Below are 112,561 nucleotides of genomic sequence, written 5' to 3'. Positions count from 1 at the left end.
CAATGTTGCGCGCAACAATGCGCGCATGAGACTCGAGGAGCCTGTCGAAGAGCAGTGCCTCTTCCCCCTCCTCGCCGATGGCGTCCGCCGCCAACTCGAAGTAGTCCATGACGCGGGAGAACAGTGCCAGAAGGACGTCGACCTTCCTGGGGAAGTGGTAGTACAACGCCTGCCTGGTGACGCCTATCTGACTGGCGACGTGGCTAAGGTTGGTCGCCCGGTACCCACGTTCGGCGAACACCTCTTGAGCCCTGTCCAGAACATCTTCGCGGTTGACTCGCATGGCTCGAGGCACTCCTCCCCTGGTACGCCGCTCCGGCTCTGACGCGTTCCTGTCGACCCCCTTGACAGCCATCACCCTAGCCACCTATTCTCAGTTTGCTTGCAGGCAAGCAAACTATCGCGGCCGGAGGGATAGTAGAGTTCGACATGACGAATCTTGGTTCTTTCATCAGTGGGCATGCGCAAGAATATCCTGACAAGACCGCGCTGATTACAAGCCAGCGCCGTCTCACCTACTCCGAGTATGACGAGCGGACGAACCGCCTGGCTAATGGGCTGCACACTCTGGGCGTCCACAAGGGCGACAAGGTGGCAACGGTGTTGGAGGGCTGCGCCGAGTACGCCGAGCTGTTCTTTGCTTGCGCCAAGATGGGGGCCGTCATGGTGCCAATGGTGACCCGGCGCCTCGATGACGAGATTGACGCACTCGTCAGCATGAGCGAGAGTTCAATACTGGTCGTCGCTTCCGATCACTCTGAGCGAGTCGCCCAGATGAGAGCGCGTGGACTGCTCCGCGACCTGCGGTATCTGATCCACATCGGACCGGCGGGCCCGAGCGAGCGCGGGCGAGCAGAGGAAGGGATTCTCGACTACGAGCAGATCCTCGCCGAGGCCCCGGCCGACCAGCCTCCGACGACAGCAGGCGGCACCGACCCGGTGATTCTCCTGTCAACCGGAGGCACCACGGGTCTGCCCAAACTCGCGATCCACACGCATGAGTCCCTTCTGTGGAATGTCTTCAACTTCCACTGGAATGTGGGCTTCCGCCACGACGATGTGTGCCTGACCAATCTGCCCCAGTACCACTCCGGCGGAATGAACTGTTTCACCGTCGTGAATGGCGTTCTGGGGCTGACGGGCATCATCGTCCATCACTTCGACCCAGCGGAGTTCCTCCGGACGCTTGAGGAGGAGCGAGTCACCTACCTGTTGCTGATGCCGCCGGTCCTTTACGACTGGCTTGTCAAGGCCGGGGCCGACAAGTACGACCTGACCGCGCTTCGTGTCTTCTTCACGGCTGGCGGAAACTTCTTCAACCGCGACAAGGTTCGCGCCAACCTCCCGCACAGCGAGATCTTCTACCTGTACGGCCAGAGTGAGACTGTCGGGGCGACGACGATCCTGCGTGGACCGAGCATCTTCTCGCGCGGCGACTCCGTCGGGCGGGTGCAGCCAGTCATGGATTGGCGACTGGTTGACGCCCTTGGTGAAGATGTGGAGGCGGGCGTTCCTGGTGAGCTGGTCCTTCGCGGTCCGAATCTCTTCAGCGGCTACTACGGCAACGCAGCGGAGACCGACAACGCCTGGCGGGATGGCTGGTTCCACAGCGGAGACATGCTGAGCGCTGACGTGGACGGCTTCATGTACTTCGAGGGGCGAACGAAGGACGTCATAAAGACGGGCGGAGAGAACGTCTACGCCGTGCGCGTCGAGGCGGCCCTTACGGCGCACCCGGCGATCAAGGAAGTCGCAGTCATCGGAAGACCTGACCCAAAGTGGGGCGAGCAGGTCTGCGCTTGCGTCGTACTAGAGGACGGCCATTCCGTCACTGCCGAAGAGCTGGTGCGCAGCTGCCGCGCCGCACTCGCTGGATTCGAGATCCCTCGCGCCTACTTCGTGGTCGACTCGCTACCAACCAACCCGGTGGGCAAGATCCTCAAACAGCAAATTCGTGACGCCATCGAGGAAGGCGAACTCCGCCCACTAGGAGCGCAGGGTGCCAGTTCATGAGCGCCACACGACTGCCCTCCATGGACCGGGCTCGCTTCGAGGTGGCGTTCGCGCCGGAACACGACAGCGTGCGCTCCACCGTGAAGAAACTCTGCGATAAGTTTATCAGTCCACTGGTCGAGGAGGCGGAACGCTCGGCGACCTTCCCGGTCGAGCTGTTCCCCGCTCTGGGCGCCGCCGGCTACCTGTGTGCTCGCATCCCCGCTGACCGGGGCGGTCCGGACATGGACAAGATTTCCGAGTGCATCATTTCTGAAGAGATGATGTACGTCAATCGCGGCATCGGCACATCGGTATTCGCGCACTCCCACCTCGGCACCTTCCCCATCTCAGCTTTCGGTACGCCCGAACAGCGTGATCGCTTTCTCGCACCAGCGATCAACGGCGATCGGATCGCCGCGTTCGCCCTAACCGAACCCGAGGCCGGCTCCGATGTACAGAGCATTCGCACCAGCGCCCACAAGTGCGACGGCGGCTGGAGGCTCAAAGGCAGCAAGATGTACACGACTAACGGCACGATTGCAGACTTCGTGATCGTGGCGGCCTATGTTGACCGCGAGAAGGGGTACGACGGGATCGGGCTCTTCATCGTCGAAGCCGGCAGCGAGGGACTGACCAGGGTCAAGCTGGACAAAGAGGGCAGTCGTTCCTCCGACACGGCGCAACTCTTCTTTGAAGACACCTTCGTGCCGGACGACTGCGTTCTGACAACCGAGGGCGGGTTCCGGCTACTAATGAAAACGCTTGATGAGGGCCGGGTAACCGTTGCGGCGGGAGCGGTCGGGCTCGCTCGCCGGGCGTTCGAGGCTGCGCTGGACTACGCCGCGACCCGAGAAGCGTTCGGGCAACCGATCGGCCGTTTCCAGGTGATCGGGCACCAGTTAGCCACGCTGGCGACCGAGATCGATGCGGCCCGCCTGATGGTCTACCGCGCCGCCACCCTGGTGGACCGAGGCGCCCCCTTCAGCGCCGAAGCCTCCATGGCCAAGGTTTATGCGACCGAAGTCGCCGTGCGTACCGCCGTCGCGGCGCGTCACATCTACGGAGGCGCCGGCGAGCTACCCGATGCGCTGGTAGGACGTTTCCTCCGGGACGCGCAGAACCTGACTGTCGGCGAAGGCACATCCGAGATCCAGAGAAACATCATCGCCAAGGGACTGGGCCTGTGATCCGGGGCAATGCCCTGGTCACCGGAGCCTCGCGAGGTATCGGTTCGGCCACCGCGGTCCGCCTGGCTGAACTCGGCGCCGACACCGTGGTCGTGCATCATCGCAACAGCCCGGAGGCCGCCGAGCGCACTGCCGAGGCGGTGAGGCAGGCGGGCGCGGAGGCCCTGTGCGTGGCCGCCGACCTCGAAGAGGCCGACGCGGTCGATGCGATGTTCGTTGAGCTCGGTCGGGACCTGGGCTCGCTGGACGTCCTGGTGGCCAATGCCGCGGCGAGCTCGTTCAAGCCGTTGCTGGACACTCACGACGAGAACATCCGCAGGACCAGCCGCATCACCGTCAACGCCCTGCTTCAGTGCGTACGAGCGATGACCTCGCTGACCGAGACCGGGGGGGCGATCGTCGTCGTGTCCGGGATCGACGTTTCGCAAGCCATGGTCGGTCACGGCCTCCTCGGGTCGATGAAGGCCGCGGCCGAGACGCTGAGTATGTACCTCGCCGCCGAGCTCGGACCCCGGGGATTCCGAGTAAACGCAGTTCGCCCGGGGCTGACCCTCACCGACTCCGCCCGCACCTACAGCGAACGTGTCTTCGGCGATAGCGCGGAGTTCGAAAGGCTGCTGGTCTCGCTGACCCCGGCTCGCCGAGCCGGAACCCCTGAGGATGTCGCGAATGTTATCGGCTTCCTGTGCTCGGAGGAGGGCGCCTGGATCAACGGGCAGGTCCTGGTCGCGGACGGCGGTCTGAGCGCCGTCTCACCGACCGACCTGATCACCAGTGGGCGTCGCAGCGACCAATGACTACCGAGGAATCGAAAGCCATCGAGCATATGAACTCGTTCCCTGTCTACCAGCTCGTGGGGATGCGCGTCACGGAGATGTCCGGCGGTCGGGCGGAAGTCGTCCTGGACGATATCGGCGAACGCCATTTCGGAGGCATGGAAGGCCACAAGGCCGTCCACGGCGGAATAATCGCGACCCTTGGCGACGCTGCCATGAGCCGAGCCCTGGCCTCCTCCATCGGGTTCGACCAGCCGTTCGCCACAATCAGTCTTAGCGTGGAGTACCTCCGTCCGCTCGTGGGCGACCGCGCAGCGGCCCATGGCAGGACCATCCGCCACGGGCGCCGTCTGGCGTTCGCCGAAGCCAGGGTGTGCGACAGCGAGGGCCGCGACTGCGCGGTCCTGCACGCGGCGTTCGCGCTCGGTCTCGAATCCGCCACCCGCACCGTCCAGGGAGCAGCAGATGAAGCTGAATGATGAGCAGCGGGAATTCCAGTCGCTGGCGCGGCTCGTGTCCGAGAGGCAGCTGGCGCCGCTGGCGCCGCTGGCCGACGTCGAGGACGGCTTCGACCGGGACGCCTGGGAGGTGCTGCGAGAGCACGACTTCGTCGGCCTGGCGATCGATGAGGAGCACGGCGGACTCGGGCGAGGGGTGGTCACCGGGAGCCTTATCATCGAGGAGCTGGCAAGAAACCACGCCTCCGTCGCCCTTTGCTTCCTGGTCCCCTACATTTTCGCGGCGGCGCTGGCCGACAGCGACGACCTGGCAGCCCGGTACCTGCCGAAGCTTGCGTCGGGTGAGGCGCTGGGCGCCTTCCTCCTGACCGAGCCGGGATCGGGCTCGGACGCCGCGTCCATCACGACCCGGGCGGAGCTCAATGGCGACTCCTACGTCGTCAACGGCACGAAACACTTCATCACCAACGGCGACGTTGCCGACCTCGGCCTGCTCTATGCGAGGACCGGGGGTCCTGGGGGCAGCGGCATCTCGGCGTTCGTCCTTGAGATGGACACGCCGGGAGTCACCATCGGCCGTCACGAGCAGAAAATGGGCTTGCGGGGCTGCAGCTTGGTGGAGGTTCGGTTCGAGAACGCACGAGTCCCCGTCATCAACCTCATCGGTCAGGAGGGCACGGGACTTCGAGTTGCCCTCACCGGACTCGACTTCGCCCGGGTCCTGGTCGCCTCGCTCGCCGTCGGCCTGGCACAGGGCGCGCTCGATATGGCCCTCGAGTATGCGAAGGGTCGCGAGCAGTTCGGCCGACCGGTCACGAGCAACCAGGGCCTTCAGTGGCTTATCGTCGATCAGCAGATGGCCATCGCCGCGAGCAGGGAGCTTGCGCTGGAGGCGGCCAGGAAGGTCGAGGAGCACGAGCCGGACGCTCTCCAATACGCCTCCATGGCCAAGGCCTTCTGCACCGACATGTGCATGCAGGTCACCACCAACGCAGTGCAGATCTTCGGCGGTTACGGCTACCTGCGTGACTACGGCGTCGAGCGGATGATGCGGGACGCGAAGATCCTGCAGATCTTCGAGGGCACCAATCAGATCCAGCGTATCGCCGTGGCCCGGTCCATCATGGGACGTGAGTGACATGGGTGACGTGAGTGATGTGGGGGCACGGGGCGTCCGCGTGTACAGGCAGCTGCACGGCTCGCGCCACACCTTGGTCATCGACGGGCCCAAGACCCTCAACGCCATCGACGAGGAATCGATGGCCGAGATCAGGGACGGGGTCGCGGCTGCAGCGGAGGATCCGCAGTGCCGTCTGCTTGTGCTCCAGGGCGCCAACGGAGCCTTCAGCTCCGGCGCGGACCTCAAACTCGTCGAGAGCCTCTCCCCGCGGAATGCGGGGAAGGACTTCCGCCGGCTGCTGGCTGGCCTGCGCGGAGTCACCGAGTCCATCGAGGCCGCCGAGGTTCCGGTGGTGGCTGCCATCGACGGGGTATGTGTCGGCGGGGGCCTGGAGATAGCGCTGGCCTGCGATGTCCGGCTGGGCACCCCCCGAAGCCGGCTCGGTCTTCCCGAGGTCCGGATGGGAATCATCCCCGACCTGGGAGGGACCCAGCGCCTCGCATCCTTCGTCGGGCTTGGGCGCGCTCGGATGCTGGCGATGACGGGCTCGATCCTCGAAGCCGCGGAGGCCCACCGGATCGGACTGCTCGATGTCCTCACCGAGGACATCGGGCGGGCTCTGGACGACCTGGAGCGGACATTCGCCGGGCTGGGGCCGCTGGCCGTGGGCCTGGTTAAGCGGGCGGTGAACGCCTCGCGGGACTGCGACCTGCGCACCGGCCTGGAGCTCGAGGCCGCGCTCCAAGGTCAGCTGCTCTCGTCGGAGGACTTCCAGGAGGGTGCCGCGGCCCTGATGACCAAGCGGCCCCCGAAGTTCGCAGCGAGGTGACTGATGCTGAGTGACGTGCGGGTCCTCGAGCTCGGGGTGTTCTTGCCGGTCCCCTATGCGGCACGCTGGCTGGCCTACCTGGGTGCGGAGGTCATCAAGGTCGAGCCGCCTGGTGGCGACCCTATGCGCGCGCTGTCCTCGGCGGAGGGCTACTTCACCCAGATCAACCAGGGCAAGACGCTGCGTGAGCTCGACCTTCGCGACCCCGACGACCTGGCCACGTGCCTGGGACTCGCCGCGACCTGCGACGTCGTGATCGAAGGGTTCCGCCCGGGCGTGGTCGAGCGTCTCGGCGTGGGGTACGACGCCGTGCGCACCCTGCGACCCGACATCATCTACTGCTCCATCTCCGGGTTCGACCGCGATGGTCCAGCGGCCATGAAGGCTGGCCACGACATCAACTACCTCGCCTTGTCGGGTGCGCTCGGGCGCGCGCCCAGGCTGCCGGCCCTGCCCATAGTTGACTTCACCAGCAGCATCGCCGCCGTCGTCGCCGTGGCGTCGGCGTTGTTCGCTCGGGAACGGGGCAACGGGGGGCGCCACCTTGACGTGCCGATGATGCGCGTCGCGCATGCATTGGCCGCGCCGGGGATACGGGACGACAGCATCGCCACCAGCATCTTGGCGCAGGAGACCCCGTGCTACGGACTGTTCGAGACCAGCGACGCCAAGCTCCTGGCATTCGGAGCGATCGAACCGAAGTTCTGGAAGGCGTTCTGCGACGCGGCTGGCGCTCCGGAGCTGATCGACCGCCAGTACTCCCCGGCCGCCAAACCGGCGATGGAGCAACTGGTCCGCGCCCGGACCCGAGACGACTGGGCTGCCCGGCTGGCCGAGGTCGACTGCTGTGTGGAGCCGGTGCTGCTACCCGGCGAGGTGACTGCGGCATTCGATCCGCTGCGACACGAGATGGAGGCAAGACATGAATCAGGCTTATGAGCTGCTCCGTAAGAATGTGCTCCGGCATCCGGACAAGATCGCCATCAGCTTCGGTGAGGAGACGGTGACGTTCGCGGACCTCGAGCGTCAGGTCAACCGGGTGGCCAATGCGCTGGTTGGTCTCGGTGTGCGCAAGGGTGATGTGCTCGCGCACTCGTCGCCGAACTGCCTTGAGGTCGTGATCTACACGTTCGCCGCTTGGCGGCTGGGCGCCATCGTCACGGCGGTCAATCCCCTCTTCAAGCGCGACGAGGTTATCAGCGTCGCCAACGACTCCCCTGTTGACGTCATCCTGGCCTGTGCCTCGGTCGCGAACCTGGTCGAGGAGATCCGGGACGAACTGCCCCATCTGCGCCACCTCGTTCGTATCGACGCCTGGGATGGGCTGTTGGCGCTGGGCTCGGACGACTGGTGTCCGATCGTGGAGTGCTCTCCCGACGACGAGTGCAGCCGGTTCTACACGTCCGGGACCACCGGTCACCTGCGCGGTGCCCGGCATACGCACGAGTCCACACGGGCCATCGGTCAGGCGATCGTGGTCAACCAGAAGCTGCAGGAGAACGACATCTGTCTCAGCCCGATGCCGCTGTTCTACATGTTCGCGAACTGCGTGGTGCTCTACGCGCCGTTCGAGGTCGGTGCCTCGATCGTGCTTGTGGAGCGGTTCACGTCCGGGGCCGAGTGCAACGACTGGCTCACCCACCACCAGGTGACGTGGTACGCCGGCGTGCCGACCACGCTGGTGCGGATGCTGCATGAGCACGACCCGGCACGGCACCGTTTCTACCTCAGGTGTGTCTTCACCGCGGGGTCCAAGATGCCACCCGACCTGATCGCTCAGTGCGAGCAGGTCCTGGGATGTCCTGTGGTCGAGCACTACGGCCTCACCGAATGCCCGCCGGTGTTCTCCAACCACCCGTTCATGGTGCGGAAACCTGGCAAGGTGGGCTACCCGGTCGGCAACCTTTACGTGCGGCTCGAGCGCGCGGACGGCGCTGAGGCCGCGGACGGCGAGGCCGGGGAGGTGCTGGTGAAGGGGACCATGGTCTGCCACGCGTACTGGAACCGCCCCGACGCGAACCGGGAGACCTTCATCGACGGTGGTTGGATGCGGACTGGCGACGTGGCAGTGCGGGATTCCGATGGCTACTACGAAATCGTGGACCGGATCAAAGACCTCATCATCACCGGAGGGGCAAATATCTACCCCATGGAGGTGGAGAACACTCTATACAAGCACCCGGCAGTCGGGATGTGTGCGGTCGTGGGCATCCCCGATTCGGAGATGGGCGAGCTGGTCCGCGCCCACATAGTCCTCAAACCGGGCCACAGCGCCAGTGAGAGCGAGATCATCGAATTCGCTCGGGCGAGACTCGCCCATTTCAAGGCCCCTCGCAGCGTGGTCTTTCGTGATGAGTTGCCCATGACCGCCAACAACAAGATCCTCAAGCGGGTCCTCCGCCACGAGACGGATGAACCGTAGGTCATCTGGACCCCGCCACACCGCAAGCGCGCCCCTCACCTTCCGTGAGACTGGAGGCAGCATTCCATGGATTCACTTCGGACCCCTGAACAGAAGGCGATCGCCAATACGGTCGCAAAGATTACGGGCAAGTACGGACACGCCTACTTCGTCGCAAGCGCCCGCGACGGTCGTAAGGTCGAGGAGCTGTGGGACGAGATCGCCGCTGCCGGATACGCAGGAGTCAACCTTCCCGAGAAGTACGGTGGCGGGGGCGGCGGCGTCGCCGACCTGGCAGTCGTGGCCGAGGAGATGGCGGCGCAAGGCTGCCCCCTACTTACCTTGATCGTCTCGCCCGCCATCTGTGGCGGAATCATCGCCCGGCACGGCACCGAGGACCAATGCCGCCGATGGCTGCCCGGTCTCGCGAGCGGGGTGAAGAAGATGGCCTTTGCCATCACCGAACCGGACTCCGGGTCGAACTCCCACGAGATCTCCCTGAGCGCCGAGTACCGCGACGGTCAATGGCATCTCAACGGCGCCAAATACTACGTCTCGATCCTCGACGAGGCGGAGCATGTTCTTGTCGTGGCCCGAACGGGCACCGGCACCGACCGACGGCACCGACACTCGCTGTTCGTCGTGCCCACCAACAGCCCAGGGGTGGCATTCTCGATGATCCCCGTCGAAATGGTGGCCCCTGAGAAGCAGTTCACGCTGACCTTCGACGACGTCCTTGTCGGCGAGGAGAACTTGCTAGGCGCGGCAGGTGAAGGGCTGCAGATTATGTTCGATGGCCTCAACCCCGAGCGGATCATGGCGGCTGCCATCTCCAACGGGATCGGTCGCTACGCCCTGACAAAGGCGGCCGGCTACGCACGTGACCGGCAGGTGTGGGGGGTCCCCATCGGGTCTCACCAGGGCCTGGCACATCCGTTGGCCGAGCAGTACATCCGTCTCCAGCAGTCGAGGCTGATGGCGGTGCATGCCGCGATGCAATTCGACAATGGCGGCGATGCTGGGGAGGCGGCGAACATCGCGAAGTTCGCCGCAGCCGAGGCTTCCCTCGGTGCCCTCGACCAGGCGATCCAGACCCACGGCGGGAACGGCCTTAGCACGGAGTACGGACTGGCGGACCTGTGGTTCGTCGCGCGGTTACTCAGAACGGCCCCCGTGAGCCGGGAGATGATCCTGAATTTCGTGGCCAGTCACAGCCTCGGCCTGCCGAGGTCCTACTGACATGACCGCCACGGACAATCCGCTGTTGCGGGCGACCTTCTTCCTGGACACCGAACATGACGCCATCAAGACGTTCACGAGGCAGGTGACCTCAGACGCGGCCAGCGATGGCCAACGGGCCACGGCACTGTTCGCGGCTGTCCGCGACGAAATCCGTTACAACCCCTACTACATCTCTCAGGAGCCCGCCGACTACCGCGCCAGCAGCGTCCTGACCGGCGGCGCCAACTGGTGTGTGCCCAAGGCCGTGCTGCTTGCAGCGACCGCTCGGGCAGCCGGGATCCCGTGCAGACTAGGGTTCGCCGACGTCCGCAACCATCTGAGCACGCCCAAGCTCCAGGCATTGATGGGGACCGACCTGTTCGTTTACCACGGATACGTCGAGTGGCTGGTCGAGGGCACCTGGAACAAGGTGACGCCGGCCTTCAACAGCGAGCTGTGCGCCAGATCGGGGGTGTCTCCCCTTGAGTTCGAGGTCGGTCACGATGCCCTGATGCACGAGTTCGCCGGGGACGGGCACCAATACATGCAGTACGTCCGCGACCGTGGCACCTTCATAGACCTGCCGCTCGAGGAGATCCTGGCGGCGCTACGGACGACCTACCAAGGCCGAGTCATAGGTTTGATGAACCACACCGGAGAGGAGTTCTAGACGATGGAGGACCTCATGGGAGATCAGCAGTTTGGCGACGTGCTCTACGAAGTGCGAGGGGCGGTGGCATGGGTGACCATCAACCGCCCGCAAAAGCTCAACGCATTCACGATCAACACAGTCCGGGAACTCACCACGGCATTCCGGCTCGCCCAGGCCGACTCCGACGTCGGCGTCATCGTGCTCACCGGTGCTGGCGATCGAGCCTTCTGCGCCGGTGGAGACGTCGGCACGGAGAACGGGGAGACCTTCTCGGCCGGACCCGACTCCTTCGATGCAGTGGTGAAGGAGTTCTACCGGATGATCCGCGACTGTCTGAAGCCGGTCATCGCGCGCGTGCGGGGCTACGCCATCGGCGCAGGGAATCACATGGCCTACATGTGCGACTTCACCATAGCCTCCGACGACTCCACGTTCGGCCAGAACGGCCCCCGCGTCGCAAGCCCCGCAGAGGGGTGGTACGTCAGCTACCTGTGGTCGGTGGTGGGTATGAAACGCGCCAAGGAGATCTGGATGTTGTGCCGCAAGTACACCGCACAGCAGGCCCATGACTGGGGCTTGGTGAACTCGGTGGTGCCGGCCGAACAGCTCGACGACGAGGTACAGCAGTGGTGCGACGAGCTGCTCGCGCTGAGCCCCACCGTTCTCAAGACCGTCAAGAAATCCTTTGACGACTCGTGGGCGCACACGCGTGAAGCCCAGGACCGGTTCCGGATCCTCGACCAGGTCAACCCGGACTTCTTCCCGTCGGGGGAGCAGACCGAGGGTGCCGGAGCCTTCCTGGAGAAGCGGCAGCCCGACTTCTCAGCCTGGAGATGAGGGGTGTTGCTCTTCGAGAACGACAACGTGACTGTCACCTTGGCCAGCGGCGTCGCGACGGTGACCATTGATCGACCGCCCGTCAACGCACTCAACAGGGAGTTGCTCGGGGCGCTCGACGCCGCCGTCGCCGCCGCGGTCAGGTCTCCCGACTCGCACTCAATCCTCCTCACCGGCACCGGGAGGAGATTCGTGGCCGGTGCGGACATCACGATGCTGGCACAGTTGGACGGGCGTTCCGCTGCTGAGTTTGGCAAGATCATCCAGGGCACCTTCAACCGGATCGAGGCCGCCTCGAAGCCCACGGTTGCCGTGATCAACGGAGACGCGCTCGGTGGGGGCCTGGAACTGGCGCTTGCGTGCGACATTAGGTTCGCGGTGGCCGACGCCCGGCTGGGTCTGCCGGAGATCCGACTTGGCCTCGTCCCAGGAGCGGGTGGCACTCAGCGACTCACCGAGGCCCTGGGCAAGCCTCGCGCGCTGGAGATGCTGCTGACCGGGACGCCGCTCCGTGCATCGCAGGCGCTGGACCTGGGCCTGGTGAACGGCGTATTCGACCGGGCCGACCTCGGCAGGGAGGCGTTCGAATGGGCGAGGTCTCTTACCGCCGGGCCGCCGTTGGCCTATGCCGCCGCCAAGGCCTGTGTGCGGACGAACCTGACCGCGGGACGTGATCGCGGGTTCCTCGAGGAGGTCAAGTCCTTGGAGAATCTGGTCGACACCGCCGACGGCAGAGAGGGGGTTGCGGCATTCCTTCAGAAGCGCGCCCCGCACTTCCGCGGCTGCTGATCCGCATCCGCCGACCGGTCGCCAGGTGGCTAGCTACTTCTCGGCCAGAGTCGCCCGCATGACTGCGCTGTCCAGGACCCGGTCGAAGAGCCTGGCCGCATGGGCGGCGACGCGCACCAGGGCGTCCAAGTCGATACCGGTGCTCACGCCCATCTGCTCGAACATGTTGACCAGGCCTTCGGTCGCGACGTTGCCGGCGGCACCGGGAGCGAACGGACAACCGCCCAGGCCGCCCACGGAGGCGTCGAAGGTCCGCACGCCCGCCTCGTACGCCGCGTAGGCGTTGGCTGCTCCGAGTCCGCGCGTGTCGTGGAAGTGGGCACCGAAGCTGATCTCGGGGAAGCCCTCGATCAGCGAGGAGTACAGGTCGGTCACTTGTCGCGGGTTGCCCAGGCCCACCGTGTCGCCCAGCACCAGCTCGTCGAAGCCGAACCCGATGGCCTGCTCGGCCAATGCCAGGATCCGCTCGGGGGCGATCTCGCCCTCCACGGAACAGCCGAAGGCGGTCGCGAGGGTGAGGGTCAGCCGGACGTCGGACTGGTTGGCGGTGGCGAGCAACTTCGGCAGCGCCTTCATCGCCTCAGCCGCGCTCACGCCGAAGTTCCGCCGGTTGATCTCGTCGCTGGCGGCAACCGCGGTCGTCGCCTCGGTCGCGCCGCTGGCGATGGCACGCTCGAGGCCGCGCTGGTTCGGTACGAAGACCGCGTGAGTGACCGGGGAATCCCCCGGCAGCCGGTGCAGCAGCTCCTCGGCGTCGGCCAGCTGGGGTACTCGGCGGGGGCTGACGAACGAGGTGACTTCGATCCAGCTCAGTCCGGCGCGTTCCAGGCCCTCGATGATCTCAAGTTTGGCGTCGGTACTGAGGATGGTCGACTCGTTCTGGAAGCCGTCGCGCGGCCCGACCTCGCGGATGATGACCTTGTCACTCATACGGTGAGACCCTCCCGGTGCACGCCCATGACCCCTTCGAGGGTGCGTGCGATCTCGCCCACGGTGGCGTAGGTCTCGACCGCGTCGATCATCGCCGGCATCACGTTCTCGGTGCCCTCGGCGGCCGCGCGAAGCACCGCCAGCGAGCGATCGACCTCCGCCTGTGACCGGTCGCGCCGCAGCAGCTTCAGCGCCTCCTGGCGACGTTGCAGAAGGTGCATGTCCGGGGTCCAGACCTCGAACTCCGACTCCTCCTCGTCGGAGCGGTGCACGTTCACCTCGACCCAAGGCCGCTCGCCAGAGTCGATCTGCTGCTGCAAGCGGAACGCGCGCTGCTCGATCTCCTGCTGGATGGCGCCCGACTCCACGCCGGCAACCACTCCGCCGTACTCCTCATCAATGCGGGTCAGCGTCTGCTGGATGCGCTCGGCAATCTCATCGGTCATCGCCTCGACGAAGTACGACCCTCCCAACGGGTCCACCGTAGCCGTGACGTCACTCTCCAAGGCCACGATCTGCTGGGTGCGCAGCGCCAGCATCTGGGTGTGCTCGGTCGGGATCTCGTAGGCCTCGTCGATTGTGGTCCCGAGCATGGCCTGCGCTCCACCCATAGCGGCACCGAGGCAGCCCAGCGTCCCACGCACCAGATTGAGTTCGGGGACTCTCTTGGCGAAGTAGCTGCCGCAGGTCGCAACGCACGTGAAGCGCAGACCCAGGCTGCGGTCACTCGTCGCGCCGAAGTCATCACGCATCATGTGCGCCCAGGTGCGGCGGGCCGCCCGGAACTTCGCTGCCTCCTCGAAGAAGTGCAACCCGGTGCCAAAAAAGAAGGAGATGCGGGGGGCGATCTCGTCGATGGTCAGGCCACGGGCGAGTAGCCGGTCAATGTAGGTGCGGGCAATCGCGAACGACGTCCCGATCTCCTGGTCGGGCGCAGCTCCGGACTCATGCAGCAGCACGCCCCTAAGGTTGAAGGGGTAAAGTTTCGGCATGGTGCGGATGACGAACTCAGCGGTGTCCGTCACGAGGCGCAGAGAGGACTCGACGGGGTAGCGCCAAGTTCCGCGCCCCAAGTACTCATGCAGCAAGTCGTTGGCGACCGTGCCCCTGATCTGGCTCAGATCCGAGCCCTGCCGTTTGGCCACCGCGACCAGCATGGCAACCATGACCGGTGCCATGGAATTGATGTTCATCGACAGCGGAACCTTGTCGAGGGGGACCCCGCTCAGCAGGATCTCGAAGTCGGCGAGAGAATCGACCGCGACGCCGACTCGGCCGACCTCGTGCATCGCCTCCGGGTCATCTGAATCGTAGCCGATCTGGGTTGGCAGGTCGAAGGCGATGTTGGCCCTGCCGTTGCCCTGCTCAAGGAGGTAGCGGAACCGCTGGTTGGCGTCGGCCGCGTCGCCGAAGCCCGAATAGAGGCTCGGTTGCCAGGGCCGCGTTCGGTAGCCATCGGGCGTGATGCTGCGGGTAAACGGGAAGTGGCCGGGGCTTCCGAGCTTGTCCTTGTACGCACCCCCCCGACTGTCGTCGGGTGTGTACTCGGCCCTGATCTCGAAGCCGCTCTCGGCGAGGCGATGTGTGTGTGACATGTGTTCACCCGATCTCGGTTGCCGCCAGATTTGCTACCAGCTCCGATATTGTTGACTTGCTTGCAAGCAAAATACTAGATTGAGCGGCGGGACAGGTCAAGGGTGACCCGGGTCCCCGGGTTGCGGAAGATCTATGTTGCCGAAGGAGGGGGCGGGGATGGTCGAACTGGACGCAAGAGATGAGTCGCGATCAGTCAGGCCGACGCTGCTGTACGAGGATCTGACTCCGGGGCGGAAGTTCGCGCCCCTCGTCTTCCCCCTGGAGCGGGAGCTGGTGGACCGATACCAGCTGCTCATCGAGGGCACCGCCGAGCGATACTCGGGTCCGAACTCGCTCGCCCCGCTGGGCTTGGCCACGGTCTGGGCTCGAAAGTCCTATCTGGAGGAGTACTCCATGCCTCCGGGCGGGGTCCTGCTGCGTCAGACAATCACGTCCCTTGCACCGACTCGGGTGGGTGACGTCCTGTACGTCCAGGCCGAGGTGGTCTCCCGTGAGGAGCGCGACGGCAAGCGCAACGCCTCGATCCGTGCCGTCGCTGCCCTCCCGGATGGTCGCCCGTGTGTGGAGGTCCTGATCGCGGCGAGGTGGCCGCGGTGAGCGCCCGGAACGGATCCACGCGGCAGATCCCGCTCTCTCCGGGGGCCGAACTGCCGACACTGACCAGGCAGGTCACTCAGGACCTCATCGACGGCTGGGCCGAGCTGTCGGGAGACTTCAACCCCCTTCATACCGACGTCGAGTACGCCAGGTCGACCAGATTCGGCGGGACCATCGCCCACGGTCACATCAGCCTGTGCTGGCTGGTGGAGATGATGTTCGGTGTGGCAGGGGACTCGTGGCTGACGACGGGATCGGTCCGTGACGTCACTTTTGTCGCGCCGGTCCGGCCGGGTGCCACGATGGCCGTCGGTGGTGTTGTCACCGACGTGGACGAGCAGCACGTGAACTGCGAGGTGTGGGTACGTGACGCCGCTACCAAGGCCGAGTGTGTCCGCGGCTGCGCCGTCTTTGCGACACCCGAGGCGTCCTGAACCGAATCGAGAACGATATGACCCATACAGCGCTGATCACCGGTGGTGGACGCGGCATCGGCCGCGCGATAGCCATCGCCCTTGCCGGCGCCGGAGCCACGGTGGTGGTGGGCGACATCCGCGACGACGACGCGAGCGAGACCGTCGCGCGAGTCGAGGCTGCCGGTGGCCAGGCTATGGCGGTCCGGCTCGACGTGACCGACTCCGACTCTGTGCGCACCGCTGTCGAGACGGTTCGTCGCGCGCTCAGCAGCGTCGACATCCTGGTCAACAACGCCGGGTGGGACCGGCTGCAGCCCTTCATGGACACCGAAGAGGAATTCTGGCGCAGGGTAGTGGAGGTCAACTACCTCGGTGTCTTGAGGGTCACCCATGCTCTCCTCCCGGCGATGATCGAGAATCGGTGGGGCCGCATCGTCAATATCGGCTCTGACTCGGCCCGCGTTGGCTCGGCAATGGAGTCAGTGTATTCAGGGGCCAAGGGAGCCGTACTCTCCTTCACAAAGACCTTGGCCCGAGAAATGGCGCGCGAAGGCATCACTGTCAATGCGGTGTGTCCTGGGCCGACCGAAACACCACTACTGACAGAGATCCTTGAAGGTCAGCAACGTGGCGCCGACATCGTCACTGCGATTACAAGGTCGGTGCCGATGAAGCGTCTGGCACAGCCCACCGAAATCGCCGCAGCCGTCTCGTTTCTCTGTTCGGCCGAGGCAGGCTTCGTCACAGGACAAACCCTGTCGGTGAACGGCGGTCTGACGATGTGCTGAGCTGACCTTCCTGGCGCGCAACAGCCCTTGAGTGGGCCGTGAATCTGACTGTCAACCTTAGGCCGTGAAGTCCTTAACGGACATGGCAGGGAAGGCCGAATTGGCCGGGTGGCCTAGTTGAGAAGTTGTTTGCAGCCCCGGTCGTGCTGCGGAACTGAGATCGAAGAGAAGAATCGGGCACATGACGTGAGGGCTGGATGAGTCAAGGAGACGATTGGACGGAGCCGGGCGCTTTCCCGGTGGCGGTGGGCGTGTACCGCATTCCCCTGCCGCTGCCGACGGATGGCCTGCGCGCAGTGAACGTGTATGCGATCGAAACGCGCTCCGGCTTGGTCCTGGTTGATGGTGGATGGGCTATTCAGGAGTCCCAGAAGCAACTTGAAGCCGCGCTGCGCACCATTGATTACAAGGTCACTGACATCACCCGGTTTCTGGTCACCCATGTGCACCGGGACCACTACACGCAGGCCTCGGTGATCGGCAGGCAGGTCGGTGCCCATGTCAGCTTGGGCGTCGGCGAAAAGCCGACCTTGGACCTGATCCGCGGCGGCTGGACCGCGCCAGACCCGCAGGCCGCTCAACTGAGCCGGGCTGGCGCCTCCACTCTGGCGGAGCAGTGGGCGGCGCTGACTGAGCTTGAGCAACCGGACCGGACTCACTGGGGATATCCCGACGCGTGGCTCAACGGGGACCGCACTTTGGATGTGGGGGACCGGGCCCTGGTAGCAGTTTCCACGCCTGGTCACACCCAGGGCCACTACGTCTTCGCCGACCTCGCGTCCAACCTGCTGTTCGCCGGCGATCACGTGCTGCCAGCGATCACCCCGTCGATCGGGTTCGAGGCGGCGCCGGGACCCAACCCGCTCGGGGACTTCCTCAACTCACTGGCCAAGGTCCGGGCTCTGCCGGATCTGATCCTGCTTCCTGCGCACGGCGCAGTGACCGTCAGCAGCCACGCCCGCGTCGATGAGCTAGCCGCCCACCACGACCACCGCCTGCAATTGTGCCTAGAGGCTGTGGACGCAGGGGCTGTGACGGCACATGCCGTGGCCAACGAACTGCCCTGGACCCGGCACCGGCGGCGGCTGGCGGACCTAGACACATTCAACGCCACACTGGCCACGCTGGAGACCTTCGCGCATCTCGAACTCCTGGTCGCCAGGGAGCAAGTCATCCACGAGGAGGTTGAGGGAGTGCTCCACTACCAGAAGATGTCGACCAACCCGTGAAGCCGCGTGGGACGTCTCGCGCCGTTACGCCACCTAGAGCGATGAGATCGACCCGGAGGTCGTTCACATCGCGAACCTCTTCGGCGGGTGTGACGCGCCCTCTGGGCTGCGTCGTCGTTGGGGTGCGCACGGTCAGCGCTCAGCTGATAGCCGTGTGCACCTCCACTTCGTCGATGGATTGGCGCCGCCGCTGAAAGGTTCAAGGTCTCAACGACATATGTACGGCGGTCGAGTAAATCTGAAGGCTAGGCAGCAAGATCGTGGCTAGCCCCTGAGCGGAAGGGGCGCCCACACAGTGGGCCGGAAGGACGCGGGTTCATCGGCGTCCACGTGACTACCAGCCACAGCGACGCGTGCCAAGTGCGGTCGACGCGCGTCACCGTTGCCTCCGGTATGGCATCTTCGACTACGACGTCGTCGGGGGAGCCCTGTCTCGTTGGGCAGCAAGCCGCGGACTGCACCTGTGGGGTCGTTAACCGGCACTCCTTCCTCGGCGGGTGGGTGTTGAGCGGCGCGTCTAGAGCGGGGAGCTCGCGACGCCCGCAAGGTCGGTGCGTGTGGCTCCGCCCACCGCCCGCGGCACGCGGATGGACAACCTAATCGCACGTTAATCGCACGCAGCCCCTTTCTGGACATCTCGTCGCGGCGTTTCCGCATTTCAAAGCGGCAATGCTGGGGGGGAAGCCTCGTGTCTTGTAAACAGGCGGTTAGGGGTTCGAGTCCCCTCGCCAGCTCCGTATCGGCCCGGCGACCGGGCTGGCCCGGCGCCTTCGCCCGGCCGTTCGGTCCGTTCTTCCTGCTCGCCGAGCTGGTCGTCCCGCACCGAGCCCCCGGCACCTCTGGTGGGCGTCGCCGGTCGGGATGAGCCGTGCCTCGGTCGGGTGACCGAGACGTGCGGACGACACAGCTGCTGCCGGCCTCCGCGTTCGCGAACGGGAGGCCGGCAGCAGCTGTGGACGGCGTCAGCAGGGGACGATGTTGTGCTCCGGTCCGAAGGGAAACTTCGTGATGTTCTCCGCGCCGTCCTCGCCGACGACGAGGATGTCGTGCTCGCGGTAGCCACCGGCACCGGCTTCGCCATCGAGCACCGTGATCATCGGCTCCATCGACACGACCATGCCCGGCTCGAGGACGGTGTCGATGTCCTCGCGCAGCTCGAGGCCGGCCTCGCGGCCGTAGTAGTGCGACAGGACGCCGAAGGAGTGCCCGTAGCCGAAGGTGCGGTTCGGCAGCAGCCCGTGTCCGACGTAGATCTCGTTGAGCTCGGCGGCGATGTCCTTGCAGACCGCGCCCGGCTTGATCAGCTCCAGGCCGCGACGGTGCACCTCGACGTTGATCTCCCACAGCTCGAGCGAGCGGGGGTCGGGGTCGCCGAGGAACAGGGTGCGCTCGAGGGCCGTGTAGTAGCCCGACGTCATCGGGAAGCAGTTGAGCGAGAGGATGTCTCCGCGCTGCAGCTTCCGGGTCGTGGCCCAGTTGTGGGCGCCGTCCGTGTTGATGCCCGACTGGAACCAGACCCAGGTGTCCCGGATCTCGGAGTCGGGGAAGGTGCGCGCGATCTCGTGGACCATCGCCTCGGTGCCGATGAGGGCGACCTCGTACTCGCTGATGCCCTCGCGGATCGCAGCCTTGATGGCCTCGCCGCCGAGGTCCCCGATCCGGGCGCCGTGCCTGATGACCTCGATCTCCTCGGCGGACTTGACCATGCGCTGGCGCATGGCGTCCTGGGCCACGTCGACCAGCTCGGCGCCTCCGAGCGCCGCCTGCAGCTTGGCGTGCGCGTCGAGCGAGAGCGTGTCGAACTCGACGCCGATGCGACGCGGTGCGATGCCCCGCTGGGCGAGCGCCTCCTGGACGCCGTGCTGGAAGTTGTCGCGACGCCAGTCGGTGTAGACGATGTTCTTGCCGTAGCTGCGCCTCCACGGCATACCTGCGTCGATGTTGGCGGTCACGCTGACCTGCTCGGTCGGGGTGACGACGAGCGCGTAGGAGCGGCCGAAGTAGGTGAAGAGGAAGTCCGAGTAGTACTTGATGCCGTGGTAGGAGGTCAGCACGACGGCGTCGAGGCCCTTGGCGGCCATGATCTGGCGCAGGCCCGAGAGGCGACGCTCGAACTCGGCGTCGGAGAACGTCAGCGGCACCTTCGTGCCGTTGTGCAGCTCCTTGAGCCGCTCGAGCTCGGTGACCGACGTGACGGGGGTGGCGATGGACATGGTGGATCTCCTTCAGAGGGTGTTGGGTCCGGGGGTGGCGTGAGCCGTGACCATGTGCTGGGTGCGCAGCTCGGCGCCGATGGTGTCGGCGAGGGCGGCTGACGTCCGTTCGAGCAGGAGACGTCCCGCGCTCTCGGAGGCAGCGGCGGCCGAGGACAGGCAGCCCGAGACGGGCGTGAGCTCGGGGCGGGCGGGGAGCCGGTCGAACCGGGGGAGCTGCGCCGCCGGCAGGTCCATGACGCGCTCGGCGTGGACCAGCTCGGGGTGCAGGTGGAGCATCAACGAGGTCTCGAGCACGCCGCCGTGCTCGACGTCCCAGCCGGGGAACGAGCCACGGTAGATCTCCTCGATCGTGGCGTCGTCGACGAAGTCCCAGTAGGAGAGCAGGATCGCCGACACCTTGAGGCCGCGTTGCACCAGCTCGGTGGTCGCGAGCTCGACCCCCTCGTAGAGGAACTGGTAGTTCTCGAAGTGGCCGTTGAGGAAGACGACCTGTCGCACGCCGTGGCGGGCGAACTCGAGGGTGAGGGTGCGGGCGATCGCGATGACGGTCGTCGCGTCGAGGCTCGTCGTGCCGGCCAGGTGGTTGCCACCGCCCGAACGCTGCTGCGACTTGTAGCCGTAGACGACGGGGGCCGCCACGATGCCGTCGACGTCCTCGGCCAGGCGTCGGCTCATCGCCTTGGCCAGGAGGACGTCGGTCTGCAGCGGCAGGTGTGGTCCGTGCTGCTCGATGGCGCCGACCGGGACGATGACGGGCGCCCCGCGTCCGACCATCTCGCGGTAGGTGAAGGCGTCGAGCTCCTCCATGAGGACGGTGCTGGTCATGGCTGCTCCTGGGCAGGGTCCAGTGCTCGGGCGGGTGGGGCCGGGAAGGTCCCACCCGCCGCGCGGTCGGTCGGGAAGGTCAGTGCGCCGCCGGGGCCGAGACCTTGGTCTCGGTCGCGTTCTCAGTCGCGTTCTCGGTCGCTGCCGTCAGGCCGGGGGCGTACGCGTGGTCCTGGTCGTGCGCGCACGCGTCGCCGTGGTCGCGCAGGTAGTCCTCGTCGGTGAGCTCGGACTTGATGCCGAGCGGGACGCCGTGGTGGATGCGGTCGCGGAACCGGGGGTAGCCGAGGGCGAGGTAGAGCAGGCCCGAGGTGAGCGTGCCGGCGAGCCAGGAGAGGTCGACCCCACCCATGGCCGTCGCGACAGGTCCCTGGAAGGCGGGGAGGCCGCCGTACATGAAGACCCACGTCATGAACAGGCCGCAGACGAAGGCGACGATGGCCGACCAGTTGACCGACTTCAGTCGCGTGTCACGGGGGCTGAGGAAGAGGTAGCCGAAGGTCTTGTGCCTGCGCTCGAAGACGAAGTAGTGCACCGCCATGATGCCGCCCCAGGTGGCCACCCACGCCGCGATGGCGATGATCCAGTTGTCGAGCAGCGTCGCGAAGTCCTGGGCGAAGAGGAAGAGGATGACCGCGCCCATCGACAGGCAGCCGACGATGACCGACAGCTTCTTCCGGCTGACCCTGATGTCGAGCGCCTGGAACGCGACGCCGAAGGTGTAGAGGTTGATGATGTTGGTCGCGATCGGACCGTGGATGACGAGCAGGATCACCGGGATGGCCATGGCGCCGAAGCTCTTGACGACGAGCTCGCCCGGGTCGGCGGTGCCGTGCATCGTCGCGAGGCTCGCGCCGAGGACGCCCAGCCAGATGACCGGCAGGAACTGGCCGAGCACCGAGGTGAGGTAGAGCTTCCACGGCGGGATGCTCTTCGACACGAAGCGCGAGTAGTCGGGGGCGTAGGTGAACCAGCCGATGCCCCAACCGATCCCGATGGCGGTCATGATCCCGGACATGGCGGCCCAGCGCTCGCTGCCGGTCAGGATCTTCCCGGGAGGGCCGGCGTAGCTCCAGTCGATGGGCAGCTTGGTCCAGGCGATGACGGACATGACGACGAGGACGACGATGGTGGGAGGCATCGTGATCCGCTCGAACTTCGCGATCGCGCTGTAGCCCCGGTAGCAGATGCCGACCTGGACGCTCATGATGACGGCGGCCACGCCGATCTTCCACGCGAGGTTCGACGCGGCCGGGTCGACCCAGCCGATCTTGGCGAAGAGGGCCATGACGAGGTCGAGGATGACCCACGTGTTGACCGCCGACCACCCGACGGCCACGACGGCCTGGATCGCCGCGGGCAGGTAGGCGCCTCGCCGGCCGAACGCGCCGCGGGCGAGCAGCATGCCGGTGGCACCGGTCTTCTGCCCGAGCAGCACGAAGAAGCCGAAACCGACCATGCCGATGATGTTGCCGACGACGAGGACCGTCATGGTGTCGGCGAACCCGAGTCCGAGCTGGATGCCCAGCGCACCCAGGATCCAGTTGATGGGGGCGACGTTGGCGCCGGCCCAGATCCAGAACTGTCCTGAGACCTTGGTGGTGCGGGCTGACTCCGGGACGGGCTGGAGCACGTCCTCGACGGAATCGGTGACGTCTTCCGAGTGACGTGTGGTGGAAAGGCTCATGTGGGGACTGCTTTCGTCGTTGAAACCCCTGCGGATGGTAAGCCGGCTGTCGACAACGGTAAGATCTGCGTTTCGTCGCAACCAGCCGCGCAGTGTCGCCTCTGAGGACCTGATCGGGTGACAAGGTGTCACCGGTGCTGGGATCGTGGCCGGTATGTCCCTGCTTCTGAGCGAGATCCTCGCCAGCGGTGTCCTCGCCGCCGGGGCGCCCCAGGTGGTCGCCGGCGAGCGAGCGGTCGATGCGGCGCGCGTCCGGTGGGTCCACTCCAGCGAGGTGCTCGAGATCGCGCCGCTGCTCTCCGGTGGGGAGCTGCTCCTCACGGGCGGGGTGGCGCTCCTCGCGCTCAAGGCCGCCGCGCAGGTCGAGTACGTCTGGAGCCTCGCGGCGCGGGGTGTCGCAGCCCTGGCCGTCGAGACGGCCGGGTCCGGGCGCCACCTGCCCGCAGAGCTGGTCGCGGCCGCAGAGGAGGCGGGCCTGCCGCTGCTGGAGCTGCGCCAGGTCGTCCCCTTCGTCGAGGTGGCCGAGGAGGTCAACCGCCGTATCGTCTCCGCGCAGGTCGCGGCCCTGCGGGTCGCCGACCAGCTCTCGCAGGCGCTCACCGAGCGCATCGCGACCTCCGGAGCCTCGCTCGAGCCGCTGCTGGCCGTCATCGCCGAGACCCTCGGGGTCCACGTCAGGGTGCTCGACACCCGAGGGGGCCTGCTCGGGGAGGCGGGGCAGAGCCCCGACGACCCGCTCGAGCCGCTGGGCGCCGAGCTGTCCGTGAGCGGGATCGGGGTCGCCCACATCGAACTGCTCGGCGGCGCCGGCGCCGACGTGGAGACGTTGGAGACCGTGCTCGCGAGGGTGCGCAGCATCGTCGCGCTGGCGCTGGTCCGGCACAGCAGGCCGAGTCTGACCAGGCTCGCCGAGGACGAGCTCGTGCGGCTCATCGGCGCCGGCGGGGGAGGGGAGCGCCTCATCGAGCTGAGCCAGGCGAGCGGCATAGACCCGGAACGCCCCATGGTCATGGCAGTGGTGCGCCGACCGGCCGACGGGCACGTCGACACCGAGCAGCGGACCCGCCGAGCGCTTCCCTCGACGCTGGTGGTGGCGCGTGGGGACTGGCTCGAGATCCTCACCCCCCTGCGCGCGGCCACCCAGGCAGAGCGCGCCCGGGCCCTGACCGCATTGCGTTCGGCCGTGGCGGGCACGGGCCTGACCGGCGCCCTCGGTCCGACGGCCCCGACGGTGCGGCAGGCGTCGTTCTCGCTCGCCGAGGCCCGCACGACCTGGCGGCTCGGCCGGTCGGCGCGGGGCGCGGATGCCGTCCACGACGCCACCGACTTCCTCGTCGAGAGGATGGCGGAGCGGTCGCTGTCGCGCGGCGTCGTCGACGCCCTGGTCGAGGAGGCCCTGGGTGAGCTCGTCCGCCTCGACCAACGGTCCGGCGGTGAGCTGGTGCGCACCCTCGACGTCTGGATCTCCACGGGGTGCAATGCCACGGAGGCGGCCCAGATCCTCTTCCTCGAGCGCCAGTCGCTCCACAAGAGGCTTCGTCGGATCTTCCTGGTGATCGGAGGGGACCCGCGAGGTCGGGGGCAGCTCGCCGGGCTGGCGCTCGCCGTCAGGCTGGTGCGCGGAGGGGCACAGCTGCGCGACGACTCCTGACCCCGAGGGCGCGTCGGTCCGCCTCGCGCTGACGATGCGCCGGCACGCGCACGCGCACGGGCGCGGGCGCGGGCACGGGCGTGGGCACGGGCGTAGGCACAGCGGTCAGAGCGCCGCCCGGACCGCCTGCTCGAAGTGCTCGACGTGCGAGGCGGCCAACGCCGCCGCGCCGTCGGCGTCCTTGGCCACGATCGCCTCCAGCAGCGCCACGTGCTCCTTGATGTGCTCTGAGACCGAAGGGAGCCGGTCGAGCACCAGGCACCAGATGCGGGTCGCCAGGTTGTCGAGGCGGACCAGCGTCTCCTCGAGGTGGGGGTTCTCGGCCGCGCGGTAGATGAGCCGGTGCACGTCGATGTCGTACTCCATCAACGGCCGCTTGTCGTCGGGCTCGTCGCCCATCGACCCGATCTGTCGGGCCTTGTCGGCCAGCTCGGCACGCACGTCGGCCCGCGCGACGAGGGCGGCACGCCGTGCCGCCAGGGGCTCGAGGACGTGCCGCATCTCGGAGATGGCGGCGAGGTCCTTGATGTCGACCTGGGTCGCGAAGGTGCCGCGCCGCGGATAGGAGACGACGAGGTGGTCGAGCTCGAGCTTCTTCAGGCTCTCGCGGATGGGGGTCCGGCCGATGCCGAGGTCGGCCGCGAGCTGGGCCTCGTTGACGGGAGCGCCGGGGGCGATGTCGAGCATGATCAGCCGGTCGCGGAGCACGTGGTAGGCGTGCTCGGCGAGCGAGCCGTAGGCGAGAGCGGGCGCCGTTGCGGTCATCGGGTCCTCCCGGGTCGGGTCGGCGGGCAGCGGTCGTCAGGGCTGGACGGGGGTCGCGGCCTCTGGTCGGACAGACCGTTGACGACCTGACCCGTCAAACATACTATTGCGATCCCGATGATATATCAGTCATCGACAACAAAGACATCAACCGCCCGGAGGGCTTCATGTCCCAGCTCACCATCACCCACCCGGCTCGCACCACTCTCCTCGACGCGCCCCTGACGGATCTCGACCCCGAGGTCGCCCAGGCCATCGAGGCCGAGCTGAGCCGCCAGCAGGGCACGCTCGAGATGATCGCCTCCGAGAACTTCGCCCCGGTCGCCGTCATGCAGGCCCAGGGCTCGGTGCTGACGAACAAGTACGCCGAGGGCTACCCCGGGCGCCGGTACTACGGCGGGTGCGAGCACGTCGACGTCATCGAGTCCCTCGCGATCGAGCGTGCCAAGGCGCTCTTCGGCGCGGCATACGCCAACGTGCAGCCGCACTCCGGCGCGCAGGCGAACGCGTCGGTCATGCACGCGCTGCTCACGCCGGGCGACACCATCCTCGGGCTCGACCTCGCCCACGGCGGGCACCTGACGCACGGGATGCGGCTCAACTTCTCGGGCCGGCTCTACGACGTCGTCGCCTACGGCGTGCGCGAGGACACCCACGTCGTCGACATGGCCGAAGTCGAGCGTCTGGCCCTCGAGCACCGGCCGCGGATGATCGTCGCCGGGTGGTCGGCGTACTCGCGGCACCTCGACTTCGCGGAGTTCCGTCGCATCGCCGACGCCGTCGGCGCCTACCTCTTCGTCGACATGGCCCACTTCGCCGGCCTCGTCGCCGCGGGGCTGCACCCCTCGCCCGTGCCGCACGCCCACGTCGTCTCGTCGACGACGCACAAGACCCTCGGCGGGCCCCGCGGCGGCATCATCCTCACCAACGACGTCGAGATCGCCAAGAAGGTCAACTCCGCCGTCTTCCCGGGACAGCAGGGTGGACCGCTCGAGCACGTCATCGCGGGCAAGGCCGTCGCCTTCAAGGTCGCGGCAGGCGAGGACTTCCGGGACCGCCAGCGGCGCACGCTCGCGGGTGCGTCGATCCTCGCGGAGCGCCTCACGCAGCCCGACGTCACGGATGCCGGCATCGGCGTCATCTCCGGCGGCACCGACGTGCACCTCGTGCTCGTCGACCTGCGCCACTCCCAGCTCGACGGCCGGCAGGGCGAGGACCTCCTGCACTCGATCGGGATCACGGTCAACCGCAACGCCGTCCCCTTCGACCCGCGTCCGCCGATGGTCTCCTCGGGCCTGCGCATCGGGACGCCGGCGCTCGCCACCCGCGGTCTCGACGAGGCCGCCTTCGGCGAGGTCGCCGACGTCATCGCCACGGCGCTCGCCGGCGACGGCTCCGCGGCGACGCTCGCCTCGCTCCGGGCGCGGGTCGACGACCTCGCCGCCCGCTTCCCCCTCTACCCGACCCTCGAGAAGGTGCAGTGACGATGAACCAGCGTGAGCTCCCCGAGCACCCGGACTTCCTCTGGGCCAACCCAGAGCCGAGGCGCAGCTACGACGTCGTCATCGTCGGCGCCGGCGGCCACGGGCTCGCCACCGCCTACTACCTGGCCAAGCACCACGGCATCACGAACGTCGCCGTGCTCGAGCGCGGCTACATCGCCGGCGGCAACATGGCCCGCAACACGACGATCATCCGCTCGAACTACCTGTGGGACGAGTCGGCCGCCATCTACGAGCACTCGCTCAAGCTGTGGGAGGGGCTCGAGGACGAGCTCGGCTACGACGTCTTCTTCAGCCAGCGTGGCGTCCTGAACCTCGCCCACACCCTCCAGGACGTCCGGGACTCGGTGCGTCGCGTCGAGGCCAACCGGCTCAACGGCGTGGACGCCGAGTGGGTCGACCCGCAGCAGGTCAAGGAGCTGTGCCCGATCATCAACATCGGCGACGACATCCGCTACCCCGTCATGGGCGGCACGTACCAGCCGCGCGCCGGCATCGCCAAGCACGACTGGGTCGCCTGGGGCTACGCCCGCCGGGCGAGCGACCTGGGCGTCGACATCATCCAGAACTGCGAGGTGACCGGCTTCGTCATCGAGGGCGGCCGCGTCACCGGCGTCGAGACGAGCCGAGGGCGCATCAACGCCGGCAAGGTCGCGCTCTGCGCCGCAGGCCACACCTCGGTGCTCTCCGAGCTCGCGGGGTTCCGCGTGCCGATCCAGTCGCACCCGCTGCAGGCACTCGTCTCCGAGCTGCACGAGATCATCCACCCCACCGTCGTCATGTCGAACCACGTTCACGTCTACGTCTCGCAGGCGCACAAGGGCGAGCTCGTCATGGGCGCCGGCATCGACTCCTACAACGGCTACGGGCAGCGTGGCTCCTTCCACGTCATCGAGCACCAGATGTCGGCCGCCGTCGAGCTGTTCCCCGCCTTCAGCCGCGCGCACCTGCTGCGCACGTGGGGCGGCATCGTCGACGTGACCATGGACGCCTCGCCCGTCATGGGCCGGTCACCCGTCGACGGCATGTACGTCAACTGCGGTTGGGGCACAGGGGGATTCAAGGCCGTGCCCGGCGCCGGCTACGCGTACGCGCACACCATCGCCACCGACGAGCCGCACGAGCTCAACCGGGGCTTCGGCCTCGAGCGCTTCGTCAGCGGCGCCCTCATCGACGAGCACGGCGCCGCAGCCGTCGCCCACTGACGCCCAACGCCTCGCAAGGAGAACCCGATGCTCATCATCGACTGCCCGAACTGCGGGCCCCGCCCCGAGACCGAGTACGGCTACGGCGGCCAGGCCCACGTGGCCTACCCCGAGGACCCCCACGCCCTCACCGACGAGGAGTGGGCGCAGTACCTCTTCTACCGCGACAACGCCAAGGGCAGCTACGCCGAGCGCTGGGTGCACTCGGCGGGTTGCCGCAAGTGGTTCAACGCGGTTCGCGACACCCGCACCTACGAGATCTCCGCGGTCTATCGCATCGGCGAAGCCCGCCCCGACAACCGGAAGGGAGCCTGACCATGGCAGTCAACCAGCCCCAGCGCCTCGACGCCGGTGGAGCGATCGACCGCTCCACCCCGGTCGAGCTCGTCGTCGACGGCACCACCGTGACCGGGTTCGCCGGTGACACCGTCGCCTCCGCCCTGGTCGCGAACGGGCGGCTGCGCGTGGGCAACTCGATCTACCGAGGCCGCCCGCGAGGCATCCTCTCGGCCGGCGTCGAGGAGCCCAACGCCTTCGTGCTCGTCCGCGGCGAGCACGACGAGTCGATGCTCCCGGCCACGACCCTCGAGCTCGTGCCCGGCCTCGACGTGCGGCTCCTCGACGGCATCGGCGTGCTCGACCAGCAGCCCGACCCGGCAGAGTACGACAAGATACACGTCCACGTGGACGTCGCCGTCGTCGGTGCCGGTCCGGCCGGGCTGGCCGCGGCCCGGGCCGCAGCGGCCACCGGTGCCCGGGTCGTGCTCTTCGAGCAGGACTTCCGGCTCGGCGGCGGCCTGCTCGCCTCTCCCCACGAGGTCGTCGAGGGACTGCCCGCGGCGCAGTGGGTCGAGCAGGTCCGAGCCGAGCTCGACGCCGCCCCCGAAGCGCGCGTGCTGACGCGCACGACGGCCTTCGGCAGCTACGACAACAACCACCTGATCGCCGTCGAGAAGCGGGCCGAGCACCTCGACGGGACCGCGCGGGACGGCATGCCCCGGCAGCGCATCTGGCACGTGGACGCAGCCCAGGTCGTCCTCGCGACCGGCGCCTTCGAGCGCCCGATCGTCTTCTCGGACAACGACGTTCCGGGCGTCATGCTGGCCTCGGCCATCACCACCTACGTATGCCGGTACGCCGCCCTCCCGGGGCACGACGCGGTCGTCGTCACGACCAGCGACTCCGGCTACGCGGCGGCCCACGCGCTCCTCGGGGCGGGTGCGTCGGTGCAGGTCGTCGACACGCGTGACGAGGGTGCGAGCCCTTCCGTCGCGGCCGCGGCCGATGCCGCAGGCCTCCCGGTCCGCACCGGGTCCGCCGTCGTCGGCATCGACGGCGACGGGGCCGTCGAGGCTGCCTGGGTGGCCCGCATCGACTCCGACGGGGCCATCTCCGGCGAGCCGGAGAGAGTCGTCTGCGACCTCGTGGCCGTGTCGGGTGGGTGGACACCCAACGTCAGCCTGCACAGCCAGCGACAGGGCGCGCTGCGCTGGGACGACGACCTGGCGGGCTTCGTGCCGACGACGCCCGTCCGGGACCAGCACCTCGCCGGGGCCGTGCGCGGCACCTACTGGACCGACGGCTGCCGGGTCGAGGGGATCAAGGCCGGTCTGGATGCCGCCCACGCGGCCGGGTTCGCGAGCCGATCCGACTCCGACACAGGGGAGTCCGACACAGCCGCGGTGGCCGAGGAGCGTGCAGCCCGAGCGGGCCGCACGCGGCAGCTGTGGGTGGTCGAGGGCCGCGAAGCGGGCTACGCCACCCACTTCGTGGACCTGCAGCGCGACAACACCGCCGCCGACGTGCTGAGGGCCACCGGTGCCGGGATGCGCTCCGTGGAGCACGTCAAGCGCTACACGTCGATCAGCACCGGTGTCGACCAGGGACGCATCGGCGCCGTCAACACCATCGGCCTGCTGACACGGGTCCTGTCGGGTGACGACACTCGCGCCATCCCGCCCGGGCAGCCGGGGCAGGACGTGGCCGTCGGAGCCGGCGACGGCCGGTCGGTGGCCCCGGCCCCACGACCGACGCCGGGCGCGATCGGCAATACGACCTTCCGCGCCCCGTTCACCCCGGTTGCCTTCGCGGCACTGGCCGGTCGCGCCCGCGGGGACCTCTTCGACGCTGCACGCACGACGTCGATCCACCCGTGGCACGAGGCGCACGGTGCCCTCTTCGAGGACGTCGGCCAGTGGAAGCGCCCGTGGTACTACCCCCGCCCCGGGGAGGACATGGACGCCGCCGTGGCCCGCGAGTGCCGCGCCGCCCGTGAGGGCGTCGCCTTCATGGACGCCACGACGCTGGGCAAGATCGAGATCCGTGGCGCCGACGCCGGCGAGTTCCTCGGCCGCATCTACACCAACGCGTACAAGAAGCTCGGGGTCGGCAAGGCCCGCTACGGCGTCATGTGCAAGCCCGACGGCATGGTCTTCGACGACGGCGTCGTGCTGCGTCTGGCGGAGGACCGCTACTTCGCGACGACGACGACCGGCGGGGCCGCCCGAGTGCTCGAGTGGCTGGAGGAGTGGTCGCAGACCGAGTGGCCCGAGCTCGACGTCGTGTGCACGTCGGTGACCGAGCAGTGGTCGACGATCGCCGTCGTCGGTCCGCGGTCGCGCGACGTCATCGCGCGGATGGCCCCCGACCTCGACGTGTCGCGGGAAGGCTTCGGGTTCATGGAGTTCCGCGAGACGGTGCTCGCGTCGGGGATCCCCGCGCGGATCTGCCGCATCACGTTCTCGGGTGAGCTCGCCTTCGAGATCAACGTGCCCACCTGGTACGGCCTGCAGGTGTGGGAGGACGTCGCCGAAGCCGGTGCCGACTTCGACATCACCCCCTACGGCACCGAGACGATGCACGTGCTGCGTGCCGAGAAGGCCTACCCGATCGTCGGGCAGGACACCGACGGCACCGTGACGCCACAGGACCTCGGGATGGACTGGATCATCTCGACGGCGAAGGACTTCATCGGCAACCGGTCCTACTCCAGGTCCTCGCAACAGGCCGCCGACCGCAAGCAGCTCGTCAGCGTCCTGCCGGTCGACCGGAGCCTGAGGCTGCCCGAGGGTGCGCAGCTCGTCGAGCCCGACGCCCTGGGCGACTACACGGGCGAGGGCCTTCCCGCGCGACCGATCCCGATGCTCGGGCACGTCACCTCGAGCTACCACTCCCAGGCGCTGGGCCGCTCGTTCGGCCTCGCGCTCGTCAAGGCCGGTCGCGACCGCATCGGCCAGACGCTCATCGCGTCCTTCGAAGGACGCTTCGCCGAGGTCGAGCTGGCCGACGCGGTGCTCTACGACAAGGAAGGAGCCAGGCGAGATGGCTGAGCAGACGATGACGATCAACGCACCGGAGGACACGGTGGAGGCCGCGACGAGCACGACGGAGACCCCGGGCACGCCGCGCGTCGACCGGGCCGTCGTGCTCGGGATGCGACGCAGCCCGGCCCAGGACCTCGCCGAGGAGATGCTGCGAGGGTCAGGAGAGGCCGTGCGGCTCCGCGAGGTGCCGTTCCTGACGCAGGTCGCGGTCCGCGCCACGCCGGGCCGGTCCGGCGCCCTGGCCGACGCCCTCGGTGTCGACCTGCCGACCTCGGTCGGTGAGGTGTCGGGAGCGGTGGACGGCAGCGACGTCGCGGTGCTCTGGCTCTCGCCCGACGAGTTCCTGGCGGTGGGCCGCGACGAGGCCGAGACCGGGGTCTCCCCGGATGCGTATGCCGGTGGGCTGGCCGACGCCCTCGGGTCGGACCCCGGGCAGGTGGTCGACGTGTCGGCCAACCGGACGACGCTCGAGCTGTCCGGAACGCGAGCCCGCTCCGTGCTCGAGAAGAGCTGTGAGATCGACCTGCACCCGGGGAAGTTCGCCGTCGGCACGGCCGTGGCGACCCTGTTGGGATCCACGGGAGTCATCCTCTGGCGCACCGGCGAGGACTCCTGGCGCCTCATGCCCCGGGCCTCGTTCGCGACGCACGTGGCGCGCTGGCTCCTCGACGGGATGCGGGAGTACGTCTGATGTCGCTCAGCGCCCTCGACCTGTTCTCCGTGGGGATCGGCCCGTCGTCGTCCCACACGGTCGGCCCGATGCGGGCGGCCCGGCGGTTCGCCGCCGGGCTCGCCGACTCGGGGCTGCTCGACCGGACCGCGAGGGTGCAGGCGCAGCTCTACGGGTCGCTGGGCGCGACCGGCCACGGCCACGGCTCGGACCGCGCCGTCGTGCTCGGCCTCGAGGGCGAGGACCCCGAGACCGTCGACACCTCGCACGCGGTGGCCCGGGTCGACGCGGTCCGGGCCGACCGCAAGATCGCCCTCGACGGCACACACCGGGTCGACTTCGACCCGGACGTCGAACTCGTGCTCCACCGGCGGCGCACGTTGCCGGGGCATCCCAACGGGATGACCTTCGAGGCGTTCGACGACGCCGGACGGTCGCTCCGGGCCCGGACGTTCTACTCCGTCGGTGGCGGTTTCGTCGTCGACGAGGAGGCCATCGGTGCCGATCGCGTCGTCCTGGACAGCACCCCCGTGCCCTACGCCTTTGCCACCGGCGCGGAGCTGCTCGAGCGCTGCCGCGAGACGGGGCTCTCGATCGCCGGGGTCATGATGGCGAACGAGCGGGCCTGGCGTCCCGAGCACGAGGTGCGTGAGCGGCTGCTCCACCTCTGGGGCGTCATGCAGGAGTGCGTCGAGAGCGGCTGCACCCGGGAGGAGCGAACGCTGCCGGGTGGCCTCAGGGTGCGGCGCCGCGCGCCCGCGCTCCGGGAACGCCTGCGGCGCCAGGAGACCGATGCGCGCCGGGCCACCGGGGGCTCGATGCCCGACCCGCTGTGGGCCATGGAGTGGGTGAACCTCTACGCTCTGGCGGTCAACGAGGAGAACGCATCCGGGGGCCGCGTCGTCACGGCTCCGACCAACGGCGCGGCCGGCATCATCCCCGCCGTGCTGCACTTCTACTCGCGTTTCGTCGACGGCGCGGACGACGACGGGATCGTCGAGCTCCTCCTCACCGCAGCGGCGGTCGGCATCATCGTCAAGCTCGGCGCCTCGATCTCGGGCGCCGAGGTGGGGTGCCAGGGCGAGGTCGGCTCGGCCTGCTCGATGGCGGCCGCCGGGCTGTGTGCCGTGCTCGGTGGCACGCCCGAGCAGGTCGAGAACGCCGCCGAGATCGGGATCGAGCACAACCTCGGCCTCACCTGCGACCCGGTGGGGGGACTCGTCCAGATCCCGTGCATCGAGCGCAACGCGATCGCGTCGGTCAAGGCCGTCAACGCTGCCCGGCTCGCGCTCCAGGGCGACGGCGAGCACAAGGTCACCCTCGACCAGGCCGTCAGGACCATGCGCGAGACAGGGGCCGACATGAAGGTCAAGTACAAGGAGACGTCACGAGGTGGCCTCGCCGTCAACGTCGTCGAGTGCTGACGCCCGCAGTCACGTCCGACCACGAGAGGAGACACCATGAGCACCGTCAGCAGCCCCACCACGAGGAGTGTCACCAGACCCGCCACGAGCGCCGTCTCGGGCAGCCCCAGGCAGTATCAGGAGGGCTACGTCCTCACCCTCGACTGCCCCGAGGCGCCCGGTCTCGTCCACGCGGTGTCCGGCTTCCTCCTCGAGCAGCACGGCGACATCCACGAGCTCAAGCAGTTCGACGACGTGAGGGACGGCCACTTCTTCCTCAGGGCGCACTTCACGGTCGCCGCCGACCAGGCCGACCCGGGGCCTGAGGCCCTGCGCGGGGCCTTCGCCGCCGTGGCGGGGCGTCACGCGATGCGTTTCGAGCTGCGCGAGGCCTCGGCCAGGCGGCGTGTCCTCGTCATGGTGTCGAGGTTCGAGCACTGCCTGGCAGACCTGCTCTTCCGTTCACGCATCGGCGAGCTGCCGGTGGAGATCGCTGCCGTCGTGTCGAACCACCCCGACCACCGGGCGCTCGCGGAGTGGCACGGCATCCCCTTCTTCCACGTGCCCGTCACGGCGGCGACCAAGCCCGAGGCGGAGGCCCGCCTGCTCGACCTCGTCGACCGCTTCGAGATCGAGCTCGTCGTGCTCGCGCGCTACATGCAGATCCTCAGCGACGAGCTGACACTGCAGCTCACCGGTCGCGCGATCAACATCCACCACTCGTTCCTGCCGAGCTTCAAGGGCGCCAAGCCCTACCACCAGGCGTGGGAGCGGGGCGTCAAGACGGTGGGCGCGACGGCCCACTACGTCAGCAGCGAGCTCGACGAGGGGCCGATCATCTCCCAGCAGGTGCGCGAGGTGGACCACTCGTTCGGTCCGGATGACCTCGTGGCCGCCGGGCGCGACACGGAGTGCCGTGCCCTCTCGAACGCCGTGAAGTGGCACTGCGAGGGCAGGGTGATCCTGCAGGGCAGCCGGACAGTGGTCCTCCTCTGACGGGCGACGGCGGGTACCCGTCGGTCGGGGGTTCGAGGCCCGTCCACCGCTCCGGCCGCGGTTACGTCCTCGGGACCGACCGTCAGGCGCCGGTGACCGGACCGGGAGGGGTCGCCGTCGGTGCGGAATGGTTCGGACGCCTGAGCGAGGACTCGAGGTTGCGCGAGCAGCACGCCGGCAGCTCGGCCAGCAGCAGCGCGACGACCGAGCGTGCCTTGTCCACGAAGTCTCCCGTCGGCTCGACGAGCACCCGACGTGGGTGGCCGCGCCACGCCCTCTCGAGGTGGGCGTCGATCGCGGCGGCGGCCTCCGCGGTCTCCACCCGGAGGGGGTTGGCGTGGTCGTAGCCCACCGTCGGCGTCCGCAGGTGGACGACGAGGTCGTAGCGCTCGAACTCCTCCCGGGCCGCCGTGCCGGTCGCGGCCCAGAAGTCCTCCGGCGGTCCCGGCCAGTAGGCGAGGCCGTCGACGGTGCCGCGGTCGCACAGGACGACGGCGGGGCGCGGGACGTCACCCGTCACCTCGAGCTCGCGCTGGACGTGGAAGATCGCGCGCTGAGCGGCGCGCCGGGACTCGCGGTCCTGCCGTCGGGGGAACCCACCCCCGAAGACGATGGTCGCCGCCTCGGGGAGGATGAGGACGTGCTCGCACAGCGTGTGACGCACCATCTCGAGGACAGCGGTCTTGCCCGCGCCGGGACCGCCGGTCAGGACGATCCGTTCCCGGTCGTGGGTCTCGGTGCAGCCGCACGCAGTCACGGCTCCGGCACCTCCTTCGGCAACCCCCGCTCTGCTCCCAGTCTCCTCCCCGCGCCGGCGTCCGGGGCTGTTCCCCACGTCACTGCCGGTGTCGGATCGAGCGTCTTGACGCGATCTTGACGGCGCGGGCGCCCTGACGATGAGGTCTGCACGCCGGAGGCCTGCGAGGATTGCTGCTCGTGGAACACGTACCGAACCGCTCACGTCGCGGCGTCGCAGGGCTCGCACTCGGTGCCCTCGGCGTCGTCTTCGGGGACATCGGCACGTCGCCGCTGTATGCCCTGCAGACCGTCTTCTCCGTCGACCACAACATGGTGGCCACCTCGGCGGGAGACGTCTTCGGCGTCATCTCCCTCGTCTTCTGGTCGGTGACGCTCGTCGTCTCCGTGAAGTACGTCGTGTTCATCCTCCGGGCCGACAACGACGGCGAGGGTGGGGTCATGGCCCTGGCCGCGCTGGCCCGCACCGCCGTGCGACCGGGCGGCCGGCGCTACGGACTCGTCATGCTGCTCGGCGTCCTGGGCGCCTCCCTCTTCTACGGCGACAGCGTCATCACCCCAGCCATCTCGGTCATGTCGGCGATCGAGGGCCTCTCGGTGTCGACGCCGGGGGTGGAGCACCTCGTGGTGCCCATCGGCGCGGCCATCATCACGCTGCTCTTCGCCGGGCAGCGGTTCGGCACCGAGCTCGTCGGACGGTTCTTCGGGCCCGTCATGGCCCTGTGGTTCGTCGTCCTCGCGGTGCTCGGGGGAGCGCAGGTCGTCCAGGACCCCTCGATCCTGGCCGGGCTGTCGCCGCACTACGCCGTGCTCTTCGTCGTCGAGCACCCGGGGATCGCCTTCATCGCCATGGGTGCCGTCGTGCTGTCGATCACCGGTGCCGAGGCGCTGTATGCCGACATGGGCCATTTCGGGCCCGCTCCCATCCGTCGGGCCTGGTTCTTCGTCGTCTTCCCCGCGCTCACGCTGAACTACCTGGGGCAGGGCGCACTGATCCTCCGGGACCCGTCGACCGCGGTGAGCCCCTTCTTCCACCTGGCCCCGGACGCCCTCGGCTTCCCCCTCGTCATCCTCTCGACGGTCGCGACCGTCATCGCCTCGCAGGCGGTCATCTCCGGGGCGTACTCCGTGTCCCGGCAGGCGGAGCGCCTCGGCTACCTCCCGCGGCTGACGGTCCGCCACACCTCCCAGCGCGAACGCGGCCAGATCTACGTGCCGGCGGTCAACTGGACGCTCTTCGTCGGGGTCATCGCCCTGCTCCTGCTCTTCGGGTCCTCCGAGCGCCTGGCCACCGCCTACGGTCTGGCGGTCACGGGGACCTTCCTCATCACGACGACGCTCTTCCTCATCTACGCCCAGGCCGCCTGGGGCTGGGACCGTCGTCGCCTGCTGATGATCGGCATCCCCCTCGGCCTGCTCGAGCTGACCTACTTCGGCGCCAACCTCACGAAGATCCTGCACGGCGGCTGGCTGCCGCTGTTCATCGCGGTCCTCGTCGCGACGGTGATGCTGACCTGGCAGCGCGGCCGGGGACTGGTCACCGCCCGCCGCACCGAGATGGAGGGTCCCCTCGAGCCCTTCATCGAGTGGCTGCACAGCGACCCGGTCGCGAAGGTGCCCGGCACGGCTGTCTTCCTGCACCCCGGCAAGGACTCGACGCCGTTGGCGCTGCGCGAGAACGCCACCTTCAACCACGTCATCCACGAGCTCGTCCTCATCGTCAGCACCTCGTCGGAGAACGTCCCCTTCGTGCCCGACGACGAGCGGGTCGTGCTCGACCACCTCGGCGACCCCTACGACGCGATCACCCACCTGACGCTCCGCTTCGGCTTCCAGGAGGAGCAGGACGTGCCGCGCGCCCTCGCGCTCGCCCGGGAGCAGGGCCTCGTGGACGTCGACACCGACGACGCCTACTACTTCCTGTCCCGCATCTCGCTCGACCGGGGCGCCGAGCCGACGATGCCCCGGTGGCGCAAGCGGCTCTTCCTCGCGCTGGCCCACAACGCCGCGTCGCCCACCGGCTACTTCAACCTGCCCGAGGACCGCACCGTGTCGATGGGCGCGACGGTCACCTTCTGATCCCGTGCCGCGCTCCTCGTCGGTAGCCGCGTCACACTTCTGCGGGCTCGCTCGTCATCAGGGCATGACACCGGTCAACGACAGCGACCGGCAAGCAGCGACCATCAAGGAGACGACCATGAAGACGATGACCTGCCGTGCCCTCGGAGGGCCCTGCGACCTCGAGCACCACGGCGACAGCGCCGACGACGTCATCAAGGCCCAGGACCGGCACCTCAAGGAGGCGGAGCGGGCCGGCGACGTCACCCACCAGGCCGCGCGTGACGAGATGAAGGCACGCTGGCGCCACCCCAAGCGGTCGATGGACTGGTATCGCGAGGCCAAGCAGGCCTTCGCCGCCCTCGCGGAGGAATGAGCCGAAGTCCCGGCGGCATCCGTCCCGGCGGGCCTCCGGTCAGCCGGGAGCGGGCCCGGACATGGGATCGGCGAAGGGGTCGGCGATGCCGATGTAGCACGTCTCGAGGTACTCCTCGATGCCCTCGCGACCGCCCTCGCGTCCCAGGCCGGATTGCTTGACACCACCGAACGGTGCCGCCGGGTTGGACACGACTCCGGTGTTGAGCCCCAGCATGCCGGTCTCGAGGCGTTCGCCGAGGCGCAGACCGCGGTCGAGGTCGCGGGTGTAGACGTAGCAGACGAGGCCGTAGGGCGTCCCGTTGGCGAGTCGCACGGCCTCGTCCTCGGTGTCGAAGGCCACGACCGGGGCGACGGGACCGAAGATCTCCTCGTCGAGGATGGCGGCGCCGGCCGGCACGTCGGTCAGCACGGTGGGAGGGAAGAAGTAGCCGGGTCCGTCGAGCGGCCGCCCACCCAGCGCGAGGTTCGCGCCGGCGGCGACCGCCCCGTCGACGAGGCCGCCCACCCTGGACACCGCCGCCGCGTCGATGAGCGGACCCAGCAGCGTGGACGGGTCGGTGCCCCGACCGACCGTCACACCGGCCATCCTCTCGGCGAGCAGGCGGCCGAACTCTGAGGCGACGCTGCGGTGCACGAGGAACCGGTTGGCGGCCACGCAGGCCTCCCCGCCGTTGCGCAGCTTGGCGGCGAGTGCACCCTCTACGGCGGCGTCGAGGTCGGCGTCCTCGAAGACGATGAAGGGAGCGTTGCCGCCGAGCTCCATCGACACCCGGAGCACCTGGTCGGCGGAGTCCGCGATGAGTCGCTGCCCGACCGCCGTGGAGCCGGTGAACGACAGCTTGCGCAGCCTCCCGTCCTTGATGAGCGGCCCGGTCACTGCCGCGGCACTGGTCGTGGGGATGACGTTGAGCACTCCGGCGGGCAGCCCTGCGTCCTGGAGGATCTCGGCGAGCAGCAGCGCCGTGAGGGGGGTGAGCTCGGCCGGCTTGAGGACCATCGTGCACCCCGCGGCGACCGCCGGTGCGATCTTGCGGGTGGCCATGGCGAGGGGGAAGTTCCACGGGGTGATGAACAGGCACGGACCGACCGGCCGCTTCGTCACGAGCAGGCGGTTGGCCCCGTCGGGTGCGGTCGAGTAGCGGCCGGAGATCCGCGGCGCCTCCTCCCCGAACCAGCGCAGGAACTCGGCCCCGTAGGCGACCTCGCCGTGCGCCTCGGCCAGCGGCTTGCCCATCTCGAGGGTCATCAGCAGCGCGAGCTCGTCGGCCCGGATGGTGACGAGCTCGTAGGCCTGGCGCAGGATCTCGGCGCGGACGCGTGGCGGCGTCCGGGCCCAGGACGGCTGGGCAGCGTTGGCCGCGGCGAGGGCTCGCACACCGTCACCGGGCTGCGCATCGGCCACCGAGGCGACGACGGCCTCGGTGGAGGGGTCGACCACCTCGAAACGGCTCCCGTCCTCCGACGCCGTCCACCGCCCGTCGATGTAGAGGCCGGTGGGGGTCCGGGCCAGCAGGGCGCGTTCGGTCTCGTCGGTCACCGGTGTCGTCATGTCGTCACTTCCTGCTCACGGGGATGGCGGGGGAGGGGGAGCGGAGAGGGGGCAGCGACCGCGCGACGTGGCGCGCGGCATACGCAAGGGAGGGCATGCAGGGGCCGATGCGACTGCGCGACGCAGCGCACGGCATGCGCCAGCGGGAACGAGCGTCTCGGGCTAGCGGCGCACGAGGTCGGGCCCGACGTCGGAGCACGACGGGCACCCGGCGAGCGCCAGCGACTCCTCGACGTCGGAGGTCAGGTCGTCGAGCAGCCTTCGTACGCCGTCGGATCCGTCGGCGGCGAGGGCCCAGATCACCGGTCGTCCCACGAGCACGGCCCGGGCGCCGAGGGCGAGCGCCTTGAGCACGTGGGACCCGGTGCGGACACCGCCGTCCACGTAGACCTCGGCGTCGGCGCCGACGGCGTCGGCGACCTCGGGAAGCGCGAGCGGCGCCGGCACGACCCCGTCAAGCTGGCGGCCGCCGTGCGTCGACACGATGACGGCCGACGCCCCGGCGGCGACGCAGTCCCGGGCGGCCTCGGCGGTGAGCACACCCTTGGCCACGACGGGCAGCCCGGCGGCTCGGGCGAGCCGCTCGAGGTCGCGAGGGCCGACGTCCGCGGCCTGCATGAGGCGCGGGTCGGCGACGTCGCGGTGGTCGAGGGCCTCGACGATGCCGGTCCTCGGCAGGGCAGCCGGGAAGCCGGCTCTCTTGCGGGCGACGCGGGGGGTGTCCACGGTCACGACCAAGGCCTTCGCGCCGGCGTCGACTGCACGTCGAGCGATCTCGTCGGTGACACCCCGGTCCTGCAGCACGTAGAGCTGCTGCCAGAACGGGCCGGCCTCGGCCGCCACCTCCTCGAGCCGGGTGCTCGCCCTCATCGACAGGACGAGAAGACTTCCGGCGGTCTTCGCCGCGCGGGCCACCCCGACCTCGCCGTCGGGGTGGGCGAGCCGGTGGGCTGCGGTCGGAGCCACGAGCACCGGTGAGGCGACGGGCTGCCCGAGCACCTGCGTCGCCGGCGACGTGGTCGAGACGTCCTGCAGCACCCTGGGCCGCAGCAGCACGTCGTCCCACGCCTGCTCCTGGCGCGCGAGGGTCCGCTCGGCGCCGGCGCCCGCAGCGAAGTAGGCGAAGACGTCGGGCGGCAGGACCTCCTCCGCCCGACGCATCGACGACGCGTCGTCGCTCACCGCCGCGTCACCAGCCGCTCCGACTCGGCGCGGATCCACTCGAGCTCGCGCGAGACGTAGTCGACGATGTCGCCGTTCTTCAGGTGCGCGGGCAGCACGTCCCACGTGTAGGTCTCGATCTCGAGGTGGTCCGAGAGCGGCGTGCACGCGTGCACCTCGAGCGCGGCCGTGATGCCGGGCTGGGTTGTGCTGAGACCACCCAGGTCGTCGAGGAAGATCGGCACGTGGAAGTGGGTGCGCCACTCACGCGGGCCTCCGCTCGGGTCGGCCCGCCAGGCGGCGATCGCGTCGGCGAGGGTGAGGAACCTCGTCAGCCGCCCGTCACGGCGCTCCGTCGTCTGGCTGAGGTAGATCGTGTCGGTGAACGCCTCGAGGGTCTCGACGGCCGAGGCCGTGACGTCCGGGACGCGCAGCGCGGCGGCCGCCTGCAGCTTGAAGACGGGGACGCCCGCCTCGGTGAGCAGCCGCAGCGACGCGGCGATGTCCTCGAACTGCACCGACTGGTGGCAGATGTCGAAGACGATGCCGAGGTGGCGACGGGCCAGGCCCACGACCTCGCTGACCGGCAGCCCGGTGAGGCGGCAGAGCGTGTCGGTGCCGCTGCTGGACCAGACGTCCTCACGGAACCAGGCGACGGTCTCCTCGGTCGTCTCGAGGAAGCACGCCGGCTCCGGCTCGAGGGCCAGCTTGATCCGGCGTCCGGTCCGGCGCTCGAGGTCGACGAGGTGGGCGACGACCGCCAGGACGTTCTCGGTCAGCCGGGCCCGGTCGGCCGCCGTCACGACCTTGGGTCGGAAGGCGAGCGGCGAGGTCTGGATCGACGGCGACACGTGCGACGGGGTCACCTCGGCGAGGATGTCGGCCACCTGACAGGTGTAGCGCACCCGGTCCGGGCCCGACCAGTCCGGCTCGTAGACCTGCTCCATGACGACTCGACCCTTGAAGGGGCCGTAGGGGAAGGCGTTGACGGTGTAGACGTACATGTCGTTGTCGTCCAGCCACGCCCGCAGGCGCTCGCGCTCGCCGGGGTCGTCGGTCAGCGTCCGGGCCGACTCGGCCGACAGGCGCAACGACACGGCATACGGCTCGTCGGGTGAGACCCGGGCCTTCACGAGCGGGGCGTACGTCATGAGGCTGTCGCGCATCTCCTCCCACGTGTCGCCGGGGTGGACGAGCGTGGAGTAGGCGAGGTGCTGGACGGCGGGGGCGGGGTTCACGACGCCCTCCTCTCGTGGGACTCGAGCCGTTGGCGGACCTGGGTGAGCACCGCCGCGGCATCGGCTCCCGCCGCCTGCTCGTCGACGGTCAGCGCGAGGTGGACGAAGGTGCCCATCCCGATCCCGCGGCCGCCGTCGGGGAGGGCGACGACCGCCGGTCGGTCGACGACGTCGCCGACAGAGAGCGCCGCCAGCTCGCCGTCGCCGAGGACGGGGAGGTCGAACAGCAGCCCGCTGCCGCGCAGGTCGTGGACGGCCAGCGCCGGGGCGGACGACCCGTCCGCGTGATCGGGGACGGCGTATGCGTCGTCGAGAGTCCGTCGGATGCCCTGAACCGAGAGGTCGTGGGCGTTCACGACGTCGCGGAGGGGTCCGTCGGGGGCGTGGACCCGCACTCGGGGACGGGACGTCGCGGCCGCTGGGCCGGGGACTGCGCGGAGCGACTGCACGGAGGACTCGATGACGCAGGCGAGCAGGTCCGTCGTCCTCGCGAGTCTCGTGACCTCGACCTCACTGACGGCGGTGCGCAGTGTCCTCGCCGCGACAGCCGTTGCAGGAGAGGAGGATTTGGCAGTCGACGCAGCCCGGTGCACGTCGGCCACGGTGACCCGACCGAGCGGCCCCGTCCCGGCGATCCTGTCGAGGCTCAGCCCTCGGTCGCTCGCGAGGCGCCGCACCCGGGGGGAGTGGGAGTGACGAGGCCGGCGGCCACCGGGCGGTGCGGCGGGCCTTCCCCCGGGGAGGAAGGGGGCGAGCGCGGCGGGCACGCTCACGACTGCAGCGCCTTCTCGACGGTACTGGCGACACTGTCGGCCGAGGGCATGACGAGGTCCTCGAGCGAGTCGGCCGACGGCAGCGGGATGTGGGGCGTCGTGATCCGCTGCACCGGGCCGTCCAGGTCCCAGAACGCCTCGTCGGCCACGAGCGAGGCGATCTCGGCGCCCCAGCCCAGCAGCTGCGGGTTCTCCTCGACGGTGAAGAGCCGACCGGTCCTCGCCACCGACCCGAGGATCGTGCGGGTGTCGAGCGGAACGAGCGAGCGCACGTCGATGACCTCGGCGTCGATGCCTCGCGTCGCCAGGTCCTCCGCCGCCGCCAGCGCCCGCGGGACCATCATGCCCAGGGCGAGGATCGTCGCGTCACGGCCGGGTCGCCGGATCTTCGCGGTGCCCAGGGTGTCGACGATCTCGCCGTCCGGGACCTCGCCCTTGGAGGCGTAGAGGCCCTTGTGCTCGCAGAAGATCACCGGGTCCTCGTCGCGGATGGCCGCGGCCATGAGGCCGACGACGTCCTCGGCGGTCGAGGGGGTCACCACCTTGAGGCCGGGCACGGCCATCGCCCAGTTCTCGATCGACTGCGAGTGTTGCGCGCCGAACCGCAGGCCGCCGCCGTTGCCCGTCTTGATGACGAGGGGCAGGCTCACCTGCCCGTCGGTCATGTAGCGCGTCTTGGCGATCTGGTTGACGACGATGTCCCAGCACACGGCGAAGAAGTCGGAGAACATGATCTCGGCCACCGGCCGCAGCCCGGTCATCGCGGCGCCCATGGCCGCCCCGAGGATCGCCTGCTCGCTGATGGGCGTGTCGAGGACCCGCTTCGGACCGAACTCGTCGAGCAGGCCGACGGTCGTCTTGAAGACGCCGCCCGCCCCCGCGATGTCCTCGCCGACGACGACGACCCTCTCGTCGCGACGCATCTCCTGCGCGATACCTCGCGCCACTGCATCTCGGTAGCTCAGTTGCGCCATGACCATCCTCCATCAGCCCAGACATCGGTGAAAGCGCTCTCGGGAGAGGGAAGCTCACCGGCGATGGCTCCCTCGGTGGCAGCGTCGACGAGGGCGAGCACACTCGCGTCGACGGCGTCGAGCTCGTCCTCGGACACGCCCAGGCGCACCAGTCGCTCGCGGTAGACCGTGAGGGGGTCGTACGCCTTCCACGCCTCCACCTCGTCGCTGGGGCGGTACTTGCCCGGGTCGGCCCGCGAGTGGCCGCCGTGGCGGTAGGTCAGCGCCTCCACGAGGGAGGGGCCCTGCCCCGAGCGGGCGTGGTCGAGGGCCTTCACGGCGGCGACGTGGACCTCGTCCGCGTCGTTGCCGTCGACGACGACCGGCTCGAGCCCGTAGGCCGAGGCGCGGTCGGCGGCGGGGTGGGGGACCGCGGTGATGTCGTGGATGGAGGTGTACTCCATGTAGAGGTTGTTCTCGCAGACGAAGACGACCGGCAGGCGGTAGACGGCGGCGTAGTTGAGCGCCTCGTGGAACGCACCGATGTTGGTGGTCCCGTCGCCGAAGAAGCAGACGGCCACCTGGCCCGACCCGCGGTACTGCGCCGACCACGCGGCGCCGTTGGCGATCGTCAGGTGCGCACCGATGATCGCGTACGAGCCCATCATCCCGTGCTCGACGCTCGTCAGGTGCATCGAGCCGCCCTTGCCGCCCATGAGGCCGTTGGCCCGGCCGAGCAGCTCGGCGAGCACCGGCGTCATGGGCACGCCGCGCGCCAGGGTGTGGGCGTGCCCGCGGTAGGTGGCGAAGGTGTAGTCGTCCTCGCGCATCGCGGCGCCGAAGCCGGCTGCGATCGCCTCCATGCCGAGCGACAGGTGGCTCGTGCCCTTGACGAGCTGTTTCATGAACAGGTCGTAGGCACGCTTCTCGAAGGTGCGCATCTCCCGCATCGACCGGTAGAGCTGTCGGCGGCGGTCGAGGTCGACCTCGAGGGCATCGTTGGCGTCGCTGCGCTCCGGGGGGAGCACGACGCCGTGCTCGCCGTAGCGGTGCTCCGAGAGGGGGAGCTTCATGCGTGGACCTCCGTCGGGGTGGGCGCGGCCTGCGCACCGTTGTCGCTCGCGGACGTCGCGGACGTCGCGACCGGGGTGGCCGGGGTGGCCGACCCGCTCGTGGCGGCGCCAGGGGTCGTGTCGGCGCGGTTGAGGTGGGACTGGCTGTCGCGCATCGTCGGCAGGTAGCCGCCGGTGGTGAAGTAGCGCTTGCCGGCCACGAGCAGCTCCTCGGCCGGGAACTTGGTGATGACCTCGCAACCGGTGGCGGTCACGACGACCTCCTCCTCGATCCGGGCGGCGCCCCACCCGTCGGCCGCGGGCCAGTACGTCTCCAGCGCGAAGACCATGCCCTCCTCGAGCGTCTCGGGGCTGTCGAAGGAGGTGAGGCGGCTGAAGATCGGCCGCTCCCAGATCGACAGGCCCACACCGTGGCCGTACTGCAGCGCGAAGGCCGCCTCCTCGTCGGCGAACCCGAACTCCTGGGCCCTGGGCCAGAGCGCGACGACGTCGGCGGTCGTGACACCCGGCTTGATGATGTCGATCGCCCGGTCCATGAGCTCGCGGCAGATCGTGTAGGCGTCGCGCTGCGCCCGCGACGCGCTGCCCACGGCGAAGGTGCGGTAGTAGCAGGTGCGGTAGCCCATGAAGCTGTGCAGGATGTCGAAGAAGGCGGGGTCACCCGGACGGATGAGGCGGTCGGTGAAGACGTGCGGGTGCGGTGAGCAGCGTTCTCCCGAAATGGCATTCACACCCTCGACGTGCTCGGAGCCCAGGTCGTAGAGGGTCTTGCTGACCAGACCGACACACTCGTTCTCGCGCACTCCCGGGCGCAGGAACTCGTAGAGGTTCTCGTAGGCGGCGTCGACCATCGAGGCGGCCTGGGTGAGCAGGCCGATCTCGTCGCCGGTCTTGATGCGCCTCGCCGCGAGGAACTGCTGCTGCCCGTCGACGACGTGGAAGCCGGCCGCCTCGAGGGCGAACAGGACGGGTGGCTCGACGATGTCGACGCCGATGTCCTGGCCCTCGAGACCGAAGTCGCGCATCACCTGGGCGACCTTCGCGGCGACGTCCGCGGCGCGACCGGCCTCCGGGGAGATGGCGCCGCGGAGGGTCGAGATGCCCGCCCGGGCGCCGTAGTGGTCACCCCGGCCGGCGGACGCGTGCGGCTCGTCGAGCCAGTGCGACTGGAGCTGGTGGTGCCGCGCGGCCGAGCCGAAGTCCCAGAGGACGGGGTCGCCGCCGCGGGGGAGGATCGCGAAGCGGATCATCTTGTCCATGGCCCACGTCCCGATGTGGGTCGCGGTCATGTAGCGGATGTTGTGGAAGTCGAACGTCAGCAGGGCGCCGAGGTCCGACCGGTCGAGCTCTGCCTTGAGCCGGGCGAGCCGGTCGCGGCGGAGCCTGTCCATGTCGAGACGACTCTCCCAGTCGACCGCGTTCGTGCCGTACGTCGGTGACACCATGACTACTCCTCGGGAACGTGGGTGGATCGGCTGCTAGCGAGCCGGGGTCGCTGGGACGGTGGGTGGTGGGGCGTCGCCGACGTCGGTCGGGTGCGCTTCGGGCGCCTCGGGCGCCTCGGGCGGCCGGGGTGGGCGGCCGAGCAGGTATGCCGCAGCGGCCGCCTCGCGTTCCTCGGCGAGGTAGTAGGCCACCTCGACGAGCTCGAGGGCCATCCCGTCGGGGTCGCTGAAGTAGACCCACCGCCAGCCCGCCAGAGGGCCGGAGTCGACGACGTTGACGTCGGAGTAGAAGGTGACGCCCCGTGCCTCGAGGTCGGCCTTCGTCGCGCGGACGTCCGCGACACGGAAGCAGACGTGGGCAGCGCCGAGGTGGTTGTTGGGGATCGGCCGCGTGCTCGTCGCCGGACCGTTGGCGTACTCGATGAGCTCCATCATCGAGTGCTCACCCACCCAGAAGCAGACCTGGCGCAGGCGGGCTCCGGGCACACCCACGCCCTTCTCGAGGTCCGGTCCGTCGAACCACGGGGTGGGCTCGTTGGCGAAGGGGAGGCCGAGCACGTCGTGGTAGAACCAGATCGACCGGTCGAGGTCGGTCACGACGAGACCGACGTGGTGCACCGCCTGCAGCTGGGATCCCATGGCCGTCTCCCGGATCACGCCGGACCGGCGCCGGTCGGCGAGACGAGGATCTTCAGCTGGTCACCCGAGGGGTTGACGAGGACGTCGAAGCCATCGGTGACGACGCTCTCGAGACCGATCTGCGCGGTGACGGCCTTCGCGACGGGGTACTTCCCCGAGGCGATGAGCCGGATGATGCGGGGCCAGTCGGTGATGAGGTAGCACCAGCTGCCGACGTAGCTGATGTCCTTCTCGGACAGGCGCATCGCGTCGATCGTCGCGGGCTTGGTGTGCAGGCCGGTCTGCACGATCGAGCCGCGGGTCCGGATGCTGTTCATCGCGGTGGTGAGGCCCGGCGTGCTGCCCGAGCACTCGGCCACGACGTCGACGCCGGCGCCACGTGTCAGCTGCGCGATCGAGTCGGCGAAGCCGTCGGCGGTGGGGTCGAGCACGGGCCCGACGTCGAGCGCCGCGGCGAGGGCAGCCCGGTTGGGGTTGGGCTCGGCGATGACCACGGTCGCCGCGCCGAGCGCATCGGCATACAGCGCGGAGAGCACGCCGATCGGGCCGGCGCCGGTGACGAGCACGATGTCACCACCGCGGATCCCGACCCGGTCGATGCCGTAGGCCGCCACGCTCGCCGGCTCGACGACGGCGCCCTCGACGTCGGAGACCTCGTCGGGCAGGGTCGACACCTGGTACTCCTTGAGCACGGCGTACTGCGCGAGTCCGCCCGTCTCCGCAGAGAGCCCGGTGCAGGCGAACCGGACGCACAGGTGCCCGAGACCCTGGCGGCAGAACGTGCAGCGGCCGCAGACGATGGCCGGCATGATCGCGACGCGGTCGCCGACGGCCACGTCGGTGACCTGCGGGCCCACCTCCACGACCCGGGCGGAGAACTCGTGCCCGAGCGTCTGCGGGAGGGTCGCCCCGGTGAGGGGGTGCGGGGACGTGGGGGTGACGATGGGGCCCACGACGTACTCGTGGAGGTCGGTGCCGCAGATGCCGCACCAGAGGACCTCGACGAGGACGTCGTCGGGTGCCTTGATCTCGGGGACCGCGACGTCCTCGATGCGGATGTCGGACTTTCCGTGGAAGCGTGCTGCACGCACTGGGGTCTCCTCGGTGGTTGTCGTTGGTGGGACGGACCGCCCTGTCTCGCAGAGCGGTTCGCCGACGTGGGGGAGGTGGGACGGGCGTCAGGCCCGGGCTCGGCGTACCTGGCTGTAGATGACCGCGGCGGCCACGATGAGGGCGCCCTGGAAGAAGTACTGCCAGGTCTGGGAGAGGTCGAGGAAGACCATCGCGTTGAAGACCTGGACGATGAGTCCGGCGCCGAGGAGCGTCCCGATGAAGGTGCCCCGGCCGCCCAGCAGGCTGGTGCCTCCGAGGACGACGGCGGTGATGCTGCTCAGCGTGTAGCCGACGCCCTGCGCGGGGTCGCCGATGCCGAGCTGGCCGAGCAGCACGATCGAGCCGAGGAAGACGAAGAAGGAGGCGGCGACGTAGGCGAGGACGGCGGTCCGGTCGACGTCGACCCCGACCCGACGGGAGGCGTCCTCGCTGGAGCCGAGCGCACGCAGCCGCAGGCCGGGGAGGCGCCGGCGGAGGCCGTACTCGAGAGCCACGGCAACGACGACGAGCAGGAGGAAGACGACGGGTACGGGTCCGACCTTCGTCTTGACCAGGCGCGTCACCGAGATCGCGATGTTGCCACCGGGCGAGTCCCGCAGCAGGTAGCTGAGGCCCTGGATCCCGATGTAGCTCGCGAGCGTGGCGGCCACCGGTGTGAACTTCGCGAAGCGGATCAGGCTGCCGTTGGCGGCGCCGGTGCCGACAGCCGCTGCGAGCATCACGAGGAGTCCCAGCACCATGACCGCCGCGGACTTCTCGGCGGTGAGGAAGAACGAGCCGATGACGACGAGGAACCCGGCGAGTGGTCCCACCGACAGGTCGATCCCTCCGGTCATGAGCACGATGGTCTGCCCGAGGACGATGAAGCCGAGGGCGGCGCACGAGGTCATGACCGAGGTCAGGTTGAAGGGCGCGAGGTAGCGGCTGTTCTGCGACAGCACGAAGGCGCCGAGCAGGAGCATGACGAGGGCGAGGATGACGACGGGCGCGTAGTCCCCGGTGAGGAAGCGCCCCAACCGGGTCGACGCGGAGCCGAGGGCCTGCTTCGCCCCGCCGCCCTGGTGCACCGTCGCGCTGACGGCGGAGTGGATGAGGCGCTGCTCGGTGACGTCGTCGCCCTCGACGACGTCGAGCACCGCACCGCGCGACATGACGAGGACCCGGTCGCAGAGTCCCTCGAGCTCCTTCGCGTCGGACGAGGCGACGACGACCGGCACGCCGGTCGCGGAGACCTCGCGCAGGATCCGGTAGATCTCCGCGCGGGCCCCGACGTCGACGCCCTGGGTGGGCTCGTCGGCAAGGACGATCGCGGGACGGGCGAGCAGGGCCCGGGCGAGCACGACCTTCTGCTGGTTGCCGCCGGAGAGGGCCGAGACGACGGTCTCGGGGGAGGCGGTCTTGACGTCGAGCGCGTCGAGCTCGGCCCCGACCATGGTATCCTCGCGACCGCGGTCGAGCAGGACGCGTCCACGGAAGCGGTCCAGCGCCGAGAGGGCGGCGTTCTCGCGCACCGAGAGGGACATCATGAGGCCCTCCGCGTGGCGGTCCGCGGGGAGGTAGGCCGACCGCTTGCGCAGGTCGCGCGAGGACCGGGAGTCGCCGCCGACGACGACGGAGCCGGAGAACGAGCTGAGCCCGGAGAGGGCCCGGAGCACCTCGCTCTGGCCGTTGCCCACGATCCCGGAGATGCCGATGATCTCCCCGCTGCGGGCCGTGAAGGACACGTCGGAGAAGCCGGTGCCGGAGATGCCGTCGACGACGAGCACCTCCCCGCCGAGCTCGGCCTGCGGCGGCTTGGGCGGGAAGGTCGACTCGAGCTGACGGCCGACGATGAGCGCGAGCAGCTCGTCGTCGGTGATGGCATCCACCTCGGCGACGCCGCGCACCTTGCCGTCGCGCAGGACGGTGACCCGGTCGGCGAGCTCACGTACCTCGGCGAGGCGGTGGGTGATGTAGACGACGGCGGTCCCGGAGGCGGCGGCGCGCCTCACCCGCTCGAAGAGCATGTCGACGGAGTCAGCGCCGAGCGGTGCGGTGGGCTCGTCGAGGATGAGCAGCCGGGGCTCGATCGCGAGGGCCTTGGCGAGCTCGAGGAGGTGGCGCTGGGCCACGCTCAGGCCCACGACCCGGTCCTCGAGGTGGGCGCTCGAGCCGACGTCGTCGAGCATGCGTTGCATCACCTGGGTCTGGTCCGACCCGGTGCCGAGCACCGAGGCGGGCACGGCGACCCGGATGTTCTCGGCGACGGTCAGGTCGGGCAGGACGGCTGGGTGCTGGTGCACGATCGCGATGCCGAGCTGGGCGGCGACGGCGGGCGTCAGGCGGTCGATGACCTGGCCGGCCCCCGTGATGGTGCCGCCGTCCGGGCTGACCTCGCCGGAGGCGACCCCCATCAGGGTCGACTTGCCGGCGCCGTTCTCGCCGAGCAGGGCGTGCACCTCGCCGCGCCGGATGTCGAGCGTGACGTCGGTGAGGGCGGCGACCCCGTCGTAGTTCTTGCTGATGCCCGAGAGGACCATCGTCGACTCGGCGATCACCGCGGTGTCCTCGGTCATGTCCCGTCCTTCGGTCGGCCCGTGGTTCTCGGTCGTGGTGGCGACGGCGGCCGGTGCCCGCTCGGGGTCGGCCGGGCCGTCGGTCGTGACGGCACCGGCCGCCCCGTGCGGCGTCACTTGAGCAGCTTCGCCTGGGCCTGTCCGTCCATCTGGGCAGACAGGTAGATGTCACCGGGAAGGTCCTTCTTGCACGTCACCGGGTTGGGCTTGCTGCCCACGGAGTCCTCGAAGGCGGGTGCCTTGAACTGCTTCGACGACGGGGGCGTGCCGCCGGTCGCGAGGGCGACGGCCCACTGGACGGCGAGGCGCGCGTTGTCGTTGCCCGTCGCGACGGTGAAGAGCTTGAAGTCGGGGTTCTGGGCCTTGTGGGCCTCGTAGAAGCACGACAGGACGTTGCCGTCGGAGGTCGCGAGGGCCGGGATCGAGCGCCCGCTCTTCTCGAACTCCGGCAGGGCTCCCACGAGGGAGGGGCCGAAGTCGGAGACGATCGCGTCGATCTTCGGATACTTGGCGATCGCCGCGCTCAGCACCTGCTGCGTCTTGGCCGGGTCCCAGTTGGTGACCTCGAACGGCGCCTGCCCGATGAAGGTGTACTTCCCCGTGGGGTCGAGCACGCTCTTCATGCCCTTGAGCTCGTCGAGGCCCTGGCTGTTGCCGGCCGGGCCCGACAGGAACAGGACGTTGCCGCCGTTCGGCAGGGTCTTGACCAGCCAGTCGGCCCAGTTCTTGCCGTCCGTCACGAAGTCGGCGCCCACCCAGACGTCGTAGTCCTTGCCGTCGGCGCCGCCCGGGTTGACCCGGTAGGGCACGGTGGTGACGCCGGCCTCCTTGGCGCTCTGCAGCGCCGGGAGCATGGCGTTGCCCGCGTCGGGGAAGACGACGAGGGCGTTGACGCCCTTGGCGACCAGGCCCTGGATGTCGGAGATGGCCTTCTGGGTGTCACCCTGCCCGTCGGCGTAGGCGAAGCTCGTGACGCTCGGGCACTTGGCGATCTCGTCCTTGGCGGAGGCCGTGGTGACGAGGCGCCAGCTGTTGCCTCCGAAGCCGTCGGTCAGGCCGAGGGTGATCTTCTTGGAGCCGCACCAGGAGGGGGCGCCGGCGACGGTGCTGCCCGCGGCGGTCCCTCCGCCGGCGCCGGTGGTGGCGCCGTCGGACGAGCCCCCGCAGGCTGAGAGGGCCAGGGCTGCGACGCCGGACATCGCGAGGAGGCGGATGGCGGTGGTGGATCGGGACATTGCAGATCGACCTTTCTGGTGGTCAGGGAGCCGGGTGTGGCGGGGAGGAGAGGCGGGTCAGGCCGCGACGGTGGCGGCGGGGCGGTCGGACCGCCTGCGGAGCCGCGACCAGTTGATGGTGTAGAGCGCGACGCCGATGGCGAACGCCGCCGACTGCACGAGGGTCTTGCCCGCGAAGTCGAAGCCGAGGGCCAGCACGAACTGGTCCAGCTGGGTCAGGAAGAGCGCCGCGACGGCAGTGGCCACGAGGTTGCCCCGGCCGCCGAGCAGCGAAGTGCCCCCGAGCACCACCGCCGCCACCGAGGCGAGCAGGTAGCTGTCGCCCTGGTATGCCGTCGGCTTGTTGAGGATGCCCGCGAGCAGGAGCGCGCCGAGCCAGTAGAAGACCTGCGCGAAGACGTAGCCGCCGGCCTTGAAACCCTGCACGCGCAGCCCCGCCGCCCACGCCGCCGAGCCGTTGGCCCCGACGGCCTCGAAGCGGCGCCCCGACGCCGTCTTCTTGACGACGACCGTGACGACGGCCGTGGCGAGCACGGCGACGACGAGGGCGTGCGGGACACCGAGCGTGCTGTCACCGGCGAGCCGGGCCAGCAGGTCGGTGGTCTGGCGCGGGGTGCCGCCCGACACGGCCAGGACCGCGGCATACAGCAGGGCGTTGGTGCCGAGGGTGGCGACGATCGGGTTGAGGCCGAGGCGCCCGATGAGCAGGCCGTTGCCGAGCCCGGTGAGGAGGGAGACACCCAGGGCCAGCAGGGCCGCCGGGAGCACCTTGGAGTCGTCGCCGTAGGCCTGGTGGGTCACGATGACGATGACGAGCGACACCGAGCCGGCGACCGAGAGGTCGATGCCGCCCTGCATGACGACCAGCGTCTGGCCGAGGGCGACGATCGCGAGCACCGCCGCGAACGGCAGCATGCTCTGGACCGCGCCGGATCTGACGCTGCTCGGGGCGAGGACGAAGCCGGCGGCGACGAGGAGGGCCAGGGCCGCGACCACGGTGAGCAGTCCGCGTGACAACGACCGCGGTGCGCGGCGCGACGGTGCGGCTGTCTCGTTCTTCGGGTCCGTGACCACTTCGACCAACTCCTCGACACTGAGGGCTTCGCTTCCGGCCGTCCGGATCTCCGGGCGACCGTGGTGTTGGGTGAGACTGTACATACGCCTACATGCGTTAACAAGAGGTTCACGCAAGGGTCTTCGTCGATGAGACCGGACCGTGACGGCGACCCGGGGTGCACCGGCACGAAGGGGGCGAAACCCCTATTCGCCGGACTCCGTCTGCGGGTCCGACGGCTCGTCGGCGGCCGCGTGGAACCGGCTCAGGTCCGCCATGTCCCGCGGCCCCCAGCCGGCGTCGACGGCGTCACGGACGCGCGCCAGTGCCTGCTCGGTCAGCGGCAGAGCGGCGCCGGTGCTCCGGCCCTGCGCGGTGATGAGGCCGAGGTCCTTCGCGACGAGAGCCAGGCTCATCGCCGTCGGTGTCTCGGGATCGAGGAACGCCGCACGCTTGTACTTGACGAAAGGCGCTGCCACCACACTGCGTTCGAGCACGTCATAGGCCTCAGGGCGTGGGACGCCGCTGCGCTCCGCCAGGTCGAGCGCCTCGGCGAGCGCGGCGTTGAGGTCGTGCACGACGAGGTTGACCGCGAGCTTCATGGCCTGGCCGGCGCCGACGTCGCCGACCCGGAGCACCTCGCCCGCGAAGGCTCCGAGCACCGCGCGGGCAGCCTCGACGTCCTCGGGTGCGCCGGACGCCATGACGAGCAGCGTGCCGGCGGCGACCGCCGGCACGCTGCCCGAGACGGGGGCGTCCACGAAGCGGTGCCCGGCGTCGCCCAGGTGTCGGCCGAGCGCGGTCGCCGCGTCGGTCCCGCTGGTGCCGAGATCGACGACGAGGGTGCCCGGCGTCAAGACGCGCTGAACGGCATCCGAGAGCAGGACGGCGCGGGTCACCTCGCCGTCGGCGAGCACGGTCAGCACGGCGTCGGCGCCCGTCACCGCGTCCGCTGCCGTCTCGGCCAGGACGAGGTGGCCGTCGCTCGAGTCCACGAGGGCCCGGGCCGAGGCGGTCGTCCGGTTCCAGACGCGGACGTGGTCGCCCGCCGCAGCCAGGCGCAGGGCCATCGCGGCACCCATCCGTCCGGTGCCCAGGAGCGCGACCTCAGCCACGGCGCGGGTCCACGAGGATCTTGCCGCCGGCGGTCCCGGCCATGAGGGGCTCCAGGCCCCGCGTGACGACGTCGTCCAGCGGCACCGTCGTGGTCCCGATGGTCTCGGCGAGCGGGCTGCCCTCGAGCAGGGCCAGGGCCCGTGGGAGGTCGGTGGCGCAGATGTGGGCGACCGTCGTGGCGATGTCGACCTCACGCAGCACGACGTCGGACAGGACGAGCTCCTGAGGCGCCTTGACGAGCCCGACGAAGAGCGTCCGTCCGCCGCGGGCGCACAGTGCGAGGGAACGGGCTGCGGCGCCCGGGGCGCCGGAGCTCTCGATGACCACCTGGGGATCGACGCCGACGAGGTCGCGCAGCTCCTCCAGGGTGCTGTCGCGGCTCACCGTCACGGTGCGGGTCGCTCCGAGCCGTTGTGCGACGTCGAGGCGGTCGGCGTCGACGTCGACGACCGTGACCGTGCCGCGGTGGTCGCGCAGCCCGGCGAGGATGAAGGAGCCGATGGCGCCGGCGCCGAGGAGGAGCACGTCGTCACCCGGAGCGATGCCGGCCCGGTCGACGGCGTGCAGCCCGACGGCGAGGGGCTGCGCGAGCGCCGCCTCCGTGTCGTCGCAGCCCTCGGGGACGGGCACGAGAGTGCTGACGGGTGCGGCCACGAGCTCGGCCAGCCCGCCGTGCGTGGACAGGCCCAGCGTGTAGTAGCGGGCGCAGAGGTTGGTCCGCCCGGCGGCGCACCAGCGGCAGCTGCCGCAGGAGACACCGACGCCGCTCGCGACGCGGCGTCCGACCCAGGAGGCGAGGTCGGCGTCGCCTCCGGGGCCGACGTCGACGACGGTGCCGATGAACTCGTGTCCCAGCACGGTGGGGCCCACGTGTCCGCTCCCCGGGTGCCGCTGGTGGAGGGGCACCATCATGGGCCCCTTGGCGTACTCGGTGGCATCGGTCCCGCAGAGGCCGTTGAGGGTGACCTCGATCAGGACCTCGCCCGCGCGGGGCCGGGGGTCGGGGCGGGTCTCGACCCGGAGGTCATGAGGGGCGTGGAGCACACCTGCGCGCATGGTCGGTCTCCTTCGCAGCCGTCAGAGCTGGGCCGACGAGGTGATGTGGACCTTGACCTGCGAGCGGTCCTCGAGCACCGCGGACACCGCCTTCTCGGCGTCGGCCAGGTCGTGGCTCGCGGTCACGAGCGGGCTCAGGTCGGTCCCGGTGCGGGACAGGAAGCGCAGGGTCTGCGGCCAGACACCGGGCGAGCCGATGATGCCGCGCCCCTGGAGCTCCTTGGACTGGAAGAGCCCCAGACGGGCCGGCGCGGAGCCGCCCACGTCGATGCCGATGTAGACGATCCGGGCGCGGAAGGCCGCGACCTCGAGAGCCGTCGCCATCGCGGACGGCTTGCCGCTCGCCTCGAAGACGACCGAGGCGCCGACGCCCTCGGTGGCGTCCAGGACCTGCTCGTCGAAGCCGTCGGCGGTCGGGTCGAGGACCCGGTCGGCGCCGAGCCAGAGCGCGAGCTCCCCTCGGGCCGTGGAGGGCTCGGCCACGACGACCTTGGCCCCGTGCCCGGCTGCCGCAGCCACGACCCCGAGCCCGATGGGTCCGGCGCCCAGCACGACGACGGTGTCGCTGGCGTCGAGGTTGTCGGCGCGCACGGTGGCGTAGTAGCCGCAGCTGAAGGGCTCGACGAGGGCGCCCTGCGTCCACGACAGGTTGTCGGGCAGGACGTGCAGCCACGACTCCTTGGCGACGAAGAACTCGGCGGCGGCGCCGCTGATGCTGAACCCGAAGTGGTCCTCGCCGATGACGCACTCGCCGACGACGCGGTCGCCGACGCCGAGACGCCGGACGTCACGACCGGCACGGACGACCTCGCCGGCCCACTCGTGCCCGGGGATGACGGGGTAGTCGAACGGGATGATGTAGCGACCGGCGAGCAGCTCGATGTCGGAGTGGCAGATGCCCACGCTCCGACTCGCCACCAGCACCTCGTCCGGGGCCAGCTCGGGGATGTCGATCTCGTTGACGCGGAACTGGTCCGGCCCGGTGAACTGCAATGCGCGCATGTGACGTCCTCGGCACAGGGCTCTGGGCGGGTGACCCGCCGGACAGAGCCAACGACATGAGTTCAGTCAGAGTGAACGCTTGGCCTGGGCGTGTCAAGCAGTCCGCGTCACGATGTGGGATGGACGACGAACCAGATGCCCCGGGCCGGCTGCGGGTGCAGGTTGCGGAAGAGGTGGGGCTGGGAGGAGTCGAAGCCGAGCGCCTCGCCGGCGTGCAGGGTGAACACGTCGAAGCCGACCGTGATCTCCAGCTCGCCCTCGAGGAGGTAGCCGAACTCGGCTCCGGCGTGCTGGAGCAGGCGGCCGTCGTTGGTCGAGTTGCTGTGGGGTGGGTAGACGATCTCGATGAAGTCCAGGTCGCCGCCGGTGTTGTCGGCGAGGCGCTCCCACACGACGCCGGTGTCCATCTCGAGACGGGAGCGTGAGCCCGCCCTGGTCACGGACACCCGCTCGGCGCGGCCGTTGCGGGGCACGGCGTCCACCGGGGAGCTGATGTCGGACCGTCTGCGCCGGGACGAGCCGTTGGCTGACTCGGGTGCCTCCTGCTCCGGCAGCTCGTTCACGATGGCGGGCGCCGTTGGGGCCGAAGCGTGCTCGCCCTCGACGGCGAAGAGCTCGTCGATCGAGACGCCCAGCAGCTGGGCCAGGGAGTAGAGGGTCGCGACGGACGGCTGCGACTTGCCGTTCTCGAGCTGCGACACGAACGACGGGGAGACCCCGAGCTGTCGCGCCACCTCCCTGAGGGACATGCCGGTCGCCATCCGCACCTTCCGGAGGCGGGCCCCGAGGTTCTCCACCTGCTCCACCACCCTCGGCTCACCTCCGCGCTGACGTCGATCTGCCCTGACAGTATCGTCCGAGGACCGGCGGCGCTCGACGCGGCCGGCGCCCACCCCTCCAGCAGCCTTCGTGCGGCGGGCACCGGACGTGGTGGAGGCTCCGGATCCGCCGGGCGCGCGCGACGCGCTGCCGTGGTCGCGGTCGTCGAGGTCGTGTCCCGCCATGGTGCCTCTCCGTGCTGGTCAAAGCGATCGGGGTCGAGGCGGCAGGGTCGTCTCGGATGTCGAGGCTACGTTAATCACCACTTGACGCCCTGTCCAGATCGGGGCACCATCAGCGTGTCTCGCCGGGGACCAGCGACCCTCCGCGCCGCTCCGGTCCGCATCGCCCGAAGGAGCGCGCATGGCACCCACCGCACTTGTCGTAGGAATCACCGGGATCGGTGGGCAGAACTGCGCGAACGCCCTGCTGGACAAGGGCTTCGACGTCGTGGGTCTGTCACGCTCCGTCCGGGAGCCGGTGCCGGGGGTCGAGCACGTGACGGCCGACGTCCTCGACGTCGACTCGATCGAGCGTGCCGTGGCGGGGCGTCAGATCAGCCACCTGGTGTTCACGACGTGGCAACGCCAGGCGACCGAGGCCGAGAACTGTCGCGTCAACGGCGCCATGCTCCGCAACACCCTGGAGGTGCTCGGACGCACGACGACCCTGGAGCACGCGGTCCTCGTCACCGGCCTCAAGCACTACCTCGGCCCGTTCGAGGCCTATGCCAAGGCGCCGGCCGAGACGCCCTTCCGGGAGAGCCAGCCGCGCCTGCCGTTCGAGAACTTCTACTACGTCCAGGAGGACGTGCTCTGCGAGGAGGCCGACCGACAGGGCTTCACCTGGTCGGTGCACCGGCCCCACACGATGATCGGCTACGCGCTCGGCAACGCCATGAACATGGGCGTGACGCTGGCCGTCTACGGGAGCATCTGCCGGCAGACGGGGCAGCCCTTCGTCTTCCCGGGCAGCCCCCACCAGTGGGCCGGCGTCACCGACATCACCGACGCCAGGCTGCTCGGCCGGCACGTCGCCTGGTCGGCGACCGACCCTGCCGGGCGCAACCAGGCCTTCAACACCGTCAACGGCGAGGTCTTCCGGTGGCGCCAGATGTGGGCCCGTGTGGCCGAAGGGCTCGGTGTGGAGGCGGCCGACTACCCGGGCGAGCCGCAGCCGCTCGAGGGCCGGATGGGCGACGCGGACGCCGTGTGGTCCGACATCGTCGCGCGGCACGACCTCGCGCCGCACCCGGTGGGTGAGCTCGCCTCGTGGTGGCACACCGACGCCGACCTCGGTCGCACCGTCGAGACCTTCGCCGACATGGGCAAGAGCCGCCGGCTCGGCTTCCTCGACTACCAGGACACGGCCGACTCGTTCCTCGACCTCTTCGAGACCCTTCGAGAGCGCCGGATCATCCCTCCGCTCTGACGAGGCCCGGCCCGCGGCGCCTCCAGCGGCGCGGCTCGCAGCCGGGCGGCAGCCACGGTGCGTCGACGGTCGTGCTGGGCAGCTGCGCGTCCGTCACGGCAGGTCGTCCCGTCGACGGGCGAGGTGGACGGTGATGTCGGCCGAGATCTCGACCTGCTCGGGGAGGACCGCCAGGATCGCGTCGAGCACCGCCACACGGTCCGTCGCCGGGAGCTCGAGGTAGGCCGACACCGTCGACAGGTAGCCGACGACGTCGGCGGCACCCATCGTCAGCCGCCGCTCGATGACCGACTGCTCCACGTCGGTGAACCACTCGGCCCGCTCGAGCTCGGTGCCCGGCCACTGCATCGCGTGGTCGGCGGGCGTCCCGTCGGGAGAGGCGATCTCGTCGCTGTCGAGGAACGGCTCCCTGGTGCGCTGCACCCGCTCCTCGATGGACTGGTCCGCGAGACGGAAGGGTCCGCCGAACGAGGCGAAGACGCCACCCGGCTCGAGCAGTGTCGCCATCCGGTTCCACCGCCCCTCTGGACGGGTCCAGTGCAGGGCAGCCGCGGCGTAGACGAGCCCGAAGGTCTCCTCGGATCGCAGGTCCTCGAACGCCGCCTGTCGGGTCGTGACGGTCGCCGGAACGTGGCGGCGCAGCTCCTCGAGCATGGCCGCGTCGGGCTCGGTGGCCGTGACCCGGACGCCCCGACCGGCGAACAGCCGGGTGGCCTTGCCCGTGCCGGCGCCGATCTCGAGCGCCGTCCGGATCGGCCGACCCGCATACGCCGTCACGAGGTCGACGAGCGAGGCGGGGTAGCCCGGACGGAACCTCTCGTATGCCGTCGCCACCGTCCCGAAGCTGAGCGCGCGACCTGACATGCGCAGCATCCTGACACGCGCGGTGCCACCGGGGCGCCGCGCCCGCGGCGAGAGGGACGCGGGTCGGGTCAGGTCGCGGCCGGGAGCTCCTCGAGCCGGGCCGCGAGCTCGGGCAGCGACCGCACGACGACGTCGGCGGCATACATGGTCTCGGGGTAGGGCGCTCCCGTCCGGTCGACCCAGGCCGCGCGGAGCCCGGCAGCCTTGGCGCCGTGGATGTCCCACGGGTGGACGGCGACGAGCATCGCGTCCTCGGCGGCGACGCCGCACTCGCCGAGCGCGTAGGCGTAGGCCGAGGCCGCCGGCTTCCACCCTGGCGCGTGCTCCACCGACAGCACCTGTTCGAACGCGTCGCGGATGCCCCCGCGTTCGAAGAGGCCCTCGGCGACGTCGGCCGAGCCGTTGCTCAGAGTCACGAGCCGCAGGTCGAGGGCGGTCAGGGCGCGGACCCCCGCACGGACGTCGTCGTGCAGGGGGAGGGCGAGGAAGCCGGCCATGATGTGCCGGGTGGCTGCCTCGACGTTGGCCTTGTCGTGCAGGACCGTGTGCAGCGAGGACCGGGCGACGTCGACGAAGGAAGGGTTGTGCCCGGTCACGGTGAGGGCGAAGCCGTCGCGCAGGAGACCGGCGAACCACGGCGCTGCGAGGTAGGGCGGCACCCCGACCTCGACGAAGCGGTCGCCGAGGTGCGTCATGTCCGAGAGCGTCTCGTTGACGTCGAAGACGAGGAGGCGTGGTCGCCGCTCCAGGGCGGTGGGCGTCGCTGAGGTCATGCCCCATGGTGCCCCCGGCCGGGCGACGGCGTCACGCACCGACGGGCCTGGGCGGAGGTCTCAGGCGCCGCGCAGGTGCACGAGGCAGGCGCCCTCACGGGCGAAGGGGGCCAGGCGTAGCTGCACGCGCTCGTCACCGGCGTCGTCGAGGGCGGCCCGCAGCATCTCCTCGTGCATGGTGCAGACGATTCCAGGATGGGCGCGGGCCGACGCCAGCACCGGGCACGTGCGCAGCGCCACGTCCCCGGACGCCTCGGGCTGCGGCGAGAAGCCTGCGGTCCTCAGCAGCGAGGTGACGCGGTCGGCGGGGGAGGCGCCGTCGGACGCCCGGTCGCGCGTCAGCTGCGACGCCCAGAGGCGACCGACGGCGCGGGCGTGGGTCTCGGCGTCTGCCGTGGTGGACAGGTGCTCGGCCATCGCTGTGACGAGCTCGTCCGTCGCCACCGGTTGCGCCACACGCAGCGCGTCGAGGACGAGCCGGCCCCGGTCGGTGAGCCGGTGCCCGTGGGCGGGGCGACCGCGTCCGCTCGCCGCCACCGGCACGCGCTCGAGCAGGCCCTCGTCGACGAGCTCACCGACGTGGGCGCGGCTCGTATTGGCGTGGCCGCCGAGGTCGCCGGCGAGGTCGGTGATCGTCGTCCCGGCCCCCTGGGCCTCGCGGTCCGCGACCGCGCCGAGCACCCGCGCCCGGGCCGGTGGGAGCTCGGGGAGCGGTGTCGGGCCCCGGTCGGCGCCCGTTCCGCCGGGGCGGTTTGGCGTCGGACCCCGCCGAGGAGTATTTTTCACATGTGGAGTGTAATAAATATCGGCGCAGTCCGCACCCGAGGAGTCCCCATGACCGTGTCCGAACCCCTGTCGCCCCTGCCCGTGACCGACGTCAGCAGCGCCGCCTGCGGGTGCGGGTGCAGCGACGAGGGCAAGCCGGAGCTCGACGTGCGCACCATCCCGCACGCCATCCGCCACGCGACGGTCTTCGGAGCCCTGACCGCCGTGCCGGTGGGCGGGTCCCTGCGCCTCGTCGCCCCGCACGACCCGAAGCCGCTCCTGGCGCAGGTCGCCGAGCGCGAGAACGGCGCCTTCGAGGTCACCTACCTCGTGCCCGGCCCCGACGCCTGGACGCTGCGCCTCACCCGGCGCTCCTGACGCCCGACGCGACCGCCGTCCGTGACCTCGTCCGAGCACCTCACCCGTCCCGGTGACGGGGCATCGACCGAACGCCGCACGGCAGCAACGCTGCCCGGCCGTGGCAACTGGCCCCTGCGGGACCACCCGACCACGCTGTGGCTCACGGCCGCGCTCGTCGTCGCAGCGGTCGGTCGGGGGCTCCCGGCCGCGGACTGGCTCGTCGTGCACCTCGTCCTCCTCGGTGCCGTCACCCACGCGGTCATGGTGTGGAGCACCCACTTCGCCCAGGCCCTGCTCAAGACGCCACCGAACCTCGACGGGCGACGCCAGCAGGGTCGCCGGCTCGCACTGCTCCTGCTCGGGTCGACGCTCGTGGTGGTGGGCGTCCCCTCGGGGTGGTGGCCCGTGACGCTGGCGGGCGCCACGTGCGCGGCCGGCGCCGTCACGTGGCACGGGGTGCAGCTCTGGAGGCGGCTGAGGGCAGCCCTTCCGGGACGGTTCCGCATCACGATCCGCTACTACCTCGCCGCCGCCGCGTGCATGCCGGTCGGCGCCACCTTCGGGGTGCTCCTCGCTCGCGACCCCGCCGACCCGTGGCACGGCCGGCTCCTCGTGGCGCACTCGCTGACCATGGCCCTCGGCTGGCTCGGCCTGACGGTGACCGGCACGCTCGTGACCCTCTGGCCGACGATGCTCCGCACGAAGATGGACGATCGCGCGGAAGCCCTTGCGCGGCAAGCGCTTCCGCTGCTCGTCGCGAGCCTGCTGGTCGTCGTCACGGCTGCCCTGGTTGACCTCCGTGGACTCACCGTGACCGCACTGCTGGCGTATGCCGTGGGCCTCGTCTGGTGGGGTCGCGCCCTTCTGGCGCCCGCCCGTCGCAGCGCCCCGCGCCGCTTCGCCACGGTGTCCGCCGCCGCCGCCGTCGGGTGGCTCCTCGTGTCGGCCGTGGGGGTGGCCGTCCTCGTGGCCGTGGCCCCGGACTGGTCCGGCGTCGGCGAGCAGTACGACCGGGTGGCGGCCGCCCTCGCGGTCGGTTTCGCACTGCAGCTCGTGCTCGCAGCCCTCAGCCACCTCGTGCCGAGCGTCCTCGGCGGCGGCCCGTCGGCGGTGCGTGCCGGGCTGGGATGGTTCGAGCGTGGGGCACCCTTCCGGGTCGTGGTCCTCAACGCCGCCGTCGTGCTCTGGCTGCTGCCCCTGCCCTCGTCGGCCCGCGTCGTCGCCGCCGTGTCGGCCGGCCTCACCGTCACCTCCTTCCTCCCTCTCGTCGGGCTGTCGGTCCGGGACTCCGTCCGGGCCCGCAGGGCGGCCGCGGAGTCGACCGAGCGTCCCGCACGGAAGCCCTTGGAGGACAAGCCCTTCTGGTCCTCGCCACAGATCCCGGCAGCGCTGAGCGTCATGGCCCTCGCCGTCGCGGCGAGCCTCGGCACGGCGGCCACCGCCGGGTCGACCGGGACCGCCGAGGTGACCCCGACGGGCCGCACGACGACCGTCCACGTGGTCGCCGACGCGCTGCGGTTCACCCCCTCGACGATCAGCGTCCCGCGCGGCGACCGGCTCGTCGTCGAGCTGACCAACCGGGACAGCACGACCACCCACGACCTCGTCCTGGACTCCGGCGTGCGGACCCCGCGTCTGGCCCCCGGTGCCACTGCCCGCCTCGACGCCGGCGTCGTCGGCTCGTCCCTCGAGGGCTGGTGCTCGGTCGTCGGCCACCGGCAGATGGGCATGGTCCTGCACGTCCGGGTCGCGGGAGCGCCGGCCGCCGAGGGCGCTGACGCCGCCTCTCCCAGCGACCCCGCCGCCCCCACCATGGCCTCCGGCAGCCACGCGATGGGGGGAGCCCCGGGGCTCCCGGGTCGGTCGGCCATGGGCCCCGGCCCCACGGCATACGACCCCGTCCTGCCCCCGCTGACGGCGGAGCGCACACACCGGGTGACCCTCACGGTGACGGAGCAGGAGCAGCAGGTCGCGCCCGGTGTCTGGCAGCGGCGGTGGACCTACGACGGCACGTCGCCCGGCCCGACCCTGCACGGCCGGGTCGGCGACGTCTTCGAGGTCACGCTCGTCAACCACGGCACCATGGGCCACTCCGTCGACTTCCACGCGGGCTCACGAGCGCCCGACGCCGTGATGCGGACCGTGCCGCCCGGTGGCAGCCTGACCTACCGCTTCACCGCGACGAGGGCGGGCATCTGGATGTACCACTGCGCCACGATGCCGATGTCGGCCCACATCGCGGCCGGCCTCTTCGGCGCCGTCGTCATCGAGCCGCCGGACCTGCCGACCGTCGACCGGTCCTACCTGCTCGTGCAGTCCGAGGCCTACCTCGGCGCGAGCACGAGCGCCGGGGCGGCGAGCGAGGTCGACGCCGCCAGGGCCCGCGCCGACCTGCCCGACGTCGTCAGCTTCAACGGGGTCGCCGACCAGTACGACACGACCCCGCTGACCGCGCGGGTGGGGAAGCGGGTCCGCTTCTGGGTGTTCGATGCCGGTCCCAACCGGGCCACGAGTTTCCACGTCGTCGGGGCCCAGCTCGACGCCACCTGGGCCGAGGGCACCTGGCTGCTCCGCCCGGGCTCGACCGGGGGCAGCCAGAGCCTGTCGCTCGGAGTCGCCCAGGGTGGCTTCGCCGAGACGGTCTTCCCCGAGGCCGGCCACTACTCCTTCGTCGACCACGTCATGGCCGACGCCGAGCGGGGCGCCCACGGCATCGTGGCCGTCACGCCCTGACGAGCACCACGGAAGGGACCAGCTGATGTGCAGCTACTGCGGATGTGCCGACCTCGAGGTCGTCGGCCGGTTCATGGCCGAGCACGAGCACATCGTCAACCACCTGAGCGCCCTGCGCGACGGGCTCGAGCACCCGGACCGCCGCCGCGCTGCCGCCGAGACGCTCGCGGCGCACCTGCTGCCGCACGTCGAGGCGGAGGAGGCCGGGCTCTTCACGGTCATGGCCCGCGACGAGGTCTTCACCGACCACATCAGCCGGCTGTGCGGCGAGCACCACGAGCTCGACGAGCTGCTCGCACGCGTCGCCGACGGAGAGGTCGATCTCTACCCGCGCTTCGAGGACGCCCTCCGCGAGCACATCAGCCGCGAGGACAACGGGCTCTTCCCCGCCGCGGCCATCCACCTCGGGGGCCAGGAGTGGGACGAGGTGGAGCGGCTGACCCCGAGGGCCGGGGCGGTCAGGACGGACCGCTAGGGGACGACTCGCGGGGCGCGCCGTCATCCAGACGCGCGTGGACGTCGACGACGGACTCGGAGCCCGGCTCGTGGCGGCCGGCCCGAGGCAGCCCGACCGGCCACCAGATCCGGTCGCCGAGGTCGTAGGAGACGGCCGGGACGAGGAGGCTGCGCACGACGAGGGTGTCGAGCAGCACGCCGAACGCGACGATGAAGGCGATCTGCACGAGGAAGAGGATCGGCAGCACCGCGAGAGCCGAGAAGGTCGACGCGAGAACGATGCCCGCGCTCGTGATGACACCGCCGGTCACGGCCAGCGCCACGAGGATGCCGGGTCGCGTGCCGCGCGTGCGTGACTCCTCACGGACGCGCGTCATGAGGAAGATCGAGTAGTCGATGCCCAGAGCGACGAGGAAGACGAAGCCGTAGAGCGGTGTCGAGGGGTCGGACCCGGGGAAGCCGAAGACGTGGTTGAAGGCGATCGCCGACACCCCCATGGTCGCGGCGAACGACAGCACGTTGGCGGCGACGAGGACGAGCGGCGCGACGATCGAGCGCAGGAGCAGCATCAGGACGACGAAGATCACCCCGAGGATCGTCGGGATGATGACCTTGAGGTCGCGCTCGCTGGCCAGGCGCACGTCGAGGTTCGTCGCCGTGGTCCCACCGACGAGCACGTCGGTCCCGACCCGGTCCAGCGACGCCCGGAGCGTCTCGATCGTGTCCTCGGCCTGCACGCTGTCGGCGGCCGCGTCGAGGGTGCCCTGGACGATGACCTGGCCGTCGACGACCTTGGGCGGCTGCCCCGGCACGAGGCCGACCTGCGCGTTGCTCACCCCGTCCGTCGCGTCGAGCACTTGCACGACGGCTTCGGCCTTGGCCTCGGGCGCGGCGACCTGCACCGGCGACCCGGAGCCGGCGGGGAAGTGGCGGGCCAGCACCTCCTGCCCGGTCACCGAGTCGACCTTGGTCAGGAACAGGTCCGACTGGGCGATGCCCCGGGCGTTGAGGGTGGGCAGGAAGGCGGCGCAGGCCACGAGCGCGAGCAGCGTGACCACCCAGGTGCGCCTCGGCCGCCGCCCCACCAGACCGGCGACCCGCCCCCAGATGCCGCGCGTGCCGACAGCGTCGGCGCTGTGGACGTGGTCGACGTGGGGGACCTGCGGCCAGAAGATGCGACGGCCGATCAGCAGCAGCACCGCGGGCAGGAAGGTCAGGGAGGCGACGAAGGCGCCGACGATGCCGAGCGCGCCCACCGGGCCGAGGCCCTTGGTGCTGCCGAGGTCCGACAGGCGCAGACACAGCAGGCCGAGCACGACCGTGGCGGCGCTCGCGGCGATGGGCTCGAGGGCCGCCCGCCACGCCTTCTTCATCGCCGCCCACGTCGACTCGTCGTCGTGCAGCTCCTCCTTGAAGCGCGCGACGAGGAGCAGGGCGTAGTCCGTCGCCGCGCCGACCACGAGGATCGACAGGATGCCCTGGCTCTGCCCGCTCAGGCTGATGGCGCCGTTCTTCGCGAGCGGGAAGACGACGAGCGCCGCCAGCGACAGGCCGAACATGGCGGTGATGAGCACCGCGAACGGCAGGATCGGGCTGCGGTAGACGATGAGCAGGATGAGGAAGACGACGCCGAGGGCGACGAGCAGCAGGATGCCGTCGATGCCGCTGAAGGCGATGATGAAGTCGGCGAAGAAGCCACCAGCCCCGGTGACGTGGACCGTCAGGCCCGACGGGCCCAACGACGACGCCGCGGACTCCCGCAGAGCCTGCGCGACGGCATACAACGCCGTGTCGCCGCCGATGGTCACCTCGGCCTTGTCGGCGAGGAAGGCCACGGGGACGAGGGCGGCCTGCTTGTCCTGGCTCGGGATCGCACCCGTCGGGGGCGTCTGGAGGAACTCACCGACCGTCCGCGTCGGGTCGGAGAGCTTGAGGTCGGGGATGCCGGCGACCCAGCCCTGGACGGCCTGCAGATCAGCCGGTGTCAGCCCGCTCGTGCGCTCGACCACGACGAGGTAGGGCAGGGTCTGCGTGTCGGTGGTGCGCTGCACGAGCTTGCTCACCGACGTCGACTCGGCAGACGGCGGCAGGAAGTTCGCGTTGTCGTTCGTCGCGACCTCCGAGAGGCGGCCGACCAGCGGACCGCCGACGCCCCCGACGGCCAGCCAGGCGAGCACGGCGAGGGCGGCTACCCAGCGCACCACGGCGCGCCCCTTCGGTCTCGACGGCCCGCCCGTGCCCCGAGAAGTCTCGCTCATGCACACATCATGGAGCAGGGCCCGGCGGCAAGGTTGGACACCGCCGCAACCCGTGGGGGCCCCACCCACCCACGACGTCGGACGTTTGCGTGGTGCGACGGCGCGGCGGGGAGGACACTCGTGTGGGGGACCAGAGGGACTCACAGCACGATGGGGGACTCGCATGGGCGGGTTCGAGGCAGCCGTTGGGGACTCGGCGAGCAGGGACCGCGCCGAGCTCGAGTCCCGTCTGGCCGAGGTCCGGGAGCAGTTCCGGGCCACGAGCGACGTCCTCAAGGTCCTGACGAGCGCCACGCACACGGGACAGCCGGGTCGGGACCGGGTCTTCGACACCGTCGTGGACAACGCGCGGAGGCTGCTCGGCGCTCAGGTAGCGCAGATCTACCTCGTCGACGGTGACGGGTTCGTGCTGGCCCGCTCAAGCGGGCTCACGCCGGAGTTCGTCGACTTCGTCGCCGAGCACCCCATTGCGCGTGACCGGTCCACCCTGGTCGGACGCGTCACGATGGACCGGGTCATCCACCGCATCGACGACGTCCTGGCCGACCCGGGGTACGGGCGCACGGACTTCCAGCAGCTCGGCGGCTACCGGACCATGATGGGCGCGCCCATGGTCGTGGGCGACGAGGTGGTCGGCGCCCTCAACGTCTGGCGCACCGAGGTCGATCCCTTCGACGAGCGGGCCGAGGAGCTGCTGACGACGTTCGCCGAGCAGGCCGCGCTCGCGCTGCGCCACGTCGAGCTCTTCGCCGCCGTCGAGAGCCGGTCAGCCGAGCTGGCCCGCAAGGTCGACCAGCTCGAGGCGCTCGCGGAGGTCGGCGCGGCCATCAGCTCGACGCTCGTGCCCGACGAGATCCTCGCCCTCATCGTCTCCAGGGCCGTCGAGCTGTCGGGGACCGACGGCGGGTCCCTCATGGAGTTCGACGAGCAGACCGGCCTGTTCGGCGTGCGCACCGTGTCAGGGACGAGCCCGGAGGTCATCGCTGCCCTCCGTGCCGCCGAGATCCACATCGACCGCACCTGGGTCGGGCGGTCCGCCCTGACTCGTGAGGTGCTCCAGATCCCCGACCTCGACGACGTGCCGCTGCCCCTCGACGAGCACCTCGCGGTGCTGCACGGCTCCGGCTGGCGCTCGCTCGTGGCCATCCCGCTGTCGCGGGCGGACCGTGTCGTCGGCGCGCTCGTCGTGCGGCGCAAGTCGCCCGGCAGCTTCAGCGCCGAGACGTGCGAGCTGCTGGCGGCCTTCGCCAGCCAGTCGGCGGTCGCCCTGACGAACGCGCGCCTCTACCAGCAGCTGGAGCTGCAGAGCGTCGAGCTGGCCCGGGCCAGCCGGCACAAGTCGGAGTTCCTCGCGAGCATGTCGCACGAGCTGCGCACCCCGCTCAACGCCGTCATCGGCTTCTCCGAGGTCCTGCTCGAGCGGATGTTCGGCGAGCTCAACGAGCGCCAGGAGGACTACCTCCAGGACATCCTCGCGGCCGGGCGACACCTGCTCGCGCTCCTCGGCGACATCCTCGACCTGTCCAAGATCGAGGCCGGCCGCATGGAGCTGGACCTCACGACCTTCCCCGTCGACGACATGGTCGTGCAGGCGCTCTCGCTCGTGCGCGAGCGGGCCGCGCTGCACGGCATACGCCTGACGCTCGAGACCGACGGCGGCCTCGGGGCGGTCACGGCCGACGAGCTCCGGCTCAAGGAGGTGCTGCTCAACCTGCTCAGCAACGCGGTGAAGTTCACCCCCGACGGCGGCAGCGTCGACGTGCGCGCGTGGCGCGACCGCGAGGCGGTCGCCATCACCGTGACCGACACCGGCATCGGCATCGACCCGGCCGACCAGGAGCGGATCTTCGACTCCTTCCAGCAGGGCGAGCGGTCGGCGTCGTCGAGCGAGGGCACGGGTCTCGGGCTGACGCTGAGCCGCCGCATCGTCGAGCTGCACGGCGGGCGCCTCTGGCTCTCCAGCACACCCGGCGAGGGCAGCACGTTCGGCCTCTCGATCCCGCAGCCGAGCGCCGAGCCGCCCGACGAGCCGGTCTGGATGCTCGACGACGGGGCCGTGGGCGGCCCGACCGTGGTCGTCATCGAGGACGACCCGCGCTCGGCGGAGCTCGTCGGGCTCCACCTGCGTGCGGCCGGGCTGCGGGCCGTCCCGGCCTCGACCGGGGAGCAGGGGCTCGACCTCGTCCGGTCGCGCGACCCCTTCGCCGTCATCCTCGACATCCACCTGCCGGGCATGGACGGGTGGGAGGTGCTCGCCGCCCTCAAGAGCGACCCGGCGACGGCCGCGGTGCCGGTCGTCGTCGTCAGCGTCGAGCCGGAGCGCGGTCGGGGCTTCGCGCTCGGGGCGACGGAGTACCTCGTCAAGCCGGTCAGCGGCGACCACCTCCTGGCCGCGGTGACGCGCCTGCTGTCGCCGGCGCAGGCACGCGAGGCCGGCGCCGGGCTCAGCGTCGTGGTCGTCGACGACGACCCCCTCGCGCTCAAGCTCGTGCGCAGCACGCTCGAGCCGCTGGGCTGGGAGGTGCACACGTGCGCTGGAGGTCAGCAGGCGGCCGACCTCGTGCGGGCCGTCGCGCCCTCGGTCGTCGTCATGGACCTGCTCATGCCGCAGGTCGACGGCTTCGCCGTGATCGACGAGCTGCGTCCCGACCGGGAGTCCGACGGTCCGCCGATCGTCGTGCTGACGGCGAAGACCCTGACGCCGCAGGATCGCTCGCGCCTCGAGGGGCGCATCGCCTTCGTCGCCGAGAAGGCGGGTATCGACCTGCCGGGCCTCGCCCGCCGGCTCGCTGCCGTGGCTGCTGCCCACCCGGCGCCGGAGGAAGGGCCATGAGCGGTCCACCGGTGGTGCTCCTCGTCGAGGACAACCCCCGCAACCTCAAGCTGGCCCGCGACGTGCTGGAGTATGCCGGCTTCTCCGTCGTCGTGGCCACCACCGGCGAGGAGGCGGTCGAGCAGGCGAGGACGATCCTGCCGGACGTCATCCTGATGGACCTCCAGCTCCCCGGGATCGACGGCTTCGCCGCACTCGAGCTGATCCGTGACCACGAGCCGACGTCGCATATCCCGATCGTCGCGCTTACGGCGTTCGCCATGCACCGCGACCGCGAGCGGGCCCTCGTCTCGGGCTTCGCCGGCTACCTCGAGAAGCCGATCAGCGTCCGTGAGTTCCCGGCGCAGGTGCGCCGCCACCTGCCCCGACACGAGGCTGCGGACCCGTGATGCCCGTCCGCGGCGACGCGATGGTCCCGCCGCTCACCGGCGTGCGGGTCCTCGTCGTCGACGACCTCGAGCAGAACCGCAGGCTCATGCATGCCGTCCTCGAGCCCCGGGGCTTCGTCGTGCGCTCGGAGTCGTCGGGCCCGGCTGCGCTCGAGGCGCTCGCCGAGTGCGAGGTCGACGTGGTCCTGCTCGACGTGCTGATGCCCGTCATGGACGGCTACGAGACGTGTCAACGCATCAAGGCCGACCCGCACACGGCGATGCTGCCCGTCGTCATGGTGACCGCGAGCGGCACGCAGCAGCGCCTGCGCGCGCTCGAGGTGGGCGCCGACGACTTCGTCACCAAGCCCTTCGACCAGGCCGAGCTCATGGCGCGGGTCCGTTCGCTGGCCCGGGTCAAGCGGCTGCACGACACCGTCGTCGAGCAGACGGTCGCCCTCGAGCGCTGGACCGCCGAGCTCGAGTCGCGGGTCGCCGAGCAGGTCGCGGACCTCGAGCGGCTGAGCCGGCTGCGCCGCTTCCTCTCGCCGCAGATCGCCGGCCTCATCGTCGAGTCGGGGGACGAGTCGTTCCTCGAGAGCCACCGCCGCGACATCACCACGGTGTTCACCGACCTCCGGGGCTTCACGGCCTTCGCCGAGACCTCGGAGCCGGAGGAGACGATGGCCGTCCTCCGCGACTACCACGCGGCGCTCGGCGAGCTCGTCTTCCACTACGAGGGGACGCTCGAGCACTTCGCGGGTGACGGGCTCATGGTCTTCTTCAACGACCCGCCGCCGTGCGCCGACGCACCGCGACGGGCCGTGCGCATGGCGCTCGAGATGCGCGACCGGGTCGACGAGCTGGCGGCGCAATGGCGCCGGCAGGGCCACGACCTCGGCTTCGGGGTCGGCATCGCGCAGGGCTACGCGACGCTCGGCCGGGTCGGGTTCGAGGGGCGGTGGGACTACGCCGCGATCGGGACCGTCACCAACGTGGCGGCCCGGCTGTGCGCCGCGGCCACGACCCGCCAGGTCCTCATCAGCCCTCGGGTGCGGGCCGGCCTCGACGACAGCTTCGAGACCCGTTCGCTCGGCCCCGTCGAGCTGCGCGGGATCTCGCGTCCCCTCGAGGTCCACGAGGTGATCGGCACGATCGGGCAGGAGGCCTTCCCATGAGCTCACCCACCGGAGCCCCGACGTCCCCGACGTCCCCGGCGCACGCGGCGCCCTCGGCACCCACGGCGGCGTCGGCACCCACGGCGGCGTCGGCCGGTGCCCTCGCTGACCTCGACGAGGCCACCCGCGACGCGCTCTTCGACGAGCTCCAGGAGCGGCTGCCCGCGGTGTGGCGCCTCATCCGGCAGGGGGACCCGCTCGAGTCGGTCGTCGTCGTGCCGTCGATGAGCGCCGACAAGCTCGCCCCGTCCGCCGGCGCCGTGAACCAGGCGATGGAGGAGCGGCTGCTCTTCCTGCTGCTGCTCCTGCGCCAGCCGCGCCTCCGGATGGTCTACGTCACCTCGATGCCGATCAACGAGCACGTCGTGGAGTACTACCTCTCGCTGCTGCCGGGCGTCATCCCGAGCCACGCCCGGTCTCGCCTCCAGCTCGTCTCGGTCGGCGACTCGTCGGCGACGCCCCTGACCGACAAGCTGCTGGCCCGTCCCCGGCTGGTGGCACGCATCGCCGGGCTCGTGCCCGACGTCACGCGCTCCCACCTCGTGCCCTACACGAGCACGACTCGCGAGCGGGACCTCTCGCTCCTGCTCGGGATCCCGATGTATGCCGCCCACCCGCGCCTCTACCCGTTGGGGACCAAGACGGGCTGCCGTCGCGTCTTCGCCGAGGCCGGCGTCGACCACCCGTTCGGGGCCGAGGACCTCCACTCGGTCGACGAGGTCGTCGATGCCGTCCTCGACCTGCTCGCGGCCCGGCCGGGGGTGCAGTGGGCGATGGTCAAGCTCAACGAGGGGGTGTCCGGGTCGGGCAACGCGCTCGTCGACCTGTCGGGCCTGACTGCGGGACAGGGGAGCTCGAGGATCGGTGGTCCGGCTGATCTGCACGCCGACCTGCACGCCGGTCTGCGCGCAGAGGTCGAGGCGCGGGTGCGCGCGATGCAGCTCGAGGACGTACGCGTCGGGATCGACGCGTACCTCGCGAAGCTCGAGGAGCGGGGCGGGATCGTCGAGGAGCGGGTCGTCGGCGACGAGGTCCGCAGCCCGAGCGTGCAGCTGCACGTGACGCCCCTCGGTGAGCTCGCGGTCCTCTCGACGCACGACCAGGTCCTCGGTGGGCCCACGGGGCAGATGTACCTCGGGGCGCGCTTCCCCGCCGACCCGGCCTACGCCACCACGATCAGCCGCGAGGCCGAGAAGGTCGGTCGGGTCCTCGCCGACAAGGGCGTCCTCGGCCGGTTCGCCCTCGACTTCGTCGTCGTCCGGCAGGGCGACCGCTGGCAGACCCACGCCATCGAGGTCAACCTCCGCAAGGGCGGCACGACCCACCCGTTCCTGACGCTGCAGTTCCTGACGGACGGCGAGTACGTCCAGGAGGAGGGCCGCTACCTGACGCCGTCCGGGGCCGAGCGCCACCTCGTGGCCACCGACCACCTCGAGGACGAGTCGCTCATGGGCCTCGGTGTCGACGACCTCTTCGACCTCGTCGCGCGGGCCGGCCTGCACTTCGACCAGTCGCGCCAGACCGGAGTCGTCTTCCACATGATCAGCTCGATCACCGAGTGCGGCCGGGTGGGCATGACGGCGATCGGGGACACGCCAGACTCCGCCCAGGATGTGTTCGACCGGGCGGAGTCGGCGTTGCTCGCCGAGGCGCGTGCGTCGCTGGAGCCGCTCCCGGTCCCCCTTCGGGTGCGCCTCGACGAGGGCTTGCGGTGAGCCCTCAGGGCGAGATCGAGGCAGAGTGGATGAGAGCGCCGACGTATGCCTGGTGCCAGGTCAGGCGAGCCACGACCGACCGGGCCGAGGCGCCTCCACAGTCGCACTCCCAGGTCCAGCCGCCCAGTGGGAGCCGGGTAACCCGGGGGTGGTGGTGGGCGAGGTCCGGGTGGACCCGCCGTGTCGTCGTCGTCATCGAACTGCCTTTCCTCCACGAGGGGTTCGCTGCCCCCCGCCCTGTGGATGTGCTCACGGACGACGATCCCGCGTGCTCGGGCGCGCGTCTGTGCGCACCACGACACCCGGGACGTGTCCGCGAGCACGCCCCGACCACACCGTCGCTGCCGTGAACGTCGACGTGGGGCTGCTCTCCGAGCTCGCCGCCGAGGAGCGCCGGGAGGTGCTGGCGACCATGCACCGGCACTCGTACGTGGCGGGCGAGGTCGTCTTCCACGAGGGTGACGCCGCCGACTCCGTCCACTTCGTCGTCGAGGGGCGGGTCGTGGCGCGCCGCTCCTCCGAGCACGGTGACCGGCTCGCCTACGCCGTCATGGGCCCCGGCCAGGCGTTCGGTGAGCTCGCGATGATCGTGCGGGCGGGACGCCGGACCGCGACGATCGAGGCCGTCGAGCCCACCGTGACGCTCGCCCTGCGCTACGCCGACTTCGAGCGGCTGTGCGCGCGCCGCCCCGAGGTCAGCCGGCTGCTCGTGCGGCTGCTCGCGGCTCGGGTCAACCGGCTGACCGAGGCCCTCATGGAGGCGCTGCACACGTCGGCCGACACGCGTGTCGTCCACAGCCTCGTGTCGCTGTGCGGTGTCTACTCCACCGGCGCGCAAGGACACTCACCCGTCTCGGTCCAGTTGAACCAGACCGTGCTCGCGGAGCTCGCCGGGGTGACGCGCCCGACTGCGAACCGGGTGCTGCGTCGCCTCGAGGCCGACGGCGTCGTCACGCTCGACCGTGGCCGCGTCGTCGTCCTCGACCCCGAGGCGCTCCGCCGGGCAGGCGCCCGCGGGTAGCCGTCCCGCGCGGCCACACAACATACGCCCGCTGGGTTCGTGCTCCGGCGAGCTGGTCTCCATCGTGCGGGTCACTCGTGGATGAAGGCCTCGAGGACGCTCGCGAAGCGGTCGGGCTGCTCCAGGTGCGGGAAGTGGCCGGCGCCCTCGAAGAGCACGACCTTCGCCCCCGGGAAGATCTCGTGGGCCCGCTCGGCATGGCCGACCGGGATCATCCGGTCCCGGGTGCCCCAGATGACGAGCGTCCGGATCCGCTCGGCGGCGGGCAGGTGGTCCAGCGCGTTGACCGTCTGGCCACCCGGGTCGATGACACCGCGGGTCGTGGCGAGGAAGGCGCGACGGCTCTCGGCGTCGGAGAGCGACGTGAAGCCCTTCCACGCCGCCGACGCGTCGGCGCTCGGCCGCCAGCCGAGCCCACGCACGGCCCGCCCCAGCGACTCGACGCGCTCGCGCACCCAGCTCGACGCGATGACCGGCAGCACGAGCTCGGCGCCGGGCAGGGTCGCCGAGCGCAGCAGCGGGCTCACCGTGCGACCCAGCCCACCCGTCGACACGAGCACGAGCGCCTCGACCCGCTCCGGGAAGAGGTAGCAGAACTGCATGGCGATGCCGCCGCCCAGCGAGTGGCCCACGAGCGTGACGCGCTCGATGCCGAGCAGGTCGATGAGGTCGCGCAGGATCGCGGCGTGCGAGCCGAGCGAGTAGTCGCCCACCGGCTTGGCCGAGGCGCCGTGCCCGAAGAGGTCGGGGATGACGACGCGGTGGTCGGTGTCGAGGCGGTCGACGAGGTGCGTCCAGTTCTCGTGCGAGCCGAGCAGGCCGTGGATGAAGAGGATCGCCGACCCCTCGCCGGTGTCGACGAAGGAGAGGTCGTGCCCGCGCAGGCTCGCGACCCGCGGCGGGTAGCGCAGCCCGGCGTCGTCACGCGGCTCCTGCGTCCTCGTCATGCTCCCTCGACCTCCTGCCGTGCGTGCGGCCGAGAACGGCTGGTCCGCAACGGTCCACACCACCAGCGTCCCTCGCTCCGGGGGAGTGGCGCTGGACCTGAGACGCACCTCACCGCACCTGCTGCGGGCTTGGTAGCGTCGCGCGCCATGATCTACCACCTCGCCGAGCAGGCCCACTGGGAGCAGGCGCTCCGGGACGGCACCTACACCCGGTCGACGCGTGGGCGCTCGCTCGCGGAGGAAGGTTTCGTGCACGCATCCTCGGGGCAGCAGTGGCCCGTCGTCCGCTCGCGGTTCTACGCCGACGTCACCGAGCCGCTCGTCCTGCTCCACATCGACGAGACGCGCCTCTCCTCCCGCGTCGTGCACGAGGTCGGCGACCCGGCGACGGGCGAGACGTTCCCGCACGTCTACGGACCCATCGAGGTGGACGCCGTCGTCGGCACGACGCTCCTGCCCCCGCCCCACGCCTGACCCCACCCTCCAACCGTCGAGAGGCCACGAACGGCCCACCCCCGATCGTCGAGAGGCCACGAACGGCCCACCCCCGACCGTCGAGGGGCCACGAACGGCCCGTGGCGGAGGCGGTCACTCGGGCTGGACCCGACCCCGCCCCGACTTGAGCTGGGACCGGCGCTTCTTGCCCTCGACCCGTCGCCGCTGCGAGCCGCGCGTCGGCTTCGTCGCGCGGCGCGCCGGGGGTGGGGGAGCGAGACCCTCGCCCAGCAGCGCGACCAGCCGCTCCCGAGCTGCCGCGCGGTTGCGCAGCTGGGACCGGTGCTCGGAGGCGACGACCGTGACCCGGCCACCCACGAGCCTCCCGGCCAGGGCCGTGACCAGGCGCTCGCGCTGGGTCGGGGTCAGGGCGGTCGAGGCCTCGACGTCGAGGACGAGCTCGACCCGGCTGTCCGTGGTGTTGACGCCCTGGCCGCCCGGACCGGACGAGCGGCTGAACCGCTCGACGAGCTCGACCGCCGGCACGACGAGGCCGCGACGCAGGCCGGGTCCCGGCGGGACCACGAGATCACCGCCCGGCTCGTTCACGTCCTCATTGTGCCTGCCTGCCGCCGCGGTCGAGCCGATCGGCTCCCAGCCGCGGGTCAACCTGGGACTCAGCGAGGCGGCATACGCACCAAGCGAGGCGGCATACGCGCTCAGCGAGGCGGCATGCGCAGGGCGCCGTCCAGGCGGATGACCTCGCCGTTGAGCATCGGGTTGTCGACGACGTGGCGCACGAGGTTGGCGTACTCCTCCGGTCGGCCGAGGCGCGACGGGTGCGGGACCTGCTTCTCGAGGACCTCCTTGACCTCGCCGGGCAGGCCCGCGAGCATCGGCGTCTCGAACGTGCCGGGGGCGATCGTCATGACGCGGATCGCCTTGTCGGCCAGGTCACGGGCGGCCGAGAGCGTCAGGCCGACGATGCCGCCCTTGCTCGCGGCGTAGGCGGCCTGGCCGATCTGGCCGTCGAAGGCCGCGATGCTCGCCGTGTTGACGATGACGCCGCGGTCGCCGTCGAGGGGCTCGTTGCCGAGCATGGCGGCGGCGGCGAGGCGCAGCACGTTGAAGGAGCCGACGAGGTTGATGTCGACGACCGTCCTGAACGTCTCGAGCGAGAGCGGCCCCCCGCGGCCGATGACGCGCCCTGGGGTGGCGACACCGGCGCAGTTCACGGCGATGCGCAGCTCACCGAGCTGGGTGGCGCGCTCGATCGCGGCCTGCACCTGGGCCTCGTCGCGCACGTCGGCGGCCATGAAGACCGCACTGCCCTCGCGCTCACCGTTGAGCTCGTCGACGAGCGCCGGCGCCGTCGAGGACTCGAGGTCGATGATGACGACGGTCGCGCCGTCGGCGACGAGGCGACGGGCCGTGGCCCCGCCGAGGCCGGAGCCACCCCCGGTGACGACGGCGACGGTGGACGAGTTCAGCTGCATGGCAGGCCTTTCGGGAGGTGTGGGTCAGCGGGCGAGGAGCTGACGCGAGATGACGAGGCGCTGGATCTGGTTGGTCCCCTCGAAGATCTGGGTGACCTTGGCCTCGCGCATGTAGCGCTCGAGCGGGAAGTCCTCGATGTAGCCGGCGCCGCCGAGCACCTGCACGGCGTCCGTCGTCACCTTCATCGCGGCGTCCGTGGCGACGAGCTTGGCGACCGCCGCCTCCTTGCCGAAGGCGCGGCCGGCGTCCTTGAGCCGCGCCGCGTGGAGGTAGGTCGCGCGGGCGGACGTCACGGCCGCCTCCATGTCGGCCAGCAGGAACGCGAGGCCCTGGAAGTCACCGATGCGCCTGCCGAACTGCTGGCGCTCGTTCGCGTAGTCCGCGGCGGCGTCGAGAGCAGCCTGGGCGAGTCCCGTCGCCGCCGCGGCGATCCCGAGGCGACCGGCGTCGAGGGCCGACAGCGCCGTCTTCATGCCGTCGCCCTCGCGGCCGATGAGGCGTGCGCCGTCGACGGGGACGTTGTCGAACATGACCTGGGCGACCGGGTCGCAGTGCAGGCCCATCTTGCGCTCGGGCTCGGCGAAGGACAGCCCTGCGGCATCGGCGGGCACGATGAACGTCGAGAGGCCCTTGCCGCCGTCGTCGGAGGTGCGGGCGAAGGTCGTGTAGTAGTCGGCGTGGCCGGCGTGCGAGATCCACGCCTTGGTGCCCTTGAGCGACCAGCCGTCGCCGGTGCGGGTGGCGCGCGCCGTCATCGAGGCGATGTCGGAGCCCGCGAGCGGCTCGGACAGGCAGTAGGCGCCGAGCTGCTCGCCGGAGAGCATCCCGGGCAGCAGGTCCGCCTGCTGCTCAGGGGTGCCGAAGGTCGCGACGGGGTATGCCGTGAGGCCGTGGACGCTGACGCCGACCGCCACGCTCATCCAGACGGAGGCGATCTCCTCGACGACCTGGAGGTAGACCTCGTAGGGCTGCCCGGCGCCGCCGTGCTCCTCGGGGTAGGGCAGGGAGAGCAGCCCGGCGCGGCCGAGGGTGCGGAACGTCGCCTCGGGGAAGGTCCGGGCGCGCTCGGCGTCGTCGACCTTCGGTGCGAGGTCCTTGCGGCAGATCTCGCGGGTCAGCTCGATCAGGTCGGCGGCTTCGTCGGTCGGCATCAGCCTCGTCGCTGGCATGGCTAGATACTAGGACGTCCGAGCATTTCGTCCAAAGTGTGAGACGCGCGGGGCTCGACAGCGGGCCGCTCCGTCACCTCCCGGGTCCCGGCCTCACATCCGGGACCCGGCGCGCTCACATCGTCGTGACGGCGGACGCACAGTCAGGACCCAGCCCTCATGCAGACGGGCCAAGTGGCGCCCAAGTCATGGCGATCCAGATACGGGATCTTTGAAATCCCTTGAACCGCAATGACTCCCGGCGCCCCTACGTTTTCAAGCGCCGCCCGGGCGACCGGTCGGAGGCAGTCCCCTGAGTCGCGGCTCGCCACCCCTGCGCAGCGCTCGGCTCCGGTCCTTCGTCACACCTTTCGAGAGGATCCACATGCTGTCCACGCACACACGCCGCCGAGGCCTCGCCCGGGTGGCGTTCCTGGCCCTGGCGGCCGCGGCGACGGTCGCCGTCGCTGGTTCGCCCACCGCAGGCGCGCTTCAGGCGGGGAGCTCCCACCGCCCGGCGCCCAACCCGTACTCGCCCCAGACGGGCCACACCTACCGTCACGGTGTCGTGCCGACCCAGGCGACGAACGCGCGGATGAAGCAGTGGGCCGCGACCCAGTCGACGACGGCCACCGGCACCCAGACGCTCTCCTACGGCGGTGCCGTCGACGGCATCGGCGTCACGAGCGGCAAGCCGAAGGTCTACCTCGTCTTCTGGGGCACGCAGTGGGGCAGCCAGGGCACCGACGCCAACGGCAACCTCACCTTCTCCAGCGACGCGGCGGGCGGCGCGGGCCGGCTCCAGCAGATGTTCAAGGGCCTGGGCACCGGCGGCGAGCAGTGGTCCGGGGTCATGACGCAGTACTGCGACGGACCGGGCGTCGCCAGCGGAGCCACCTCGTGCGCCACCAGCACGGCGCACGTCGGCTACCCGACCGGAGGGGCCCTGGCCGGGGTCTGGTACGACAACAGCGCCGCCGAGCCGTCGGCCGCGACCGGCACCCAGCTCGGCACCGAGGCCGTCAAGGCCGCAAGCCACTTCGGCAACACCACGGCCGCCTCGAACCGCTACGCGCAGTACGTCGTCCTCTCGGCGACCGGGCTCAACCCCGACAACTACAAGACCGGCGGCTTCTGCGCCTGGCACGACTGGAACGGTGACGTCAGCGTCGCCTCCAGCGTCGGCGACGTGGCCTTCACCAACATGCCCTACGTCATGGACCAGGGCTCGAGCTGCGGCCAGAACTTCGTCAACTCCGGCAGCGCCGGCACGACGGACGGCTACACCATGGTCGAGGGTCACGAGTACGCCGAGACCATCACCGACCAGAACCCTGCTGGCGGCTGGACGAACCACACCGGCAACGCCACCTACAACGGCCAGGAGAACGCCGACGAGTGCGCCTGGATCGCCCCGGGGTCCGCCGGCGGCGCCGGCAACGTCAGCATGGGCAACGGCTCGTACGCCGAGCAGGCCACGTGGTCCAACGACACGAACCGCTGCGACATCTCCCACCCGACGGTCGGCGGCACGACGAGCAACACCGTGACGGTCACCAACCCCGGCAACCAGTCCGGGACCGTCGGCACGGCCAAGAGCCTCCAGATCCAGGCCAGCGACTCCGCATCGGGCCAGACCCTCACCTACTCGGCGACGAGCCTCCCGACGGGCCTGACGATCAACAGCTCGACCGGCCTGATCAGCGGAACCCCCTCTGCGGCAGGCACCTACAACGTGACGGTCTCCGCCAAGGACACCACGAACGCCAGCGGCTCGGCCACCTTCACGTGGACGATCGGCACGTCCGGCACCTCGTGCAGCGGCCAGCTGCTCGGCAACCCCGGCTTCGAGACCGGCACCGCCGCACCGTGGACCGCCAGCACGGGAGTCGTCGACAGCTCGACCAGTGAGCCGGCCCACTCGGGCAGCTGGAAGGCATGGCTCGACGGCTACGGCTCCTCGCACACCGACACGCTCTCGCAGTCGGTGACGATCCCGGCCGGGTGCAAGGCGACCCTGTCGTTCTACGTGCACATCGACACGGCCGAGACGGGCACGACGGCCTACGACAAGCTGACCGTCAAGGCCGGTTCGACGACGCTCACGACGCTCTCGAACGCCAACGCCGCCTCGGGCTACGTGCTCAAGACGTTCGACGTCTCCTCGTTCGCGGGCCAGACGGTCACGGTCGGCTTCACCGGGACCGAGGACAGCTCGCTGCAGACGTCCTTCGTCATCGACGACACCTCGGTGACGCTGGGTTGAGTGCGACGTGGGTCGTCCCGGCGACGGGGCGACCCACGCTCGGGCGGGTGGGGTGCGGACGGGTTCCGTGCCCCACCCGCCCTCGTCGTCGCCCTGGTCACCGAGTGCGGTCACCGAGTGCGGTCAGCGAGGGTAGGTGCGCACCTCGGTCGCCTTGACCGCGGCCCAGACCTCCTGCCCGACCTGCAGCCCGAGCGCCGTCACGGACTCGAGGGTCACCTCGGCCGTGAGGGGCACGTCACCGACGAGCCCGACCCGGGCCGACTGTCCCTGCATCGTCACCGAGGCGATGCGCAGCCGCCAGGCGTTGCGTGGTGACCCCTCCGGCTCGTGCAGGTGCAGTGACACGGCGCTCGGCGGGACCGTCGCCCACACCGGCCCCTCGGTGGGACCGGTCGTGACGATGAGCCCACCGTCCGCGGTGCGCACGTGTCCGTGCGAGTCGCCCTGTCCGGCATACAGGTTCAGCCCGACGACGGTGCCCACGTAGGCGCTTCGTGGTTCGCTCAGCACCTGGGCCGGCGTGCCCGTCTGGGTCACGCGCCCGTGCTCGACGAAGACGAGGTGGTCGGCGAGCGTCAGCGCGTCGAGCGGGTCGTGGGTGACGAGCACGGTCACCCCGTCGTATGCCGTCAGCCGCGCCGCGAGATCGCTGCGCGTGCGTGCGCGCGTGTCGGGGTCCAGGGCGGAGAGCGGCTCGTCGAGGAGCAGCAGCGACGGGTCGGTGGCGAGGGCGCGGGCCAGGGCGACGCGGGCCTGCTGGCCCGACGAGAGCTCGCTCGGCCTCGCTGCCTCGCGGTCGCCCAGGCCGACCCTCTCGAGCTCCGTGCGGGCGCGTTCGCGGGCCTGCTGCCGGGCGACCCCGCGGCTGCGGGGACCGAAGGCGACGTTGTCGACGGCGCGCAGGTGCGGGAAGAGCAGGCTGTCGGCGAGCATGAGGCCGACGTGGCGCGCCTCGGGAGCGAGGCGGTGTCTCCCGTCGTCCCAGAGCTGGCCGCCCACCCTCACGTGGCCCTCCGCGAGGGGCAGCACCCCGGCGAGGGCCAGCACCGTGGAGGTCTTGCCGCCCCCGTTGGGTCCGAGCACCCCGATGACCTGTCCCGGCTCGGCTCTGAGTGCGACGTCGATCTCGGCTGCACCGCGGGACAGGCGAACTCGCGCATCTAGGCCCGCGCTGTGATCGGCCGGAGAGCTCATCGCAGCCACCGGCCGCGCAGCACACCGAGCACGAGCACGCTGACGGCGAGCAGCATGATGCTGATCGAGATCGCCACCTGCGGGTCGCGTTCGAGCTCGACGTAGACGAGCAGGGGGAGCGTCTGGGTGCGACCGGCGAAGTTGCCGGCGAAGGTGATGGTCGCGCCGAACTCACCCAGCGCCCGGGCCCACGCGAGGGCCAGGCCGCTCGCGATGCCGGGCAGGACGAGCGGGATGCCGACCGTGCGCAGGTAGCGCAGGTCGGTGGCCCCGAGCGTGCGCGCCACCGACTCGAGCCGTGGGTCGAGGCCGCGCACCGCGCCCTCGACGGCGAGCACGTAGTAGGGCATCGCCACGAAGGTCTCGGCGAGGACCACGGCGACGGTCGTGAAGGGGATCTGGATGCCGAAGGGGGTCAGGTGCTGCCCGACCACCCCGTTGCGCCCCCAGGTCATGAGCAGGGCGACGCCGCCGACGACCGGTGGCAGCACGAGCGGCACGGTCAGCAGGGCCCGCACCCAGCTCGTCGCCCGGTGCTCCGACCGCGCGAGGAACCATGCCAGGGGGGTGCCCAGTGCGAGGCAGAGGACAGCGGTGACCGAGGTCGTCGTGAGCGAGAGCCGCAGGGCCGGAAGGACGGTCGGCGTCGCAAGGTCCGACGGGAGGCGGGCCCAGTCGGCCCGCAGGAGCAGCGCGACCAGGGGGACGACGAGCAGCAGGAGCGCCAGCCCCGCCGGGACGCCGAGGGCGACACGCGAACGCCAGCCGGCGGCATACCTCATGTCAGGTCATCCTTCCGGTGGCGCGGCGGAAGGAGGTCAGGGCGCGCCGAAGCCGAACGACTGCACCGTCGCCAGACCCTTGGCGCTCAGCAGGTAGGCGACGAAGGCCTTGGTCGCGGCGTCGTCGGTGAGCGTGATGACGGGGTAGGTGAGGCGCGTGTTGAGCTGCGAGGGGATCTCGATGCCCTTGACGGCGTCCTTCGACGCGACGACGTCGGAGTGGTAGACGACGGCGGCGTCTGCCTCGGCGAGCTTGACCTTGGCGAGGGTCGCCTTGACGTCGACCTCCTTGCTCACGACGTTGGGCACGACGCGCGCCTTCTTGAACGTGGCCTGCGCGGCCTTGCCGCACGGCACGGTGTCGGCGCAGAGGACCACCTTGACGGTCGGCTTCGCGAGGTCGGCGAGGGAGGTGACCTGGCCGGGATTGGCTGGTGGCACGGCGATCTCGAGCGAGTTGCTCGCGAAGGTCTGCGTGTCCTTGACCATGCTCTTGTCGAGCGGCTCGGCCGCTGCGGTGCCCGCCAGGGCGATGACGGAGGCGGGTGCGCCGTTGTCGACCTGCTGCACGAGCGTCGCGCTCGAGCCGTAGGAGGTCTCGACGGTGACGCCCGGATGGGCGGCCTCGAAGTCCTTCTTCAGCTGGTCGAACGACTCCGTCAGCGACGCCGCGGCCAGGACCGTGACCGTGCCCTGGAGCGACGTCGTGCCGCTGCCGCCCCCGGCGGACGGGGTCGCGGAGGTGCCGCACGCGGCCAGCACCGCTGTCAGGAGCGCGGCCAGCCCGGTGGCCGCGACGGCCGGAGCCAGCCGCCGGGTCGTGGGGCGGGGGATGCGGGAGCTCATGCGGGCACCTCGACGACGACGTGGGTGGACTTGACGCTGGCGACCGCGACCGAGCCGACCTCGAGGGCGAGCTCGTCGACGGACTCGCTCGACAGCAGCGAGACGATGCGGAAGGGGCCGCACTGGAGCTCGACCTTGGCCATCACCGTGTCCTTGGTGATGGCGGTGACGATGCCGCGCATCCGGTTGCGGGCGGACGCGGCGCCGATGGTCCCGACCGCGGCCGGGTGCGCCAGCTCCTGCGCCACGGCTGCGAGCTGGGCTCCGTCGACGGTGCGGCGCCCCGCGTCGTCCGTGGCCCCGTCGAGCCGGCCGGAGTCGACCATGCGTCGGACGGTGTCGTCGGAGACGCCGAGCAGGGCGGCAGCCTCGGTGATACGCAGATGCGGCATGGAGGTCACCCTACCTCCGCACCTGCGGAACATGAGGTGCTTGGGTATGCCGCGTCCGCGCGTGGCGACGCAGCGCCGGGTGGGCGGATGGCCGGGTCCACGGCCGTCGGGTCTTGACGGGGCGTCGGTGTCGGCGTTTAATCAACGTATTAGTTGATCAAGGAGTTTGTTGACAATGATCCTCACGCCCGTCCCCGAGGCTGACCTCGACCGCGCCTTCGCGGCACTGGCCGACCCCGTCCGGCGCGCCATCATCGCCCGCCTCAGCCGGGGCGCCGCGACCGTCAACGAGCTCGCCGAGCCCTTCGCGATCAGCAAGCAGGCCGTCAGCAGGCACATCCAGGTGCTCGAGCAGGCCGGCCTCGTGAGCCGGACCCGCGACGCGCAGCGCCGTCCCGTCCACCTCGAGGCGGCCCGGCTCGAGGCCATGACGGCCTGGATCGACCGCTACCGGCTCGCCGCCGAGCAGCGCTACCGCTCGCTCGACGCCGTCCTCGAACGCGGCGCCTCACCCGCAGCAACCACACAGATCAGTGACAAGGAGCAACAGCCATGACCAACCCACTCACCCTCGACATCCCCGCCGGCGTGCCGTGGATCGACTTCATGCGCGAGTTCGACGCTCCCGTCGAGGCCGTCTTCAACGCCCACCGCGACCCCGAGCTCGTCCGCCAGTGGCTCGGCCCACGCGGCTACGAGATGGACATCGAGCGCTGGGACTTCACCCCCGGCGGCGGCTACCGCTACGTGCACCGCAACCCCGAGGGGATGGAGTTCGGCTTCCACGGGACGTTCCACACCGTCCGCGACAACGACCTCGCGATCCAGACCTTCGAGTTCGAGGGGGCACCCGACGAGGTCGCCATCGAGTTCATGCGCTTCGTCGACCTCGGCGACGGCCGCTGCCGCCTCGAAGGACGCAGCATCGGCCGCACCGTCGAGGGCCGCGACATGATGGTCGAGAGCGGGATGGAGAAGGGCATGTCCGAGGGCTACGAGCGTCTCGACGAGCTCGTCGCAGCGCCCACGTCCGCTCCCGCGCCGGCTCAGGGATGACCGGCATGGACTGGACGCTCGAGGTCGTCATCGTCCCCGTCAGCGACCTCGCCGCGGCCATCGCCTTCTACCGCGACCAGGTCGGCTTCGACCTCGACCACGAGACGCGCAACGAGCACATGCACGTCGCCCAGCTGACGCCGCGGGGCTCCGGCTGCTCCGTCGTCGTCGGCGACCTGCCGTCGCAGCGGGCCATGGAGCCGGGCTCGCTGCACGGGGTCCAGCTCGTCGTCGCCGACGCCGAGGCCGCGCGGGCCGAGCTCGTCGGCCGAGGCGTGGAGTGCTCCGAGGTCCAGGTCATCGACCCCCGCGACGGCGGCACCTTCTTCGGCTTCTCCGACCCCGACGGCAACTCGTGGGCGGTCCAGCAGCTCACGGTCCGCGCCGACCGTCCGCTCATCCCGCACGAGGCCCGCGGCCGTTTCGGCGAGGACGTCGGCAGCTGACGGCGCGGCGGGGCGCCCGCGTTCGGGGCAGCGCTGCCCCAGAGGCCGTGCCGACGGGTCTCCCAGCCACTTCCGATGATCCTCGGAGGGAGTCGGGATGCGTCAGGAGGGGGCACGCCGTCAGGTTGCCGTAACATGTTGTGGCTGTGCCCATGCTCGATACGCCCTCCCCACGTCCGCCCCAGGATGCCGCACCCGTTCCGGTCTTCCTCGACGCGACGGGCCGTCGCCTGAAGCGCGCCCGCGTGGCGGGGGGAGCGGTGACGGCACTCGTCGTGGCCTACGTGGCCCTCCTGCTGAGTGCAGCCCTCGGCGGACCGAGCATCGACGCCCCCTTCCTGCCACGCCCTGCCGCTCCCACCAAGGGACTCGCCGCGATCCCGCGCGCGAGCCTGGCGGTCACCGCCACGGGTGCGTCGACGGGCGGAGCGTCCACGTCGGCAGGCGCGAACACGTCCGGCGCGACCGCCGCGACGGGAGCCGCAGGGGCGGGCAACGGCGCGGCTCCGGGGGCCACGTCCGTCCCGTCCGGTGTGGGCGCCACCGCCGGCACCACGGCGGCGACGGGACCCGTGGTGAGCACCGGCACGCCGGCGCCGCCCACGACGACCGCTGTCCCGACTGCCACCGCGACGTCACGCCCCGGGCGCAGCGCGAGTGCTCCCGGGCGGACCGCCCACCCGACGCCGTCCTCCACCTCGTCCCCGACCGTGTCCCGGACGCGCTGACCATGAGCCGACACTCCGGCGAGGGCCGACGGTCTCCCCAGCGGCGGCGTCAGGTGGGGCGCCACCGCGTGCCGCCCTCCAGGCTCGTCCGCCCGCGCACGCACTGGATGACGCTGGCCGCGGTGCTCGTGGCCCTCGGGCTCGCCCTCGTCGTGCAGGGATACGTGCGCCACCTCTACAGCGTCGGTGACGACGCCGCCGTGGCGCAGGGCCCGGCGGGCAGCGTGCCGGCCGCCCTGATGCACGGCGGACCCGTCGTGGACGCCCGCGGGGCGCCTTGCGCACGGCCCGCCCTGCCGACGGCGTCGTGGCCCTCACCTTCGACGACGGTCCGGACCCGACCTGGACGCCTCAGGTGCTCGACGTGCTGCGCCGGCATCACGTGAAGGCCACCTTCTTCGTCGTCGGGACGCAGGCCCTGGACCACCCGGACCTCGTGCGCAGGATCCTCGCCGAGGGTCACGAGATCGGCCTGCACACCCTGACGCACGTCGACCTCGGCACCGCGCCGGAGTGGCAGCGGCGGCTCGAGCTGCGGGAGGCGCAGCAGGTGCTGGTGGGGGTGACGGGCGAGACGACGGCCCTGCTCCGACCGCCGTACAGCTCGGACAACTCCGCAGTGGACGACGCGCTCCTGTCCGCCATGAGGAGCGCGGCCGACGGCGGCTACGTCACGGCGCTCGCCACGCGCGACGGCGAGGACTGGCGCCGCCCCGGCGTCGACGCCATCGTCCGCAACATCACCCCGTCCGGGCGTGCCGGTGAGGTGGTCCTGCTCCACGACGCGGGCGGTGACCGCAGCCAGACCGTCGCCGCCCTCGACCGTGCCCTGCCGGTCCTGCAGGCCGACGGCGTGCGGTTCGAGACGCTGAGCCAGTCGGTCGGCATGGCCGGCGCGATGAGCCCCGCGTCTCCTCTCGACAGGCTCACGGCCGACACGCTGGTGGGTGTGCTCCGGTTCAGCGACTGGCTCATCGCCGTCATCGGCGCGGTGCTCGTGCTGAGCGGGATCGTCACCGCCCTCCGGGCCGTGCTGGTCGTCGGGGCCGCCGCACGCCACCGCCGCGACCGTGCCCGCCACCAACCGGGCGAGCCCGTGCTCGAGCCCGTCAGCGTCCTCGTGCCCGCCCACAACGAGACCGCCGGCATCGAGGCCGCCGTGCGCTCGATCGCGGCGTCGACCCACCCGGTCGAGATCATCGTCGTCGACGACGGGTCGACCGACGGCACGGCCGACCTCGTCGAGTCGCTCCGGCTGCCCGGGGTCATCGTCGTCCGCAAGGAGAACGGCGGCAAGCCGTCCGCCCTCAACGAGGGCCTGCGCCACGCGTCGCACGACCTCGTGGTGATGGTCGACGGCGACACGGTGCTCGAGCCCGATGCCGTCCACGCCCTCGTCCAGAGGTTCGCCGACCCCCGGGTGGGTGCCGTGTCGGGCAATACGAAGGTGGCCAACCGCGGCGGGATCCTCGGCCGCTGGCAGCACATCGAGTACGTCATCGGCTTCAACCTCGACCGGCGCCTGTTCGACATCGCCGAGTGCATGCCCACCGTCCCCGGGGCCATCGGCGGCTTCCGCCGATCGGCCCTCGCGCGCGTGGGTGGCGTCAGCGACGACACCCTGGCCGAGGACACCGACCTGACGATGGCGCTAGCTCGCGACGGGTGGCGCGTGGTCTACGAGGACACCGCCCGCGCCTGGACCGAGGCGCCGGCGTCGCTCGGCGCGCTCTGGCGGCAGCGCTACCGCTGGTGCTACGGCACGCTTCAGGCGATGTGGAAGCACCGGGGGGCCCTGGTGCAGTCGGGGGCTGCCGGCAAGCTCGGTCGCCGCGGGCTGACGTACCTGCTGGCCTTCCAGGTCCTGCTGCCGCTGCTGGCGCCCGCCGTCGACGTCTTCGCCCTCTACGGACTCGTCTTCCTCGACCCCCTACGCGTCCTGCTCGTCTGGCTCGTCTTCCTCGCCGTCCAGCTCGCCATGGCGGTCTACGCCTTCCGCCTCGACGACGAGCCCATCGGCCCCATCTGGACGCTGCCGCTGCAGCAGGTGGTCTACCGGCAGCTGATGTACCTCGTCGTGGTCCAGTCGGTGTTCACCGCCGCCGCCGGCACCTACCTGCGCTGGCACCGGATGGATCGTTACGGCAGCCTTCGCGTCCCCGTGGCTTCGCGCGTCGACGCCTGACGCCCGTCCTCGGGCGTCGGACGAACGACGCGTTCGGTGGCGAATGCGGCGGCACACCGCTGGGTTCGTGACCGAACGTGGCCTTCGGCTGCGGAATGCGCACCCAAGCGACCTCCCGACCCGGGTTCCGTCGGGGCCCGGCCGGACGGCATACTGACCCCCATGAGCAACGTCCCCCAGCAGCGGCTCCTGCAGACCGCGATCCCCGGCCCGAAGTCGGCCGCGCTCCAGGCCCGCAAGACGGCGGCCGTGTCCGCCGGCGTCTCCACCGGCCTGCCGGTCTACGTCGAGCGTGCCGGCGGCGGCATCCTCGTCGACGTCGACGGCAACCAGCTCATCGACTTCGGCTCCGGCATCGCCGTGACGACCGTCGGCAACGCGGCTCCGCGGGTCGTCGACCGCGTCACCGCACAGGTACAGGACTTCACCCACACGTGCTTCATGGTCACGCCCTACGAGGAGTACCTCGAGGTCGCGGAGGCCCTCAACGACCTGACGCCGGGCGACCACGAGAAGCGCACCGCGCTCTTCAACTCCGGGGCCGAGGCCGTCGAGAACGCAGTCAAGGTCGCCCGCCACTTCACCGGCTGCAACGCCGTCGTCGCCTTCGACCACGCCTACCACGGGCGCACGAACCTCACGATGGCGCTGACGGCCAAGAACATGCCCTACAAGCACAAGTTCGGCCCCTTCGCCGGCGAGGTCTACCGCGCGCCGATGAGCTACCCCTACCGCTGGCCGGGCGGCCCCGCCGACTGCGCCAAGGAGAGCTTCGACGCGTTCGTGAGCCAGGTGCACGCGCAGGTGGGGGAGGACAACCTCGCCGCCGTGATCCTCGAGCCGATCCAGGGCGAGGGCGGATTCATCGTCCCCGCACCGGGATTCGTCAAGCAGGTCGCCGACTGGTGCACCGACAACGGCATCCTCTTCATCGCCGACGAGGTGCAGACGGGCTTCTGCCGCACCGGTGACTGGTTCGCCAGCGAGCACGAGGGCGTCGTGCCTGACCTCATCACGACGGCCAAGGGCATGGCCGGCGGCCTCCCGCTCGCCGGCGTCACCGGCCGCGCCGACGTCATGGACTCGATCCACGGTGGTGGCCTCGGCGGCACCTACGGCGGCAATCCCGTCGCGTGCGCGTCAGCCCTCGGCGCCATCGAGACGATGAAGGAGGAGGACCTCTGCGCCCGCGCCAAGCAGGTCGAGGCCCTCTTCGTGCCGCGCCTGCAGGCGCTCGCCGAGAAGTACCCGCAGATCGGCGACATCCGCGGCCGCGGCGCCATGCTCGCCGTCGAGCTCGTCAACGGCCCCGGCGACCTCACGCCGAACGCCGCCCTCACCGGCGCCGTCAACAAGGCCTGCCACGCCGACGGCCTCGTCACCCTGACGTGCGGCACCTACGGCAACGTCTTCCGCTTCCTGCCGCCGCTCGCCGCGAGCGACGAGCTGCTCTCCGAGGGCCTCGACATCTTCGAGAAGGCCTTCGCCGCGAGCGTCTGAGACCCCACCGAACCGATCACGTATGCCGTCCCGCTGACCCAGCGGGACGGCATACGTGCGCTGTGGGCCCGGTGGGGACGGCCGGCTGGCAGCTCGTGTCGCTCTGAGCGTGTTCTCCGTCGCGAGGCGTCCCGCTGCCAGCCCGCCGCCCCGAACGGCCTGTGGACGACGACCCACGGGGTCGCGCGTTGCAGGCCATCGTGGGCGTATGGACGCCGCCGAAGCCGTGCACAGGCTGGGCGGGGTCTGCACCTGGCGCCAGCTCCGGCGCGCCGTGCCCTGGCGCAGCATCGGGAGCGCCGTGGAGTCGGGTGACGTGGTGCGGCTGCGTCGCGGCCTCTACGGCCTGAAGGGCGCCGACGAGGCGCCTGCCACCGCCCGTCGGCTGACGGGCACGCTCTCCCATCGCTCCGCCGCCCTGCACTGGGACTGGAGGGTCAAGACCACGCCACGCCTGCCCGACGTGACCCTGGCCCGGCACCGGCGACTACCGCAGGGAGCACGAGACGTCGCCACCCTGCACTGGCGCAACCTGCCGGCCGACCACGTGTGGTCACACGTGACGAGCCCGGCTCGAACGGTCGTCGACTGCTGTCTCGACCTGCCCTTCGACGAGGCGCTGTCGGTCTTCGACTCGGCGCTGCGCTCGGGGCTGCGACGTCGCGAGGTCACCGCGCTCGCGGTGGCCCTGGGTCCACGACAGCGGGCACGCGTGCTCCGCGTCGCCCGGCACGCGGACTCTCGCGCAGCCAACCCGTTCGAGTCGGTGCTGCGCGCGATCGCCCTCGGCGTCCCCGGCCTGACCGTCGAGGCGCAGGTGCGACTGCGCTACGACGATCTGTACGCACGCGTCGACCTCGCCGATGAGCTGCTCCAGATCGTCATCGAGGCCGACAGCCATGAGTTCCATGCCGAGCGCCGCGCCTTCGACCGCGACTGCCGGCGCTACGACGAACTCACGGTGCGTGACTGGATCGTCCTGCGCTTCACCTGGGAGCAGGTCATGTTCGAGCCCGGCTGGGTCTCCGACGTGCTCGCCCGTGCTGTCGCGCTTCGCCGGGAGTCCCGGGCGAGGCTGCGCCCGGCCGCCTGACTGGGGACGTCCGGCTGGCAGCTCGCCGCGGCTGCCGCACGAGGGTCGCTCATGGACCGCCTGCTGCCAGCCGGCCGTCCCGGTCGTCCCTGGCGACCGCGGGCGTATGCCGGGTGGCTGAGCCCGCGACGCGGCATACGTCAGCGGGCGGCTGGGTTCACGGCTGGTCGAGCGGAGCCACGTCGGGGCGCTTGGCCTGACGGTGGTCGCCCGAGCTGCGGCCCGTGAGGCGGCGGTGCACCCAAGGGCCGACGTACTCCTTGGCCCACTGCGCGTTGGCCTGCAGGGCCTCGCGGCGGCCGATCGGCGGCGCGGGCTCGAGCGGCGTGGCCCAGTCGGTCTCGGCCGGCGTGTGGCCGAGCGCCTCGAGGGCGGCGAGCGCGACGCGGCGGTGGCCCTCGGTCGTCATGTGGATGCGGTCCTCGCTCCACATCCGCCAGTCGCGCAGCGCGTGCAGGCCCCACTGGTCGATGACGTGGGCGCCGTTGCGGCGGGCGATGCTCCAGATGTTGGCCGTGTGGATCGCGGCTCGCCCGCGGGTGGCCTTGACGAGCGGTGCATCGGCCGGGTCGACCGGCGTCGCCATGAGCACGTCGGCGCCGGTGGCCCGGATGCGCGCGACAGCCGCCTCGAGGCGGGCGGCCAGCCCGTCGAGGTCCGCCTTGGGGCGCAGGATGTCGTTGCCGCCGCCGACGATGCTGACGAGGTCGGGCTGCAGCGAGAGGGCGTCCTCGAGCTGCGGTCCCACGACGTCGGCGAGCTTGCGGCCACGGACGGCGAGGTTGGCGTAGCCGAAGTCGACGCCCTCGGCCCGGGCGATCCCGGACAGGTGTGACGCGAGCCGGTCGGCCCAGCCGGCGAACTCGCCGTCGTGGCCGAAGTCCGGGTCGTCGTCGCACATGCCCTCGGTGAACGAGTCGCCGATCGCGACGAACCGGGTCCAGACCGTGGGCCCGGAGACCTCGGGGGTGGGCTGGGTCATGTCAGCCTCCAGTCGATGGGTGCCGCGCCCTGCTGGGCGAGGAAGTCGTTGGTGCGGCTGAAGGGCCGCGAGCCGAAGAAGCCGGAGCGTGCCGAGAGCGGCGACGGGTGCGCCGACTCGATGCGCGGCACGTCGCCGAGCATCGGGGCGAGCGACTGCGCCTGACGGCCCCAGAGGATCGCGACGAGCGGGCCGCCGCGCTCCACGAGGGCCGAGATCGCCTGTGCCGTCACGGTTTCCCAGCCCTTGCCCTGGTGGCTGGCGCTCGCGCCGGGTCGCACGGTGAGCACCCTGTTGAGCAGCATGACGCCGCGGTCGAACCAGGGCGTCAGGTCGCCGTTCTCGGGCGTCGGCAGGCCGAGGTCCGTGCCGAGCTCTGCGTAGATGTTCTGCAGCGACCGGGGGACCGGTCGCACGTCCGGCGCCACGCTGAAGCTCAGCCCGACCGGGTGCCCCGGCGTCGGGTAGGGGTCCTGCCCCACGACGAGCACCCGCACGTCGGGCAGCGGCAGCGAGAAGGCCCGCAGCACGCGGTCCCCGGCCGGGAGATAGCCGCGTCCGGCCGCGACCTCTGCCCGCAGGAACTCGCCCATCTCGGAGATGGTGTCGGCCACGGGCTCGAGCGCCGGGACCCACGTCGGGTGGACGAGGTCGGGGAGGGGGCGGGCTGGCACGCCCACACGCTACCCCCGCCGGGTGTGCGACAGAATCGACCCTGATGAGCCTCACACTGCGCGGACCCGCCCTCGTCGACGACGCCGTGCTGCCCGACGTCCTCGTCCACCTCGACGGCGAGCGCATCGCGGCGGTCACCCCGGTCACGCCCGGGGCCGAGCCTCCGCCGGCCGCCCACTCCGCCCAGCGGGTCAGCGGGACGATGCTGCCGGCCTACGTCGACGTGCACTGCCACGGCGGCGGCGGGACTGCGTTCACCGACCTGCGCGAGGACGCCGCGGTCGCGGCCGCCGAGCACCACCACCGCGCCGGGTCGACGAGCCTGCTCGCGAGCCTCGTCACGATGAGCCCGCGCGACCTCGAGCGGGGCGTCGCGATGCTCGCCGAGCTCGCCGACGACGGGCTCGTCGACGGAATCCACCTCGAGGGACCGTGGCTGGCCGAGGCGCGCTGCGGTGCGCACGACCCGACGCTGCTGCGCGACCCGTCACTCGCCGAGGTCGAGCGCCTGATCGCCTTGGGCCGCGGGCACATCCGGCAGGTCACGCTCGCCCCCGAGCGTGATCACGGGCTCGACCTCGTGCGCTGGCTGACCTCCGCCGGCATCCATGCCGCGGTCGGCCACACGACCGCCACCTACGCCCAGGTCGAGCAGGCCGTCGCGGCCGGCGCCGACCTCGCCACGCACCTCTTCAACGGCATGGACCCGTGGCACCACCGCAACCCGGGCGCCGTTGCGGCACTGATGCGCTCGGCTGCGCGCGGTCAGGTCACGGTCGAGCTCATCGCCGACGGCGCGCACCTCTCCGACGACACGGTGCGCACCGTCCTCGACCTCGTCGGCGTCGACCACGTCGCATTCGTCTCCGACGCCATGGCGGCGGCCGGGGTGGGCGACGGCAGCTACGTCCTCGGCGGCCTCTCGGTCGTCGTCGACCGCGGCATCGCCCGTCTCGCCCGCGACCCCGACGGCACGACGCCCGGCTCGATCGCCGGCGGCACGAGCCACGTGGCCGACATCGTCGCGCGGGCCGTCGCCTCCGGAGTCCCGATGGCGTATGCCGTCCGCCCCGCCACGCGCACCCCTGCCCGCGCGCTCGGGCTGGCAGACCGCGGCGCGCTGGCCGCCGGGTCACGCGCCGACCTCGTCGTCGTCGACGGTGACGCCCGCCCGACCCGGGTCATGAGACGCGGGCGGTGGCTGGAGCCCCTGCTGCCCTAGGCTCGGCCGGTGACTTCTCCCCGCTGGTCCACCGCCGTCTTCGACCTCGACGGCACGCTGGCCGACACGATCAACCTCATCGTCGAGTCCTACCAGCACGCGTTCCGCACGATCCTCGGGCACGAGGAGGACCCGGACGTCATCCGGTCGTGGATCGGCCGGCCGCTCATCGGAGCCTTCCGCGACCACTCGCCGGAGCACGCCGACGAGCTCTACGCGACCTACCTGACGTGGAACGCCGACAACACCGAGCGACTCATCCGCGGCTACGACGGCGTCGTCGACGTGCTCGGGGACCTGCGTGCGGCGGGCGTCCACGTCGGGGTCGCCACCTCGAAGCGGCGCGAGTCCGCGCAGCAGGCCATGGACATCCTCGGGATCAGCGCGCACGTCGACGTCCTCGTCGCCATGGAGGACACCGAGCGGCACAAGCCGGACCCCACGCCGCTGCTGCTCGCGCTCGACCGGATGGGCCGCGGGTCCAACGACGCGGTCTACGTCGGTGACGCCGTCGTCGACGTGCTCGCCGGCAAGGCGGCAGGCATGGACACCGTCGCCGTGACGTGGGGCGCCGGGCAGCCCGAGGCCCTGCACGGGGTGCGCCCCACCGCCGTCGCCTCGAGCGCGGACGAGCTGCGCACCACCCTGCTGGGCTGACCGCACGCCCCACCCGTCACGCCGCCCACAGGCGGTCGGTGGCACCCGGCCGCAGGGCCTAGCATCTGTGCGTGCACAGCTTCGACAAGGACGCCGACCACGTCGCCGTCGACAAGGTCCTCAGCTACGCCCGCGAGCGGCTCCTCATGGACCCGATCCCGCTCGACGGGGCCCAGACCGAGGACTACCTCAAGGCGGCCGCCGGCCAGACGATCACCGCCGAGGGCCTCGGCTCGACCCGCGCCATGGAGCTCTTCGAGCACACCCTCGCGCCGGCCTGCCTGTCGACGGACCACCCGCGCTACCTCTCCTTCATCCCGTGCGCCCCGACGCGTGAGGCCGCGGCCTTCGACGTCGTCGTCGGCGCCTCGTCGATCTACGGCGGCTCGTGGATGGAGGGCGCCGGCGCGGTCTACGCCGAGAACCAGGCGCTGCGCTGGATCAGCGACCTCGCGGGCCTGCCCGGGTCGGCGGGTGGCGTCTTCGTGCCCGGCGGCACGGTCGGCAACCTGTCGGCGCTCGTCGTGGCACGGCATACGGCCAGGGCGAACGCCAAGGAGGCGGGCACCGGCGCCCGTCCCTACCGGATCGCGGCGACCGACAACGCGCACTCGTCCGTCGTCTCGATGGCTGCCGTGATGGACGCCGAGGTCTGCGGCGTCCACGTCGACGACAAGCTGCGCCTGACCGGCGCCGAGCTGCGGAAGACGTTGGAGGAGAACGGTCCCGAGACGTTCTTCGCCGTGGTCGCGACGAGCGGCACCACGAACTTCGGCGTCGTCGACGACCTCGCGTCGGTCGCCGAGGTGTGCCGTGAGTTCGGCCTGTGGCTGCACGTCGACGGCGCCTACGGCGGCGCCGGCCTCGCCGCGCCCTCGGTCCGCCACCTCTTCGACGGCATCGAGCACGCCGACTCGTTCATCGTCGACCCGCACAAGTGGCTCTTCGCGCCCTTCGACTGCTGCGCGCTCATCTACCGCGAGCCGGAGCTCGCGCGGGTGGCGCACACGCAGGAGGCGGGCTACCTCGACGTCATCACCAAGTCGGCCGAGTGGAACCCCACGGACTACTCGATCGGGCTGACGCGCCGCGCCCGTGGGCTGCCGCTCTGGTACTCCCTCGCCGTGCACGGCACCGACGCCTACGTCGAGGCCATCGAGAGCACGCTCGAGGTGACCCGCTTCGCCGCCGACGAGATCGGGCGGCGCGACTACCTCGAGGCGGTCCGAGAGCCCGACCTGTCGGTCGTCGTCTTCCGCCGGCTCGGCTGGGGGCCGGAGGACTACCAGGCGTGGACCGACCGGCTGCTGGGGGAGGAGTTCGCCTTCGTCGTGCCGACGACCTTCCGCGGCGAGACGCTGACGCGCTTCGCCATCGTCAACCCGCACACGACGAAGGAGGACGTCAACGCCATCCTCGACACGATGGCCTGAGGGGGCAGGACCGCCCTGGACGGCCCAGGTGAGGCCCGCCCAGCGGCCTGACGATGGGTCGCGAGGGGCTGGTGTGACCGGTGTTCCAGACGGTGTTCCAGCCGGCCAGACCGACATGCCGCGCCACGCCGAGGCTGAATGACACCCCTGTCATTTGGGTCTAGGGTGTGACCGGAGCCAACGCGCGACGACGCAAGCGCACGAACGCAGCGAGACGGGGACATGAGCACAGAACACGCCACGGCGCAGCCGCACCGCCACGAGTCCGAGGACGGCCTCAGTGCGCGCGACCTCGAGATCCTGGCGTTCGAGCGCCAGTGGTGGAAGTACGCCGGCTCCAAGGAGCAGGCCATCAAGGAGCTGTTCGACATGAGCTCCACGCGCTACTACCAGGTGCTCAACGCCCTCCTCGACAGCCCGGAGGCCCTCGAGGCCGACCCGATGCTCATCAAGCGCCTGCGCCGCATGCGCGCCAGCCGCCAGCGGGCGCGCACCAGCCGCCGTCTCGGCATCAACGTCTGAGCCGTCCAACCCGCTGGGTCTCCCCGCGCCGTCTCCGGCCGGTTGCGCCGGGTTGCGCACCCTTTGATCGGCCCCGTGGTTCACTTCCCTCATGGCCGAGGTGACGATCCGTCGCGCGTCGGCCGACGACGCCCTCGTCGTCGCCGCGCTGCACCTGCAGTTCGCCCGTGAGCTCGGTATGCCGTCCGAGCCCGGCTACCTCGACCGTTTCGTCGACGCGTGGCTGGCCGAGCGGCCCGACCGTCCGACGTGGATCGCCGAGAGCCGGGGCGAACACGCCGGCATCCTCGAGACCCGGCGCATCCGCGCCCTGCCGTGGCCCGGGCGCAAGGACGTCTCGTGGCTGCACGTCGGCGGCCTCTTCGTCGCTCCCGGCTGTCGGGACCGCGGGGTGGGCCGGGCCCTGACCGAGGCGATGATCGAGTGGTCGCGCACCACCGACGTCAAGTGGATCCGGCTCAACGCCCCGGACGACCGGGCCCAGGAGTTCTACGAGCGGCTCGGCTTCAGCTCGCCGGGGCGGCTCATGGAGTTCGACCTCCGGGACCCGCAGTGAGCGGAGCCGTCGAGGCTCCCCGGCCGGGACCGACCAACTCCCTCGTCGACGTCGCCGGCCTGCGTGTCGGGCACTGCACCCGCGACGAGCCCGGCTGGCTGACGGGCGTCACCGTCGTCGTCGCTCCGCCCGGCGGGGCTGTCGCCGGGGTGGACGTGCGCGGCGGCGGTCCCGGGACCCGCGAGACCGACCTGCTCGACCCCCGCAACCTCGTCGACCGGGTCCACGCGGTCGTCCTCGGCGGCGGGTCGGCCTTCGGGCTCGCCGCCGCCGACGGCGTCATGGACGGCCTGCTCGACGACGGGATCGGCTGGCCCATGGGCGAGCCCGGCCGGGTTGTGCCCATCGTCCCGGCCGCGATCCTCTTCGACCTGGGCCGCGGCGGCACGTGGGGTCACCGTCCGCGCGCCGAGGACGGCAGGGCGGCATACGCCAGCGCGTCGACGGACGCCGTCGAGCAGGGCTGCGTGGGCGCCGGCACCGGAGCCAAGGTCGGGGGCTTCAAGGGCGGGATCGGCTCTGCCAGCGTCGTGCTCGCATCGGGCACGACCGTCGCGGCGCTCGTGGTCGTCAACGCCGTCGGCTCGGCCGTCGACCCGACAACGGGTCTCCCGTATGCCGTGGGCCTGGGTCTCGGGGACGAGCTCGCCCACGTCTCGGCCCCGAGCGCGGACGAGCTAGCCGAGTCGCACGCCCGGGCGGAGGCACAGCCCGAGAGTGCCGGACGGCCTGGTCTGGCCACGACCATCGGGGTCATCGCGACGGACGCCACGCTGACGAAGGCGCAGTGCCAGAAGGCGTCCGGCGTCGGCCACGACGGTCTCGCGCGGGCGCTCAAGCCGGTGCACACGCTCTTCGACGGCGACACCCTCTTCACGCTGGCGACCGGCGACCGGCCGGCGCCCGACCCCGTCGAGCAGACGCTGCTCATGGAGGCAGGCGCCGACTGCGTGGCGCGGGCGGTCGTGCACGCCCTGCTCGCGGCCACCTCGGTCGACCGCTCGGCCGCCGGAGGCGTGGCTCTGCGCTCCTGGTCCGACGCCTTCCCCTCTGCAATCCGGGGCTGAGCCGACCGGTCAGAGCCAGCTCTCGAGTAGGTCGTCGCGGAACCGTCGGGTCAGCAGGGGTCGCAGACCGGCGAGCTCGGCGTCAGCCGCCCCGACGAGCGCGTGACGGGCCTCGAGCCCGGGGGCGTCCGCCGTGGTCGGGTGCGCCTGGAGCACGCCGATGCGCAGGTCGTCGCGGGGGTGGGAGGCGTCCCAGCGCAGGTCCTCCTCCCGGGCACGCGTCCGGGCCCGGGCGACCTGGCCCGCGGTCAGTGCCACGCGGTCGCGGACCTGAGCCAGCGCGTCGAACGGGTCCTCCCGCCGTCGCGCGGCCGCACCCGCGAGCGTGTGCAGGCCCGAGATGCCCGTCGTCGTGAGCAGCAGGCGGAGCATCGCCGGGGTGCCGGCCACCTCGGCGGCGCGCAGGTCTGCGGCGTACTCGCGCACCTGGCTGTCGCGGGCGGCGCCCCGTTCGAAGGCCAGGAGCAGCAGCAGCGTCGGCAGCGACACGACGGTGAGGACGGCCCGGCCGACACCGTTCACGACGGCGTTGGAGCGCCCGACACCGAGCCGGGCGTCCTCGAGGTCGGAGACGGCGTCACGGGGGAGCGGAGTCAGCAGGGTCGCCAGCCGCTCGAGCAGTCCGTGGGCGTGGCCGACGAGAGCGGCGTGGCCGGTGTCGCGGGAGCGGAGGTGACCGAGCTCGTGGCAGAGCAGGGCGATCCGCTCTTCGTCGGTGAGGCACGTCCAGAGCGGCAGGCCCACGACCAGGGCCGGTCGCTGCGCCCAGCCGGTGCTGACGACACCTGCACCGAAGTCGGTGTCGACGTGCACGGTCGCCGGCGGGGGCGCCCCGACGGCCGAGGCGAGGTCACGGACCAGGCGGTGCGTGGCAGGGAAGTGCGCGGGGTCGAGCTCCGTCGCGTCGTGCACCCGAACGGGCCGGGGCGCCAGCGCAGCCACGAGGGCCCAGCCGGCTGCGACGCCCACCCAGCCCCACATCCCCTTGGGCGTCACGGTCGCCAACGCCAGCAGGAGAACCGCTGCGACGGCAGCCACGAGGACGAGGACAGCCAGCAGGGTCACCGCGCTCGTGCCTCGCGACGTCGCGGCATCGAGCCCGCGCGCGACGAGCTCGTCGTGGGTGCGGCGAGCTGTGGCGTCGGTCGCGGCCAGGCGGCGCCGGGCGAACCACGACAGGTCGGATCGGGCAGGGCTGGACGGAGACGGGTCGGGCACGGTGAGAGTCCTTCGGCGACGAGCGAGTTGCCCGGATGCTACGGCCCGCACGTCCCGGCGCGGGCGGTATGCCCGGATAGGGTCGGCGTCGTGCCACAGGTGACAGCTGACGCGTGGGTGCCCGTGCCTCCGGACGTCGCGTTCGCGGTGTCGCAGACGACGGGCGAGCTGCGGCTGCGGTGGGACCCGTTCATCCGCAGCCAGCACCTCGTCGACGCGGCGCGTCCCGCCAAGGGCGTGCGCACGGTGACGCGGGCACGCATCGGGCCGCGGATGGTCAGTGAGTACGCGTCCTACCGCCCGCCGACCAGCGTCGGCATGACGATGGTCGAGGGACCGTGGTTCTTCGAGCGGTTCGGTGGTGGGTGGCGGTTCACGCCCCAGGAGCGGGACGGTGGGGCGGGCACGCTCGCCGTCTGGAAGTACACGTATGCCGTCCGCCCCGCCTGGCTGCGCCCGGTGGCCGAGCCGATCGGGCAGTGGCTGCTCGGGCGCGAGATCCGGGCGCGCATCGCAGCCTTCGCGCGAGCCTGCTCCGACGAGACGGTTCTCACCGCGGCCACGCACGACACCGCCTGATCTCCGTCTGTCGCGGCACCCGGTCGGCGTCGCCCGGTTGCCCACTCGCATCGATGTGCCCACCTCACCCTGGTGCTGCAACTCGGGTCGTGGAGATCTTCCGGCGCGTGGTGCCGAAGAACCTCCATCGACGGCGCCGGCGCCGATGGAGAGGGCAACGGCGTCGGTGAGGGCAGAGGCCAGGACGCGACTGTCCACATCCCCGCGCCGCAGGGTTTGCTCGCCCACAGGTACGACGGCCCTCCGTCTGCCGAAGGCGCGAGGGGTCAGGCTGAGGCGCATGGACTTCTCAGCGGTGATGCACGTGCTGCGCTCGCAGGACGGTGTGTTCTCGAGAGCACAGGCGCTGGAGTGCGGTCTCGACGACAACGACCTCGAGCGTCACCTGCGCCGGCGCCGGCTGGCTCGGGTCCATCCCGGTGTCTTCGTGGACCACACCGGCATCCCGACGTGGTCCCAGCGGGCCTGGGCGGCCGTCCTCTTCCACTGGCCGGCTGCACTCGCGGGCCCGTCAGCGCTTCGCGCCCACGGCCTCAGGTCTGCCAACGGCGGCGAGCTGTCGTCCGGATTCGAGCGCTGGCGGCCTCGCCTCGAGCCTTCGGCCCAGGACCCGATCCACGTCGTCGTCAGCGCGTCCAGACGGCTCCGGCCACCGCCGGGGGTCGCCATCACCCGGCGGACTGATTTCGAGAGCCAGGTGCAGATGCACCTCTCCCCGCCGCGGCTTCGGCTCGAGGAGGCCCTGCTCGACGTCGCGTCCTCATCCGGCCGCGAAGCGGATGCCGTTGCGCTGCTGGCTGACGCGTGCCAGGAGGGCGCGACGACGGCCGCTCGGCTGCACGAGACCCTGTCCGGGCGTGCACGACTGTCCCGACGGCGACTGCTCCTGTCCATCCTCGACGACGTGGCGACCGGGTCGATGTCTGTCTTCGAGCGCCGCTACCTCCACGAGGTCGAGAGGGCGCACGGGCTGCCGACGGCCCGGCGCCAGGTGCGCCGGGTCATGAGGCACGGGGTGACGTTCCGAGACGTCGAGCACTCCGACTTCGGCGTCGTCGTCGAGCTCGACGGACGGCTCGCTCATGCAGGACCGCGACGGTGGACGGACCTCGAGCGTGATGTCGAGGCGGCTGTGCGGGGTGAGGCGACGGTGCGCTTCGGCTGGCTGCACATCTTCGAGCCGTGTCGGGCAGGTGGTGCGGTCGGCCGCCTGCTGCGGTCGCGCGGTTGGACCGGCTCCGTCACCGCCTGCGGACCGGGCTGCACAGCAGTCGAGTCGTCGCAGCGGGGCGCTGCCTGAACCAGTCCGAGCGGCGTGGCGCGAGGTCGTGGAGATCTTCCGGCGGCAGGTGCGGAGAGATCTCCATGACCCGGGATGGAGGGCGGCCCCGGTCCGGAGGCCAGGGTTCAGGGGGTGGGTGGGGTGAGGTGGTCCCAGGCGCGGCGGAAGGCGGACTCGAGGTGCTCGAGCGGGTAGGGCAGGCGCGGGTCCGGGTCGCGCATCGCCTCCTCGAGCGCGGCCCCGCCCAAACGGCGCTCGCGGATCACGGCGGCCACGGCCGCGACCTCGTCCCGCTGCCGCCTCACGAACGCCTCGTCCACCGGGCGACCGTGCCCCGGCACGACCACGGTGCGGTCGGACACCTGCACGAGGTGCGAGCCCAGGGTGTCGGCCCACTCGAGCGGCCAGCAGTCGTCGCCGAACGACGGGGGCGCGCTCTCCTCGACGAGATCGCCGAGGAACATGACGTCCGTGTCGGGCACGAGCACCGCCACGTCGCCGTCGGTGTGGCCGCGGCCGGCATACGCCATCGTCACGACGCGGTCACCGAGGTCGATGGTCGCGTTGGAGCCGAAGGTGCGGTCGGGCCCGCGCACGACGGTCGCGAGCACCTCGGCGGCGTCGCGCTCGGTGTAGCCGTACTCGGGGGCGGGCCCCGGGTCGGCGCGGACGAGGGCCTTGATGTGCTCGGCTGCGGTCTGCGTCTGGCGTCCGACGTTGTCGTGGGCGTGCACGATGGCCGTCTCGAACGCGGCGTTGCCGAACGTGTGGTCGAAGTGCACGTGCGAGCTGATGACGTGGCGCACCTCGATGTCGCGGCCCAGCCGGCGGATGTCCTCGAGCACCTGGGCGCCCTGACGGTCGCTCGCGCGGGTGTCGACGACGACCGCGCCGTGGCGGCCCAGGACGAGCCCGACGTTGACGTCCCACTGGCGGTAGCGGGCGACGAAGACGCGGTCGGCGACCTCGACGAAACCGCTGGGCGAGGGGTCCCGCTCGGCCTGGTTCCCGGGGGCGGTCATGCAGGCCGCTGCGGTGTGATCCACGTCTCGACGGGCATGGACCCACGGTAGCGGCCCCGCTGCGAACGGGCGCGCGACGCCGGGTTCGTCTACGTTGGTGACCCATGTCGACCGAGTACCGCACCTCCACACCCGGCTCGAAGTCCCGCCGCAAGCTCGTCGTCGCGGCCGTCCTCGCGGCCGTGGCCCTGCTCACGACGGGCGCCGTCGCCTACTGGTCCGGCGACAGCTGGAGCGACGAGGCGATGGCCTCCGGCGGCTTCCCGGGCCTGCCCGGTGGGAGCTGGGCGAGCACGTCGACCGACGACGGGTGGGGGTCCGCAGAGTCGTCCTCCGGTTCGGCGAGCGCCACCACGGCACCCGGCGCCACCGGACCGGCGTCCAGCAGGCCCCAGGCCACCGCCGTCGTGGACCCGGCGTCGGCCCCGACGTCATCGGTGCCGACGACCACTGCTGCGCCGCCCTCGCCGAGCACGGCCTCGACGGCGCCCCCGGCGCCTCCCGCGCCGACCTCCACGGCGGCGCCGAGCCCGACCAAGGGCAACCCGAAGCCCAAGCCGAGCAACACGAAGCAGCCGCCTCGCCCGACCCCGTCGCCCACCTCGAGCAGCGGCGGCTGCGTCCTGCTCATCTTCTGCCACTAGCCGGCGTCGGCGGGTCGGGCCGTCGGCAGCGCATGGGAGCCTGACGGCATGGACTGCGTCTTCTGCTCGATCGTCGCCGGTGACACCCCTGCCGACCTCGTGCTCGACGAGCCCGACCTCGTCGCCTTCCTCGACCGGCGCCCCGTGTTCAAGGGGCACGTGCTGCTCGTGCCGCGGCAGCACGTCGACACCCTGCTCGACCTCCCTACCGACCTGCACGCCCCGCTGCTCGGGGCGGCCCAGCGCCTGGCCGCAGCGGTGGTCGAGGCCCTCGGCGCCCAGGGCAGCTTCGTGGCGATGAACAACGTCGTCAGCCAGTCCGTGCCGCACCTGCACGTCCACGTCGTGCCGCGCACCAAGGGCGACGGGCTGCGGGGCTTCTTCTGGCCGCGCACGACGTACGCCTCGGAGCGGGAGTCTGCGGAGTATGCCGCCCGGATCGCGGGAGCGCTGGCGCCCGCCGTCGACGCCTGAGCCGAGCGGGCGGCATACGCCCTCCCGTGCGTGGCGGAACGTTTGCACTCTCACCCCGAGAGTGCCAATAATGGCGTTAGCACTCTCGTCATGGGAGTGACAGAAATGGGCCGTATGCCGAGGGGCTGGGTTCGCAGCGACATGAAGCTGGGGAGACCGGTCCCGTCCGTCGCGGGCGTCATGCGGTCCACCACCAACGTTTCGTGTGGGAGGAACCACCCGAATGGCCAAGACCATTGCTTTTGACGAAGAGGCGCGCCGCGGTCTCGAGCGGGGCATGAACATCCTCGCCGATGCCGTCCGCGTCACGCTCGGCCCGAAGGGCCGCAACGTCGTGCTGGAGAAGAAGTGGGGCGCCCCCACGATCACCAACGACGGTGTCTCCATCGCCAAGGAGATCGAGCTCGACGACCCGTTCGAGAAGATCGGTGCGGAGCTCGTCAAGGAAGTTGCCAAGAAGACCGACGACGTCGCCGGTGACGGCACGACGACGGCCACCGTGCTCGCCCAGGCCATGGTGAAGGAAGGCCTGCGCAACGTGGCCGCCGGCGCCAACCCGATGGCGCTCAAGCGCGGCATCGAGAAGGCCGTCGAGGCCGTCACCGCCCGCCTGCTCGAGCAGGCCAAGGAGATCGAGACCAAGGAGCAGATCGCCTCGACCGCCAGCATCTCGGCGGCCGACGAGGAGATCGGTGCTCTCATCGCCGAGGCGATGGACAAGGTCGGCAAGGAAGGTGTCATCACCGTCGAGGACTCCAACACCATGGGCCTCGAGCTGGAGATGACGGAGGGTATGCGCTTCGACAAGGGCTACATCTCCGCCTACTTTGTCACCGACACCGAGCGCATGGAGGCCGTCCTCGACGACGCCTACGTGCTCGTCGCGAACTCCAAGATCGGCAGCATCAAGGACCTCGTCCCGCTGCTCGAGAAGGTCATGCAGTCCGGCAAGCCGCTGCTCATCATCGCCGAGGACATCGAGGGCGAGGCCCTCGCGACGCTCGTCGTCAACAAGATCAAGGGCACGTTCAAGTCCGTCGCCGTCAAGGCCCCGGGCTTCGGCGACCGCCGCAAGGCCATGCTCACCGACATCGCCATCCTCACCGGCGGCCAGGTCATCTCCGAGGAGGTCGGTCTCAAGCTCGAGAACGCCACCCTCGACCTGCTCGGCAAGGCTCGCAAGGTCGTCGTCACCAAGGACGAGACGACCATCGTCGAGGACGCCGAGGACCGCAGCCAGATCGAGGGCCGCATCGCCCAGATCAAGGCCGAGATCGAGAAGTCGGACTCCGACTACGACCGCGAGAAGCTCCAGGAGCGCCTCGCCAAGCTCGCCGGCGGCGTCGCCGTCATCAAGGCGGGCGCGGCCACCGAGGTCGAGCTCAAGGAGCGCAAGCACCGCATCGAGGACGCCGTCCGCAACGCGAAGGCTGCCGTCGAGGAGGGCATCGTCGCCGGTGGTGGCGTGGCGCTCATCCAGGCCGCCAAGGCGCTCGACGAGCTCGCGCTCGAGGGCGACGAGGCGACCGGTGCCAACATCGTGCGTGTCGCGACCGAGGCCCCGCTCAAGCAGATCGCGATCAACGCCGGTCTCGAGGGTGGAGTCGTGGCCGAGAAGGTGCGCAACCTCGAGGCCGGTCACGGCCTCAATGCTGCGTCCGGCGAGTACGTCGACCTGCTGGCCGCCGGCATCATCGACCCGGTCAAGGTGACGCGCTCGGCGCTGCAGAACGCAGCCTCGATCGCGGCGCTCTTCCTCACGACCGAGGCCGTCATCGCCGACAAGCCCGAGAAGTCGGCCCCGGCCATGCCCGGTGGCGACGACATGGGTGGCATGGGCGGCATGGGCTTCTGAGCCCTCCTGCTCCACCTGCGTCACAGCACGTTCGAAGGGCGGCTCCTCCTCGCGGGGGAGCCGCCCTTCGGCGTGCGGGCGGGAGCAGTGCGCCGGGGGCGGGCTCGACCGTAGGGGCGGGAGCCCGCCTCCGGCGCGGACCCGGCGCCGTCCAGGGGTCTGGCGACGGGTCGTCGGGAGGTCTCGGGCGGCTCAGTGGCTCAGCGGCTCAGCGGGCGAAGAGCGCGCGGGTCGCGTTCTCGTGCTCCGCGTAGGCCGCCGAGGCCTTGAGGGTGAGCCGGCCGACGTCGGCGAGGGCCTCGGTCATCTGGGCCTGGATGCGCTGGTAGTCGTGCATGACCCGCTCGAACTCGACCTTGGCGGGGCCCTGCCAGTCCGCGCCCATGCCGGCGAGACGGCCGCGCAGCTCGGACGTGTTGGACGTGATGGTGTCGGCGAGCCGGTTGATGTCGGCGGCCGCGGCGGCGATGCGCTCGGTGTCAACGACGGAACGGGACATGGGTCTCCTCCTCGATCGGTGGGCCGACCGGACGGTGGCCACGTGCGTTCGAGGCTAGGTGGGGTGGGGCAGCGGCAGCCGGCGTCGTCCACAGGGGGAGGGGGACGGCAGGACCGGGCGGCCTCGCCTAGGCTTCGGGTCATGACCGTGTGGATCGACCAGCCGATCTGGCCCGCCCACGGTCGGCTCTTCGCCCACCTCGTGAGCGACGCCTCCTACGACGAGCTGCACGAGGTCGCGCGCGCAGCGCGCCTGCACCCGCGCTCGTTCGACGGCGACCACTACGACGTGCCCGAGGGCCGGTGGCAGGACGCCGTCGACGCCGGCGCGACCCCGACGACCGGTGTCGACCTCGCGCGCCGTCTCAACGCCTCCGGGCTGCGGCTGCGCAAGCGCAAGCGCGACCGTGGCGTGCGCCGCATCCTCGACGTCAGCTTCCCCAACGGCGCCAGCGACGTCGACCTCGTCGCGTCCGACGAACCTCTCGACCCGGCGCGCGTCCTCGCCGCCATGGTCTTCGTGCGCGACCGTCGGGGCGACTTCGTCGTCGTGCACAGCGTCCGTCGAGGTGAGTGGGGCTCGCCCGGCGGGTGGCGCGAGGAGGACGAGACACCCGTCGAGAACGCCGTCCGGGAAACGCTCGAGGAGACCGGCCTACGGCTGCGCCACTCCGACGTGATCCCTTGCGGCTACGAGCGATTCACGCCCCGCACCGACGACAACGTCTTCGCCCGCGACAAGCCGTTCCTGCAGGTCTTCCGCACCCGTCTGGACGACGCGCGCCCCACCATCACCGACGGTGACGACGGCATCCACGAGACGCGCTGGGTCACGCCGCAGGAGTACGCCGAGCTGTGCGGCCACCTCTTCTGGTGGCCCCTGGCGGTCGAGGTCTTCCCGGACCTGCGAGACCTCGCCCGCCCCCTCTGAGACGCACGTATGCCGCCCGGTGGCCCGGGCGGCATACGTGGTCTGTCGTCGTGGTTCGCCTGTCTGACAAGCGAACCCAGCGGGTCAGCGCTGGTTGGTGAACGTCAGCGCGACGTCGAGGTCGGCCTCGCGCAGCATGCGCTGCACGGCCTGCAGATCGTCCCGGGACTTGCTCGAGACCCGCAGCTCGTCGCCCTGGATCTGGCTCTTGACGCCCTTGGGGCCCCCGTCGCGGATCAGCTTGTTGATCTTCTTCGCGTTCTCCTGGGAGATGCCCTCCTTGAGGGGCGCGTCGAGGTGGTACTCCTTGCCCGAGAGGCGCGGACCGGCCTCGGGGACGTCGAGGTGCTTGAGGCTGACCTTGCGCTTGACCAGGTGCGTCTGCACGACGTCGAGCACGGCGAGGCAGCGCTCCTCGGTGTTGGCCTTCATCTTGATGACCTCGCCGGCGAGGTCGACGGACGCGCCGACGTTCTTGAAGTCGTAGCGCGTGGCGATCTCCTTGCTCGCGCTGTTGACGGCGTTGGCGATCTCCTGCTTGTCGAACTTGCTGACGATGTCGAACGACGAGTCGGCCATCGGTGGGGTCCTTCCGCATGCTGTTGGCTGGTCTGTCGGGCGGGTGCGCGGGTGTCGGGGGACGCGACGAAATCTCCGTCGCGGCCCCGATTTCGGGCCGCGCCCGATCTCTTGCTATCCTTCCAGACGCACCAAGGCAGGTTGTCCGAGCGGCCAATGGAAACGGACTGTAAATCCGTCGCGAGAGCTACGAAGGTTCGAATCCTTCACCTGCCACCCAGTGCTCAGAAGGGCCTCTGACCAGCGGAAACGCCGGTTCGAGGCCCTTCTGCTTCCTCCAGACGGTGTCGGCCTTCCCTCGAGCGCGGGACGGACGCGTTCGTCAGCTGTTGAGCGCGGGACGCTCGCGTGCCACGGTGCTTGGGTCCGCTGTCTTCCCATCAAGCCTCACGGTCGGGAGCAGGACAGGCATGGGGTGAAAGGGTGCGCTTGCGGCTCTCGCTGGCTAGCGGACCACCTCGAGCGGTCCCTCCTCGGGCGTTGGAGGCTCGAACCGCTCGAAGTACTCAGTCGCCGTCTGCTCGGTGAGCGGCCAGTCATCCGCCCACCGGCCATGCCGATCACCCACTCGGCTCAGAATGGTCTCGAGAGTCGTTGCGATGTAGACAGTCTCCGCCACTATGCCTTGGGGTTCGAGCAGCTCGCGGAACTCATCGCGCTGTCGCCGGAACCAGAATCCGAAGTCGAGCACGACATCGTCTCCCGCTGCGACAAGGCGCAGCAACCGGGCCCTGAGGTCTGCGGCTACCTCGGCGACAACCTCAGGGGAGGGCATCGTCTTGATGCCGCGATCCCAGAACTCCACCTCGAACGACAGGCGAGTCCAGCCCTCGCGCTCCAGGCGCTTGGCGTAGGTGGTCTTGCCTGCACCACCCGGACCGCACATCATCACGACACGGGGTGCTCGAGTCATGTTCGCTGTCACCGGAGCAAAGTTATGCTCGACCGCTGACATCGAGACTCGTCACACGTCGTACCGCCTCGGCGATCGCGTGGATCCCGGAGACGAGCTGGCCCTCGGTGATGTTGCCGAACGAGATCAGGAGAGCAGGATCCGCAGGCGATGGGGCTGACAGGTATCGCCCGAGGCCGCTGACGCGGACCCCAAGCGTTCGAGCGACGTCGACGACGACGTCCTCGTCGACATCGGTTGGCAGCAGGAGCACGGCGTGGCAGCCTGCGGCGAGGCCCCGCAGGCTCGCGGGTCCGAAGAGCTCAGTGACTTCACGAACCAGGACGTCGCGGCGGCTGCGGTACAGCTCGCGCATGCGCCGGAGGTGGCGGTCGAAGCGGCCGGACTCCATGAACAGCGCGAGGGCCTCCTGGTCCAGGCCGGGGGCGCCACGGCTGCTCAGCCGTTTCTCTTCGATCAACGCGTCCCGGAAGCGGTGCGGCGCCAGGATCCAGCCGATACGGATAGCCGGAGCCAGCGTCTTGCTGACCGAGCCCAGGGCGATGACCCGTTCGGGCGCCAGCCCCTGCAGGGACCCGACGGGCTGTCGGTCGTAGCGGAACTCGGCGTCGTAGTCGTCCTCGAGGATCACCCCGTCGACCTCGTCGGCCCACGCGACGAGGGCGCGTCGCCGGGCGGGGCTCAGAGCGACCCCGGCGGGGCATTGATGTGCCGGGGTGACCAGGACGGCCCGCGCCGGGGTCTTGTGCAGCGCGGCGACGTCGAGGCCGTCGGCATCGACAGGGATCGGAACCGCCACCAGGCCGGCCCGCTCTGCGATCCGATCGTGATCACGTGGCCCGGGATCCTCGAGCCCGACGGCCCCGATGCCCGTGCGTGCGAGCATTCCCAGTGCGAACGCCAGCCCTTGGCGGAAGCCGCCGACCACGATGGCGTTGTCGGCTGTGGCGCACCCGGCGCGGACGCGACGGTGGTAGGCGGTGACCACGTCACGCAGGTGAGGGGAGCCGGCAGGCTCCTCGTCCCCGAGACTGGCGGTCGGCAGTGTCCTGGTGGCCTCCGCGACGGCCCAAGCCCACTCCCTCAGGGGCACCGACCGGAGATCGGGGATCCCGTACTCGAAGTCGAACTGGATCACGGACCTGTCTGGTGGCGCCGAGGTCGGGTGCTTCTGCTGAGGACGGTCTTGCCCCAGATGCTCGGTGACCCGAGTACCGGATCCGACGACCGAGTCGAGGTACCCCTCGGCAACCAGCTGCTCGTAGACCTCGACCACGGTGCCGCGTGAGACCCGCAGGTGCTCGGCCATCCGCCGGGTGGACGGCAGCCTCTCGCCCGACTTCAGCCGACCTTCGCGGATGGCGGTGCGCAGGTGCTCCTGGATCTGGACGAGGAGCGGTGTGCCGTTGCGATCCAACGTCATCATCAGGTCCGGACCATTTCGGCCCCAGTCGACGGGCATTGCTCCAGTCAACCAAATGGTCCACTCCATCAGCGCCCGAATGGATCTCCTGACTGGACCGCTGAATCGGCAGACTCAACCCAGCGGCGTCGGACGTGTCCGGCACCCGACTCAGTCCCGTCCGACCGGCGCTCACCGACCGCTGGGTGTTCCGGCGTCGGCAGCCTCGCGTCGCGATGCCCGTGACCAAGGACCACCCGAAACCACCAAGGAAGAGTTCCATGCGAAAGCTCATCGTCCTCATGCAGGTCACCCTTGACGGCCGGATCAGCCACGCGGACGGAGGATTCTGGCAGCCATTCGCGTGGGGTGAGGAAGAGACGGCCTACGTCAACGAGGCGTACGCCCGAGCGGATACCTTGGCCGTGTCTCGCCGGCTGTACGAGGTCGTCGTGCCCTACTGGGAGCAGGTAGCGGCAGGCACCTTGCCCGACGCCGAGGTCCTCGAGAGCCCGGCCAGCGTCGAGTTCGCTCGACTTCTGAGCGGAATGAGGAAAGTGGTGCTCTCGCACACGCTCGAGGACGACCCGAACACGCGTCGCGAGGTGAGGCGAGGGGACGCCGTTGCACACCTCGCGCAGCTCAAGAACCAAGACGGCACGGACATCATCGCCTGCTTCGGCCCTGAGACACTCGGCCCGCTGGCCGACGCACCGGGCCTGATCGACGAGTACTTCCTCATCATCCACCCCGCCGCCCTCGCGTCAGGGCCCCGCCTCTTCGACCACATCACCCACGACCTGGGTTTCACGCTCGACTCCGCTCGCATCTTCGACAGCGGCGCGGCGATGATGCGCTACAGCGTCCTGAACGCGCCGCCAAAGGAACGGTCGTGAACTACGCCCAGTTCGTCAAGCCGCTACGCCTTCCGCCCGGCTTTGCGGCCCCGACGCGGCTGCGGTTCGAAGAGCTCGAGGCGCGCGCGATCAGCCGCGCAGACCTCGACGATGACGTTCGCGGCATCAACCAGAGCATCGAGCTCATTCAGAGGACAAGGGGCGGCGGCTGGCCAACCGAGCCGGTCAGCGAGGCGTACAACTACGTCGACCTCGTCTGGCACGAGCAGGAGTTCCGCGAGCAGACCTCGTTCACCTACGCGGTCTACGACGAGGCAGGCGGCTACGTCGGCTGCGGCTACCTGGCGCCGGTGGGGTGCCGCACCCCGCTCGACGAGCAGCTTCTCGACTGCGATGTCGACATCTCCTGGTGGGTCACCCCCGGCGCCTACGCCCGAGGTCACTACACCACGCTCTACCGGGCGCTTCACCACTGGGCCGAGAAGGAGTACCCCTTCGAGGCTCCCCACTACTCCAACCGTGAGATCCCGCCCCTCCCGCCTCGTACTCAGCTGTCTCGAACGGCGAGTACGACACACGACTGGGGACGTACCTCGGTCGGCAACCCTGAAAAGGAGAAGCTGTGACTCGGGTCCGCATCGACATGTTTGCCTCGTTGGACGGCTGTACCGCTGGAGAACCGAGCCCGGAGCACCCGATGGGCGCCGACTGGAACCGCTTGACGGAGGCGCACATCGCGACTCGGACGATGCGCGAACGGGTCTTCGGAGACACCAGCGGTGGCGGCACTACTGGCATCGACGACCAGTACGCCGCGGCCCAGTTTGCAGGTGTCGGCGCAGAGATCATGGGCGCAGGAATGTTCGGCCTTCACGCCAACCCCGACCCCGACTGGAAGGGCTGGTGGGGCGACCGGCCTCCGTTCGGCGTCCCGGTCTACGTCCTTTCCAACACGGCACCGCGGCCACCCATACCGATGGAGGGGAGCACCACCTTCCACTTCCGAAGCGGGAGCATTCAACGTGTCCTGCTCGAGGCCTCCGATGCTGCGGGAGGACGCGACGTGCGGGTGGGGGGAGGAGTCGGGACCGCCCGCGCGTTCCTACGAGCCGGAGTCGTCGACCACCTTCACGTGGCCATGGCGCCAGTACTCCTCGGCAGCGGTCCCCGACTCTGGTACGACCTTCGCAGGCTCGAAGAGACCTACGAGGTCACCTCTGAGGTCGCCGAGAGCGGCACCATCCACGTCACCTTCGCGCGCTAGCCCAGCTCCAGCGGAGACGCGAGTCAGGGCCTCTCGTACGTCGGGGGTGTCGCCCCGTGCCGCAATGCCCGGAGGCCGGAGCGTGCCACCCACCCCAGGACCGATGCCGTGGGCAGCTCGACGAGCAGGGCCATGGTCAGCGCCTGCCCGAGCCCGGTGCTCGTCGACGCGGTCATGATGTCGAACCACGCGTCCAGCACGAAGAGCGGAAGGGTCAGCAACGCGCTGACCGTGGCACTCCAGTGATGGCGACGGAGCGCGATGCCGGTGGCCAGCAGCCCGGCGACCTCCAGGGCGTCGAGCCCGACCCACGTCAGCCGCCAGCTGCCCAGGCCTGCCCCTGACGACGACCAGCTCTGGGGGAGCCCGGAGACCGGGAGTGAGGCGCCGAGCCAGCAGGCCCACCCGATGAGCACCACGGCGGCGCAGATGAGGGCGGAGCCGACCGCCGCCCGGGTCGAAACCGGGGTGGGCCTCACGTCCGCAGTTGCCCCCACGTCCGGAGGGGCACCGACGTCAGGAGCAGCTCGGTGCAGGGACACGTGAGTCATGCCGAAGCCTTCGAGGTCGGGCGGCACCCGGGGACCGCCCGCGGGTGGGGGGGCCACCGTCATAGCAGTGCCGTCCATGGCGACACCCCGCTTCCTCCGGCTCGTTCGATGGCCGGCCAGCTGCCCGGCACCCGCTGATGGGCGAGCACCACGATCGTCGCCGTGACGCCTGTGCCTGGCGCTGCTCCGTGCTGTGCGCCGGCTGTGCAGTGCACTCACAAGCTCCTCGTACCGCTTCCCGTCGAGCTCGTTCATGACGAGGTCGAACCACGCATCGTTGTCCGTCGGTAGTGCAGCAGGCGCCCGGTGTTGGGTCACGCCCCGACGGCAGCCGAGGTCACATCATGGAGAGGATCGAGTCCTCGGTGCGTCTCTCGATGAACAACCTCGCGGCCGGGGCGATGACCTCGCTGTAGCCGAGGTCGGTCATGGCGGCCGAGGCGGCGGCCTCAGGGTTCTGGTGCTTGGCCACCAAGGCGGTCCGGTCGAGTCTGATGGTCCTGGCGTCCCCTTCGGACCACACGAGCCGTATGCCGTGTCGTCCGCTCACCGTCGCACCGTGCGGGTGACGTCGGGTAGGGCCGAAGGGCCCGGCGCGCCGGAATCACACCACTCGGCGCCCTCGAGGTGAGATGCCTCAGATGGCGTCGCCGTCGCGCTCGCCGGTGCGCACCCGGACGACGGTGTCGACCGGGACGACCCACACCTTGCCGTCGCCGATGCGCCCCGACCGGGCCGTGGTGACGATGGTGCGCACGACGTCCTCGACGTCCTCGTCGCTCGTCAGGACCTCGAGACGAAGCTTGGGGACGAAGTCCACGACGTACTCCGCGCCGCGGTACACCTCCGAGTGGCCGCGCTGGCGCCCGTAGCCGCTGGCCTCGCTCACCGTCATGCCCTCGATGCCGAGTGCGCTCAAGGCCTCTCGGATGTCGGCGACGGCGTGGGGTTTGACGACGGCGGTCACGAGCTTCACGAGTGGTCCTCCCGGTGTGAGTGCAACGAGCCGAGCAGCCCGTGGGTCGAGGCACGACCGCCCGCGGTCGTGTGCAGGTCGTAGGCGGTCTCCGCGTGGAGGGCCAGGTCGATGCCGCCGGTCTCGTGGTCGCGGTGGACGCGGAAGCCGATGGTGCGCTCGATGAGCAGCCCGAGCACTCCCGACACGACGAAGGCGTACACCAGCACGGCTCCCACGCCGATGACCTGGCGGCCGAGCAGGGCGGCGCCGCCGCCGTCGAGCAGGCCCGAGACACCTGTCGGTGCGATCCGGGTCGCGAGGATGCCGACTCCCAGGGTGCCGACGATCCCGCCGACGAGGTGCACCCCGACGACGTCCAGGGAGTCGTCGTAGCCGAAGCGGTACTTCAGGCCCACCGCCCAGCTGCACACCCCTCCGGCGACGGCCCCCATGACCAGGGCCCCCACCGGGGAGAGCGACCCGCAGGACGGCGTGATCGCGACGAGGCCGGCGACCATGCCCGACGCCGCGCCGAAGGAGGTGTAGTGCCCGTCGCGGAGCCGCTCGACGGCGAGCCATCCGATGACACCCGTGGCTCCGGCCAGCGTCGTCGTCATCAGCACGACCGCGGCCTGGTGGTTCGCCCCGAGGGCGGACCCGGCATTGAAGCCGTACCAGCCGAACCACAGCAGCCCGGCGCCGAGCATGACGTAGGTGAGGTTGTGCGGACGCATCGGCTCCTTGCCGAAGCCGATCCGGCGTCCGAGCACGAGCGCCAGCGCCAGGGCCGAGGCGCCGGAGCAGGTCTCGACGGCGGTACCGCCCGCGAAGTCGACGAGGTGCACCTGGCTGCTCAGCCATCCTCCGGCCCGGGTGCCCGAGGTCGCGTCGAAGACCCAGTGGGCCACGGGCGCGTAGACGAGGACGACCCACGCCGCCACGAACACGAGCCAGGAGGTGAACTTCGCCCGGTCCGCGATGGCGCCGGAGATCAGGGCCGCCGTGATGACGGCGAAGAGCCCCTGGAAGACGACGAAGAGGATGACGGGGAAGCTCGAGCCGGCATCGGCCGACGGCGCCAGGAACTGGGCCAGACCGGCATACTGCCTG

General features: G+C 70.7%; 108 protein-coding genes, 1 tRNA gene and 2 pseudogenes (2 of these 111 cut by a window edge). 61 read left to right on the top strand and 50 right to left on the bottom strand.

Annotation, left to right across the window (positions count from 1 at the left end):
* Window positions 1–283 carry the beginning of a TetR/AcrR family transcriptional regulator gene (locus ABD297_RS01090; RefSeq protein ID WP_344252272.1) on the bottom strand. 284 nt of this gene lie to the left of the window's left edge, so 283 of the gene's 567 nt are visible here — the first part of the coding sequence; the start codon lies at window positions 281–283; its stop codon lies off the left edge, out of view.
* A gap of 146 nt (window positions 284–429) precedes the next feature.
* Here ABD297_RS01090 and ABD297_RS01085 point away from each other — a divergent pair, with 146 nt between their 5' ends.
* The 12 genes from ABD297_RS01085 to ABD297_RS01030 all read left to right on the top strand — a co-directional run bounded on the left by ABD297_RS01085 (window position 430) and on the right by ABD297_RS01030 (window position 12,265).
* Window positions 430–2,013: a class I adenylate-forming enzyme family protein gene (locus ABD297_RS01085; RefSeq protein ID WP_344252271.1), complete on the top strand. Its 1,584-nt coding sequence runs from the start codon at window positions 430–432 to the stop codon at window positions 2,011–2,013.
* Window positions 2,010–3,182, top strand: a complete 1,173-nt coding sequence (locus ABD297_RS01080) for an acyl-CoA dehydrogenase family protein (RefSeq protein ID WP_344252270.1) — start codon at window positions 2,010–2,012, stop codon at window positions 3,180–3,182. The genes ABD297_RS01085 and ABD297_RS01080 overlap by 4 nt, the downstream gene beginning before the upstream one ends.
* Window positions 3,179–3,979, top strand: a complete 801-nt coding sequence (locus ABD297_RS01075; RefSeq protein WP_344252269.1) for an SDR family oxidoreductase — start codon at window positions 3,179–3,181, stop codon at window positions 3,977–3,979. The genes ABD297_RS01080 and ABD297_RS01075 overlap by 4 nt, the downstream gene beginning before the upstream one ends.
* Window positions 3,976–4,437, top strand: coding sequence for a PaaI family thioesterase (locus ABD297_RS01070; RefSeq protein ID WP_344252268.1), 462 nt, complete (start codon window positions 3,976–3,978; stop codon window positions 4,435–4,437). Before ABD297_RS01075 ends, ABD297_RS01070 begins: the two co-directional genes overlap by 4 nt.
* Entirely contained in the window at window positions 4,424–5,554 is a 1,131-nt protein-coding gene (locus ABD297_RS01065; RefSeq protein WP_344252266.1) for an acyl-CoA dehydrogenase family protein, read from the top strand. The genes ABD297_RS01070 and ABD297_RS01065 overlap by 14 nt, the downstream gene beginning before the upstream one ends.
* A 40-nt stretch (window positions 5,555–5,594) precedes the next feature.
* On the top strand, window positions 5,595–6,365 hold the full coding sequence (locus tag ABD297_RS01060) for an enoyl-CoA hydratase/isomerase family protein (protein ID WP_344252265.1): 771 nt from the start codon (window positions 5,595–5,597) through the stop codon (window positions 6,363–6,365).
* 3 nt (window positions 6,366–6,368) lie between these two features.
* The gene (locus ABD297_RS01055; protein ID WP_344252264.1) at window positions 6,369–7,304 is read left to right on the top strand and encodes a CaiB/BaiF CoA transferase family protein; all 936 of its coding nucleotides are present in this window, start codon (window positions 6,369–6,371) and stop codon (window positions 7,302–7,304) included.
* A complete protein-coding gene (locus ABD297_RS01050; RefSeq protein WP_344252263.1) occupies window positions 7,288–8,787 on the top strand; it encodes a class I adenylate-forming enzyme family protein in 1,500 nt (499 codons plus the stop codon). The genes ABD297_RS01055 and ABD297_RS01050 overlap by 17 nt, the downstream gene beginning before the upstream one ends.
* Before the next feature lie 66 nt (window positions 8,788–8,853).
* Window positions 8,854–10,005 (top strand): acyl-CoA dehydrogenase family protein, encoded by a 1,152-nt coding sequence (locus ABD297_RS01045; RefSeq protein ID WP_344252262.1) that lies wholly within the window; start codon window positions 8,854–8,856, stop codon window positions 10,003–10,005.
* A 1-nt stretch (window position 10,006) separates the two neighbouring features.
* A complete protein-coding gene (locus tag ABD297_RS01040; RefSeq protein WP_344252261.1) occupies window positions 10,007–10,657 on the top strand; it encodes a transglutaminase-like domain-containing protein in 651 nt (216 codons plus the stop codon).
* A gap of 3 nt (window positions 10,658–10,660) precedes the next feature.
* Complete coding sequence (locus ABD297_RS01035; RefSeq protein WP_344252260.1) at window positions 10,661–11,476, top strand: enoyl-CoA hydratase-related protein; 816 nt, start codon at window positions 10,661–10,663, stop codon at window positions 11,474–11,476.
* A 3-nt stretch (window positions 11,477–11,479) separates the two neighbouring features.
* Window positions 11,480–12,265: an enoyl-CoA hydratase-related protein gene (locus ABD297_RS01030; RefSeq protein WP_344252259.1), complete on the top strand. Its 786-nt coding sequence runs from the start codon at window positions 11,480–11,482 to the stop codon at window positions 12,263–12,265.
* Window positions 12,266–12,298: 33 nt separating this feature from the next.
* Here the strand turns inward: ABD297_RS01030 and ABD297_RS01025 are convergent, their stop codons facing one another.
* Together ABD297_RS01025 and ABD297_RS01020 are read right to left on the bottom strand one after the other, a co-directional pair.
* Window positions 12,299–13,195 carry a hydroxymethylglutaryl-CoA lyase gene (locus tag ABD297_RS01025; protein ID WP_344252258.1) on the bottom strand — a complete coding sequence of 299 codons (897 nt, stop codon included), beginning with the start codon at window positions 13,193–13,195 and terminating at the stop codon, window positions 12,299–12,301.
* Window positions 13,192–14,790, bottom strand: coding sequence for an acyl-CoA mutase large subunit family protein (locus ABD297_RS01020; RefSeq protein ID WP_344252257.1), 1,599 nt, complete (start codon window positions 14,788–14,790; stop codon window positions 13,192–13,194). The genes ABD297_RS01025 and ABD297_RS01020 overlap by 4 nt, the downstream gene beginning before the upstream one ends.
* 157 nt (window positions 14,791–14,947) lie before the next feature.
* Between ABD297_RS01020 and ABD297_RS01015 the strand changes: the two genes are divergently transcribed.
* The 4 genes from ABD297_RS01015 (at window position 14,948) to ABD297_RS01000 (ending at window position 17,821) form a co-directional block, all read left to right on the top strand.
* A complete protein-coding gene (locus ABD297_RS01015) occupies window positions 14,948–15,388 on the top strand; it encodes a hypothetical protein (RefSeq protein ID WP_344252256.1) in 441 nt (146 codons plus the stop codon).
* Complete coding sequence (locus tag ABD297_RS01010) at window positions 15,385–15,822, top strand: MaoC family dehydratase (RefSeq protein ID WP_344252255.1); 438 nt, start codon at window positions 15,385–15,387, stop codon at window positions 15,820–15,822. The genes ABD297_RS01015 and ABD297_RS01010 overlap by 4 nt, the downstream gene beginning before the upstream one ends.
* 17 nt (window positions 15,823–15,839) lie before the next feature.
* The gene (locus ABD297_RS01005; RefSeq protein ID WP_344252253.1) at window positions 15,840–16,592 is read left to right on the top strand and encodes an SDR family NAD(P)-dependent oxidoreductase; all 753 of its coding nucleotides are present in this window, start codon (window positions 15,840–15,842) and stop codon (window positions 16,590–16,592) included.
* 251 nt (window positions 16,593–16,843) lie between these two features.
* A complete protein-coding gene (locus ABD297_RS01000) occupies window positions 16,844–17,821 on the top strand; it encodes an MBL fold metallo-hydrolase (protein WP_344252252.1) in 978 nt (325 codons plus the stop codon).
* Between the two features lie 962 nt (window positions 17,822–18,783).
* On the opposite strand, the gene ABD297_RS00995 is transcribed toward ABD297_RS01000, so the two are convergent.
* The 3 genes from ABD297_RS00995 to ABD297_RS00985 all read right to left on the bottom strand — a co-directional run bounded on the left by ABD297_RS00995 (window position 18,784) and on the right by ABD297_RS00985 (window position 22,549).
* Window positions 18,784–20,034 carry a M24 family metallopeptidase gene (locus tag ABD297_RS00995; protein ID WP_344252251.1) on the bottom strand — a complete coding sequence of 417 codons (1,251 nt, stop codon included), beginning with the start codon at window positions 20,032–20,034 and terminating at the stop codon, window positions 18,784–18,786.
* Window positions 20,035–20,046: 12 nt separating this feature from the next.
* Window positions 20,047–20,862: a creatininase gene (locus ABD297_RS00990; protein WP_344252250.1), complete on the bottom strand. Its 816-nt coding sequence runs from the start codon at window positions 20,860–20,862 to the stop codon at window positions 20,047–20,049.
* Window positions 20,863–20,941: 79 nt separating this feature from the next.
* Entirely contained in the window at window positions 20,942–22,549 is a 1,608-nt protein-coding gene (locus ABD297_RS00985; RefSeq protein ID WP_344252249.1) for a purine-cytosine permease family protein, read from the bottom strand.
* 154 nt (window positions 22,550–22,703) lie between these two features.
* Between ABD297_RS00985 and ABD297_RS00980 the strand changes: the two genes are divergently transcribed.
* Window positions 22,704–24,200, top strand: coding sequence for a PucR family transcriptional regulator (locus ABD297_RS00980; protein WP_344252248.1), 1,497 nt, complete (start codon window positions 22,704–22,706; stop codon window positions 24,198–24,200).
* Window positions 24,201–24,305: 105 nt separating this feature from the next.
* Here ABD297_RS00980 and ABD297_RS00975 read toward each other — a convergent pair whose 3' ends face one another.
* Window positions 24,306–24,965, bottom strand: coding sequence for a GntR family transcriptional regulator (locus ABD297_RS00975; RefSeq protein WP_344252247.1), 660 nt, complete (start codon window positions 24,963–24,965; stop codon window positions 24,306–24,308).
* Between the two features lie 167 nt (window positions 24,966–25,132).
* On the opposite strand from ABD297_RS00975, the gene glyA reads away from it, so the two are divergent.
* The 7 genes from glyA to purU are packed head-to-tail and all read left to right on the top strand — an operon-like array spanning window position 25,133 to window position 34,064.
* Window positions 25,133–26,449 carry a serine hydroxymethyltransferase gene (gene glyA, locus ABD297_RS00970; RefSeq protein WP_344252245.1) on the top strand — a complete coding sequence of 439 codons (1,317 nt, stop codon included), beginning with the start codon at window positions 25,133–25,135 and terminating at the stop codon, window positions 26,447–26,449.
* Between the two features lie 2 nt (window positions 26,450–26,451).
* Complete coding sequence (locus ABD297_RS00965) at window positions 26,452–27,672, top strand: sarcosine oxidase subunit beta family protein (protein ID WP_344252244.1); 1,221 nt, start codon at window positions 26,452–26,454, stop codon at window positions 27,670–27,672.
* Between the two features lie 27 nt (window positions 27,673–27,699).
* Window positions 27,700–27,987 (top strand): sarcosine oxidase subunit delta, encoded by a 288-nt coding sequence (locus ABD297_RS00960; protein WP_344252243.1) that lies wholly within the window; start codon window positions 27,700–27,702, stop codon window positions 27,985–27,987.
* Between the two features lie 2 nt (window positions 27,988–27,989).
* Window positions 27,990–31,001: an FAD-dependent oxidoreductase gene (locus tag ABD297_RS00955; RefSeq protein ID WP_344252242.1), complete on the top strand. Its 3,012-nt coding sequence runs from the start codon at window positions 27,990–27,992 to the stop codon at window positions 30,999–31,001.
* Window positions 30,994–31,686 carry a sarcosine oxidase subunit gamma gene (locus tag ABD297_RS00950; protein WP_344252240.1) on the top strand — a complete coding sequence of 231 codons (693 nt, stop codon included), beginning with the start codon at window positions 30,994–30,996 and terminating at the stop codon, window positions 31,684–31,686. Before ABD297_RS00955 ends, ABD297_RS00950 begins: the two co-directional genes overlap by 8 nt.
* Entirely contained in the window at window positions 31,686–33,089 is a 1,404-nt protein-coding gene (locus ABD297_RS00945; protein ID WP_344252239.1) for an L-serine ammonia-lyase, read from the top strand. The genes ABD297_RS00950 and ABD297_RS00945 overlap by 1 nt, the downstream gene beginning before the upstream one ends.
* Window positions 33,090–33,125: 36 nt before the next feature.
* Complete coding sequence (purU, locus tag ABD297_RS00940) at window positions 33,126–34,064, top strand: formyltetrahydrofolate deformylase (protein WP_344252238.1); 939 nt, start codon at window positions 33,126–33,128, stop codon at window positions 34,062–34,064.
* 82 nt (window positions 34,065–34,146) lie between these two features.
* Here purU and ABD297_RS00935 read toward each other — a convergent pair whose 3' ends face one another.
* Window positions 34,147–34,821, bottom strand: a complete 675-nt coding sequence (locus ABD297_RS00935) for an ATP/GTP-binding protein (protein ID WP_344252237.1) — start codon at window positions 34,819–34,821, stop codon at window positions 34,147–34,149.
* A gap of 179 nt (window positions 34,822–35,000) precedes the next feature.
* Here ABD297_RS00935 and ABD297_RS00930 point away from each other — a divergent pair, with 179 nt between their 5' ends.
* On the top strand, window positions 35,001–36,899 hold the full coding sequence (locus ABD297_RS00930; protein WP_344252236.1) for a potassium transporter Kup: 1,899 nt from the start codon (window positions 35,001–35,003) through the stop codon (window positions 36,897–36,899).
* 118 nt (window positions 36,900–37,017) lie between these two features.
* Window positions 37,018–37,254 carry a DUF1059 domain-containing protein gene (locus ABD297_RS00925; RefSeq protein WP_344252235.1) on the top strand — a complete coding sequence of 79 codons (237 nt, stop codon included), beginning with the start codon at window positions 37,018–37,020 and terminating at the stop codon, window positions 37,252–37,254.
* 39 nt (window positions 37,255–37,293) lie between these two features.
* On the opposite strand, the gene ABD297_RS00920 is transcribed toward ABD297_RS00925, so the two are convergent.
* From ABD297_RS00920 to ABD297_RS00845, 17 genes and pseudogenes are all read right to left on the bottom strand, one after another.
* Window positions 37,294–38,805 (bottom strand): NAD-dependent succinate-semialdehyde dehydrogenase, encoded by a 1,512-nt coding sequence (locus ABD297_RS00920; protein WP_344252234.1) that lies wholly within the window; start codon window positions 38,803–38,805, stop codon window positions 37,294–37,296.
* A gap of 162 nt (window positions 38,806–38,967) precedes the next feature.
* Window positions 38,968–39,987 (bottom strand): alpha-hydroxy acid oxidase, encoded by a 1,020-nt coding sequence (locus ABD297_RS00915; RefSeq protein ID WP_344252233.1) that lies wholly within the window; start codon window positions 39,985–39,987, stop codon window positions 38,968–38,970.
* Window positions 39,984–41,204 (bottom strand): metabolite traffic protein EboE, encoded by a 1,221-nt coding sequence (eboE, locus tag ABD297_RS00910; protein ID WP_344252232.1) that lies wholly within the window; start codon window positions 41,202–41,204, stop codon window positions 39,984–39,986. The genes ABD297_RS00915 and eboE overlap by 4 nt, the downstream gene beginning before the upstream one ends.
* Window positions 41,201–41,599, bottom strand: a complete 399-nt coding sequence (locus tag ABD297_RS00905; RefSeq protein WP_344252231.1) for a hypothetical protein — start codon at window positions 41,597–41,599, stop codon at window positions 41,201–41,203. The genes eboE and ABD297_RS00905 overlap by 4 nt, the downstream gene beginning before the upstream one ends.
* Window positions 41,600–41,806: 207 nt before the next feature.
* Window positions 41,807–41,881: pseudogene (locus tag ABD297_RS23665) on the bottom strand (E3 binding domain-containing protein); the annotation flags it as partial.
* A 92-nt stretch (window positions 41,882–41,973) separates the two neighbouring features.
* The gene (locus ABD297_RS00900) at window positions 41,974–42,951 is read right to left on the bottom strand and encodes an alpha-ketoacid dehydrogenase subunit beta (protein ID WP_344252230.1); all 978 of its coding nucleotides are present in this window, start codon (window positions 42,949–42,951) and stop codon (window positions 41,974–41,976) included.
* Entirely contained in the window at window positions 42,939–44,003 is a 1,065-nt protein-coding gene (locus tag ABD297_RS00895; RefSeq protein WP_344252229.1) for a thiamine pyrophosphate-dependent dehydrogenase E1 component subunit alpha, read from the bottom strand. The genes ABD297_RS00900 and ABD297_RS00895 overlap by 13 nt, the downstream gene beginning before the upstream one ends.
* On the bottom strand, window positions 44,000–45,448 hold the full coding sequence (locus ABD297_RS00890; protein ID WP_344252228.1) for a M24 family metallopeptidase: 1,449 nt from the start codon (window positions 45,446–45,448) through the stop codon (window positions 44,000–44,002). The genes ABD297_RS00895 and ABD297_RS00890 overlap by 4 nt, the downstream gene beginning before the upstream one ends.
* Window positions 45,449–45,481: 33 nt before the next feature.
* Window positions 45,482–46,087 (bottom strand): VOC family protein, encoded by a 606-nt coding sequence (locus ABD297_RS00885; RefSeq protein ID WP_344252227.1) that lies wholly within the window; start codon window positions 46,085–46,087, stop codon window positions 45,482–45,484.
* A gap of 14 nt (window positions 46,088–46,101) precedes the next feature.
* Window positions 46,102–47,178 carry a 2,3-butanediol dehydrogenase gene (locus ABD297_RS00880; protein WP_344252226.1) on the bottom strand — a complete coding sequence of 359 codons (1,077 nt, stop codon included), beginning with the start codon at window positions 47,176–47,178 and terminating at the stop codon, window positions 46,102–46,104.
* An 87-nt stretch (window positions 47,179–47,265) separates the two neighbouring features.
* Window positions 47,266–49,872 carry an ATP-binding cassette domain-containing protein gene (locus tag ABD297_RS00875; protein WP_344252224.1) on the bottom strand — a complete coding sequence of 869 codons (2,607 nt, stop codon included), beginning with the start codon at window positions 49,870–49,872 and terminating at the stop codon, window positions 47,266–47,268.
* Window positions 49,869–50,990 carry a substrate-binding domain-containing protein gene (locus ABD297_RS00870; RefSeq protein ID WP_344252222.1) on the bottom strand — a complete coding sequence of 374 codons (1,122 nt, stop codon included), beginning with the start codon at window positions 50,988–50,990 and terminating at the stop codon, window positions 49,869–49,871. Before ABD297_RS00870 ends, ABD297_RS00875 begins: the two co-directional genes overlap by 4 nt.
* A 57-nt stretch (window positions 50,991–51,047) precedes the next feature.
* A complete protein-coding gene (locus ABD297_RS00865; RefSeq protein WP_344252221.1) occupies window positions 51,048–52,064 on the bottom strand; it encodes an ABC transporter permease in 1,017 nt (338 codons plus the stop codon).
* A 186-nt stretch (window positions 52,065–52,250) separates the two neighbouring features.
* Window positions 52,251–53,159, bottom strand: a complete 909-nt coding sequence (locus ABD297_RS00860; protein WP_344252220.1) for an NAD(P)-dependent oxidoreductase — start codon at window positions 53,157–53,159, stop codon at window positions 52,251–52,253.
* The gene (locus ABD297_RS00855) at window positions 53,152–54,216 is read right to left on the bottom strand and encodes a zinc-dependent alcohol dehydrogenase (RefSeq protein WP_344252219.1); all 1,065 of its coding nucleotides are present in this window, start codon (window positions 54,214–54,216) and stop codon (window positions 53,152–53,154) included. The genes ABD297_RS00860 and ABD297_RS00855 overlap by 8 nt, the downstream gene beginning before the upstream one ends.
* A gap of 21 nt (window positions 54,217–54,237) precedes the next feature.
* Complete coding sequence (locus tag ABD297_RS00850; protein ID WP_344252218.1) at window positions 54,238–55,218, bottom strand: zinc-dependent alcohol dehydrogenase; 981 nt, start codon at window positions 55,216–55,218, stop codon at window positions 54,238–54,240.
* A gap of 107 nt (window positions 55,219–55,325) precedes the next feature.
* Window positions 55,326–56,027: a helix-turn-helix domain-containing protein gene (locus ABD297_RS00845; protein ID WP_344252217.1), complete on the bottom strand. Its 702-nt coding sequence runs from the start codon at window positions 56,025–56,027 to the stop codon at window positions 55,326–55,328.
* Between the two features lie 373 nt (window positions 56,028–56,400).
* Between ABD297_RS00845 and ABD297_RS00840 the strand changes: the two genes are divergently transcribed.
* A complete protein-coding gene (locus ABD297_RS00840; protein WP_344252216.1) occupies window positions 56,401–57,468 on the top strand; it encodes an SDR family oxidoreductase in 1,068 nt (355 codons plus the stop codon).
* Between the two features lie 93 nt (window positions 57,469–57,561).
* Here the strand turns inward: ABD297_RS00840 and ABD297_RS00835 are convergent, their stop codons facing one another.
* From ABD297_RS00835 to ABD297_RS00825, 3 genes are all read right to left on the bottom strand, one after another.
* Entirely contained in the window at window positions 57,562–58,332 is a 771-nt protein-coding gene (locus ABD297_RS00835; protein WP_344252215.1) for a class I SAM-dependent methyltransferase, read from the bottom strand.
* A gap of 68 nt (window positions 58,333–58,400) precedes the next feature.
* Complete coding sequence (locus tag ABD297_RS00830; protein ID WP_344252214.1) at window positions 58,401–59,105, bottom strand: haloacid dehalogenase type II; 705 nt, start codon at window positions 59,103–59,105, stop codon at window positions 58,401–58,403.
* Between the two features lie 60 nt (window positions 59,106–59,165).
* A complete protein-coding gene (locus ABD297_RS00825; protein ID WP_344252213.1) occupies window positions 59,166–59,891 on the bottom strand; it encodes a helix-turn-helix transcriptional regulator in 726 nt (241 codons plus the stop codon).
* A 48-nt stretch (window positions 59,892–59,939) separates the two neighbouring features.
* Here ABD297_RS00825 and ABD297_RS00820 point away from each other — a divergent pair, with 48 nt between their 5' ends.
* From ABD297_RS00820 to ABD297_RS00810, 3 genes are read left to right on the top strand one after another with little or no spacing between them, the layout of a single operon-like run.
* Window positions 59,940–60,248: a DUF2249 domain-containing protein gene (locus ABD297_RS00820; protein WP_344252211.1), complete on the top strand. Its 309-nt coding sequence runs from the start codon at window positions 59,940–59,942 to the stop codon at window positions 60,246–60,248.
* A 21-nt stretch (window positions 60,249–60,269) separates the two neighbouring features.
* Window positions 60,270–62,963 (top strand): multicopper oxidase domain-containing protein, encoded by a 2,694-nt coding sequence (locus tag ABD297_RS00815; protein WP_344252210.1) that lies wholly within the window; start codon window positions 60,270–60,272, stop codon window positions 62,961–62,963.
* A 25-nt stretch (window positions 62,964–62,988) separates the two neighbouring features.
* Window positions 62,989–63,438: a hemerythrin domain-containing protein gene (locus ABD297_RS00810; RefSeq protein ID WP_344252209.1), complete on the top strand. Its 450-nt coding sequence runs from the start codon at window positions 62,989–62,991 to the stop codon at window positions 63,436–63,438.
* Here the strand turns inward: ABD297_RS00810 and ABD297_RS00805 are convergent.
* The gene (locus tag ABD297_RS00805; protein ID WP_344252208.1) at window positions 63,422–65,677 is read right to left on the bottom strand and encodes an MMPL family transporter; all 2,256 of its coding nucleotides are present in this window, start codon (window positions 65,675–65,677) and stop codon (window positions 63,422–63,424) included. The two genes, ABD297_RS00810 and ABD297_RS00805, sit on opposite strands and share 17 nt — an antisense overlap.
* A 163-nt stretch (window positions 65,678–65,840) precedes the next feature.
* Here ABD297_RS00805 and ABD297_RS00800 point away from each other — a divergent pair, with 163 nt between their 5' ends.
* The 4 genes from ABD297_RS00800 to ABD297_RS00785 are packed head-to-tail and all read left to right on the top strand — an operon-like array spanning window position 65,841 to window position 71,771.
* The gene (locus ABD297_RS00800) at window positions 65,841–68,510 is read left to right on the top strand and encodes a response regulator (RefSeq protein ID WP_344252207.1); all 2,670 of its coding nucleotides are present in this window, start codon (window positions 65,841–65,843) and stop codon (window positions 68,508–68,510) included.
* Window positions 68,507–68,899, top strand: a complete 393-nt coding sequence (locus ABD297_RS00795) for a response regulator (RefSeq protein WP_344252206.1) — start codon at window positions 68,507–68,509, stop codon at window positions 68,897–68,899. Before ABD297_RS00800 ends, ABD297_RS00795 begins: the two co-directional genes overlap by 4 nt.
* The gene (locus ABD297_RS00790; RefSeq protein ID WP_344252468.1) at window positions 68,899–70,056 is read left to right on the top strand and encodes a response regulator; all 1,158 of its coding nucleotides are present in this window, start codon (window positions 68,899–68,901) and stop codon (window positions 70,054–70,056) included. Before ABD297_RS00795 ends, ABD297_RS00790 begins: the two co-directional genes overlap by 1 nt.
* The gene (locus ABD297_RS00785; protein ID WP_344252205.1) at window positions 70,053–71,771 is read left to right on the top strand and encodes a peptide ligase PGM1-related protein; all 1,719 of its coding nucleotides are present in this window, start codon (window positions 70,053–70,055) and stop codon (window positions 71,769–71,771) included. The genes ABD297_RS00790 and ABD297_RS00785 overlap by 4 nt, the downstream gene beginning before the upstream one ends.
* Window positions 71,772–71,775: 4 nt before the next feature.
* Here ABD297_RS00785 and ABD297_RS00780 read toward each other — a convergent pair whose 3' ends face one another.
* Window positions 71,776–71,967: a hypothetical protein gene (locus tag ABD297_RS00780; protein ID WP_344252204.1), complete on the bottom strand. Its 192-nt coding sequence runs from the start codon at window positions 71,965–71,967 to the stop codon at window positions 71,776–71,778.
* A gap of 150 nt (window positions 71,968–72,117) precedes the next feature.
* Here ABD297_RS00780 and ABD297_RS00775 point away from each other — a divergent pair, with 150 nt between their 5' ends.
* Window positions 72,118–72,792: a Crp/Fnr family transcriptional regulator gene (locus tag ABD297_RS00775; protein WP_344252203.1), complete on the top strand. Its 675-nt coding sequence runs from the start codon at window positions 72,118–72,120 to the stop codon at window positions 72,790–72,792.
* Window positions 72,793–72,863: 71 nt separating this feature from the next.
* Here ABD297_RS00775 and ABD297_RS00770 read toward each other — a convergent pair whose 3' ends face one another.
* Window positions 72,864–73,739: an alpha/beta fold hydrolase gene (locus tag ABD297_RS00770; RefSeq protein WP_344252202.1), complete on the bottom strand. Its 876-nt coding sequence runs from the start codon at window positions 73,737–73,739 to the stop codon at window positions 72,864–72,866.
* Between the two features lie 147 nt (window positions 73,740–73,886).
* Between ABD297_RS00770 and ABD297_RS00765 the strand changes: the two genes are divergently transcribed.
* Entirely contained in the window at window positions 73,887–74,213 is a 327-nt protein-coding gene (locus ABD297_RS00765) for a DUF952 domain-containing protein (RefSeq protein ID WP_344252201.1), read from the top strand.
* A gap of 114 nt (window positions 74,214–74,327) precedes the next feature.
* Here the strand turns inward: ABD297_RS00765 and arfB are convergent, their stop codons facing one another.
* The 3 genes from arfB to ABD297_RS00750 form a co-directional block, all read right to left on the bottom strand.
* Entirely contained in the window at window positions 74,328–74,783 is a 456-nt protein-coding gene (gene arfB, locus ABD297_RS00760; RefSeq protein ID WP_344252200.1) for an alternative ribosome rescue aminoacyl-tRNA hydrolase ArfB, read from the bottom strand.
* A gap of 110 nt (window positions 74,784–74,893) precedes the next feature.
* Window positions 74,894–75,670 carry an SDR family NAD(P)-dependent oxidoreductase gene (locus ABD297_RS00755; protein WP_344252199.1) on the bottom strand — a complete coding sequence of 259 codons (777 nt, stop codon included), beginning with the start codon at window positions 75,668–75,670 and terminating at the stop codon, window positions 74,894–74,896.
* Window positions 75,671–75,694: 24 nt separating this feature from the next.
* Entirely contained in the window at window positions 75,695–76,840 is a 1,146-nt protein-coding gene (locus ABD297_RS00750; RefSeq protein WP_344252198.1) for an acyl-CoA dehydrogenase family protein, read from the bottom strand.
* A 364-nt stretch (window positions 76,841–77,204) separates the two neighbouring features.
* Here ABD297_RS00750 and ABD297_RS00745 point away from each other — a divergent pair, with 364 nt between their 5' ends.
* A complete protein-coding gene (locus ABD297_RS00745) occupies window positions 77,205–79,085 on the top strand; it encodes a putative Ig domain-containing protein (protein ID WP_344252197.1) in 1,881 nt (626 codons plus the stop codon).
* A gap of 123 nt (window positions 79,086–79,208) precedes the next feature.
* Here ABD297_RS00745 and ABD297_RS00740 read toward each other — a convergent pair whose 3' ends face one another.
* Genes ABD297_RS00740 through ABD297_RS00725 form a run of 4 tightly spaced genes read right to left on the bottom strand, consistent with a single transcriptional unit; the run spans window position 79,209 to window position 82,302 of the window.
* On the bottom strand, window positions 79,209–80,282 hold the full coding sequence (locus tag ABD297_RS00740; RefSeq protein ID WP_344252196.1) for an ABC transporter ATP-binding protein: 1,074 nt from the start codon (window positions 80,280–80,282) through the stop codon (window positions 79,209–79,211).
* Window positions 80,279–81,064 (bottom strand): ABC transporter permease, encoded by a 786-nt coding sequence (locus ABD297_RS00735; protein WP_344252195.1) that lies wholly within the window; start codon window positions 81,062–81,064, stop codon window positions 80,279–80,281. The genes ABD297_RS00740 and ABD297_RS00735 overlap by 4 nt, the downstream gene beginning before the upstream one ends.
* A 36-nt stretch (window positions 81,065–81,100) precedes the next feature.
* Window positions 81,101–81,910, bottom strand: coding sequence for a molybdate ABC transporter substrate-binding protein (gene modA / locus ABD297_RS00730; protein ID WP_344252194.1), 810 nt, complete (start codon window positions 81,908–81,910; stop codon window positions 81,101–81,103).
* A complete protein-coding gene (locus ABD297_RS00725) occupies window positions 81,907–82,302 on the bottom strand; it encodes a TOBE domain-containing protein (protein WP_344252193.1) in 396 nt (131 codons plus the stop codon). The genes modA and ABD297_RS00725 overlap by 4 nt, the downstream gene beginning before the upstream one ends.
* A 175-nt stretch (window positions 82,303–82,477) precedes the next feature.
* Between ABD297_RS00725 and ABD297_RS00720 the strand changes: the two genes are divergently transcribed.
* The 8 genes from ABD297_RS00720 (at window position 82,478) to ABD297_RS00685 (ending at window position 89,310) form a co-directional block, all read left to right on the top strand.
* Window positions 82,478–82,858 (top strand): ArsR/SmtB family transcription factor, encoded by a 381-nt coding sequence (locus ABD297_RS00720; protein WP_344252192.1) that lies wholly within the window; start codon window positions 82,478–82,480, stop codon window positions 82,856–82,858.
* Window positions 82,855–83,358 (top strand): SRPBCC family protein, encoded by a 504-nt coding sequence (locus tag ABD297_RS00715; protein WP_344252191.1) that lies wholly within the window; start codon window positions 82,855–82,857, stop codon window positions 83,356–83,358. Before ABD297_RS00720 ends, ABD297_RS00715 begins: the two co-directional genes overlap by 4 nt.
* A gap of 5 nt (window positions 83,359–83,363) precedes the next feature.
* Window positions 83,364–83,804: a VOC family protein gene (locus ABD297_RS00710; protein WP_344252190.1), complete on the top strand. Its 441-nt coding sequence runs from the start codon at window positions 83,364–83,366 to the stop codon at window positions 83,802–83,804.
* A gap of 152 nt (window positions 83,805–83,956) precedes the next feature.
* Window positions 83,957–84,532 (top strand): hypothetical protein, encoded by a 576-nt coding sequence (locus tag ABD297_RS00705; protein WP_344252189.1) that lies wholly within the window; start codon window positions 83,957–83,959, stop codon window positions 84,530–84,532.
* A gap of 2 nt (window positions 84,533–84,534) precedes the next feature.
* The gene (locus tag ABD297_RS00700; RefSeq protein ID WP_344252188.1) at window positions 84,535–84,918 is read left to right on the top strand and encodes a hypothetical protein; all 384 of its coding nucleotides are present in this window, start codon (window positions 84,535–84,537) and stop codon (window positions 84,916–84,918) included.
* Entirely contained in the window at window positions 84,840–86,717 is a 1,878-nt protein-coding gene (locus ABD297_RS00695) for a bifunctional polysaccharide deacetylase/glycosyltransferase family 2 protein (RefSeq protein ID WP_344252187.1), read from the top strand. The genes ABD297_RS00700 and ABD297_RS00695 overlap by 79 nt, the downstream gene beginning before the upstream one ends.
* A gap of 162 nt (window positions 86,718–86,879) precedes the next feature.
* Window positions 86,880–88,217, top strand: coding sequence for a 4-aminobutyrate--2-oxoglutarate transaminase (gene gabT, locus ABD297_RS00690; RefSeq protein ID WP_344252186.1), 1,338 nt, complete (start codon window positions 86,880–86,882; stop codon window positions 88,215–88,217).
* Between the two features lie 208 nt (window positions 88,218–88,425).
* Entirely contained in the window at window positions 88,426–89,310 is an 885-nt protein-coding gene (locus tag ABD297_RS00685) for a DUF559 domain-containing protein (protein ID WP_344252185.1), read from the top strand.
* A 157-nt stretch (window positions 89,311–89,467) separates the two neighbouring features.
* On the opposite strand, the gene ABD297_RS00680 is transcribed toward ABD297_RS00685, so the two are convergent.
* Together ABD297_RS00680 and ABD297_RS00675 are read right to left on the bottom strand one after the other, a co-directional pair.
* Window positions 89,468–90,292, bottom strand: coding sequence for an SGNH/GDSL hydrolase family protein (locus tag ABD297_RS00680; RefSeq protein WP_030193666.1), 825 nt, complete (start codon window positions 90,290–90,292; stop codon window positions 89,468–89,470).
* Window positions 90,289–90,966, bottom strand: coding sequence for a uracil-DNA glycosylase (locus ABD297_RS00675; RefSeq protein ID WP_344252184.1), 678 nt, complete (start codon window positions 90,964–90,966; stop codon window positions 90,289–90,291). Before ABD297_RS00675 ends, ABD297_RS00680 begins: the two co-directional genes overlap by 4 nt.
* A 44-nt stretch (window positions 90,967–91,010) precedes the next feature.
* On the opposite strand from ABD297_RS00675, the gene ABD297_RS00670 reads away from it, so the two are divergent.
* The 6 genes and pseudogenes from ABD297_RS00670 (at window position 91,011) to ABD297_RS00645 (ending at window position 96,424) form a co-directional block, all read left to right on the top strand.
* Window positions 91,011–92,189: an N-acetylglucosamine-6-phosphate deacetylase gene (locus ABD297_RS00670; protein ID WP_344252183.1), complete on the top strand. Its 1,179-nt coding sequence runs from the start codon at window positions 91,011–91,013 to the stop codon at window positions 92,187–92,189.
* A gap of 9 nt (window positions 92,190–92,198) precedes the next feature.
* Window positions 92,199–92,846 (top strand): HAD family hydrolase, encoded by a 648-nt coding sequence (locus tag ABD297_RS00665; protein WP_344252182.1) that lies wholly within the window; start codon window positions 92,199–92,201, stop codon window positions 92,844–92,846.
* 71 nt (window positions 92,847–92,917) lie between these two features.
* Window positions 92,918–94,279: a pyridoxal phosphate-dependent decarboxylase family protein gene (locus ABD297_RS00660; protein WP_344252181.1), complete on the top strand. Its 1,362-nt coding sequence runs from the start codon at window positions 92,918–92,920 to the stop codon at window positions 94,277–94,279.
* 174 nt (window positions 94,280–94,453) lie between these two features.
* A pseudogene (gene napA, locus ABD297_RS00655) lies at window positions 94,454–94,801 on the top strand (nucleoid-associated protein NapA); the annotation flags it as partial.
* A 91-nt stretch (window positions 94,802–94,892) separates the two neighbouring features.
* The gene (locus ABD297_RS00650; protein ID WP_344252180.1) at window positions 94,893–95,357 is read left to right on the top strand and encodes a GNAT family N-acetyltransferase; all 465 of its coding nucleotides are present in this window, start codon (window positions 94,893–94,895) and stop codon (window positions 95,355–95,357) included.
* Window positions 95,354–96,424, top strand: a complete 1,071-nt coding sequence (locus tag ABD297_RS00645; protein WP_344252179.1) for a P1 family peptidase — start codon at window positions 95,354–95,356, stop codon at window positions 96,422–96,424. Before ABD297_RS00650 ends, ABD297_RS00645 begins: the two co-directional genes overlap by 4 nt.
* 9 nt (window positions 96,425–96,433) lie before the next feature.
* On the opposite strand, the gene ABD297_RS00640 is transcribed toward ABD297_RS00645, so the two are convergent.
* Window positions 96,434–97,642 carry a M48 family metalloprotease gene (locus ABD297_RS00640; RefSeq protein ID WP_344252178.1) on the bottom strand — a complete coding sequence of 403 codons (1,209 nt, stop codon included), beginning with the start codon at window positions 97,640–97,642 and terminating at the stop codon, window positions 96,434–96,436.
* Window positions 97,643–97,732: 90 nt separating this feature from the next.
* Here ABD297_RS00640 and ABD297_RS00635 point away from each other — a divergent pair, with 90 nt between their 5' ends.
* Together ABD297_RS00635 and ABD297_RS00630 are read left to right on the top strand one after the other, a co-directional pair.
* The gene (locus ABD297_RS00635; RefSeq protein ID WP_344252177.1) at window positions 97,733–98,221 is read left to right on the top strand and encodes an SRPBCC family protein; all 489 of its coding nucleotides are present in this window, start codon (window positions 97,733–97,735) and stop codon (window positions 98,219–98,221) included.
* A gap of 280 nt (window positions 98,222–98,501) precedes the next feature.
* Complete coding sequence (locus ABD297_RS00630; RefSeq protein ID WP_344252176.1) at window positions 98,502–99,521, top strand: type IV toxin-antitoxin system AbiEi family antitoxin domain-containing protein; 1,020 nt, start codon at window positions 98,502–98,504, stop codon at window positions 99,519–99,521.
* Between the two features lie 107 nt (window positions 99,522–99,628).
* On the opposite strand, the gene ABD297_RS00625 is transcribed toward ABD297_RS00630, so the two are convergent.
* The gene (locus ABD297_RS00625; RefSeq protein WP_344252175.1) at window positions 99,629–100,525 is read right to left on the bottom strand and encodes an MBL fold metallo-hydrolase; all 897 of its coding nucleotides are present in this window, start codon (window positions 100,523–100,525) and stop codon (window positions 99,629–99,631) included.
* Between the two features lie 104 nt (window positions 100,526–100,629).
* Between ABD297_RS00625 and ABD297_RS00620 the strand changes: the two genes are divergently transcribed.
* From ABD297_RS00620 to groL, 3 genes are all read left to right on the top strand, one after another.
* Complete coding sequence (locus tag ABD297_RS00620; RefSeq protein ID WP_344252174.1) at window positions 100,630–101,169, top strand: hypothetical protein; 540 nt, start codon at window positions 100,630–100,632, stop codon at window positions 101,167–101,169.
* 48 nt (window positions 101,170–101,217) lie between these two features.
* On the top strand, window positions 101,218–101,643 hold the full coding sequence (locus ABD297_RS00615) for an HIT family protein (RefSeq protein WP_344252173.1): 426 nt from the start codon (window positions 101,218–101,220) through the stop codon (window positions 101,641–101,643).
* A 223-nt stretch (window positions 101,644–101,866) separates the two neighbouring features.
* A complete protein-coding gene (groL, locus tag ABD297_RS00610; RefSeq protein ID WP_344252172.1) occupies window positions 101,867–103,498 on the top strand; it encodes a chaperonin GroEL in 1,632 nt (543 codons plus the stop codon).
* A 208-nt stretch (window positions 103,499–103,706) separates the two neighbouring features.
* Here groL and ABD297_RS00605 read toward each other — a convergent pair whose 3' ends face one another.
* On the bottom strand, window positions 103,707–103,997 hold the full coding sequence (locus tag ABD297_RS00605) for a WXG100 family type VII secretion target (protein WP_344252171.1): 291 nt from the start codon (window positions 103,995–103,997) through the stop codon (window positions 103,707–103,709).
* A gap of 141 nt (window positions 103,998–104,138) precedes the next feature.
* Between ABD297_RS00605 and ABD297_RS00600 the strand changes: the two genes are divergently transcribed.
* Entirely contained in the window at window positions 104,139–104,927 is a 789-nt protein-coding gene (locus ABD297_RS00600; RefSeq protein ID WP_344252170.1) for a DUF4031 domain-containing protein, read from the top strand.
* A gap of 84 nt (window positions 104,928–105,011) precedes the next feature.
* Here ABD297_RS00600 and ABD297_RS00595 read toward each other — a convergent pair whose 3' ends face one another.
* Window positions 105,012–105,506 carry a YajQ family cyclic di-GMP-binding protein gene (locus ABD297_RS00595; protein WP_344252169.1) on the bottom strand — a complete coding sequence of 165 codons (495 nt, stop codon included), beginning with the start codon at window positions 105,504–105,506 and terminating at the stop codon, window positions 105,012–105,014.
* 135 nt (window positions 105,507–105,641) lie between these two features.
* On the opposite strand from ABD297_RS00595, the gene ABD297_RS00590 reads away from it, so the two are divergent.
* Window positions 105,642–105,722, top strand: a tRNA-Tyr gene (locus ABD297_RS00590).
* A gap of 229 nt (window positions 105,723–105,951) precedes the next feature.
* Here the strand turns inward: ABD297_RS00590 and ABD297_RS00585 are convergent.
* The gene (locus tag ABD297_RS00585; protein ID WP_344252168.1) at window positions 105,952–106,461 is read right to left on the bottom strand and encodes a P-loop nucleotide/nucleoside kinase family protein; all 510 of its coding nucleotides are present in this window, start codon (window positions 106,459–106,461) and stop codon (window positions 105,952–105,954) included.
* On the bottom strand, window positions 106,442–107,881 hold the full coding sequence (gene pdxR, locus ABD297_RS00580; RefSeq protein WP_344252167.1) for a MocR-like pyridoxine biosynthesis transcription factor PdxR: 1,440 nt from the start codon (window positions 107,879–107,881) through the stop codon (window positions 106,442–106,444). Before pdxR ends, ABD297_RS00585 begins: the two co-directional genes overlap by 20 nt.
* A 176-nt stretch (window positions 107,882–108,057) precedes the next feature.
* Here pdxR and ABD297_RS00575 point away from each other — a divergent pair, with 176 nt between their 5' ends.
* From ABD297_RS00575 to ABD297_RS00565, 3 genes are read left to right on the top strand one after another with little or no spacing between them, the layout of a single operon-like run.
* Complete coding sequence (locus tag ABD297_RS00575) at window positions 108,058–108,717, top strand: dihydrofolate reductase family protein (RefSeq protein ID WP_344252166.1); 660 nt, start codon at window positions 108,058–108,060, stop codon at window positions 108,715–108,717.
* Window positions 108,714–109,304, top strand: a complete 591-nt coding sequence (locus tag ABD297_RS00570; RefSeq protein ID WP_344252165.1) for a GNAT family protein — start codon at window positions 108,714–108,716, stop codon at window positions 109,302–109,304. Before ABD297_RS00575 ends, ABD297_RS00570 begins: the two co-directional genes overlap by 4 nt.
* Window positions 109,301–109,942: a dihydrofolate reductase family protein gene (locus tag ABD297_RS00565; protein WP_425581117.1), complete on the top strand. Its 642-nt coding sequence runs from the start codon at window positions 109,301–109,303 to the stop codon at window positions 109,940–109,942. The genes ABD297_RS00570 and ABD297_RS00565 overlap by 4 nt, the downstream gene beginning before the upstream one ends.
* Window positions 109,943–109,965: 23 nt before the next feature.
* Here ABD297_RS00565 and ABD297_RS00560 read toward each other — a convergent pair whose 3' ends face one another.
* The 4 genes from ABD297_RS00560 to ABD297_RS00545 form a co-directional block, all read right to left on the bottom strand.
* Window positions 109,966–110,421 (bottom strand): hypothetical protein, encoded by a 456-nt coding sequence (locus ABD297_RS00560; RefSeq protein ID WP_344252164.1) that lies wholly within the window; start codon window positions 110,419–110,421, stop codon window positions 109,966–109,968.
* Between the two features lie 409 nt (window positions 110,422–110,830).
* Window positions 110,831–111,043, bottom strand: coding sequence for a hypothetical protein (locus ABD297_RS00555; protein ID WP_344252163.1), 213 nt, complete (start codon window positions 111,041–111,043; stop codon window positions 110,831–110,833).
* An 87-nt stretch (window positions 111,044–111,130) separates the two neighbouring features.
* Window positions 111,131–111,469, bottom strand: coding sequence for a P-II family nitrogen regulator (locus tag ABD297_RS00550; protein ID WP_344252162.1), 339 nt, complete (start codon window positions 111,467–111,469; stop codon window positions 111,131–111,133).
* Window positions 111,466–112,561: the 3' portion of an ammonium transporter gene (locus ABD297_RS00545; RefSeq protein WP_344252160.1), read on the bottom strand. The gene runs 251 nt beyond the window's last position; only the last 1,096 of its 1,347 coding nucleotides appear in the window; its start codon lies off the right edge, out of view; its stop codon occupies window positions 111,466–111,468. Before ABD297_RS00545 ends, ABD297_RS00550 begins: the two co-directional genes overlap by 4 nt.

Origin of the sequence: Terrabacter carboxydivorans (genome assembly GCF_039532035.1) — a bacterium.
GTDB lineage: Bacteria > Actinomycetota > Actinomycetes > Actinomycetales > Dermatophilaceae > Terrabacter > Terrabacter carboxydivorans.
This window is presented reverse-complemented; position numbering and strand designations above follow the sequence as displayed.

Bases quoted from the DNA above. Each gene is read 5' to 3' on its own strand.
- ABD297_RS00700 (WP_344252188.1), top strand. From the start codon at position 84,535: ATGAGCCGACACTCCGGCGAGGGCCGACGGTCTCCCCAGCGGCGGCGT.
- ABD297_RS00595 (WP_344252169.1), bottom strand. From the start codon at position 105,506: ATGGCCGACTCGTCGTTCGACATCGTCAGCAAGTTCGACAAGCAGGAG.
- ABD297_RS00835 (WP_344252215.1), bottom strand. From the start codon at position 58,332: ATGTCAGGTCGCGCGCTCAGCTTCGGGACGGTGGCGACGGCATACGAG.
- ABD297_RS01020 (WP_344252257.1), bottom strand. From the start codon at position 14,790: ATGTCACACACACATCGCCTCGCCGAGAGCGGCTTCGAGATCAGGGCC.
- ABD297_RS00995 (WP_344252251.1), bottom strand. From the start codon at position 20,034: ATGTCCATCGCCACCCCCGTCACGTCGGTCACCGAGCTCGAGCGGCTC.
- ABD297_RS00680 (WP_030193666.1), bottom strand. From the start codon at position 90,292: ATGACCCAGCCCACCCCCGAGGTCTCCGGGCCCACGGTCTGGACCCGG.
- ABD297_RS01040 (WP_344252261.1), top strand. From the start codon at position 10,007: ATGACCGCCACGGACAATCCGCTGTTGCGGGCGACCTTCTTCCTGGAC.
- ABD297_RS00850 (WP_344252218.1), bottom strand. From the start codon at position 55,218: ATGCGCGCATTGCAGTTCACCGGGCCGGACCAGTTCCGCGTCAACGAG.
- ABD297_RS00790 (WP_344252468.1), top strand. From the start codon at position 68,899: ATGCCCGTCCGCGGCGACGCGATGGTCCCGCCGCTCACCGGCGTGCGG.
- ABD297_RS01045 (WP_344252262.1), top strand. From the start codon at position 8,854: ATGGATTCACTTCGGACCCCTGAACAGAAGGCGATCGCCAATACGGTC.
- ABD297_RS00780 (WP_344252204.1), bottom strand. From the start codon at position 71,967: ATGACGACGACGACACGGCGGGTCCACCCGGACCTCGCCCACCACCAC.
- ABD297_RS00770 (WP_344252202.1), bottom strand. From the start codon at position 73,739: ATGACGAGGACGCAGGAGCCGCGTGACGACGCCGGGCTGCGCTACCCG.
- ABD297_RS00985 (WP_344252249.1), bottom strand. From the start codon at position 22,549: ATGAGCCTTTCCACCACACGTCACTCGGAAGACGTCACCGATTCCGTC.
- gabT (WP_344252186.1), top strand. From the start codon at position 86,880: ATGAGCAACGTCCCCCAGCAGCGGCTCCTGCAGACCGCGATCCCCGGC.
- ABD297_RS00945 (WP_344252239.1), top strand. From the start codon at position 31,686: ATGTCGCTCAGCGCCCTCGACCTGTTCTCCGTGGGGATCGGCCCGTCG.
- ABD297_RS00600 (WP_344252170.1), top strand. From the start codon at position 104,139: ATGACCGTGTGGATCGACCAGCCGATCTGGCCCGCCCACGGTCGGCTC.
- ABD297_RS00800 (WP_344252207.1), top strand. From the start codon at position 65,841: ATGGGCGGGTTCGAGGCAGCCGTTGGGGACTCGGCGAGCAGGGACCGC.
- ABD297_RS00670 (WP_344252183.1), top strand. From the start codon at position 91,011: ATGAGCCTCACACTGCGCGGACCCGCCCTCGTCGACGACGCCGTGCTG.
- ABD297_RS00625 (WP_344252175.1), bottom strand. From the start codon at position 100,525: ATGACCGCCCCCGGGAACCAGGCCGAGCGGGACCCCTCGCCCAGCGGT.
- ABD297_RS01085 (WP_344252271.1), top strand. From the start codon at position 430: ATGACGAATCTTGGTTCTTTCATCAGTGGGCATGCGCAAGAATATCCT.
- ABD297_RS00735 (WP_344252195.1), bottom strand. From the start codon at position 81,064: ATGAGGTATGCCGCCGGCTGGCGTTCGCGTGTCGCCCTCGGCGTCCCG.
- ABD297_RS00720 (WP_344252192.1), top strand. From the start codon at position 82,478: ATGATCCTCACGCCCGTCCCCGAGGCTGACCTCGACCGCGCCTTCGCG.
- ABD297_RS00620 (WP_344252174.1), top strand. From the start codon at position 100,630: ATGTCGACCGAGTACCGCACCTCCACACCCGGCTCGAAGTCCCGCCGC.
- ABD297_RS00575 (WP_344252166.1), top strand. From the start codon at position 108,058: ATGCCCGTGACCAAGGACCACCCGAAACCACCAAGGAAGAGTTCCATG.
- ABD297_RS00830 (WP_344252214.1), bottom strand. From the start codon at position 59,105: ATGACCTCAGCGACGCCCACCGCCCTGGAGCGGCGACCACGCCTCCTC.
- ABD297_RS00805 (WP_344252208.1), bottom strand. From the start codon at position 65,677: ATGAGCGAGACTTCTCGGGGCACGGGCGGGCCGTCGAGACCGAAGGGG.
- ABD297_RS00715 (WP_344252191.1), top strand. From the start codon at position 82,855: ATGACCAACCCACTCACCCTCGACATCCCCGCCGGCGTGCCGTGGATC.
- ABD297_RS00650 (WP_344252180.1), top strand. From the start codon at position 94,893: ATGGCCGAGGTGACGATCCGTCGCGCGTCGGCCGACGACGCCCTCGTC.
- ABD297_RS00745 (WP_344252197.1), top strand. From the start codon at position 77,205: ATGCTGTCCACGCACACACGCCGCCGAGGCCTCGCCCGGGTGGCGTTC.
- ABD297_RS01055 (WP_344252264.1), top strand. From the start codon at position 6,369: ATGCTGAGTGACGTGCGGGTCCTCGAGCTCGGGGTGTTCTTGCCGGTC.
- ABD297_RS01065 (WP_344252266.1), top strand. From the start codon at position 4,424: ATGAAGCTGAATGATGAGCAGCGGGAATTCCAGTCGCTGGCGCGGCTC.
- ABD297_RS00870 (WP_344252222.1), bottom strand. From the start codon at position 50,990: ATGTCCCGATCCACCACCGCCATCCGCCTCCTCGCGATGTCCGGCGTC.
- ABD297_RS01025 (WP_344252258.1), bottom strand. From the start codon at position 13,195: ATGAGTGACAAGGTCATCATCCGCGAGGTCGGGCCGCGCGACGGCTTC.
- ABD297_RS00615 (WP_344252173.1), top strand. From the start codon at position 101,218: ATGGACTGCGTCTTCTGCTCGATCGTCGCCGGTGACACCCCTGCCGAC.
- ABD297_RS01005 (WP_344252253.1), top strand. From the start codon at position 15,840: ATGACCCATACAGCGCTGATCACCGGTGGTGGACGCGGCATCGGCCGC.
- ABD297_RS00740 (WP_344252196.1), bottom strand. From the start codon at position 80,282: ATGAGCTCTCCGGCCGATCACAGCGCGGGCCTAGATGCGCGAGTTCGC.
- modA (WP_344252194.1), bottom strand. From the start codon at position 81,910: ATGAGCTCCCGCATCCCCCGCCCCACGACCCGGCGGCTGGCTCCGGCC.
- ABD297_RS00810 (WP_344252209.1), top strand. From the start codon at position 62,989: ATGTGCAGCTACTGCGGATGTGCCGACCTCGAGGTCGTCGGCCGGTTC.
- ABD297_RS00955 (WP_344252242.1), top strand. From the start codon at position 27,990: ATGGCAGTCAACCAGCCCCAGCGCCTCGACGCCGGTGGAGCGATCGAC.
- purU (WP_344252238.1), top strand. From the start codon at position 33,126: ATGAGCACCGTCAGCAGCCCCACCACGAGGAGTGTCACCAGACCCGCC.
- pdxR (WP_344252167.1), bottom strand. From the start codon at position 107,881: ATGCCCGTCGACTGGGGCCGAAATGGTCCGGACCTGATGATGACGTTG.
- ABD297_RS00925 (WP_344252235.1), top strand. From the start codon at position 37,018: ATGAAGACGATGACCTGCCGTGCCCTCGGAGGGCCCTGCGACCTCGAG.
- ABD297_RS00960 (WP_344252243.1), top strand. From the start codon at position 27,700: ATGCTCATCATCGACTGCCCGAACTGCGGGCCCCGCCCCGAGACCGAG.
- ABD297_RS00785 (WP_344252205.1), top strand. From the start codon at position 70,053: ATGAGCTCACCCACCGGAGCCCCGACGTCCCCGACGTCCCCGGCGCAC.
- ABD297_RS00820 (WP_344252211.1), top strand. From the start codon at position 59,940: ATGACCGTGTCCGAACCCCTGTCGCCCCTGCCCGTGACCGACGTCAGC.
- ABD297_RS00765 (WP_344252201.1), top strand. From the start codon at position 73,887: ATGATCTACCACCTCGCCGAGCAGGCCCACTGGGAGCAGGCGCTCCGG.
- ABD297_RS00750 (WP_344252198.1), bottom strand. From the start codon at position 76,840: ATGCCAGCGACGAGGCTGATGCCGACCGACGAAGCCGCCGACCTGATC.
- ABD297_RS00840 (WP_344252216.1), top strand. From the start codon at position 56,401: ATGGCACCCACCGCACTTGTCGTAGGAATCACCGGGATCGGTGGGCAG.
- ABD297_RS00605 (WP_344252171.1), bottom strand. From the start codon at position 103,997: ATGTCCCGTTCCGTCGTTGACACCGAGCGCATCGCCGCCGCGGCCGCC.
- ABD297_RS01035 (WP_344252260.1), top strand. From the start codon at position 10,661: ATGGAGGACCTCATGGGAGATCAGCAGTTTGGCGACGTGCTCTACGAA.
- ABD297_RS01015 (WP_344252256.1), top strand. From the start codon at position 14,948: ATGGTCGAACTGGACGCAAGAGATGAGTCGCGATCAGTCAGGCCGACG.
- ABD297_RS00975 (WP_344252247.1), bottom strand. From the start codon at position 24,965: ATGACCGCAACGGCGCCCGCTCTCGCCTACGGCTCGCTCGCCGAGCAC.
- ABD297_RS00855 (WP_344252219.1), bottom strand. From the start codon at position 54,216: ATGCGCGCAGGTGTGCTCCACGCCCCTCATGACCTCCGGGTCGAGACC.
- ABD297_RS01080 (WP_344252270.1), top strand. From the start codon at position 2,010: ATGAGCGCCACACGACTGCCCTCCATGGACCGGGCTCGCTTCGAGGTG.
- glyA (WP_344252245.1), top strand. From the start codon at position 25,133: ATGTCCCAGCTCACCATCACCCACCCGGCTCGCACCACTCTCCTCGAC.
- ABD297_RS00980 (WP_344252248.1), top strand. From the start codon at position 22,704: ATGTCCCTGCTTCTGAGCGAGATCCTCGCCAGCGGTGTCCTCGCCGCC.
- ABD297_RS01070 (WP_344252268.1), top strand. From the start codon at position 3,976: ATGACTACCGAGGAATCGAAAGCCATCGAGCATATGAACTCGTTCCCT.
- ABD297_RS00990 (WP_344252250.1), bottom strand. From the start codon at position 20,862: ATGACCAGCACCGTCCTCATGGAGGAGCTCGACGCCTTCACCTACCGC.
- ABD297_RS00685 (WP_344252185.1), top strand. From the start codon at position 88,426: ATGGACGCCGCCGAAGCCGTGCACAGGCTGGGCGGGGTCTGCACCTGG.
- ABD297_RS00725 (WP_344252193.1), bottom strand. From the start codon at position 82,302: ATGCCGCATCTGCGTATCACCGAGGCTGCCGCCCTGCTCGGCGTCTCC.
- ABD297_RS00705 (WP_344252189.1), top strand. From the start codon at position 83,957: ATGCTCGATACGCCCTCCCCACGTCCGCCCCAGGATGCCGCACCCGTT.
- ABD297_RS00710 (WP_344252190.1), top strand. From the start codon at position 83,364: ATGGACTGGACGCTCGAGGTCGTCATCGTCCCCGTCAGCGACCTCGCC.
- ABD297_RS01050 (WP_344252263.1), top strand. From the start codon at position 7,288: ATGAATCAGGCTTATGAGCTGCTCCGTAAGAATGTGCTCCGGCATCCG.
- ABD297_RS00890 (WP_344252228.1), bottom strand. From the start codon at position 45,448: ATGGTGTCACCGACGTACGGCACGAACGCGGTCGACTGGGAGAGTCGT.
- ABD297_RS00585 (WP_344252168.1), bottom strand. From the start codon at position 106,461: ATGTCAGCGGTCGAGCATAACTTTGCTCCGGTGACAGCGAACATGACT.
- ABD297_RS00630 (WP_344252176.1), top strand. From the start codon at position 98,502: ATGGACTTCTCAGCGGTGATGCACGTGCTGCGCTCGCAGGACGGTGTG.
- ABD297_RS00755 (WP_344252199.1), bottom strand. From the start codon at position 75,670: ATGCAGCTGAACTCGTCCACCGTCGCCGTCGTCACCGGGGGTGGCTCC.
- ABD297_RS00900 (WP_344252230.1), bottom strand. From the start codon at position 42,951: ATGGCGCAACTGAGCTACCGAGATGCAGTGGCGCGAGGTATCGCGCAG.
- ABD297_RS00795 (WP_344252206.1), top strand. From the start codon at position 68,507: ATGAGCGGTCCACCGGTGGTGCTCCTCGTCGAGGACAACCCCCGCAAC.
- ABD297_RS00885 (WP_344252227.1), bottom strand. From the start codon at position 46,087: ATGGGATCCCAGCTGCAGGCGGTGCACCACGTCGGTCTCGTCGTGACC.
- ABD297_RS00895 (WP_344252229.1), bottom strand. From the start codon at position 44,003: ATGAAGCTCCCCCTCTCGGAGCACCGCTACGGCGAGCACGGCGTCGTG.
- ABD297_RS00920 (WP_344252234.1), bottom strand. From the start codon at position 38,805: ATGACGACACCGGTGACCGACGAGACCGAACGCGCCCTGCTGGCCCGG.
- ABD297_RS00950 (WP_344252240.1), top strand. From the start codon at position 30,994: ATGGCTGAGCAGACGATGACGATCAACGCACCGGAGGACACGGTGGAG.
- groL (WP_344252172.1), top strand. From the start codon at position 101,867: ATGGCCAAGACCATTGCTTTTGACGAAGAGGCGCGCCGCGGTCTCGAG.
- ABD297_RS00965 (WP_344252244.1), top strand. From the start codon at position 26,452: ATGAACCAGCGTGAGCTCCCCGAGCACCCGGACTTCCTCTGGGCCAAC.